This is a genomic window from Tessaracoccus sp. (assembly GCF_016714275.1).
Lineage (GTDB): Bacteria > Actinomycetota > Actinomycetes > Propionibacteriales > Propionibacteriaceae > Arachnia.
The window spans coordinates 1-112655 of record NZ_JADJNP010000001.1 but is presented as its reverse complement, the minus strand read 5'-3'; the positions used below and the strand labels follow the sequence as shown (position 1 = coordinate 112655).

Sequence of the window (112655 nt, the reverse complement as noted above, 5' to 3'; positions counted from 1 at the left end):
GTCCATGCCGTCGTCGAAGATCAAGGTGGGCATCGCTGAGATCCTAAAGCGCAACGGCTACATCGCCGGGTTCGAGCAGACCGAGGTCGAGGGCCAGGTCGGCAAGGTGCTCAAGGTCACCCTGAAGTACGGCGACTCCCGCGAGCGCTCGATCTCCGGGCTGCGCCGCATCAGCAAGCCGGGCCTGCGCGTCTACGCCAAGTCCAACGACCTGCCGAAGGTCCTCGGCGGCCTCGGCATCGCCATCATCTCCACCTCGCAGGGTCTTCTGACCGACCGCGAGGCGAAGGCCAAGTCCGTGGGCGGCGAAGTACTCGCCTACGTCTGGTGACCCGGCGAAGGTAAGGAGAAAAGAACATGTCACGAATTGGCAGGCTCCCCATCGCCGTCCCGTCCGGTGTTGATGTGAAGCTCGACGGCCGTCAGGTCGACGTCAAGGGCCCCAAGGGTGCCCTGACGCTCACCGTCGCCGAGCCCATCACGATCGCCAAGAACGAGGCCGGTCAGCTTGAGGTCGCGCGCCCGAACGACGAGCGGCAGTCCCGCTCGCTGCACGGCCTGACCCGCACGCTGGTCAGCAACATGATCGTCGGCGTCACCGATGGCTACGAGAAGAAGCTCGAGATCGTCGGCGTCGGCTACCGCGTCATCTCCAAGGGTCCGCAGCAGCTCGAGTTCGCGCTCGGCTTCTCGCACCCCGTGGTCGTCAACGCGCCGCAGGGCATCGAGTTCACCGTCGAGACCCCGACCCGGTTCACGGTCAAGGGCATCGACAAGCAGCTCGTCGGCGAGGTCGCGGCGAACATCCGCAAGATCCGCAAGCCTGAGCCCTACAAGGGCAAGGGCGTCCGCTACGCGGGCGAGCACGTCCGCCGCAAGGCTGGAAAGGCTGGCAAGTAATGGCCATCTCCATCAAGCACAGCAAGACGCTGGCCCCGAAGTCCGCCTCGCGGGCTCGCCGTCAGCTGCGCGGCCGCAAGAAGATCAACGGCTCGGCCGAGCGTCCCCGCCTCGTCGTCACGCGCTCCGCGCGTCACCTGTTCGTTCAGGTGATCGACGACGTCCAGGGCGTCACGCTCGTGTCGGCGTCGACCATGGAGGCCGACCTGCGTGCGGCCGCCGGCGACAAGTCCTCGAAGGCCGCCCAGGTCGGCACCCTGATCGCCGAGCGCGCCAAGGCTGCCGGGGTCGAGCAGGTCGTCTTCGACCGTGCGGGTAACAAGTACCACGGGCGGATCGCGGCTCTGGCCGACGCTGCCCGCGAGGCCGGCCTCGGCTTCTGATACGACGAAAGGAAAGGTAATCACGATGAGTGAGACCCAGCAGCGCCGTTCCGGCGGCGGGGACCGTCGTGGCCGTGACGATCGTCGTGGCCAGGCCCCCAAGGAAGAAAGCAAGTACCTCGAGCGCGTGGTGACCATCAACCGTGTCGCCAAGGTCGTCCAGGGTGGTCGTCGCTTCAGCTTCACCGCACTGGTCGTCGTCGGCGACGGCGAGGGCATGGTCGGCGTCGGCTACGGCAAGGCGAAGGAGGTGCCGGCCGCGATCGCCAAGGGCGTGGAGGAGGCCAAGAAGCACTTCTTCCGCGTGCCGCTGATCCAGCGCACCATCCCGCACCCCGTGCAGGGCGAGAAGGCGGCCGGCGTGGTGCTCCTGCGCCCGGCGTCGCCTGGTACCGGCGTCATCGCCGGTGGCTCGGCTCGTGCGGTGCTCGAGTGCGCCGGCGTGCAGGACGTGCTCGCCAAGTCGCTCGGCTCGCCGAACGCGATCAACGTGGTGCATGCCACGGTCGACGCGCTCAAGCAGCTCGAGACGCCTGAGGCCGTCGCCAAGCGCCGCGGCATGGCGGTTGAGGATGTCGCTCCGGCGGCCCTTCTCCGCGCTGCCAAGGAGGAGGTGGCCAAGTAATGGCTGAACTGAAGATCACCCAGGCAAAGTCTGGGGTGGGTGGCAAGGACTACCAGCGCGCGACGCTGCGTACCCTCGGCCTCAAGCGCATCGGCGACTCGGTGGTCCGTGAGGATCGTCCCGAGGTCCTCGGCATGATCCGCACGGTCGCCCACCTCGTTACCGTGGAAGAGGTGAAGTGACCATGTCGCTCAAGCTGCACCACCTGCGTCCCGCCCCGGGCGCCAAGACGGAGAAGACCCGTGTTGGCCGCGGTGAGGGATCCAAGGGTAAGACCGCCGGTCGCGGCACCAAGGGCACCGGCGCTCGCAAGAACGTCCCCGCCAACTTCGAGGGTGGCCAGATGCCGCTCCACATGCGCCTGCCGAAGCTGAAGGGGTTCAAGAACCCGTTCCGCGTCGAGTACCAGGTCGTCAACGTGGGCCGCATCGCCGAGCTGTTCCCGCAGGGTGGGGCCGTCTCGGTCGCCGACCTCGTCGAGGCCGGCGCTGTGCGTGACGGCGCGCTCGTCAAGGTGCTCGGCACCGGCGACGTGTCCGTGGCCCTGACCGTCACCGCCAACGCCTTCTCCGGCTCCGCCAAGGAGAAGCTGGAGGCCGCGGGCGGCTCCGCTGCCCTCGTCTGAGGACAGCTGACACACATACCGCCGACGGGGCGGGACCGGGTTTACCGGTCCCGCCCCGTCGGCGTCTTGAGATCGCAACTTTGGTGGCCTGCCGCGTGGTTGGTAGGCTGCGGGGGTTGCCGTGCCGTGACCGGCTCCGCAGCGCCCAAAACGATCGTCGAAAGTAGTATTTCGAATGCTGTCCGCCCTCGCTAACGCGTTGAAGACTCCGGATCTTCGCAAGAAGCTCCTCTTCACGCTCGGCATCCTCGCCGTGTTCCGCTTCGGATCCACGCTCCCGTCGCCGAACGTGAACATGGGCCGCATCAGGGAGTGTCTGGAAATCTCCGCTCAGGGCGACCAGGCGGGCATCTACTCGATCATCAACCTGTTCTCCGGCGGAGCGCTGCTCCAGCTGACGATCTTCGCGCTGGGCATCATGCCCTACATCACGGCGTCGATCATCCTCCAGCTGCTCACCGTCGTCATTCCTCGCCTCGAGACCCTCAAGAAGGAGGGTGCCTCGGGCACGCAGAAGATCACCGAGTACACGCGCTATCTGACGCTGGTGTTGGCGGTCCTCAACGCGACGGCCTTCGTGACGCTCGCGCGCACGGGCCAGCTCTTCACCGGCTGTGAGGGCATCCTGTACTCCGACGAGCTGTTGCCGCTGGTCACGATGGTCATGATCATGACGGCAGGCACCGGCATCATCATGTGGATGGGCGAGCTGATCACCGACCGCGGCGTCGGCAACGGCATGTCCATCATGATCTTCACCCAGATCGCGGCCAGCTTCCCGGCGGGTCTCTGGGCCGTCAAGATCGGCAAGCCCGGAGCGACCGGCTGGTTCCTCTTCTTCGCCGTCATCGGCGTCGGCCTCCTGGTGATGCTGGCCATCGTCTGGATCGAGCAGGGCCAGCGACGCATCCCCGTCCAGTACGCCAAGCGGATGGTCGGTCGTCGCCTCGTCGGCGGGTCGACGACCTACATTCCGCTGAAGGTCAACCAGTCGGGCGTCATCCCCGTCATCTTCGCGTCGTCGATCATGTACCTCCCGGTGCTGTACGCCACCTTCCGGCCCGAGGGCGCCTTCTCCGAGTGGGTCGCGCTTCACTTCAGCGGTCAGACCCATTCGTGGGTGTACACGCTCACTCAGTTCTTCCTCATCATCGCGTTCTGCTACTTCTACGTGTCGATCACCTTCAACCCCGAAGAGGTCTCGGACAACATGAAGAAGTACGGCGGCTTCATCCCCGGCATCCGCGCGGGCAAGCCGACGGAGAACTACCTGGCTTACGTGCTGTCGCGGCTCACGGCGCCCGGCTCGCTGTATCTGGCGGTCATCGCGCTCATCCCGACCCTCGCCTTCGTGCTCGTCGGCGCGGGACAGAACTTCCCGTTCGGTGGCACCTCGATCCTCATCATCGTCGGCGTCGGCCTTGACACCGTGAAGAAGATCGAGAGCCAGCTCCAGCAGCGCAACTACGAGGGCTTCCTCAGGTGAGGTTGCTGATCATGGGTGCTCCCGGCGCGGGCAAGGGCACTCAGGCGACGGCGCTGGCCGAGCGCTACCACGTACCCGCGATCTCCACCGGGGACATCTTCCGCTACCACATCAAGAACCGGACGCCGTTGGGCGTGAAGGTGAAGGCGCTGATCGACGCGGGCGAGTACGTACCGGACGACGTGACCGAGGAGATCGTCGCCGTGCGCCTCGCGGAGCCCGACTGCGCGGGAGGGTTCCTCCTCGACGGCTTTCCCCGCACGATGCACCAGGTGCACTTCCTGGACGACTACCTCAGGTCCCAGGGCGAGGCTCTCGACGTCGTGGTCTCGCTGCACGTGGAGGCTGAGGCGCTCGTGCAGCGGCTCCTGGCCCGCGCGAAGGTCGAGGGCCGCGCCGACGACAACGAGGACACCATTCGCCGCCGCATGGAGGTCTACGCGGGCGCGACGATGCCGCTGATCTTCCACTACGAGTTCCAGGGAATCCTTGTCGAGGTCGACGGAACCGGCTCCATCGAGGACGTGCAGCGCCGCATGTTCGCCCAGGTCGACGCCCACGCGGCCGCCCGGTGAGCAGGATCGAGGTCAAGACCCCCGAGCAGCTCGTCGCGATGCGACGCGCGGGCCTCGTGGTGGCCGAGGGACTCGCCGAGATGTGTGGGGCCGCCGCCGTCGGCGTCACCACGCTGGAGCTGGACGCCATCGGCCGTGAGGTGCTGGCCCGCAACGGCGCACTCTCGTCCTTCCTCGGGTACGGCGCCGACTACGGCGCCCCCTTCCCCGGCGTGGCCTGCATCTCCGTCAACGACGAACTCGTCCACGGCATCCCGCGCGATCGGGCGCTAGCCGACGGCGACGTCGTTTCGATCGACTTCGGGGCCATCGTCGACGGCTGGCACGGCGACGCAGCCCGCACTGTCATCGTCGGCACGGCGGACCCCGCCGATGTCGCCCTCGCCGAGGCGACGTGTGAGGCCATGTGGGCCGGAGCGCGGGCGATGCGGGCCGGCGGCAGGGTCGGTGACGTGTCGAAGGCCATCGAGGGCTACGTGAAGCGGCTGCCGACCCGCTACGGGACGCTGCGCGAGTACACCGGGCACGGCATCGGCTCCGAGATGCACATGGAGCCGGACGTGCCCAACTGGTACCGCCCGCGCCCGACGCCGCGGCTGGAGGTGGGCATGGCTCTTGCCATCGAACCCATGCTGACGCGCGGCACCCACCAGACCCGGGAGCTGGATGACGAGTGGACGGTCGTCAGCCGTGACGGCGCCCGTGGCGCGCACTGGGAGAACACCGTCGCCCTCACCCGCCGGGGCACCTGGGTGCTGACCGAGCCCGACGGTGGCGAGGCCCGCTTGGGCGATCGGTTCGGTCCGCTGGCCGACTGACCCCCGCGACGCCGTCGGGTGGACGCCCCATGATCTCCGGAAGCAGCGAAGCCATGAAGGACCGCCCGAACATCATCCTCATCTGCGTCGACCAGATGCGCGGCGACGCGATGAGCGGCGTGGGCCATCCGGTGGTGCGGACGCCCTATCTCGACGCCATCGCGTCGGGAGGAACCACCTTCGTGCACGCCTATTCCGCAACGCCCACGTGCGTGCCGGCACGGGTCGCGCTGCTGACGGGCAAGTCGCAGGAGGAGCACGGCCGCCTCGGCTACCGGGAGGGCCTCCCGTTCGGGCAGCTCTATCCTGTCACGATGCCGGGCATCCTGCGGCAGCACGGATATCAGACACAGGCCATCGGGAAGATGCATGTCTCTCCGGAACGCGAGCGCGCCGGGTTCGACGATGTGCGGCTTCATGACGGGTTCCTGCATCACGCGCGACGGAAGTCCGGGCGGAACCTCGCCGCCATCGACGACTACGTCACCTGGCTGCGGCGGCAGCCGGGCATGGCGTCCGCGGCGGAGACCGACCACGGCGTCGGCTGCAACTCCCTGATGGCGAGGCCGTGGGACAAGCCTGAGGCGCACCATCCCACGAACTGGGTCCTGTCAGAGGCCACGGAGTGGTTCCACCGGCGCGACGTCACCGACCCGTTCTTCCTCTACCTCTCCTTCCACCGGCCGCATGCCCCGTTCGATCCTCCCGGCTGGGCCCTTGACCAGTATCTCCAGGCCGGCATTCCGGAGCCGCCTGTCGGGGAGTGGGTGGAGGACTTCGCCGAGCACCGGCGCGACCACGAAGCCGAGGGTATGTTCGGACGCCAACACCCCGACGTGCACCGCCGGGCGGCCGCCGGCTACTACGGCTTGATCACGCACATCGACCACCAGCTGAATCGTCTGGTGGAACTGCTGAGCGACTTCGACCTGCTCGACAACACGGCCATCCTCTTCGTCTCCGATCACGGAGAGATGATGGGCGACCACCACTTCTACCGGAAGTCGGTCGGCTACGAGGGCAGCGCGCGGGTGCCGTTCATCGTCCGCCTCCCCGGCGGACGCGCGGTGCGACCGAGGAGCGACGCCGTCGTCGAACTCCGCGACGTGATGCCGACGGTGCTCGACATCGCGGGCATCCCCGTCCCGGACGGCGTCGACGGAGCGAGCGTCCTCCCATTGATGGCTGAGGCTGAAGATGCGCCCGGCTGGCGCACCGAGATCCACGGCGAGCACGTCTACGAGGTGTTCGGCAACGAGTCGATGCAGTGGGTGACCGATGGGCACCGCAAGTTCATCTGGTTCTCCGGCTCGGGCGTCGAGCAGTTCTTCGACCTCGACGCCGATCCGCAGGAGCTGCGCAATCTGGTCGCGGAGGCGTCGCGGGCCGAGGAGGTCGCCGACTGGCGCGAAAGGCTTGTCGGGTACCTCACAGGCAGGGAGGAAGGCTACGTCGTGGACGGCGCGCTGCTCGCCGGGCGCCCCGCTCAGACGGAGTTGAGCTGGGTGCGCCGGGCGGCGGGCTCACCTAGGCCCGGAACAGCGGGTCGGCGAGCCCGACCTGATCCTCCGGGTGATTCCTGACGTCCGCCATGGACCGGGGGAGGTCGAAGGGCAGTCGCCCGACGGGCGCGATCCTTCCCGTCAACGCGTCGACGAGCGCGTCGTCGCTGGTGCCGTAGTTGGCCGTGAGGACCGTGGCGAGGCCGACGAACGGCGTGAGGACGGCCGGCCGGTCGAGGAACACATCGACGACGAGCGGGCACTGCGCGGCGATCCGGGAGAGACGCACCGCGAGGCCGGGGCCGAACTCCAGCGAGCCTTGGTGGAACCACGCCTCAAGGAAGAGGTCGTCTCGAGGTTCCCAGGGCGCCCGGAGCCGAACGATCGCGAGATCCGCGTCCTCGGGACGCTGCACCACGTCGCCGAGCCGCGCGGCCGCGGCGGGAGACATGCCCTCGACGTAGACGCGGGGTCGGCCGGTGAGGGGCAGGTGCTCGGCGCCAGCAAGGACGGTGAGGGAGGCCGCCTGCGCCTCGTGGCCCGCCGCGACGAACTCCGGACATCCGAGGACGTCGGCGGCGGCGTCCTCGTCCACGTAGGGGTCGTCGAAGAGGCCGAGCCTGAACTTCACGGCGAGGATCCGGCGCGCGGACTCGTCGATGCGGTCCTCGGAGACCCGCCCCTGGGCGACGAGATCGGCGAGCAGCTCCACGCACTCCTCTCCGCCGAACTGGTCGCACCCCGCCTCGATCAGCAGCTCCATCCTGCCGTGGGGATCGAGGTGCTCGACGCCCCACGCACGTGCGGGCAGCACCTGGGTACCGACGTGGTTGTCGTTGACCAGCTCCCAGTCGGAGACGACGACGCCCTCGAAGCCGAGCTCGCGGCGGAGCAACTCGGTGACGATGGGACGGTTGTAGCCGAACCCCACCTCCTCGGCGCGGATGCCGCGGAGCGTGAGGCCGATCGGCTTCGAGTAGTAGGGCATGACGGCGCTCACGCCCGCCGCGATGGCCGCGGGGAAGGGCTGGAGATGGGCCTCCTGGCTCTGCGACGGGTACGCGGCCTCGGCGCCGTAGGGGAAGTGTGAGTCCTCACCGTCCTTGATCGCGCCGCCGCCGGGGAAGTGCTTCGCCGTGCAGGCGACGCTGCCGGCGCCGAGCTCCTCACCCTGCATCCCCTCGATGTAGGCGACACCGAGTTCGGTGGCGAGGCTCGGATCCTGGCCGAAGGTCTGCGCTTGGCGTGCCCAGCGCGGCTCGGTCGCGAGGTCGAGGGTGGGGTGCAGGGCGGCGCGGATGCCGACGGCGGTGTACTCGCGCCGCGCGATGGCGGCGAACCGACGCACACCTGCAGGGTCGCGCAGGGCGGCGAGGCCGATCATCTCGGGCCACTGGGAGAAGCTTCCCGCCGCGAAGCTGGCGCCGGCGTTCTCCGCGAACGAATGGCGGGGGTCGCTGGAGATGGTGACGGGGATGCCATGCGACGTCTCCTCCGCGAGTTCCTGAACGGCGTTGTGCCAGCGGGCCGCGTCGCGGGGGCTCCCGAGCTTGTGGACGTTGAAGTGGGTGAGGTGCTTCTCCTTGACCACCGTCGACGTGGCCGACTTGCTGATCGCGCCCGCACCCTCCAACACCGATCCATCGGGTCCTGCCTCGATGACGGTCTGGAACATCAGGCCGATCTTCTCCGGGAGGGAGAGCCGGCCAAGGAGGTCGTCGACACGTTCGGACACGGGGAGTCGAGGATCCTCGAAGGGATCCATGGTCCCGTTGCGGTTCAGGTCGCGGTAGTGGACACCGGAGGGATCGGTGTGGAGGGTGAGCATCGTTGATTCTCCTGTCAGTCGAGCGGGGCGAACACCTCGGGCGCGATCACCGGACGTACCCGCGCGGCCACCTCGCCGGCGGTGAAGTACCGCCTGATGTTGCCGTCGGCGAGCACGTTGCCCAGCGCACCGAGGATCATCGACTGGTCGAGGGAGAGGTGTCGTCGTGCCACCTGACCAGACCGTGTCGCGATTGCATCGTAGAACCCTCCGCGGCCGTAGGAGTCGAAGTCACGCTCGATCCGGACGAGATTGTCGTAGGCGTCCTTCGGCTCGTGCATCATCGCCAGGAAAGCCGCGTGCGGCGTGACCACTCCGTCGCCGAAGTCCGGCTTCGGGTTCGTGAGCCAGTGGAAGTCGGTGTGCTCGACGTCGGAGAAGTAGCCGTCGGGGCGCATGCCGAGGGCGTCGACCCCCCATTCCGCATATCCGCCGAAGGGGTCGCTTGCGGGGGAGAACCCCCAGTAGCCGTACTCCGCGAGACCATGCGCGCGCTGGGTGGCGACATGGCGGGGGTGGTTCTTCCCCCAGGACTTCGGTGCCCAGGTCGTCTCGGGCACGAACACCGACGGCATCAGCTCCTCGAACATGGATCCGCCCCAGCCGGGAACGGTCTGCATTCCCAGATAGTCGTAGGCGCCTTCGAAGACCTCGACGCCGCGATAGGTGTGCCATTCGCCGACAGGCGTCATCTCCTGCCAGTCCCAGTCGGGCGGGAACGTCCGCCAGGACTGGAAGTAGGACTCGGCAGGCACCTGCCTCTTGGCGATGCCGAGATAGGTGGTGATCCTCGTCTCGGAGACGACGGTGTCGTAGTGATGGTCTCTCGTGTACCAGACGGGCCTTCCCTTACCGATGAGGTTGCGCTCGACGGTGGGCGGTGGTGCCGTCAGTCGTGTGGGCTCGGTGAGGTAATAGCCGCCATAGTTGAGGTAGGGGCGGGGGTGAGTGGGATCGGCGAAGACGTCGAAGCGCATCTTCTCGAAGAGCCGTCCGGCCAGCTTGCGGTTCTGGCGGTCCCCGTTCCGCACCACGAGCAGCGCGGCGCCGAGCCATGCCGCGTCCACGCTGGAGACGAAGGGCTCCACGGGATTGCCGTCCTCGGGCCATTCGAGGATGACGGAGCCGTCGCGTGGGTCGTACCAGTTGAAGTACATTCCCGCCTCGTCGTGATGCTCCATCCGATCCAGCGTTCGCAGGGTCTGCCGAATGCGCGCGGAGGCTTCCTCCCGCGAGATGATGCGGAGGTCGCGGGCCGCGAGCGTGCTCCACAGGTAGCCACCGATGTTCGTGGGGGAGGTGTAGGCGGCCGTCTTCTTCAGGTTGCCTGTGACGCTGTCGGACACGAGGCCCGTGCGGCGATCGGTCATCGCTGCCATCGAGCGCCAGGTGTCTCGGGCCCACCTCATGAGGGTGGCCTTGTCCGGGCGCGTCGGCTTTCGGGGCTTTGGCCGCTTGCCGTGGGCCTCGGCGGCCACGGGGAGGGCGGCCAACGCCGTCGCAGCGATGCCGCCGCTCAGGACGGTGCGGCGATTGAGGGGAGGAAGGGGGAACGGTGAGGAGGGCATTGGTGCTCCTAGGGTTACTTGATACCGGTGGTGGCGATGCCTTGAATGAACCGCCTCTGGAAGATCAGGAAGACGACGAGTACCGGCAGGACGACGACGGTCGCGCCCGCCATGAGCAGGCCGTACTCGGTCTGGTTCTGTCCCGTGGAGTAGAGCGCGAGGGCTACGGGAAGGGTGTAGGTGTCATTGGTCTGCGCCACGACGAGCGGCCAGAGGAAGTTGTTCCAGCTGCCGAGGAACGTCAGGATGCCGAGGGTCGCGAGCGCGGGTCCGAGGAGGGGAAGGATGATTCGCAGGAAGATCTGGATCTCTCCGCTGCCGTCGATCCTGGCGGCCTCGACCAGCTCCTTCGGGAGCCCGCTGATGAACTGCCTCATCAGGAAGACGCCGAAGGGGCCCACGAGGAACGGAAGGATGAGGCCCGGCAGCGTGTTCACCAGACCCATGTTGGCGACGAGGACGAACAGTGGCACGAAGGTGACGACGCCGGGGATCATGAGCGTGCCCATGATCAGGGAGAAGATGAGCTTCTTCCCCCGGAAGTTCAGCATGACCAGCGCATAGCCGACCATGGAGCAGAAGAGCAGGTTGGCCGTCGTCACGGCGACCGCAACAACGGTTGAGTTGGTGAAATAGACGTCGAAGGAGAGCCGACTGAACAGCTGCGCGAAGTTGTCGAGCGTCGGGTTGTTCGGCCACCAGGTGGGCGGAGTCTGGCGCAGCTCGGAGCTGGTCTTGAACGCGCCGAGGACCATCCACACGAACGGCGTGATGACCAGCAGCAACGCCACGGTGAGGACGAGGTAGAGCCACCAACGGCGGCGGAAGCCGGTTTTGGTTGCCATGGGTCAGTCCTTCTCGGAGAGGAAGCGGAACTGGACGACGGTGACGATCGCGATGACCAGGAAGATGAGGTAGCTCAGCGCGGCCGCGAAGCCGTAGTTGCCGAAGCTGAACTGCTGGTAGGTGTACATCGATGCGGAGATGGTGGAGTTCAACGGACCGCCGTTGGTCATCACGAACGGCTCCTCGAAGAACTGGAGATAGCCGATGGCCGTAGTGACCGAGACGAACAAGATGGTGGGGCGGAGGATGGGAACGGTGACGTTGAGGAATCGCTGCCAGGTGGAGGCGCCGTCGATGGCCGCGGCCTCATGCAGTTCCTCGGGCACCGATTGCAGGCCGGCGAGGAAGATGATCATCGCGGTGCCGAAGTTGCGCCAGACCGCCATAGCGATCAGCGACGGCATTGCCCAGGTGGTGGATCCCAGCCAGTTCGGGCCGGTGATCCCGACCCATCCCAGGACCGTGTTGACGAGCCCGCTCTCGGGATGGAGCAGGAACCGCCAGACGACGGCCACCGCCACGATGGACGTGATGACCGGGGTGTAGAAGCCCAGCCGGAAGACGGACCGGAGCCTGGTGATCCCGCTGTTCAGGGCGATGGCGGCGGCGAGCGCCACCATCAGGGTCAGCGGGACGCCCACGATCACGAAGAACCCCGTGTTGAGGGCGGCCTTCTGGAAGATCGGGTCGGTCAGCGCTTTCGCATACTGGTCGAGGCCGACGAAGTTGACGTCGAACGGGGTGCGCAGGTCGCGGTTGCGGATGTCGGTGAGTGAGAAGAACACCGACTGGATCACCGGCCAGGCTGTGAAGACCAGGAAGAGCAGCAGGAACGGCAGGGTGAGTAGCCACCCCGCCCGCTCCTCCAACCGCGCGCCCGGCGCGCGCTTGGAGGAGCGGACACTGTCCCTGCCGACCGGCGCCGACGGCGCCGTGGCGGGGGCGGACATGGCTAGCGACCGGTGCCGATGGAGTCCGCCTGGGCCTGGGTGGCCTGCATGGCCTCCTCGGCCGAGAGGCCCTGCTTGGCGACCTTCTCGATCTCACCGTCGAAGGCCTTCGCGACTTGCTCCCAGGAGGGGAACGACGGCGGGGCCTGCGCTGTCAGCAGCTGCTCGCCGAACTTGGCCAGCTTGGCGTCGGCCGTCAGGGCGGGGTCGTCCCACGCGGCCTGGACGGAGGGGAGGTCGCTGGTCAGGCCGTACCACTTGACCTGGGTCTCGGGCTGGCTCAGCCACTCGACGAGGGTCCATGCCGCGTCGCGGCTGTCGGTGTTCTTGAAGACGGCGAGGTTGGATCCGCCGATGAACGAGCTGCTCTTGGCGCCGTTGGCAGCGGGGATCGGAGCGACGTCGTACTTCTCGCCGAAGTTGCCGTCGCCGTCCTCGGCGGCGAAATCCTCGACGATGCTCATCATCCACGGTCCGGAGATGAACATCGGCACCTTGCCGCTCACGAAGTCGGACTCGGTCTGGCCCTGGGGCGGCTCGGGATCGGAGATGCCGTCGGCGAAGAAGGAGCCGTAGTAGTCGACCGACTCGATCATCTCCGGGGTGTTGAACATGTAGGCGTCGTCGCTGGCCACAGCGGCGCCGCGCGACCACGCGAACGGCATGACGGTCTGCCAGGAGCCGGTCTGGCCAGGCTGGAGGCTGATGCCCCACGTGACGCCGTTCTGCGACTTGACGGTCGCCGCGAGATCCTTGAACGCCTGCTGGTCGGTGGGGATCTCGGTCGCGCCCGCCTTCGCGAGGATGTCGGTGCGGTAGTAGACGAGGCGGGTCTCGACGTACCAGGGCACGCCGTAGGAGGTTCCGTCGACGACGGTGGTGCCGTGAGCGCCCTCGAAGAACACCGAGCTGTCGATGGAGCTCGGCGTCGGGTCCAGCGCGTCCATGCCTGCGAACTCGCCCATCCACGTGGTTCCGACCATGGCGACGTCCGGCGTCGTGCCCGCGGTGATCGAGTTGACGAACTTGTCGTGGGCCGAGTCCCAGGGGACAGGCGTGATGTTGACCTTGATATCCGGGTTCGCGTCCGTGAACTCCTTCACGAGCTCCGGGAGTTTCTCGCCTTCGGCGCCCATGGCCCACACGTCGAGAGTGCCGGCGGCGTTCTCGGTGTTGACGGCCTCGCCTGTCTTCGTGGGGGCCCCGTTCCCGGGAGCTTCGGATCCGCGGCCGCATCCCGTGAGCGTGATCGCGGCTGCAGCGGCCAGGGCAACGAACTTGTGACTGCGTCGCATCTGTCTCTCCTCAGTTGTCGCGGCCGTCGACTCGTCGCGACGCGGAGGCGGGCAGTACGCCCGAGGAACGTCGTTGAGCCTCGACCTGGTCGAATTACGTATGAAAGTAAGCGCTTACATCGACCGTACACCGACCTCATGGCGAGCGCAAGGCTTTTTAGGTGCAGCCGCAGGACTGGCGAAGGACCACCGATGTGGGCAGTCGACGGGGGTGACCCTCGTTCGGTGAGTTGCCCCGGAGGTGCTGGATGCGTTCGATGACGCGGCGGCCCAGCTCCCGGACGGGTTGCCGGACGGTGGTGAGTGCAGGCGTGACGTAACGGGCAGCAAGCATGTCGTCCCAGCCGGTCACAGAGATCTGCCGGGGGACGTCGATGCCGTCCTGGAGGAGGCGCCGCTGCACGGCGAGGGCGAGCTCGTCGTTCGCGCAGACAAGGCCATCCGTCTGCAGGTCCCCGGTGGCGACGAGGCTCCCGATGTGCTCGCCCTCGGCCTCGAGCGGCGCGCAGGCGATGGGATCGGCGCACGCGAGGCCGCGCTCGTCGTGCGCTGCGACGAATCCCTCGTGGCGTTCCCGGATGTCTGGAGCGAGGCTGGGGTCGCCGAGGAAGAGCAGTCGAGACCGATGGTGCTGGTCGAGGAGGTGTGCGGTCAGCTCGCGCGCGCTGGCATGGTTCTCGGTGGAGAGGCTCTCGACGCCGCCGTGGGAGTTGCCGGCGAAGGTGACGACGGGAATCTTCCGTCGGATGGCGTCGAGCGTCGTCTGGGAGACGTGGACGTTGCCCATAATGGCGAGCGCGTCGACGCGACCGGCAAGCCGGCGCGCGATGCCGTCGAGGTCTCCCTTGTCCTTCGTGAGGGTCACCATGACGCTGGCCCCGGTCTCGGCCGCCGCAGCCTCGAAGCCACTGAGCAGCTCCGCGTAGTAGGGCCCGCTCAACTCGGGCAGCATCAGGGCGTAGGCCTCGTTCTGCCTCGCGGCGAGGGCGCGGGCGGCGCCGTCGGGCACGTAGTTGAGTCGCTCGATAGCCGCGCGGACCCGCTCGCGGGTCCCCGGTGAGACGACCTCGGGCTTGCTCAGCGCTCGCGAGACGGTGGCGATAGACACCCCTGCGGCGTGGGCCACCTCGTAGATCGTGTGCCTAGCGGGGGCCTGCGTTGACTCCTGTGTCATGCCTGCTCCTTGCTCGTCGACGATGGTGTGAGGATTCACGTGCGCTGCGCGGCAGCTTACTTGCCGCGGGCACGCGGATCGCGCCACCTATCATGGTCCGCATGGCGTTGCCTCCCAGCTCGAAGTACATCCAGCGCTCTGCCGACCCCGTCGACGACACAGAGCGCGACTCGATCACGCGGCGGCTCAACGAGGCCTTCGCGGACGGGCGTATCTCGCACGACCAGTACGCCGCCGACATGGACCTCGTCTACGCGGCGCGGACGCTCGGCGAGCTCGTCCCGGTGATTGAGCGGCTGCCCGCCGCGGCGGACAACGTCCCCGCCATCGTCGAGCAGGGGAAACTCCCGGCGGGGCAGGTCGCGCCGTCGCGCGGCCTGGTCCCCGCGGCCATCATGGTCGGCGTGGTGGGAGTCACGCTGCTCGCGATGCTGCTCTTGCTGATCGCTTTCCTCTTCTGAGACGTGCATGGAGGGCAACGCGCCGCGCCGGTCCGCTGGTCCGGCACCCGGTCGGGGGAGGGCGCCGCTTTTGGCGGTCGTTCTGGCCGGCGCACTGGTCGCCGCAGGTCTTGCCTTGCTGCACCCGACAGTCCGCCCGGCCGAGGTGCCTCCCAGCGCTCCGCCGACTCCTTCGGTCGAGCCCTGGCGGCTTCCGCCCGTCTCCTGGGACCCGCTCCCCGAGCCTGACCCGACCTCGCCGCTGTTCGCCGCGCAGTCGGCAGCGATCAACGACGTCGTTCCCGTCGCCCTGACCGGATGCCCTGCGCCCGCCCGAGTCCGCGAGGTGGGAGAGTGGCAGGCCGCGGTGCAGGCCCAGTGGCACTGCGTCCACGCGGGGTGGCGTCCCGTGCTCGTAGAGTTCGGCCTCTCGACGCTCGAGCCTGCCGTCCACTTCTTCGTCGGCGACGGTTCGGACAGTGAGTGCGGTCACGTCGACGCTCCGGCGTTCTACTGCGCCGTCGGTACCGGCTCCGTGCACTTCGGCGACGGCCACCTCGCACAGGCGCAGTCCTGGGATCTCGCGGTCGCCGAGATGGTCACCCATGAGTACGGGCACCACCTGCAGGCACTGTTCGGGATCACCGCCAACCGACTTGTCGCACGGGGCGGTCTGCAGCTGGAGCGCAGATCTGAGCTCCAGGCGGTGTGCTGGTCGGCAGCGATGACGCGCCGCAACGACGCGGTGACCTTCGACCAGGCGGCCTACGACGGCTGGATCGCCCGCCTCGACCGGATGCGCGAGGACAGGGCGCATGGCACCCGCGCTTCGCTGCGTTACTGGGGCACCCGCGGCCTCTACGCCGAGACGATGGGCGACTGCAACACGTGGGTCGTCGAGTCTGACGCGGTTAGGTGAGCCCCGCTGGTCGAGCCGGACCGCGAGGAATGAGCGTCCGTGTCGCGCCGTACTGAGCCGACGCGCAAGCGAAGCGCGGCGTCGTGTCGAAGTGAAACCAGTGAGCCGGTGCTTAAGCGGCAAACACCCCTAGCACGGGGTTCCACTGCTCGACGCTGCGCTCCACGATCAGGCGCTCGGTCCAGAAGGGGTCCTGGTCCAAGAGGGTGACGACGGCGTCGGCGCTCTCGGCGCGGAAGATCAGGAGCGCGCCGGGCAGGGGAGAGCCGACGAGCGGGCCGGCAGCCAGCAGCGGTCCGTCGAGCAGAGTCCTCAGGTAGTCGCGGTGCGCGGGGCGGGTGGCGTCGAGCGCGGCGGCGTCCTCGACATAGGTGTACTGGACGGCGAAATGCAACATGGGGCGACTCTATCGGCTTCGATCCGGGCGCTCGGCGGGCGGTTTGGGTTCCGGGGCCACTGAGCGTAAAATGGCCGGTCGAACAGCCTCGGTGGCACCCGATGCCGCAGTCGTGAAGAGGCGAGAACAGAATGAGAGTTCATGGCGAAGAAAGAAGGAGCCCTCGAGCTTGAGGGCACCGTGGTCGAGGCGCTGCCCAACGCGATGTTTCGCGTCGAGCTGGCCAACGGCCACAAGGTTCTGACGACCATCAGCGGCAAGATGCGCCAGCACTACATCCGCATCCTGCCTGCCGACCGTGTCGTCGTTGAGCTGTCCCCCTACGACCTGACGCGTGGCCGGATCGTCTACCGGCACAAGTAGCCGACGCCGCCCCGCCATTGACGCGCCATCCCCGCTCGGGGAGGGCGCGTTTGGCGTTTTGTGGAATACCCGCGTGGTGGCGTAAGGTTGTGCGTCGGTCGTCTCTGCCCGGACGCGCTCGCGTGCCTGGGGCGATGGCCGAGATTCATCCAACACAAGATTGGGCGCGTCCGCGCTCCCAGTCGCCGATTGAAAAGGTTGCTCGAATGAAGGTTCAGCCGAGCGTCAAGAAGATCTGCGACAAGTGCAAGGTCATCCGCCGGCACGGTCGTGTGATGGTGATCTGCGACAACCCGCGCCACAAGCAGCGTCAGGGCTGACCCTGAGGCCGTGAGGCCTCGGGCGAGTAGAACACCGCGGAAGAGGGCAACCGCCCCGCTCCGCCGACAACTGAAGCAACGTGCACGCACGGGTCCCTCACGGGACCCCCACCCTTGGACGAAGGCCAAGGCCCCGTCGGCGCCCGAGAGGCACCACAGGCGACGAGGACGCGTCACGCCACACACCTTCGCGGTCCTGAGACCAGCCCCGAAAGGGCAGGGACCGAAAACCCAGGAAAGGTACCGCCTGATGGCACGCCTCATTGGTGTCGACCTCCCGCGCGAAAAGCGCCTCGAGGTTGCACTGACTTACATCTTCGGCATCGGAAAGACCCGTGCCGCCGAGACCCTCGCCGCCACCGGTGTGAGCGGCGATCTCCGAGTCCACCAGCTGACCGACGACCAGCTCGTCGCGCTGCGCGACCACATCGAGGCCAACTACGAGACCGAAGGTGACCTGCGCCGCAGCGTCGCCGCCGACATCCGTCGCAAGGTCGAGATCGGCAACTACCAGGGCCGCCGCCACCGCAGCGGGCTCCCGGTTCGTGGTCAGCGCACCCGCACCAACGCGCGCACCCGCAAGGGCAAGAAGAAGGCCGTCGCTGGCAAGAAGAAGGCGCGCTGACCCTGACGGGTTGGGCCTTCTCAGGACTCAAGGAGTAAAGACTTAATGGCTACTGCAAGCCGCAAGGCGGCCGCCAAGACCAAGGTGCGCCGCAAGGAAAAGAAGAACGTGCTCGCCGGCCAGGCGCACATCAAGAGCACCTTCAACAACACCATCATCTCGATCACCGACCCCACGGGCGCCGTGATCTCCTGGGCCTCCGCCGGCACCGTCGGTTTCAAGGGCTCCCGCAAGTCGACGCCGTTCGCTGCCCAGATGGCCGCCGAGGCCGCGGGCCGCCGCGCCATGGAGCACGGCATGAAGCGCGTCGACGTCTTCGTCAAGGGTCCCGGCTCCGGCCGAGAGACCGCGATCCGCTCGCTCGGCGCCGTCGGCCTCGAGGTTGGCGCGATCTCCGACGTGACCCCGGTGCCGCACAACGGCTGCCGTCCGCCCAAGCGCCGTCGCGTCTGAGCCCGAGAGTAAAGGACTAACACCATGGCTCGTTATACCGGCCCAATGACCAAGAAGTCCCGTCGCCTCGGGACTGACCTCGTCGGCAACGACAAGGCCTTCGAGCGCCGCCCGTACCCCCCGGGTGTCCACGGCCGCGGCCGCACCAAGGACTCCGAGTACTCGCTGCAGCTCAAGGAGAAGCAGAAGGCGCGCTTCGCGTACGGCGTTCTGGAGAAGCAGTTCCGTCGCTACTACGAGGAGGCTGACCGTCACCCCGGCAAGACCGGCGACCGTCTGCTGCAGATCCTCGAATCGCGTCTCGACAACGTCGTGTACCGCGCTGGATTCGCCGCGACCCGCCGCCAGGCGCGTCAGCTCGTCGTGCACGGCCACTTCCTCGTCAACGGGGCTCGCGTCGACATCCCGTCGTACCGCGTCCGCGCACACGACATCATCGATGTCGCGGAGAAGTCGCTGAACCTGACCCCGTTCATCATCGCCCGTGAGACCCACGGCGAGCGCGCCGTGCCGGCGTGGCTCGAGGCGCGCCCCAACCGGATGCGCATCCTGGTCCACCAGCTCCCCGTCCGCGAGCAGATCGCGATCGACGTGGCTGAGCAGATGATCGTCGAGCTCTACTCGAAGTGATCTGACGCGTTCGCCGTCGGCCGGGCACCCGGTCGACGGCGTTCCCGGCCCGTTCTGGGCCACCCCTACCAAAGTTCGCGCCATCAGATAGCGGTTGGCGCGGGAAGGAAAGTCAATGCTCATCGCTCAGCGCCCGACCCTCTCCGAGGAAGTCGTCTCCGACTTCCGTTCGCGGTTCGTCATCGAGCCGCTGGAGCCCGGCTTCGGCTACACGCTCGGCAACTCGCTGCGTCGCACGCTGCTGTCGTCCATCCCGGGCGCGGCTGTGACCAGCATCAAGATCGAGGGCAACCAGCACGAGTTCTCCACCCTGGAGGGCGTCGTAGAGGACGTCACCGAGATCATCCTCAACCTCAAGGGCCTCGTGCTGTCCTCGGAGGAGGACGAGCCGGTGGTCATGTACCTGCGCAAGGCTGGCGCCGGTGCGGTCACCGCGGGCGACATCCAGCCCCCGGCGGGTGTGGAGATCCACAACCCGGACCTGCACATCGCCACGCTGAACGACCATGGCAAGCTCGAGATGGAGCTCGTCGTCGAGCGCGGACGCGGCTACGTCTCCGCGGCGCAGAACAAGGACCCGGAGGCCGAGATCGGTCGCATCCCCGTGGATTCGATCTACTCGCCGGTCTTGAAGGTGACCTACAAGGTCGAGGCGACCCGTGTCGCCCAGCGCACCGACTTCGATCGCCTGATCGTCGATGTCGAGACCAAGTCCTCGATCGCCCCGCGCGACGCCGTCGCCTCGGCCGGCCGCACGCTGGTCGAGCTGTTCGGCCTCGCCCGCGAACTGAACGTCGAGGCCGAGGGCATCGAGATCGGCCCGTCGCCCGTCGATGAGCAGATCACCGAGTCGCTGAACCTGCCGGTCGAGGACCTCGACCTCTCGGTCCGCTCCTACAACTGCCTCAAGCGCGAGGGCATCCACACCGTCGGTGAGCTCGTCGCCCGCAGCGAGGAGGACCTGCTCGACATCCGCAACTTCGGTTCGAAGTCGATCGACGAGGTGAAGGAGACTCTCGCGGGTCTCGGCCTCGCGCTGCGGGACTCGCACCCGGGCTTCGACCCGCTGCAGGCCATCGAGCGCTACGACGAGGACTCGGACTTCGCCGAGACCGAGCAGTACTGACCGCCCACACCTCTAACCAACTGGAGTTCTAGCAATGCCCAAGCCAACCAAGGGCGCCCGCCTGGGCGGCAGCGCCACGCACGAGCGCATGATGCTGCGCAACCTGACCGGTCAGCTCATCGAGCACGGTCGCATCACCACGACCGAGACCAAGGCCCGCCGCGTGCAGCCGCTCGCCGAGAAGGTCATCACGAAGGCCAAGCGCGGCGATCTTCATTCGCGTCGCCTCGTCTTCGCGACCCTCTTCGACAAGAAGAACTCGGCCCCCGAGGATCGTCTCGTGAAGAAGCTGTTCGACGAGGTCGCCCCGGCGCTCGCCGATCGTGAGGGTGGCTACACCCGCATCACGAAGATCGGTCCCCGCAAGGGTGACAACGCCCCGATGGCGGTCATCGAGATCATCACGGAGCCGGTGACCCCGAAGGCGAAGACCGCGAAGCCTGCCAAGGCGGAGAAGAAGGCCGAGCCGGTCGTCGAGACCGTTGAGGTTGAAGAGGCGCCCGTCGTCGAGGCTGCTGAGGTCGCCGAGGACGCTGCCGAGGCTGAAGCGGCCAAGTGACGCTCACTTCGCGTTGAGGATGAGGGGCCCCGTGCGGGGCCCCTCATTCACTTTCTGTCCGCGTCGCCCAGTAGGGTTGGGCACCGTACTCGAGAGGAGCCCCCGATGCTGCGCCGTTTCCTTGTAGGAGCCGCACTGTCCGCGCTGGTGCTGACCGGTTGCGGGCAGGAACAGAACTCGACCGTGGAGATCGGTGCCGTGACCATCGTCTCCCACCCGTCGTTGGACGCGATCTACGAGGGTTTCACGGAAGGGCTCAAGGAGGCCGGCTACGTCGAGGGCGAGAATCTCACGCTCGACTTCCAGAATCCTCAGGGCGACCAGCAGACCCTCGCGAACATCACCTCGAAGTTCGCCTCGAGCGACTACGACCTCTTCCTGACGATCGCGACACCACCGACGCAGTCGCTGGCCCAGGCCGTCACCGACCGGCCGATCGTTTTCGCGTCCGTGACCGAGCCCGTCGGAGCCGGCCTCGTCGACTCGATGGAGAAGCCTGGGCACAACGTCACCGGGACGTCGGATCAGATCCCGCCGGACCTGCAGCTGGACCGGCTGCAGCAGATCCTCCCCGGCATCAAGACCCTCGGCATCGTCTACACCTCCAAGGAGATCAATGCCGAGTTCCAGGCTGCTGCCATGTCGCGGGCCGCGAGTGCCCGTGACATCGAGGTGAAGACCGTGACCGTCACCGACTCGGCAGAGGTCGCCCAGGCCGCGGAGTCGCTCGACGTCGACGCCTACTGGGTGGGCAACGACAACACGGTCGTGAGTGCCATCGAGTCCCTCGTGCAGGCCGCGGAGCAGAAGGGCAGCCTGCTGTTCACCTCCGACGCCGACTCGGTCGCCCGCGGCGCCGCCGCGAGCCTTGCCACCGACTACAAGGCGCAGGGCTTCCAGACTGCGAAGATCGCCGTGAAGATCCTGGAGGGAGCCGACCCCGCGACGACGCCCGTGGAGATCCAGGAGTCGTTGGAGTTCACGGTCAACCCCGAGGCCGCCACGCGCATGGGCGTGGCGATCCCCGCTGACGTGATCGCGCAGGCGGACCACACCCTCTGACGCTGCGTGTCGCCGGGGACGGCGCGCGTCCCCAACTACTGTGTATCCACATTTACCTGAAGAAGAATCCGAGGAGAGTTCATGAAGCTCAAGGCCCTTATCGCGGGCGCGGCCGTCGCCGCGTTCGCCCTGACCGCGTGCGGGGGCGGCAACGCCCCAGTTGATCCCGGCACCACGCCCACGGAGACGTCGTCGGCCGGCACCGGTGGCGGGGAGGCCCCGGCGGCGGTCAAGATCGGCGCCATCACGTTCGTGACCCATCCGGCGCTCGACGCCGCCTACGCAGGCTTCGTCGAAGGCTTGAAGGAGGCCGGCTACGAGGAGGGTAAGAACCTCACCATCGACTCTCAGAACCCGCAGGCCGACCAGGGCACGCTCACCAGCATCGTCGGCACCTTCGCGTCCTCCGACTACGACGCCTTCTATGGCATCGCGACGCCGTCGGCCCAGGCGCTGGCGGCCGCCATCACCGACCGGCCGATCGTCTTCTCCGCCGTCACCGATCCGGTCGCCGCCGAACTCGTATCCTCGTGGGAGGCGCCGGACGCCAACGTCACCGGCGCCTCCGACCTCAACCCGATGAAGGAGCAGCTCGAGCTGATCCGTGAGGCGCTGCCGGAGGCGAAGACCGTCGGCATCGTCTACTCCTCGGGCGAGGTGAACTCGGAGGTCCAGGTGGCGGAGGCCGAGAAGTTCGCCACCGATCTCGGGTTCGAGATCAAGACCGCCACGATCACGAACACCAACGAGGTGCAGCAGGCGGCGGAGTCGCTGAACGTCGACGCCTTCCTGATTCCCACGGACAACGCTGTCGTCTCGGCCGCCGAGTCCGTGCTGCAGGTTGCCGAGGACAAGGGCACCCCGGTGTTCGCGTCGGACGAGAACACCATGGAGCGCGGCGCGGCGGCAGGCCTCTCGGTCAACTACACGCAGCAGGGTCGCGACGCTGCCGCGATCCTGGTGAAGATGCTGAACGGCACCCCGGCCAGCGAGATCCCGGTCGAGACCCAGAAGGAGTTCGACCTGTTCGTCAACGAGGCGGGCGCCACCGCGCAGGGGTTCACCCTGCCGGAGTCCATCGTCTCGCGCGCGACCAAGAAGTTCTGAGGCGGCGGCCCCGTGGTCATCGCTTTCGAGCTCGGCCTGCTCTTCGCCATCATGTCGCTGGGCGTGTACCTGACCTACCGGGTGCTCGACTTCCCCGACCTGACGGTGGACGGCTCCTACACGACGGGGGCGGCCGTGACGGCCATCCTGATCGTGAACGGCGTGCCGTTCCAGCTGGCGATCCCGCTGGCGATCGTCGCTGGCCTGCTCGCGGGCGTGATCACGGGGCTCCTGCACGTCTGGGGAGGGATCAACCCGCTGCTGGCAGGCATCCTCACCCAGATCGCCCTCTACTCCATCAACCTGCGCATCATGGGCAAGGCCAACCTGCCGCTGATGCGGTCGACGACCATCTTCTCGGGTTTGAAGGAAGCGGGGCTGGTGCGGACCTGGGTCTCGGTGGCGATCCTCGCGATCGTCATCGTGGTGATCGGCGCGCTGCTGTACTGGTTCCTCGGCACCGGCTACGGCGTCGCGCTGCGGGCCACCGGTGACAACGAGCTGATGGCCCGGTCCCAAGGCATCAACACGGGCGCGACGAAGATCGTCGGCCTCGCGCTGTCCAACGGCCTCGTCGCCCTGTGTGGCTCACTGATGGCGCAGTACACCGGCTTCGCGGACATCTCGATGGGAATCGGCTTGATCGTGGCAGGCCTTGCCTCGGTGATCGTCGGGCAGGCGATCTTCGGCATGACCGCGGTGTGGCAGGCCATCATGGCCGCCGCGCTGGGCTCGGTCATCTACCGCTCGATCATCCAGGCGGCGCTCAGCGCGGGGCTCGACCCCAACGACATGAAGCTCATCTCGGCGGTGCTCGTTGTACTGGCGCTCGTGCTGCCGAACTTCGGCCCGCTCAAGCAACTGCGGGTGCGGCGCCGCGCCGAGAAGGCCCTCGCGGGAGGTAACTGATGCTGCAGCTGGACGGGATCACGAAGCGGTTCTTTCCCGGGACCGTCAACGAACGCACCGCGCTCGATGCGCTGACGCTGAGCCTGAACGAGGGCGACTTCGTCACGGTCATCGGGTCGAACGGCGCGGGCAAGTCGACGATGCTGAACGTCATCGCCGGGCGCTACACGCCCGACGGCGGCCGCATCCTCATCGACGGCAAGGACGTCACTCGCACGCCGGAGCACGCCCGCGCCCGCTGGGTCGCCCGAGTGTTCCAGGACCCGATGGCAGGCACCTCTCCGCACCTGACCATCGAGGAGAACCTCGCCGTCGCGTTCTCCCGCGGCAAGCGCCGCGGCCTCGGGCTCGCGGTCACCAAAGCCAAGCGCGAGGAGTACCGGCAGGCGCTGAAGCAGCTCGACCTCGGGTTGGAGAACCGGCTCCAGATGCGCGTCGGCATGCTGTCCGGCGGCCAGCGCCAGGCGTTGAGCCTCCTCATGGCGGCGTACGAGAAGCCATCGATCCTTCTCCTCGACGAGCACACGGCGGCGCTCGACCCGTCGCGCGCGGAGCTGATCACGCGCCTCACGGGCGAGCTGGTCGGCGGGCATGGGCTGACCGCGCTGATGGTGACGCACAACATGCACCAGGCGATCGAGCTGGGCAACCGGTTGATCATGATGCACGAGGGCCGCGTGGTCCTCGAGGTCGACGAGGCCGCGAAGCGCACCATCACCGCGGAGGCGCTGCTCGCGGAGTTCTCCAAGATCAAGGGTGCGAGCCTCTCGGACCGCACCCTGCTCGACTGATCAGCCGCGCCGGCGCGGAACCACAACCACGGGCACGGGCGAGTGCCGGGTGATCTTCGAGGCGGTTCCGCCCAGGAAAACGCCCATGGCGCCTGCGGAGCGACTGGAGCCGACGACGAGCACGTCGCCGTCGCGCCAGGGCACCGCGGTCAGCGCCTCGTCCCACGTGGCGCCGCGCCCGAAGGCGGGCGTCTCCTGCAGCGGCGGGTCGGGGAGCGCCGCCAAGGTGTCGGCCAGGTCGCGCCCGACGTCCCCGAGTTCGGCGGCCCACGCGTCGAGGATCTCCTCCTCAGCCTCGGTTCCGAGGCTGCTCGTCACCGGCGGAGTGGGGTGGACGGCGAAGGACACCAGCCGGACCGCGGCGCCGATCTCCGCGGCGACGGACCCCGCCCGCGACACCACGCCGGACTCGTCGGCGTCGCCGATGACCCCGATGGTCACCCGGTCGATGCGCGACGGCGGCGCCGCGTATCCGTGCGGCGCGACGGCGACCGGGACCGGCGAGCTGTGCAGCAGGCGCTCGGTGACGCTGCCGAGCCCGATGCGGCCGAGGAGGCTGGGTCAACCGCGACGCAACCCTGCCGCACATCGCCGCAAAGCTCGAGTCGGAGGGGTGGTTGCCGAACTTCGACCTCGCGGCGTCCGGGGCGCCGGCGGCGCTGCGGCGGGGACGCGAGTTCTCTGACTCCGAGGTCTACAAGTACCTAGAGGCCGTCGCCTGGGAGATCGGGCGCGGCGGCGCGACCGACCTGGAGGACCAGTTCCGGCGTACCGTCGCCCGAGTGGCCGCGGCCCAGGGGGCCGACGGCTACCTGAACACCAACTTCGGACGCCCCGACCAGCGGCCGCGCTGGTCCGACCTCGAATGGGGCCACGAGCTGTACTGCGCCGGCCACCTCTTCCAGGCGGCCGTCGCGCGGGAGCGGACGCGGCCGGGCGCCGACGACGGGCTGCTCGGCGTCGCCTGCCGGTTCGCCGACCTCGTCTGCGACGTCTTCGCCGACGGCGGGATCGAGTCGGTCTGCGGCCACGCCGAGGTGGAGGTTGGGCTCGCGGAGCTCGCGAGGGTCACGGGATCGGAGCGGTATGCGGCCATGGCGCGGACCTTCGTCGAGCGACGGGGTGGCCAGAGCTTGCGCGACATCGAGTTCGGCCGGTCCTATTTCCAGGACGACGTCCCGGTCCGCGAGGCCGAGGTGCTGCGCGGCCATGCGGTGCGGGCCAACTACCTTGCCGCGGGGGCCGTCGACGTGGCGGTCGACGGCGACGATGCGGGCCTCCTCGACGCCCTGCGGAGGCAGTGGGTGCGGACCGTCGCCGCGCGCACGTACATCACGGGCGGACAGGGTGCGCACCACCAGGACGAGGCGTTCGGCGACGACTTCGAACTCCCGCCGGACCGCGCCTACTCGGAGACCTGCGCGGGCATCGGGTCGATCATGTTCGCCTGGCGTCTGCTCCTGGCCGACGGCGACGAGAAGTACGCCGACCTGATCGAGCGCACGCTGTTCAACGTCGTCGCGACCTCGCCCAGCGCGGACGGTCGTGCGTTCTACTACGCCGACACGTTGCACCAGCGCGTCGCGCGCCAGCCCGCCGACCCGGAGGCCACCTCGCCGCGGGCGTCGGCCTCGCTGCGGGCGCCCTGGTTCGACGTGTCGTGCTGCCCGCCCAACGTGGCCCGCACGCTGGCCAGCCTCGACGCGTACGTCGCCACCGCGGACACCGACGGCGTCCAGCTGCACCAGTACGCGCCCGCAGGGGTCCGCACGACGCTCCACGACGGGCGCGTGGTGCGCTTCGACGTCGAGACCGACTACCCAGCCTCTGGACGGGTCCGCATCCTCTTCCCCGAGGACTCCTCCGAGCCCTGGACGCTCGGCTTGCGGATTCCGGCGTGGGCCGACGGCGCCGAGCTGCGCGACCCCGACGGCGTGGTGACCCGCGTCGCGCCCGGAAGGGCGGAGGTCCGCCGAGCCTTCCGCGCGGGCGATGAGGTCGTGCTCGATCTCCCGGTCGCCCCGCGGGTGACGTTTCCCGATCCGCGCATCGACGCCGTTCGCGGCTGTGTCGCGATCGAGCGCGGACCCGAGGTGTTGGCGCTCGAGTCCGTCGACCTGCCGGGCGACGGCGACGTCGCCGACATCGCGGTTGCCGGTGAGCCCGTCGAGCACGGTGGCCGGGTGTGGATGAAGGCCCGGGAGCTCGATAGCCGCGCGGCCGCGTGGCCCTACGCCTCGACCGAGCCTGGCGCGGCACGCGACGTCGGCGAGGTCGCCCTCGTCCCGTATCACAGCTGGGCCAACCGCGGCCCGTCGACGATGCGCGTCTGGTTACCCGTTGCGGATCGGGCCCGATAGGCGAGGCCCGGGACCCAGGTCAGGCGGCCTGCTCGCGGAAGATTTCCGCGAAACGGCCGCCTGCGGCGAGCAGGTCCTCGTAGCGGCCCTGCTCGACCACCTGGCCCTCGTCGTACACGTAGATGCGGTCCATGCCGCGTAGCGTCCAGGCACGGTGCGACACGACGAGGGTGATCCTGTCCGCGGCGGTTCGGCGGAGTTCCGCGAAGATCTCCTGCTCGGCCTCGGCGTCGATCGCCGACGTGGGCTCGTCGAGCAGCCAGATGCCCGATCCGCGCAGGTGGATGCGGGCAAGCGCGAGGCGCTGCCACTGACCTCCCGAGAGTCCGGTGCCTCCCCACTGTGTGCCCAACTGGGTGTCGAGGCCGTCCGCGAACGAGCGGACCAGGTCCCCGGCACGGGCGGCGTCGAGCGCGGCCCAGATCCGCTCGTCGGACACCTCCGACTCAGGCGTGCCGAGCGCGACGGACTCGCGGACGGTGAGCTCGTAGCGACCGAACTCCTGGGTGAGGAGCCCGAAGTAGCCGAGGCGGGGGAGGCGGCCGAGGCGCTCGGCGTCCACCCCGTCGAGGAGGACACGTCCGCCGGTGAGGTCAACGATTCCCATCAGGGCGTTGACGGCGGCGGTCTTGCCCGCGCCGTTGACGCCGACCAGCGCAATGGTCTCGCCGCGTCGGGCGGTGAAGGTGAATCCGGCGAGCGCGGGAGCCTCCTTGCCGGAGTAGGTGACCCGAAGGCCCTCGCCGCGCAGCTCGTGGACGACGGGCACAACGACCGTCGGCTCGGAGGGCTCGATGGAGCCGAGGAACTCCCGGAACCTCGTCACCTTCGGCGCGTTGCTCATCAGCATCCCGTAGGAGTAGCCGGCTCCGCTCGTGGCCCCCACGCCCGCGATCACGCCGAGGGTGCCTGCGGCGATCCCGGCGCCGCCGCCCTCACCGAAGGCGATGGAAGCGAGCGCGCCTGCGATGACGCCCGCGGTGAGCAGGCCCGCGGCGAACTCGCCGCGCATCATCGTGCGCATCAGGATGTCGAACAGCCGGTTGGCCTGCACCTGGGCCTCGTCGGTGAGGCGGGCCATGCGCGTGCCGGAGCCGAGCGTCGCGAGCTCGGTGCCGGTGCGGGCGAACACGAGCTGCTCCTGGCAGTAACCCATCTTCCGCTCGAACTCGCCGATCTTCGGCCACTGCTCGTCCTGCTTGATGGCGACCCACGATGACGCCGCCATGGACGGGATGATTGCGAGCACGACGAGGATGCCCGCCACCGGGCTGAGCGACCACACCGAGACGCACAGGGCGGCAGCGCCGACGACCGCCGTCACCGCCGCCATCGTGTGCGTGCTGTTCTGCGCAAGGTGCCACAGTGCGCCGCGACAGGCCTGCACCTCCGAGTTCGTCTCCTCGGTCGCCAGCCGCTGCGGGGGGATCTCGGTGAGCGCGCCGAGGAGCTGCCGCTGGTACTCGCGGGCGAGCCGCACCGACTGCCGCTGCGACAAGACGCTGGAGAGCGAGCCGGTGACGAGCGAAAGCCCCATGAAGCCGGCGAGCAGGAGCAGCGGTAGCCAGATGTCGCCGCGCTCGCCCCTGTCGACGGTGTTCACTAGCGATGCCACGAGCTGCACCTGGGCCGCGGGGGTGAGGGCCATCAACAGCTGGAGGCTGACCAACGCGGCGAGCCACCCCGGCGTCCACGCGGCTGCCTGCCTGACGCTGAAGGCCGCGGACGTCAGCGCCTCACGGACGACCGAGATCTTTGACCTGCTGGCTGCGTCGTTCACCGGCGAATTATGTCACAGGCCAACTCTCCCCGGGTCGGCTACCCCGTGTTCTGCAGGCCGGCAGACACGCCGGAGACGGACAGCAGCAGCAGGTGCTCCCAGTCGGAGCCCGCGCCGTCGGGGGAGTCGGAGCGCAGCACGCGGAGCGCCCGGAGCTGCAGCATGGAGAGCACGTCCACGTACGGGCTGCGCAGGTGGACGGCGGTGTGGAGCTCCGGCCGGTTGTCCAGGAGCTCCACACCGCCGACGATGCGGATCAGCCAGGAGCGCGTCAGCTCCATCTCCTCGAGCACGAGCTCGGTGAGGTCGGGGCGGTCTCCCAGGTCGAGGTAGCGCCGAGCGATGCGAGGGTCCGCCTTCGCAAGGCTCATGCCGACGTTGTCGATGACGGTGCGGAACAGCGGCCACTCCTCGTAGGCGGTGCGCAGCAGGTCGATGTCGCCGATGGTCTCCAGCGCGCTGCCGAGGCCGAACCAGCCGGCGAGGTTGATCCGCGCCTGCGACCAGGCGAACACCCAAGGGATCGCGCGCAGGTCCTCCAGCGACTCGACGGAGAGGCCGCGGCGCGCGGGGCGAGAGCCCAACTGCAGCCGGCCGATCTCCTCCATCGGCGTCACGGTGGCGAACCAGGGCGCGAAGCCCTCGGCCTTCACCAGGGAGTCGAACCGGGACCTCGACGCCGTCGTGAGCCGCGCGGCGACGTCGGCGTACTTCTCCGCGGCCTCGACGTTGCGGCGCTCGATCGACGGCGCGGCCGCGAGCAGCGTCGCCGCAGCGACCTGGTCGATGTGACGCATCGCGATCGTCGGGTCGCCGTAGCGGGCGAAGACCACCTCGCCCTGCTCGGTCAGCTTGAACCGGCCGTCCACCGAGTGCGGCGGCTGCGCGAGGATCGCCGTGTTCGTCGGGCCGCCGCCGCGGCCGAGCGCGCCGCCGCGGCCGTGGAACAGTGTCAGCTCGTAGCCGTTCGCCCGCGCCCAGTCGGTGATCTGGACCTGCGCGTCGTACAGGGCAAGGTTCGCGGCAAGCGGGCCGACGTCCTTCGAGGAGTCCGAGTAGCCCAGCATGACCTCGATCTTTCCGCCGGTCTCCTTCAACCGGGCGGCGAACTCGGGGTGCCGCACAGCCTCGGCGAGGATGCCTGTCGCGGCGCGCAGGTCGGCGAAGGTCTCGAAGAGCGGGATGACGTCCAGCACGACATCGGCCTGGGAGTACTTCGCCAGCTTGTAGACCGCGGCCAGGTCGTCGGCCGACTGGGTGAAAGACACGATGTATCGTCCGGCCGCACGCTGCCCGTACTTGCGCTGCGTCTGTGCGATCGCGTGGAACACGTCCAGTACTTCGGCCGTCTTCTGCGACTTCGGCCCGCGCACCGTCTCGCACTCGGCCAGTGCCTTCGCGTGCACCGCGGAGTGTTGGCGGACCTCGAGGTCGGCCAGGTGGAAGCCGAAGGTCTCCACCTGCCAGATCAGGGTCTGCAGCGTGCCGAAGGCCTGGCGGAGCGCGCCCGCGGCGCTCAGCGAGTCCTGGACGACGCGGAGGTGCTTGATCAGCTCGCCGGGGTTCGCGTAGGCGAGGTCGGCGTTGCGAGTCCGCGTGGCCGCGATCCGGCGGGCGATCAGCACCAGCGTCTGCTTGTGTGGCTCGTTCGGCGCGCTGAGCGTCGACGCCGCGGCGGTCGCCTCGTCGGCCAGCGAGAGGCTGCGGCGCAGCGCGGTGAGGGCGGAGGACGGAGGGGTGGCGGTGGAGTCGAGCGTGATGCTGCGCGCGAGCGTCGTCGCGGTGTGCTCCAGGCCGAGCAGGACGTGCTCCGAGGCGATGGCCGCGGCCTTGATGGTGACCGACGGCGTGACGAAAGGGTTCCCGTCCCGGTCGCCGCCGACCCAGGTGCCCAGCCGCACGAACGGCTTTACGAGCGGCGGGCGGCGCCCCGCGTCGTCGGGCTGCAGCGCGTCGTCGACGTAGCGGTACATCCGCGGCAGGGCGGTGTAGAGGGTCGCGTCGAAGATCGCCATCAGCGAGCGGACCTCGTCCTCCGGCGCAGGCTGGGTGGCGCGCAGCGGAGCCGTGCGCCACAGCGTGTCGATCTCCTCGAGCAGCCGACGATGAAGCCGGCGTCCGGCTGCGGGGTCGGCGGCGACGACGGCGCGCTCCTCCAGCAACGCCGCGAGCCGGCGGATGCTGGAGGCGACGGCGCGGCGCCGGGCCTCGGTCGGATGCGCGGTGAAGACGGGGTGGAAGCGCAGGTTCTCGAGCCGGCGCTGGGCGGCATCCTCGCCGATCTCCGTGGCCAGTTGCGCGAACGCCCGCGGAATGGTGTCGCCCGAGCCGTCGATCTCCGCGCCTCCCTCGCGCACGAACCGGACCCGCTGGTACTCCTCCGCGAGGTTGACCAAGTGGAAGTAGACGGTGAAGGCGCGCGCCACCTCGTCGGCGCGCTCGACGGTGAACGACTCCGCGATCTCGATCGCGCGCGCGAATGCCTCCGGGGAGTCATCGTGGTGGGCTGCGATCGTCGCCTGACGTAGCGCCTCGACGTCCTCGAAGAGGCCCTGCGAGCCGCTCTCGCTCAGCACCTGCCCTAGCAGGGTGGTGAGCAGGCGCACGTCCGCCCGGAGCTCATCCGACAGCGAATTCGCCTCGCTGGTGGTTGCGTCGGTGGGTGTCGGGTCGATCTCGGACATGCGGAACACACTAGTCGTGCCCGCCGCCCGCGGTGTTTCCCGAACGTTTCGGGGCCGTATCGTGGGTCTGATTAGATGGGGCGCATGCGGATCGCCCAGCTGGCCAACTTCGTCGGCCCCACATCGGGCGGCATGAAGGTCGTGATCGACCAGCTGGGCCAGGGCTATGTCGACGCCGGGCACACGCGCATCTTCGTGTTCCCCGGTGCGCGCGACGAGGTCGTCGAGTCCGAGGCCGGGATTCTCGTGTCGGTGCGCGCTCCGAAGGTCACAGAGCAGTACCGCATGATCTTCCAGCCGTGGCGGGCGCTGGACGTGCTCGACCGTTTCCGGCCCACCAGTGTCGAGGTCTCCGACAAGTGGACGCTGTCCCCAGTGGGCCGCTGGGCCGCGAAGCGCAGCGTCGGCTCCATCATGTTCAGCCACGAGCGCCTCTCGGACATGCTGGCCATGTGGGCGCGGCGGTCGTTCGGGGTGGAGGCCGCCGTCGGCGCGCTGAACCGCAGGCTCGCCAAGGAGTTCGACGCCGTGGTCGTCACCAGCCGATTCGCCGCCGACGAGTTCGCCCAGACGGGCGCCCGGCTCGAGCTCGCGCCTTTGGGGGTGGACCTGGAGACGTTCCACCCCTCGGCAGGGAGCCCCGCCGACGACGGCGTGCTGAAGTTCTGCTACGTCGGCCGGCTGTCGCACGAGAAGAGCCCGCAACTGGCCGTCGCCACCGTCGCCGAGCTGCACCGGCGCGGGCACCGCGTCCGACTTGACCTGTACGGCACAGGCCCCGACCAGGCCGAGCTCCAGGCCGCGGCAGGCGACGCCCCGGTGTCCTTCCACGGCTTCGTCGCGGGCAGGCGCGAGGTCGCGCGGCGGATCGCTGCCGCCGACGTCTCCCTCTCCGTCTGCCCGGCCGAGACCTTCGGCCTCGCGGTGCTGGAGGCGCTGGCGTGCGGTACCCCGGTGGTGACCTCGAACCGCGGGGGCGCGCATGAACTCGTCGACGCGACGTCGGGCGCCGCTGGCCGCCCCGACCCCATCTCGCTGGCCGACGCCGTCGAGTCCCTGCTGCCGCGGCTCGGCCCTGAGCTGCGCGTGGCGGCGCGAATGCGGGCGGAGCAGTATCCGTGGCGGCGCACGATCGACCAACTGCTTGCGCTGCACCATCAGCTTTCCGAAGAGATCCCGTACCGATCGCTGCGGGGGTTCGCCCGCAGGAGGGGAGAGTCATGAAGCTGCGTGTGGTCGTCCCCCTCGTCCTGGGTGCGGCGTTGGTTCCGGTCTGGGTGATGGCGCCCCCGCCGACCCTCACCGACGGGCCGGACACCGTCGAAGGTCTGATCGCGGAGTGCAGGGCGACGGGGCTTGCCGGGGCGGCGCTGGTCGACGAGGCGATCGTGGCGGTGGCCCGGGCGTACCCGACGCACTCGCTGTGGCACCTGGGGGAGCCGCCGCGGCTTTCCCTGGCGGCTCACCGCGGTTGGTCGCATCAGTACAACACCGTCCTGCTGCTCGTGTTGCGCGGCTTGGGCTTCGAGGTGCGCCTCGTGCACGCCGCGCGCGTGCGCGGCTTCGGCTATCCGTGGTGGCTCGCTGGGCACACCTGGGCAAAGGTGATCGTCGACGGGCGCGAGCTGGACGCCTGTGCCTCGCGCGAGGACAGCAGGCTCGGCGAGCCGCCGTTCGTCCCGTTGACCACGGAGTTGCCGCTGCGGAGGGTGACGCGGTGGGCGGTAGGCGCCGCGCTGATTCCCTTCGTTGTCGCCGAGGTGTGGCGCGCCTGGGTGGGCGGCCGCCCCGTGGCCCCTTGGGTCTACGGTGACCGTTGACCTACATCCCGAGTCTCGACGGGCTGCGCACGGTCGCCGTCGGGTTGGTCATCGCGTTCCATCTCAGTGTGCCGAGGATGGGGTTGGGGTTTGCGGGCGTCGACGTCTTCTTCGTCCTTTCCGGGTACCTGATCACCGCCGGGTTGTTGCGCGACGTGGAGCGCGACGGGCGGCCGCGGTTCGCGAGCTTCTGGCAGCGACGGTTCAAGCGGCTGCTCCCGGCTGCCGCCCTCGCGCTGCTGGTCGTCCTGGCCTACGCGACGTTCATGCTCCCGCTGCACCGGCGCGCGGCTGCGTCGTGGGACGTGTTCTGGACCGCGCTGTACGTCGGTAACTGGCACTTCCTGGAGTCGACGAGCTACTTCGCCTCGGACGGTACGCCGTCGCTCCTGCTGCACATGTGGTCGCTCGCGGTCGAGGAGCAGTTCTACTTCGTCTGGCCGCTGCTGATCGGCGCGACAGCGATGCTGGCGCGGGGTCGCCTCCCGCTGGTCAAAATCAATGAACCCGACCGCACGGTGGCGTGGTTAGGCGTGCTCGCCGGGGCGCTGATCGCTGCGTCGGCGGTGGCGTTGGCCGCGCTCTACGACCCGGCTGCGCCGGACCGCGCGTACATGGGTACCGACGCCAAGGCGTTCGAGCCGCTGTTGGGCGCGCTGCTGGCGATCGTGCTCAGCCGAGGGAGGGCGAGGGAGTGGTGCGCGCGGCACGCGCGGATGCTGACGGCGGTCGGGGTCGTGGGCGCCGTGGCCGTGCTGCCGTTCCTCGCGGGTCCGAGCCCCTTCTACTTCCAGGGCGGAGCACTGGGGTTGAGCCTCGCGGTCGCCGTGCTGATCGCGGGACTACTCGCGGGACCGGGCACGGCCGTCGCGCGAGTCCTGGGCTGGGCCCCGGTGGCCTATCTCGGGAAGATCTCCTACGGCCTGTACATCTGGCACTGGCCGTGGAGCGTGTGGCTGGGGGTCGCGCACCGCGAGGAGTTCCGGCCAGGCGCGGCGGCGGTGGCGCTCGCGGCGACCGTCGCCTGCGCGGTGGTCTCCTACCACCTCGTCGAGCAGCCGATCCGGCGAGGCAGGCTCTCGCCGTGGCTGACGCCGCGTCGTGTTCTGGGCGGGGCCGTTGCCATCACCCTCGTGGTCGTCGGTTGGTCGACGGCGCTGCGTCTCGCCCCGCTCACCGACGGCCGGCCTGCGATCCTCATCATCGGCGACTCCGTGCCCTACCGCCTGATGGACTCGTTCGACGCCGCCGCGCGGGGCGACGGGTTTGTCGTCGATGGTGCGGCCCGGGGCGGCTGCCCGCCGATGCCGATCGAGCTGCAGGAGTACCTCAAGCCGGACCACGAGGGCAAGGGCGACTGCCGCGTCATGGAGGACATTCAGGACGAGCGGCTGCGGGTCGTTCGGCCGGAGATCGTGTTCTGGTGGTCGAGGTACGAGATCCACCAGCGCTGGGTCGACGGCCGCGTCGTCGGCCCGGAGGAGGATGCGTTCTGGGTGGCCCAGGAGCGCGACCTTCGGGCCACGATCGACCGTCTGACCGCCACGGGCGCGAGGTTGGTGATCGCGCAGACCGAGCGCCCGGGCCTGGGGATGTCGACGCGCTGCGACAAGGATTCGTGCCACCCGCTGTACGACCTGATGATGAATCACGATGAGTACCGCCGACGGTGGAACGACCTCGTCGAGCGGCTCGCCGAGGAAGACGGCCGCGTGCGCACCTTCCGGATGGACCCGCTGCTGTGCGCCGACCCGGAGCCGGCGGAACCGCAGTCGCCGTCGTCGTGCGACGACCTCGTCGCGGACGCGGGCGAGGACACGGCCGAGGGTGTGCTTCTGCGCCCGGACGGCAGCCACGTCGACGCCGACCGCTTCGGCGAGGACGTCGCCCGCCGCATCCTCCGCGAGGTGCTTCGCGTCGGTTGAGGCTCCCGCTCGTTGAACCGGTCCGTGGCGGGGAGCGTCCGGATCGTTGTCGAAACCAAATCACCCACGGCTTCTCTGCGAACCTGAGCTGGGTCTGTGCGAGCGGTACGCCAACCGCGGATCGTCGGCTCCGGGGACCCCGCTGTGGTGGGATCAGTGCGGCTGCGTGCGTCGGTTCTGTCCCGCCCCTGAGGTCAACGCGGCTGCGTGCGTCGGTATAGCGACGGAAGCAGCCGCACTCTTTCGGTCGGCTCCCTGGCTAACCGGCTGGGGCGCCTGGAAGTGACGGCTCCGACCTGGGAGGCCGTTCTGGCTGACGGGTACAACCTCGGTGAGCATCGACAAGGCGATCCTGCGTCACCTGTGCGCCAGACTGACAAGAACTCGGCCCAACTAGCGCGCGTGCGAGTTGGGCCGAGTTCTTGGTAAACCGTGCAAGGTGTGGATCAGTAGCTGATACCCGAGGCCTTGGCAGCAGCGAAGCGCGTCGCGACGTCGGCCCAGTTGACCACGTTCCACCAGGCGGTGACGTAGTCGCCCTTCACGTTCTTGTACTGCAGGTAGAAGGCGTGCTCCCACATGTCGAGCTGCAGGATCGGCAGCTGGCCGACGGGCAGGTTGCCCTGCTGGTCGTACAGCTGGTTGATGTTCAGGCGCTGGCCGAGGGTGTCCCACACCAACATCGACCAGCCGGAGCCCTGGATGCTGTTGGCGGCCGCGTTGAACTGGCCCTTGAAGCCGTCGAAGGAGCCGAAGAACTCATCGATCGCGGCCGCGACGTCGCCGTCGGGCTCGCCGCCGCCGTCGGGCGACATGTTCTTCCAGAACACCGAGTGGTTGATGTGGCCGCCGAGGTGGAAGGCCAGATCCTTCTCCAGCTTCGGGATGGCGCCGAACTCGCCCTTGTCGCGCGCGGCGGCCAGCTGCTCGAGGGCAGTGTTGGCGCCGGCGACGTAGGCCGCATGGTGCTTGCTGTGGTGCAGCTCCATGATCTCCGGGGCGATGTAAGGCGCGAGTGCGCCGTAGTCGTAGTCGAGATCGGGGAGGGTGTAGGTCATTGCTGACTCCTAACGAATGAGACCCGCGCCGGATGGCGCGCTGACTCGTCCCATCGTAGTGCGGAAAAGTAGTTGCTGCTTCAACTTCTCGACGTGCGTAGGACGCGGAAGCCCTTGGCGGAGGCGATCCGCTCCGTCGGGTAGCCCTGCTCGGTGAGCCAGCGGTGGAGCGAGTCGCCGCCAAGGTTCTTGCCGACGACAAGATACGCTGCGCCGCCAGGCCGCAGGCGGGGGAGCCAGATCAGCAGCAGCTCGTGGAGTGCCTGCTTCCCGATGCGGATTGGCGGGTTGGACCAGATCTCGTCGAACTGGACATCGGCGGGAACCTCGTCGGGGCGACACGCGTGCACGCGGTCGTCGACGCCGTGTTCGACGGCGTTCAGGGTCGTCAGCTCCACAGCGCGCTCGTTGACGTCAACGGCATCGACGGTGATGCTGGGCGAGGCGACGGCGAGGCCGACGGCGATGGTCCCGACGCCGCATCCCAGGTCCAGCACGTGGCCGTCGGCGGGCGGCTCCACGTTGCGGAGCAGGACCGAGGTGCCGAGGTCCAGCCGGTGACCGGAGAACACGCCCGGCGCCGCCGTGAAGGTCAGCTCGCGCCCGAACACCGTGGCGGCGAACTCGTGTGTGACCAGCGGTTCGTCGGGGGTGTGGAAGTAGTGGGACATCAGGCGGTCACTCCTGGATCGACGGGGAGGGTGCGTGTTGCTCGGGCCTCTAGCGCTCGCGCGGAGAGCTGGTCGTCGGCGGGGTACCCGACAGCCTCCAGGGTGAGACCGCGCGCCGGCATGACCTGAACGTCGGGGGCGCGGACGTCGCGTTCGGCTGTGGCCTCGAGCCAGGCGAGATTTCGCTGCCCGCTCGCGACGGCGGTGAGCGCGCCGACGAGCGAGCGGACCATCGAGTGACAGAAGGCGTCGGCCTGCAGCCAGATCTCGACGACGCCGTCGACCCGGCGATGCGCGGTCAGCTCGCGCAGCTCACGGATGGTGGTGGCGCCGTCGCGGGGCTTGCAGAAGGGTGCGAAGTCGCGCAGTCCCAACAGAGTCTGAGCGCCTGTGTTCAAGGCGTCGACGTCGATGCCGTTTCGCACCTGCGCGATGTGGTTGCGCAGCAGCGGGTCCGGGGCGACGGCCTCGTCGACGAGCCGGTAGCAGTAGCGTCGCCAGACGGCGGAGAACCTCGCGTCGAACCCAGCGGGCGCGGGCCGTACCGCTGACACGACGATATCGGCCGGGAGCACGCGCTGGAGTCGGCGGAGCAGCTCGGCGGAGCGGTCGTCGTCGCCATCGATGTCGAGGTGACAGACCTGGGCGCGGGCATGCACGCCCGCGTCCGTGCGGCCGGCGACGACCAACTGGGGCGCATCGGTCAGGCGCAGGACGCGCGGGATCCACTCCTCGAGCACGCCCTGGACGGTGCGCAGGCCGGGTTGCACCGCCCAGCCGTGGAAGTCGGTGCCGTCGTAGGCCAGGTCAATCCTGAGCCTCATCGACCCTCCGATACGTCAGGTCGTAGACCCGCCGCCCGGCGGCACGGCCTTTCGCCTCGTACTTGGTGACAGGGCGCTCGGCGAGTCGCGGCGCCCAACCGTCGTGCTCGTCGTCCAGGAACTCGTTGCGGAGCCCGGGAGCGCCGTCGAGATGCTCCCGCATCCACAGCGCATAGTCCTCCCAGTCGGTGGCCAGCCGCCACACGCCGCCGGGCGCGAGCTTGCGCGCGACCAGCGCGGCGAACTCGGTGCTGACAAGGCGCCTCTTGTGGTGACGCTTCTTGTGCCAGGGGTCGGCGAAGAACGTCCACAGCTCGGTGAGCGTACCGTCCTCGAACAGCTTCGCGAGACCCTGGGTGCCGTCGGCGATGACGACGCGGACGTTGCCGAGACCCTGGCGGCCGATCTTGCCCAGCGTGGAGGCGATGGCGGGCTCGAACACCTCGAACGCAACGACGTTGGCCTCGGGCCGACCCGCTGCCATGGGGACGAGCGAGTCGCCAGCCCCCGACCCGATCTCGACGATCAGCGGCGCCTCGCGGCCGAAAACCGCGGGCCAGTCGACGGAGGCGCCGTCGGCGATCGACGTCGACATGTCGCCGCGCTCGACCTCGACGACGAAGTCGCGCTCGTGACGCTCCCACGCGCTGGCCTGCGACTCGTTCATGCGGGCGCTGCGACGCACGAAGCTGACGACGTCGCGGCGCAGGCGAGGAGGCAGCGGATCCATCCCCCCAGCCTAGGGGAATCCGGGACAGGCCCGGGCGTCCCCTGACCGGTTCTGTCTGCCCCGGCTCGTAGACTGAAGGTCGGCTCGACAAAGGAGAGGCATGCGCACCGTACTCAACGTCATCTGGGTGGTCCTCGGCGGTTTCTGGCTCGCCCTCGGCTACTTCCTCGCGGGCGTCCTCGCCTGCATTCTGATCATCACCATTCCCGTCGGCATCGCCTCGTTCCGCATGGCGCGATACGTGCTGTGGCCCTTCGGAAAGACCGTCGAGCCCAAGCCGGGCGCGGGTGCCGGGTCGGCGATCATGAACGGTATCTGGTTCATCATCGCCGGATGGTGGCTCGCACTCGCCCACGTCGCGACGGCGATCGCCCAGTCGCTGACCATCGTCGGGCTCGCCAACGCGTGGGTGAGCCTCAAGATGATCCCGGTGACCTGCTTCCCGTTCGGCAAGCGCATCGTCGACAGCGGCGGCTACTTCTGACGGATTGCTAGAGCCCGGGCGCGTTCCAGTGCCCTGGTTCCCTGAGCGTCGCCATCCGGGTCTCGACGCCGTCCGGCCCGACGCTCGCCACACACACCAGCAGCGACAGCGTCGGAAAGCCGTGCGGGTGGTTGTCGCGGATGATCGCGCGGTCGTCCTTGGCATCGACGGTGCGTGCGGTCTCGCCGAGTGCGTGCAGCCACGCGTCCCACCAGCGTTCTCCGGTCGTCGGGGTGGCCGCGAACAGCTGTCGCCACGCCGCGACCCGCGCCGTCGTCGGGGCATCGACGTCCTCGTGCGCGATCATGTGCGTCCCCGGTTCCAGGTCGGTGACCCGCGGGCGACCGCCCTCCCACGAGGTGACGCGCGCGCCGTCGGCCCAGGCCTCGACGAGGTTGAACCCCAGAGTGGTCAGCGGATCAGGCAGCGGAACGCCTGTCACCGAGCCGAGCACGAGCCCGCCCCGTGAGGTGGGTACGGGGACGTCGGCCCCGCCTGCACGGTTCAGCAGCACCGCGACGCGGTCGTCAGTGTGGGCCAGCCACGCGCCGCCCGCGAGGATGTCCTGGATGCCGGATACGCCCGGATGCTGCGGCCACCAGGACCCCAGGGGACGCCAGGGCCGGTGCGGGTCTTCGTCCCTGACGGCGAGGATCCTGATGTCGCAGGCCCCTTTCTCGGGGATGCGAATGACCACGGTGCACATGCGGGGCAGCGTACCCGGGCAGAATCTAGGACATGTTCATCGTCGTAGGCGTCACCGGCGGCATCGCCGCGTACAAGACCGTTCACCTTGTCCGGCTGCTCATCGGAGACGGGCACGACGTGCATGTCATCCCCACCGACGACGCGCTGCGGTTCGTCGGGCTGCCGACATGGGAGGCGATCAGCCGCAACCCCGTCACGACCTCGGTGCACGACGACGTGCCCCGTGTTCGGCACGTTGCTCTCGGCCAGCAGGCCGACCTCGTGATCGTCGCGCCGGCGACCGCCAACACGCTCGCGTCGATGGCAACGGGGCTGGCGTCGAACCTTCTGGGCACCACCCTGCTCGCCACCCGCGCGCCGGTGCTGGTCGCGCCGGCGATGCACACCGAGATGTGGCATCACCCGGCGACCGTCGCGAACATGGCGACGCTGCGAGCCCGTGGTGTGCACGTCGTCGGACCGGGCGATGGCCCGCTCACCGGTGGCGACTCGGGGCCGGGCCGGATGCGCGAACCGGAGGAGATCCACGCCGCGGCGACCGCGCTGCTCGGCCGCAGCCGCGACCTCGAAGGGCTCACCATTGCGGTCTCCGCGGGCGGCACACGCGAGCCTATCGACCCGGTCCGCTACCTCGGTAACCGCTCCAGCGGGCGGCAGGGGGTCGCGCTCGCACGTGCCGCGGCGGAGCGCGGCGCGACAGTGCTGCTCGCCGCCGCGAACATTGAGACGTCGGTTCTCGCCGACGCAGCGACCGCGGAGGTGACGACCGCGGGGTCGGCCGCGGAGCTGGAAGAGGTCATGCGGGGGCTTGCCGAACGGGCCGATGTCGTCATCATGGCCGCCGCCGTCGCGGACTTCCGCGTCGCGGACGTCGCCCAGGGCAAGCTCACCAAGGAGGACGGCGGCATCCCCAGCCTCGCACTTGTCGAGAACCCCGACATCCTGAAGGGGCTCTGCGAGAGCCGCCGCGACGGCCAGACCATCGTCGGGTTCGCCGCCGAGACCGGCACCGGTGAGGAGGTGCTGGAGCGCGGGCGGAGGAAGCGCCGTCGGAAGGGAGTCGACCTGCTCGCGGTCAACGAGGTCGGCTGGACGAAGGGGTTCGAGGCAGCCGACAACCGCCTCTTCGTGCTGGACGCCACCGACGAGGTGGTCGTCGACGTCGCCGGTTCCAAGCGCGAGGTCGCCGACACGCTGCTCGACGCCGTGCTTACTGCGCGGGCCACGCCTCCCGGGGCATCGACTCATAGCCGTGGAACTCGCGCGTGAACGATCCACTGCCCTGGGCGATGCCGCGCAGGTCGATGGGGTAGCTGACCAGCTCCAGCTGCGGGACGAGCGCCTCGACCGACGCGTTGCCCACGCCGTCCATGTCGCTGCCCAGCACCTGCGCGCGGCGCGATCCGAGGTCGGTCAGGACCGCGCCGAGATACTGGTCGGCGACGGTGACTCGCACCTTGTCGAGCGGCTCGAGCAGCCCGACCGCGCCGGAGGACGCAGCGTCGCGCAGCGCCAGCTGCCCGGCGACCTGGAAGGCCATGTCGGAGGAGTCCACCGAGTGCGCCTTGCCGTCGTACAGCGTGACGCGGACGTCGACCATCGGCACCCCGAACGTGGTTCCGGCGGCCAGTTGCTGATGTAGGCCTTTCTCGACCGAACCGATGTAGGCGCGGGGCACGGCTCCGCCGACGACCTTGTCCACGAACTCGAAGCCGGTGCCGCGGGGGAGCGGCTCGACCTGGATGTTGCAGACGGCGTACTGGCCGTGGCCGCCGGACTGCTTCACGTTGCGGCCTAGGCCCTTTGCCCCGGACAGGAAGGTCTCGCGCAGTGCCACGCGCACGGGTTCCTCGGTGATCTTGAGGCCGAACCGCTCCGCAAGGCGGGCGAGGACCAGGTCCTTCTGCGCTTGGCCCATAACCCACAGGATCTGCTGCTCGGTCTCCGCGTTGCGGTCGAGCCGCACCGTCGTGTCCTCGACCGAGATCCGGTGCAACGCACCCGTCAGCTTGTCCTCGTCGCCGCGGGTGGTCGCGCGGACGGCGACGGGCAGCAGCGGTCGGGGGAGCTCCCAGGGTTCCACGAGCGCCGGACGTGATGGGGAGGACAGCGTGTCGCCGGTCTCCGCCTTGGTGAGCCGGGTGACGAGCACGATCTCGCCGGCGATCGCGGTGGCCAGCGGCGCGAACTCGAGGCCCGACGGCGCCGAAAGCGGGCCGACGCGCTCCTCGTCGTCGTGATCGGGGTGCAGGGGGTCCGGGTCGCCGCCGTAGAGCTCGCGATGGCCCGAGATGTGGACGACGTCGTCGGCGCGCATCGTCCCCGAGAACACGCGCACCAGCGAGGTACGGCCGGAGAAGTTGTCCGAGGTGGTGCGGATCACCTGCGCGACGAGAGGGCCGTCGGGATCGCAGGTGGTCTCGGGCAGCGTTGCGCCGTTCGGTGTCGTCACCGACGGCGTGGGATGCAGCGTCGGCGCGGGGAACCCGCGCTCGATCCAGCGGAGGAGCTCCTCGGTGCCCTTGTCGGACGTCGTGTGCGCGGGAAGGACGGGGAAGAACCGGGCGCCGATCACCGCGCGCAGCAGCGACTCGTGCGCCTCCTCGACAGCGATGTCCTCGCCCTCGAGGTAGCGCTCCATGAGGTCGTCGTCGGCCACCTCGGTGATGATCGCCTCGAGCAGCGGCGCGCGGCGCTCCTCGATCAAGACGAGTTCCTCGGGGGTAGCGTCGCGGGAGACGCGGGCGCCGGAGGCGTAGTCGTGTGCGCGCTTGTTCAACAGCGAGAGGTTGCCGACGTTGACGCCGTCGAGCGTGAGTGGGATGAGCGCCGGGATGACGCCGTCGCCGAACGCGTCGACGCAGGCCTCGACCATGTCGTCGAAGCTGGCGCGACCCTGGTCGAGCTTCGTGATCGCGACGATGCGCGGCATCGCGACCTGGGCGCACTCGCGCCAGAGCGCGACGGTGGTCGGGTCGATCTCGTCGCCGGCGGGCACCACGAAGACGGCGGCGTCGGCGGCGCGAAGGCCGGCGCGGAGTTCGCCCACGAAGTCCGGGTGCCCGGGGGCGTCGAGGAGGTTGATCTGCACGTCGTTGGCCGGGATCGACGCCAGCGTGAGGGACGCCCCGCGTTCCGGCGTGTCCTTCTCGCCGCGGTATCCGTCTACCCGGGCGCGGAGGAGATGTTCGAAAAGGGTCGTCTTACCCGAGCCGCTCGCGCCCACCAGTACGACGTTGCGCACGTCGTCCGGTGACGAGATGGCGATGGGGGTACTCGTCTTTGAGGCCATGACCTAACCGTAGTGGTCGAGGCCCGCGCTCGGTCGGCGACCCCCCAAACTGGTACCTGCTAGCGGGACCGGGACGGCGTGGGGCACCGACCCACCCTTCCGCGATTTGGCGACGAGCGCCGTCGCGTCCTAAGCTAGGTAGCTGTTGCGCGCCGTGTGGCCTGTGCGGCCGGTCGGTCGACGCCTCGGGCGCAGCACTAAAAGTTCGCTGTGAATGGAAGTTGGTCTGCCTCCGTGTCTACGTACACCCCGAAGCCAGGCGAAATCGCCCGGAACTGGCATGTGATCGATGCCGAGGACGTCGTCCTTGGCCGTCTCGCCGTGGCCGCTGCGACCCTGCTCCGGGGCAAGCACAAGGCCACCTTCGCCCCCCACGTCGATGGCGGTGACTTCGTCGTCGTCGTCAACGCCTCAAAGGTCGCGCTGACCGGCAACAAGCGCTCCGACTCGATGCGGTACTCGCATTCGGGCCGCCCGGGCGGCCTGAAGTCGATCGCCATCGGCGACCTGCTCGAGAAGGATCCCCGCAAGGCCGTCGAGCGCGCCGTGTGGGGCATGCTGCCGAAGAACAAGCTGAGCCGTCAGCTGATCGGCAAGCTCAAGGTCTACGCCGGCCCCGAGCACCCGCACGCTGCCCAGCAGCCGCAGCCCTACGAGATCACCCAGATCGCCCAGTGAGTGAGAACCAGATGACTGACGTCGTGACCGAAGAGACCGTCGAGGAGATCACCCCCTTCATCGACGAGCAGAACCGCGAGATCGCTTACCGCTCGGACGCGAACCCGGCCGCCGCCGCTGGCGCCGACGTTCGCCCCGCGGTCGTGGCCCCCGGTGCCGCGACCGGCCGCCGCAAGGAGGCCGTCGCCCGCGTCCGGATCGTCCCCGGCTCCGGCCAGTGGACCATCAACGGCCGTACCCTCGAGGACTACTTCCCGAACAAGATCCACCAGCAGCACGTCAACGAGCCCTTCGGCGTCGCCGGCGTCGTCGGCTCGTACGACGTGATCGCCCGCATCCACGGCGGCGGCAGCTCCGGCCAGGCCGGCGCGCTGCGCCTAGGCGTTGCCCGCTGCCTCAACGCCGTTGATGCCGAGGCCTCGCGCCCCGCGCTGAAGAAGGCAGGCATGCTGAGCCGCGACGCGCGCATCATCGAGCGCAAGAAGGCCGGGCTCAAGAAGGCCCGCAAGGCCCCGCAGTACAGCAAGCGCTGATTTCGGTCGCGTCAGGACGCCCGCTCCCTTGTGGAGCGGGCGTCGTGTTCTTTTCGCTGGTGAGCCAGGCCGCCGCGCGGAGCGCCGGGGCTCTGATAGCGCTACGCGCTGCAACGTCTTCCTCGGCCTCGGCCTCGGCTTCGGCAATCGTGCAAGCTCGACTGCTCTCGACCTTCGTCGACGTGTCGAGACCACTCGACGGAACCATCCGGCTCGACCCAACCGCGCAGTCCGACTGAGCGGATCGCGCTAAGGTGTCCCGCGTGGCACGACTTTTTGGCACCGACGGCGTCCGCGGCGTCGCGAACACCGACCTGACAGCAGAGCTCGCGCTCGACCTCTCGGTCGCCGCGGCTCACATCTTGGGAGAGGCGGGCGCGTTCGACGGCCGACGTCCCCTCGCCGTGGTGGGGCGTGACCCGCGCGCCAGCGGCGAGTTCCTCGAGGCGGCCGTGGTCGCCGGGCTCGCATCGGCGGGTGTCGACGTCGTGCGCCTCGGCGTCGTGCCGACCCCGGCGGTCGCGTTCCTGGTTGGCGACATGGAGGCCGACCTCGGCGTGATGATCTCCGCGTCGCACAACCCGATGCCGGACAACGGCATCAAGTTCTTCTCGAAGGGCGGCGTGAAGCTCGACGACTATCTCGAGGACGCCATCGAGGCCCGTATGGGCGAACACTGGAACCGTCCGACGGGTGCGGCGGTCGGTCGGATCCGCACGGATCTCGGTGCGATCGAGGCGTATGTGGCTCACCTGGTGGCGTCGCTCGGTTCCGCGGGGTCGCTGGAGGGGCTGAAGGTGGTGATCGACGCCGCGAACGGCGCGGCGTCGACGTCAGCCTTGGAGGCGTTCGCGGCGCAGGGCGCTCGCGTCGTGCCGATCCACGCGGACCCCGACGGCATCAACATCAACGATGGCTGCGGCTCCACCCATATGGGGGATCTGATGGCCCGTGTCGTCGAGGAGGGCGCGGATCTCGGCATCGCGCTCGACGGCGACGCCGACCGCTGCCTCGCGGTCGATCACGAGGGCAATCTGGTCGACGGCGACCAGATCCTCGCGATCCTTGCGATCGCTCTGAAGGAGGACCACCGCTTGTTCTCGGACACGCTCGTGGCGACGGTGATGAGCAACCTGGGCCTCACCAACGCCATGCGTGCGCAAGGGATCCGTGTCGACCACACGAAGGTCGGTGACAGGTACGTCCTCGAGTCCATGAACGCCAACGGTTTCGCGCTCGGCGGGGAGCAGTCGGGTCACGTGATCATCTCCGAGTTCGCCAACACAGGCGACGGCACGCTTACGGGGCTCCACCTGGCGGCGCGCATGATCGCGACGGGCAAGAAGATGAAGGAGCTTGCCTCTGTTATGACGATCCTGCCGCAGGTGATGATCAACGTGCGTGGTGTCGACAAGCTGCGCGCGGGCATCGACACAGAGGTACAGGCGGCAGTGTCGTCGGTGGCTCGGCAGCTCGGCGACAACGGACGCGTTCTCCTCCGCCCCTCAGGCACCGAGCCCGTGGTCCGGGTCATGGTCGAGGCACCCACGGACGAGGAGGCCAAGGCTCACGCGGAGTTCTTGGCGGAGAAGGTGAAGTCGCGGCTGTCGCTGTGAGCCGCGCGGCCGGGTAGGGTCTACGCAGACTCAACTGGATATAAGGACGACCGATGCTCGCTGACCCCGTCGATCAACGCCGACTGCTCACCCTCGCCGATCTCGACTCGGAGCTGGCCCGGGTGCAGCACACGGCACGGACGCTCCCGCAGCACGCGGTGATCGCGGAGCTGATGGCGAACCGCCAGGCGGCGGGCGACGAGCTGATCGCGTCGAACACGGAGGTTGACGACCTGGCTGCTGCGGTGCGGAAGGCCGAGGCGGATCTCGTCCCTGTGCGGAGCCGGCTTGAGCGGGAGAAGCAGCGCATCGCCGACGGGTCGGTCTCCGACGCGAAGATCCTGCGGTCCCTCACCGAGGAGGTCGAGCACGTCCAGCGCCGCATCACGGAGCTCGAGGACGCCGAACTGGAGCTGATGGGTCAATTGGAAGACGCCACCGCGCAGCGCGACAAGGTGGCGGCCGCGAAGGAGCAGATCGAGAAGAGGCTGCGCGCGGAGGTCGCGGCTCGCGACGAGGCCGTCGCAGCGCTGCGTCAGGAGGCGGGAGACCTGTCCGCGACGCGCGGACCCATCGTCGCGCTGATTCCGAAGGACCTGGGCGCGCTCTACGAGAAGCTGCGGGCCAACACGGGCCTGGGTGCGGCTTTGCTGCGCGCCGGTCGTTGCGGCGGTTGCCAGCTCGAGGCGACGGTCGCAGACCTCGATTCCTATCGGCGCGCGCCTGCCAACCAGGTTCTGCGTTGCGTCGAGTGCGACCGCATCCTGGTGAGGACCCCGGAGTCAGGCATCTGACATGCCGGCGATGTCCGTGCGCGTTTCCGGTCCGCCGGAGCCCGCGCGGGCTGCCATCGAGGCGCTGAGGCTGCGTCTGGACCTGCCGGACGCCTTTCCCGAGGCGGTGCTCGCGGAGGCGGCAGAGGCCGCGACCTGGCGTCCCGAGGGATATCTGGACCGCACCGACGTCGAGTTCGTGACCATCGATCCCGAGTCGTCCATGGATCTGGATCAGGCGCTCCACATCGCGCGCGACGGCGACGGCTACCTGGTGCGCTACGCCATCTCGGACGTGGCCTTCTTCGTCCGTCCCGGTACTGAGCTGGAGCGTGAAACGCATCGTCGGGGACAGACGAAGTACGCACCGGGGGCCCGGATACCGCTCCACCCACCGGTATTGAGCGAGGCTGCGGCGTCGCTTCTCGCCGACGGCGTCCCGCGGCCGGCCCTCGTGTGGGAGTTGGGTGTCGACGGCGACGGCGAGTTGCGTGGTGTCGGGCTTGTCCGGGCGCTCGTGCGGAGCCGGGCGAAGCTCAGCTACGCCGGCGTCCAGCGCGCCTTCGACGACGGTGACCCGCACCCGAGCGTCGCGCTCCTCCCTGAGGTAGGAAAGTTGCGATTGCGGAAGGAGACCGAGCGCGGTGGTGCGTCGCTGAACCTCCCTGACCAGGAGATCGTTGAGCATGACGGCGCCTGGGAGCTCGCGTTCCGACAGTTGACCCGGGTCGAGGAGTACAACGCGCAGATTTCCCTCTTGGCGGGGTTCGCAGCGGCGCGCACGATGATCGATGGAAGGACGGGCATCCTCCGGACCCTCCCTCCTGCTGAGGAGGATGCGGTGAGGAAGCTGCGCCGGGCCGCCGCCGCGCTCGGTATCGACTGGCGATCCGATGTGAGTTACGCCGAGGTACTGCGCACTCTGTCCCCGGACCATCCTCGCGACCTCGCTTTCCTCACGCGCTGCACCACGCTGTTCCGGGGTGCCGGTTACCTCGCTTTTGCTGGTGAGCTTCCGGAGGGGAACCTGCTGCACGGGGCCCTCGCAGCGCCGTACGCGCATACGACCGCGCCGTTGCGCCGGCTGGTCGACCGCTACGCGTTGGAGATCTGTCATGCGCTCCTGAACGACCTCGAGATCCCCGCGTGGGTGTGCGAGGGGCTTGCGGACCTACCTGAGGAGATGGCGGCTACCTCCCGCGCGGCCAATGCCTATGAGCGGGGCATCCTCGACATTGCGGAGGCGCTCGTGCTCTCCGGCCGGGTGGGGGAAACGCTCGACGGGGTGGTCACGGATGTGAACCCGAAGAACAACCTCGCGACGGTGCAGATCCAGGACCCGGCCGTCGAGCTCCGCGTCGCGAACGGGAGCCGCAGCGCCGGCGAGCGCATCCGCATTCGGGTTGACGCCGTCGAGGTCCTCGCCCCGCGCGTCGATGTCTCTCGGGCGTGAGTCGCTGGTTGAGCCGGCGCCCGCTGACTGAAGTCATCCTCTTCCTTGCCCTCGGCCTTCGGCAGGGCGTCAACCCCATGAACTGAGACTGACTAGGGATGTTACCCCGAGAGGCCCGTGGGGGAGCCCTCGATTTGCGAGCCGCCGTGGGAGCCGGTAGTGTTCTCCAAGCCGTCACAGCGACGGCGAGAAACAACTGAAGCGAGCGAGAACCGGCCGATTTGACAGGCCGGATCGAAGCGAGTAAGGTTGGTCGAGTTGCCCCTGGCTGGGTGGCCCTCTTGTGGGGGTTGTTTGGTTGGGTGTGTACCCGAAGCTTGAGAACTCAACAGCGTGCTTTTATAGTCAATGCCAATTTATTGCACATTTGCTGCTGGCTGCACTGTTTGGTGTGGTTGGTGGTTTTGTGTGTGTCTCGTCGGCGCGGCATCCTTTTTGGGTGTTGTGTTGAGGTTTCTTTGAGAATAAAAAATATTGATTGACCAGTTTTTGGTCTTGTCAGTGATTGTTTCTCTTTTTGATTAAGTAGTGATTCCTGGTTCTGCCTTTTTGGTGGGGTTGGGTTTTGGTAGTTTTTCGACGGAGAGTTTGATCCTGGCTCAGGACGAACGCTGGCGGCGTGCTTAACACATGCAAGTCGAACGGTAAGGCCCTTTCGGGGGTACACGAGTGGCGAACGGGTGAGTAACACGTGAGTAACCTGCCCCAGACTCTGGGATAACAGCCGGAAACGGTTGCTAATACCGGATATTCAGCTTCCTGCGCATGTGGGTTGTTGGAAAGTTTTTGCGGTTTGGGATGGGCTCGCGGTCTATCAGCTTGTTGGTGGGGTAGTGGCTCACCAAGGCTTCGACGGGTAGCCGGCCTGAGAGGGTGACCGGCCACATTGGGACTGAGATACGGCCCAAACTCCTACGGGAGGCAGCAGTGGGGAATATTGCACAATGGACGGAAGTCTGATGCAGCAACGCCGCGTGCGGGATGACGGCCTTCGGGTTGTAAACCGCTTTCATCCATGACGAAGCGAAAGTGACGGTAGTGGGAGAAGAAGCACCGGCTAACTACGTGCCAGCAGCCGCGGTGATACGTAGGGTGCGAGCGTTGTCCGGATTTATTGGGCGTAAAGAGCTTGTAGGCGGTTTGTTGCGTCGGGGAGTGAAAACTCAGGGGCTTAACCCTGAGCCTGCTTTCGATACGGGCAGACTTGAGGAATGCAGGGGAGAATGGAATTCCTGGTGAAGCGGTGGAATGCGTAGATATCAGGAGGAACACCGGTGGCGAAGGCGGTTCTCTGGACCTTTCCTGACGCTGAGAAGCGAAAGCGTGGGGAGCAAACAGGCTTAGATACCCTGGTAGTCCACGCCGTAAACGGTGGGTACTAGGTGTGGGGAACATTCCACGTTCTCCGTGCCGTAGCTAACGCATTAAGTACCCCGCCTGGGGAGTACGGCCGCAAGGCTAAAACTCAAAGGAATTGACGGGGCCCCGCACAAGCGGCGGAGCATGCGGATTAATTCGATGCAACGCGAAGAACCTTACCTGGGTTTGACATATGCCGGAAACAGTCAGAGATGGGGCTTCTTTTGGTCGGTTTACAGGTGGTGCATGGCTGTCGTCAGCTCGTGTCGTGAGATGTTGGGTTAAGTCCCGCAACGAGCGCAACCCTCGTCCTATGTTGCCAGCGGGTAATGCCGGGGACTCATAGGAGACTGCCGGGGTCAACTCGGAGGAAGGTGGGGACGACGTCAAGTCATCATGCCCTTATGTCCAGGGCTTCACGCATGCTACAATGGCCGGTACAAAGAGTTGCGAGCCTGTGAGGGTGAGCGAATCTCAAAAAGCCGGTCTCAGTTCGGATTGGGGTCTGCAACTCGACCCCATGAAGTCGGAGTCGCTAGTAATCGCAGATCAGCAACGCTGCGGTGAATACGTTCCCGGGGCTTGTACACACCGCCCGTCAAGTCATGAAAGTCGGTAACACCCGAAGCCGGTGGCCTAACCCTTGTGGAGGGAGCTGTCGAAGGTGGGACTGGTAATTAGGACTAAGTCGTAACAAGGTAGCCGTACCGGAAGGTGCGGCTGGATCACCTCCTTTCTAAGGAGCTCATGGACCCCTGTGGGGGTTTATGGTTGCCAATTATCAGGAACATGTGTTTTCTGGGTTGGTGGCTCTGGTTTGTGGAACATTGACTTAGAATCTTCTGGGTTCGGCCTGTTTTCTGTGAGTACAGCCCCTTGTTTGGGGAGTGGAAAGTGGTTGGGTTGGGTCTGGGGGGTTTGCCAAGAAAGCACGTTGTTGGGTTTCTGAGGAGTCGGTTGCATCTGGCTTTTCTGGTGCGGTCCAGACGCTTGCGCATGTACATGTTTGTTGTGTGTGGGGTTTGGGTTCGCTCGTTGTTTGAGAATTTCACAGTGGACGCGAGCATCTTTGTAGATCAATTTTTCTGATTTTTCTTGTTGATATTCTTTTTGGTTTGACAAGCTACTAAGTGCGGTCGGTGGATGCCTTGGCACCAAGAGCCGATGAAGGACGTTGTAACCTGCGATAAGCCATGGGGAGTTGGTAAACGAGCTTTGATCCATGGATTTCCGAATAGGGAAACCTTGAATTTCCGGAGTTATGTCCGGCGACCTCTGCCTGAATATATAGGGTAGTTGGAGGGAACGTGGGGAAGTGAAACATCTCAGTACCCATAGGAAGAGAAAACAATAGTGATTCCGTTAGTAGTGGCGAGCGAACGCGGATGAGGCCAAACCCTGGTTGTGTGATAGCTGACAGGCGTTGCAGCTGGGGGGTTGTGGGAGCATGCGTGATCACGCTGTTGAGTGGTCGAAGAGTTATAAAAGCATTGTGTGAGTTGAATCCGTTGGAATGCGGTACCAGAGCGGGTTAGAGTCCTGTAGGTGTAGCCTTTGCTCTCTTTGTTGTGTTTTTCCCAAGTAGTGCGGAACCCCTGAAATTCCGCGTGAATCTGGCAGGACCATCTGCTAAGCCTAAATACTCCTTGGTGACCGATAGCGGACAAGTACCGTGAGGGAAAGGTGAAAAGTACCCCGGGAGGGAGTGAAATAGTACCTGAAACCGATCGCATACAATCCGTCGGAGCCTTCCTTTTTGGGGGGTGACGGCGTGCCTTTTGAAGAATGAGCCTGCGAGTTAGTGGTACGTGGCGAGGTTAACCCGTGTGGGGAAGCCGTAGCGAAAGCGAGTCCTAATAGGGCGTTTTAGTCGCGTGCTCTAGACCCGAAGCGGAGTGATCTATCCATGGCCAGGTTGAAGCGACGGTAAGACGTCGTGGAGGACCGAACTCACTTGGGTTGAAAACCGAGGAGATGAGCTGTGGATAGGGGTGAAAGGCCAATCAAACTCCGTGATAGCTGGTTCTCCCCGAAATGCATTTAGGTGCAGCGTCGTATGTTTCTTACCGGAGGTAGAGCACTGAATGGTCTAGGGGGCCCACAAGCTTACCGAAATCAGTCAAACTCCGAATGCCGGTAAGTGAGAGTACGGCAGTGAGACTGTGGGGGATAAGCTTCATAGTCGAGAGGGAAACAGCCCAGATCATCAGCTAAGGCCCCTAAGCGATAACTAAGTGGAAAAGGATGTGGAGTTGCGGTGACAACCAGGAGGTTGGCTTGGAAGCAGCCACCCTTGAAAGAGTGCGTAATAGCTCACTGGTCAAGTGATTCTGCGCCGACAATTTAGCGGGGCTCAAGTTATCCGCCGAAGCTATGGCATTCACACATTTTGGTCGTAAGGCCGTGTGGATGGGTAGGGGAGCGTCGTGTGCGCGGTGAAGCGGCGGGGTGACCCAGTCGTGGAGAGCACACGAGTGAGAATGCAGGCATGAGTAGCGAAAGACGGGTGAGAAACCCGTCCGCCGAATATCCAAGGGTTCCAGGGTCAAGCTAATCTGCCCTGGGTTAGTCGGGACCTAAGGCGAGGCCGACAGGCGTAGTCGATGGACAACGGGTTGATATTCCCGTGACCGGCAAAATATCGTCCGTGCTGAGGCGAGTGATACTAAACACGCAAGCACTTCTCAAACGGCCTTCGGGTTGTTGGGTTGTGTGAGTCTGTGACCTGATCTTGTAGTAGGCAAGCTGCGGAGGGACGCAGGAAGGTAGCTCTTCCCGGCTATGGCTATGTCGGGTTAAGTGTGTAGGGTGGAGTATAGGCAAATCCGTGCTCCGTGATGCCTGAGACATGACGTGTCCGCACCCTTTGGGGTGCGGTAAGAGTGATCCTATGCTGCCTAGAAAAGCTTCGTGAGCGAGATATGAGCCGCCCGTACCCCAAACCGACACAGGTGGATAGGTAGAGAATACCAAGGCGATCGAGAGAATCGTGGTGAAGGAACTCGGCAAAATACCCCCGTAACTTCGGGATAAGGGGGACCTGATACGTGAACACCCGCGCGGTGGGAAGCGTTGAGGGTCGCAGAGACCAGGCCCAAGCGACTGTTTACTAAAAACACAGGTCCGTGCTAAGTCGAAAGACGATGTATACGGACTGACTCCTGCCCGGTGCTGGAAGGTTAAGGGGAACTGTTAGTCCACTTGTGGGCGAAGCGGTGAACTTAAGCCCCAGTAAACGGCGGTGGTAACTATAACCATCCTAAGGTAGCGAAATTCCTTGTCGGGTAAGTTCCGACCTGCACGAATGGAGTAACGATTTGGGCGCTGTCTCCACCACGAACTCGGCGAAATTGCATTACGAGTAAAGATGCTCGTTACGCGCAGCAGGACGGAAAGACCCCGGGACCTTTACTATAGTTTGGTATTGGTGATCGGTGTGACTTGTGTAGGATAGGTGGGAGACTATGAAGCCGGGACGCCAGTTCCGGTGGAGTCATCGTTGAAATACCACTCTGGTCACTCTGGTTATCTAACCTAGGTCCATTATCTGGATCAGGGACAGTGCCTGATGGGTAGTTTGACTGGGGCGGTCGCCTCCTAAAAGGTAACGGAGGCGCCCAAAGGTTCCCTCAGCCTGGTTGGCAATCAGGTTTTGAGTGTAAGTGCACAAGGGAGCTTGACTGCGAGACAGACATGTCGAGCAGGGACGAAAGTCGGGACTAGTGATCTTCTGGTAGCGAATGGAAGCGCCAGGACTCAACGGATAAAAGGTACCCCGGGGATAACAGGCTGATCTTGCCCGAGCGTCCATAGCGACGGCATGGTTTGGCACCTCGATGTCGGCTCGTCGCATCCTGGGGCTGGAGTCGGTCCCAAGGGTTGGGCTGTTCGCCCATTAAAGCGGCACGCGAGCTGGGTTTAGAACGTCGTGAGACAGTTCGGTCCCTATCCGCTGCGCGCGTAGGAGTCTTGAGAAGAGCTGTCCTTAGTACGAGAGGACCGGGACGGACTAACCTCTGGTGTGCCAGTTGTTCCACCAGGAGCACGGCTGGTTGGCTACGTTGGGAAGTGATAACCGCTGAAAGCATCTAAGCGGGAAGCACGCTTCAAGATGAGGGCTCCCACAACGTTAAGTTGGTAAGGCCCCCTGTAGACCACAGGGTTGATAGGTCGGACGTGGAAGCACAGTAATGTGTGGAGCTGACCGATACTAATAGGCCGAGGGCTTGTCACACACACCCAAAAAGCAAATCACTCAAGAAAAACCAAAGATTGATTGTCTGCGAAGACAAATACATGCTACGCGTCCACTGTGGAATATCTCGAACAACGAACGAGACCCGCCGTTTATTCTGTCCCTGCCCGGGACCCACGGTTTGCCCGTGACCGGCCAGAACAGATAAACTAGGTCCGTGCGTATAGTTCAATAGTGTTACGGTGGTCATAGCGAAAGGGAAACACCCGGTCCCATCCCGAACCCGGAAGTTAAGCCTTTCAGCGCCGATGGTACTGCAGCGGGGACGCTGTGGGAGACTAGGACACCGCCGGACTTCTTCATTGAAGAAGAGCCCCGAACCCTTTGCGGTCCGGGGCTCTTCTGCATTTCGGGTCAGCGGCAGGCGTAGCGCAGGGAGTCGAGGAGCCAGCCCCAACGATCGCGGTGCACACAGAGCGACTGGAGGTCGAGCGCGCCGGCATTGGCGGCGTCGACCAACTGGGTGAAGATCCAGAACCCGACGATCACCATGGTGATCAGCATCACCGCGGCCAGCACGATCCCGGCCAGCGAGAGGCCACCGCGCTCGCCGGAGCGCTTCGCCCAGATGAAGACGCCGACGCTGACGACGAGGCCGACGGGCGGCATGAGGAAGGCGAGCACGAGGCCCGCGATGGATACCCCTTTGCGGATTGCCGGTGTGTTGATTGCGCTACCGGCGCTGGGGGTGGATGCGTCGTTGGTCATGGGAGTCCTTCCGGAAGGTAACTCGGACGCCGGTAGAACTCCGGCGGACTCAGCACAGCAGTAACGGTGCGGCCAGGAAAGGGATACGGGCGTTACGCCCCCACAATGGGGGGCCGAAGCCGTGTGCGGGAGGCTAGAAACACCCATCCGGTCCGACGGTCGGCGTGGGGACCGAGGGGAGTGGACGAGACGGCCGGTAAGCCGGATTCTGTCGACGGATGATCATCTATCTGAGGCCCGCCGTTGCCGACGGGCTCGTGCGACCTACCCGGGCGCCTCGCGCGAGCAGCGCTCAGGCGGCGTCCGCGGCCAGCCCGTGGGCCGGCCTTCTTGGTCTTGCTCCGGGTGGGGTTTACCGAGCCACCCCAGTCGCCTGGAGTGCTGGTGGTCTCTTACACCACCGTTTCACCCTTACCTGTCGCCAGGCGGTTTGCTTTCTGTGGCACTGTCCCGCGGGTCACCCCGGGTGGGCGTTACCCACCACCCTGCTCTATGGAGTCCGGACTTTCCTCAGCTCGTGTGAGCCGCGATCATCTGGCCGTCTCGTCCGCAGCAGATACTAGCCGGTTCGCGGGCCTGGGGCGAAGGGCGGGAGTCGTGGCTCACCGACTGAGCGGCGCCGCGCCTGAGGCGAAATCAATCAGCCGTGGGGAGGGTGAGGATCTCCGCGTCGGTCTTCGTGACCACGAGGGAGTGCTCGAACTGGGCGACGCGGGACTTGTCGGTCGTCACCACCGTCCAGTTGTCGGCCCAGAGCTCGGTCTCCTCCGTGCCGAGGGTCAGCATCGGCTCGATCGTGAACGTCATCCCGGGCTTCATCACGGTGTCGAGGCGAGGCTCGTCGTAATGCAGGATGACGAGGCCGGAATGGAAGGACGTGTGGACGCCGTGGCCCGTGTAGTCGCGGATGACGCCGTAGCCGAACCGCTTCGCGTACGACTCGATCACGCGGCCGATCACCGAGATCGGGCGGCCGGGCTTAACCGCCTTGATGGCGCGCGTGAGCGCCTCCAGCGTGCGCTCGGTCAGCAGACGCGACTCCTCGTCGACGTCTCCGCAGAAGAAGGTGGCGCAGTTGTCGCCGTGCACGCCCTCGTAGAACGCGGTGCAGTCGATCTTGACCAGGTCGCCGTCCTCAAGCGGGCGGAGGTCCGGGATGCCGTGGCAGACGACCTCGTTGATCGACGTGCAGATCGACTTCGGGAACCCGCGGTAGCCGAGCGTCGACGGGTACGCGCCGTGATCGAGCATGTACTCGTGCGCGACGGCGTCGAGCTGGTCGGTGGTCACGCCGGGTGCGATCGCCTTCGCCGCCTCGTGCATCGCGTTGGACGCGATCCTGCCCGCGATGCGCATCTTCGCGATCACCTCGTCGCTCTGCACATCCGAGCCCGTGTACCGCTTCGGCCCCGGCCTTCCGACGTACTCGGGACGGGGAATCGCGCGCGGAACGTCGCGCATGGGGGTCACGGTGTGCGGGGTGATGGCATTCACGGCCGCTAGCTTACTCAGCCGTCGTAGCGGAGCGAGTCGAGCGAATGCCGCACTTCCTTCTGGTTTTCCTCGTGGCCGATCGTCGCGCACGACACGTAAGCGGCGATCCTGTCCGGGTCGTCGGTCGGCACCAGCACGATGTCGACGACGTCGCCCTCGATGCCCTGGTAGAGCTGGTTCGAGACGTAGACGTTCGACGTGAGCCGCCACCCCCGCCGACCCGACACTGTGAAGGAGTTGTCGGTGATGACCTCGCGGTGCGTGAAACTGACGAACATTCCCGACGATGCCATGCACGTGATGAACTGCTCGGCGGCCGTCGCCGGATCCGCGCTGAAGCCCTCGCTGACCTTGATGTAGCCGACGTTGACGTTGCTGATCCAGCCGGGAGCGATGGAGCGGAGCATCGAGTTCGAGTCGTGCATCCAGTCGATGTAGGCGATCTCCTTGCGCCAACTCGAGCCGGTGGGCGGCTCGATCGACAGCCCACCGCCGTGCAGCCGACCATCGACGACCTCGCTGACGCCCCAGTCCCCCGCGACGGGGCAGGCGATCGGCTCGCCGAACCCGTCGTCGATGTCGCCGGGGGGAGGCGTCGCGGTGGGGGAGAGCTCGTTCCACTGCGGCCCCGTCGGCCGCGACGTGCGCGTGTCTTCAGGTGTCGCACCCCAGCTGGTCTGGCCGCGTGGGAGCATGATGAGAGCGATGACCACCGCGGCCGCGATCGCCAGGGCCAGCGCCAGCCACAGCCAGCGTCCGAGCCCGCCGCGCTGCGGCTGCTGCGGATCGAGCCAACGACGACCGTCCCAGTAGCGCCGACCGTTGGGCGCGCTGGGGTCGCTGTACCAACCCGGCTGAGCCATGTGGGAAAGCTTATGCGACGGTCCGGACCGTGGGCTGTCACGCGTTCGTAACATTGAGTCGGCAGACTCGCATTATGGATAGGCAGACTGAGTTTGTGCTGCGCTCAATGGAAGAGCGTGGGATCCGATTCGTGAGGCTCTGGTTCACCGACGTATTGGGCTCGCTCAAGTCCGTCGCAATCACCCCTGCGGAGGTCGAGGGTGCGATCGCGGAAGGCGTCGGCTTCGACGGCTCGGCGATCGAGGGCTTCGCACGTGTGTTCGAGTCGGACATGGTCGCGCATCCGGACCCGTCGACCTATCAGGTGCTGCCGTGGCGGCAGGAAGGACGTGCGACGGCGCGCATGTTGTGCGACATCAAGCTGCCCGACGGCTCGCCCAGCTACGCCGACCCCCGGTTCGTGCTGAAGCGCGCGATGCGCCGCGCCGCCGACATGGGGTTCACGTTCTACATCCACCCCGAGATCGAGTTCTACCTGCTCCGCTCACTCGCGCCGGCGGTGCCGCTCGACGACGGCGGCTACTTCGACCACACGACGCTCGGCGACGGCACTGACTTCCGTCGCGACGCCATCACGATGCTGGAGCAGATGGGCATCTCGGTCGAGTTCAGCCACCACGAGGCCGGGCCCGGCCAGCACGAGATCGACCTGCGCTACGCCGATGCCCTCACCATGGCGGACAACATCATGACGTTCCGCGTCGTGATCCGGGAGATCGCCGTCAGCCAAGGCGTCCACGCCACGTTCATGCCGAAGCCGTTCTCGGAGCACCCGGGCTCGGGCATGCACACGCACATGTCCCTTTTCGAGGGCGACGCCAACGCCTTCTTCGACGCCAGCGACGAGTACCGCCTTTCCAAGACCGCGAAGCACTTCATTGCGGGCCTCCTGCGGCACGCGCCCGAGATCACCGCGGTCACCAATCAGTGGGTGAACTCCTACAAGCGCCTCGTCGGTGGCAGCGAGGCGCCGTCGTTCGCCTGCTGGGGTCGCGCGAACCGCAGCACGCTGGTGCGCGTCCCGCAGTTCAGCCCCGGCAAGACGTCATCCGCACGGATCGAGTACCGCGCCGTCGACTCGGGCGTGAATCCGTACCTCGCCTACGCCGTGCTGCTGAACGCGGGACTGAAGGGCATCGAGAACGAGTACCCGCTGCCCGAGGAAACCGAGGATGAGGTCTGGCGCCTTTCGGAGCGCGAGCGGCGCGCGATCGGCATCGCCGAGCTGCCGCGCAACCTCGATCAGGCCATCCACCTGATGGAGGACAGCGAGCTCGTCGCAGACACCCTCGGCGAGCACGTGTTCGAGTACTTCCTCCGCAACAAGCGCGAGGAGTTCACGGCCTACCGGCAACAGGTGACGCCCTGGGAGCTGGCCCGCCACATCCGCGTGATGTAACGACGCCCGCGCATCGCGAGGGCTCGGAAGAACCGCCCCGACTCACGAAGCGAGAGGAAAGGCGCGCGCGGTCTCATGCGCGTGCGCGCCGCTCGCCGCCAGCGAGGCGTCCTCCCAGGCAAGGGCGCCGGTCGCGAGCGCGATGAAGACCTCTGGCGCCATCTCGACGACGTTGGGCGGCGTCCCCCGCGTGTGCCGCGGCCCGGTCTCGAACCCGATCTGCACCGCCGCGAACGGCGGAACCCGCACCTCGATCGCGTGTCCGGGGTGGCGCTCCCCGAGGAGCGCGCAGCCCGCCCGGCAGACCGCGGCCGTCAAGTCACGCCCGAGCGTGTCTGGCGACGCCGCGGCGCGCAGCAGCAGCGCCGTGAGATCCGGGCGCTTGACGGCAAGGGCGGTCTCGACGGCCTCGTCGCCGACGAGAGCGCGCAGCGCCGCGACCACCTTGGGTGTGGGCTTGAACATCGTGCGGCAAGGATAGCCCCGCCGTCCAGACCTCACGATGCGGCGATTGGCGGGCGGCGAGCGTTGTGGGCGAATAGTCTTCCCCCATGGCCAGGTACCAGTCGCAGACCGGTGAGTTCGCGCGCCGCGGCTTCGACGACGCGACGGCATCCGCGCGGGTCTGGGGGCGCTGGGCTGAGCGGTTCGGCGGAGAACCGCCCGTCAGCCTGACGCTGTTCGAGCGCGTCGCCGACCGTGACCAGGCGCTCGACGCGCTCGAGCGCTTCGAGGCCGCAGACCCCGCTCTCTTCGCGCGGGTCGCGGCCGATCCCGCCTGGTTGCAACGACTTCTGCTCGTCCTCGGTGGCAGCACCCTCCTCGCGCAGACCCTCATCCGGCATCCGGAAGAGGCACTGCTGCTGGAGAACGCGCCGCGGCCGCGCGGCGCCGCCGGATGGAGGGAGTTCTTCCGCGTACGCGCCGGCGTGATCGACGACGTCGCGGAAGGCAACGGCGACGCCCTCCGCCGCGCGAACAGGGCGGCGCTGATCGAGATCGCGGCCCGTGACCTCGCAGAGGTAGACGCCGGGGCGATCGAGATCGTCGAGTCCGTCGCCGAGGAGCTCAGCCACGTCGCCGACGCGGTGCTCGAGTGCTCCCTCGCCTACGCCCGCGCCGAGGTTCCAGGGTGGCGGAAGGTGCGGCTCGGCGTGCTTGCGCTCGGCAAGGCGGGCGCCCAGGAACTCAACTACATCTCCGACGTCGACGTCATTTACGTCGTCGAGCCGGCCGAGGGCGTGGGCATCGACGAGGCCACCGCCGTTGGCACCCGACTCGCGGCAGCGCAGGCCAGGATCTGCTCCGCCCACACCATCGAGGGCAGCATCTGGCAGGTCGATGCGGGGCTGCGCCCCGAGGGCAAGGCCGGCCCGCTCGTGCGCACGCTCGACAGCTTTCGCGCCTACTACGAGAAATGGGCGAAGAACTGGGAGTTCCAGGCCATGCTCAAGGCGAGGCCCGCGGCCGGTGACCTGGCGCTCGGCCGGGCATTCGTTGACGTCGTGTGGCCGTACGTGTGGCGGGCGGGGGAGCGGCCCGAGTTCGTGGCCGAGGCGCAGGCGATGCGCGACCGCGTCATCTCCCTTATCCCGCCCAAGCAGGCCGAGGCCGAGATCAAACTAGGCAAGGGAGGGCTTCGCGACACCGAGTTCTCCGTCCAGTTGCTCCAGCTCGTCCACGGCCGCGCCGACGAGCGGCTGCGCGTGCGCGGGACCTTCGCGGGACTCCAGGAGCTGGTGGGCGCGGGGTACATCGGAAGGGCTGACGGCGCGGCCATGGGGGATGCTTACCGTTTCCAGCGAGCCTTGGAGCACCGCGTGCAGCTGCGGAAGCTGCGCCGCACCCACCTCGTCCCTGACGAGCCGACGGCGCTGGACCACGTCGCACGATCGCTGGGCACGAGGCCGGACACGCTGGTCACCTCGTGGCGCGCCTCGACCCGGCACGTGCGCGTCCTCCAACAGCGCATCTTCTTCTCACCGCTGCTCGACGCGGTCTCGCGCGTGCGCACCGAGGACCTGAAGCTGACGTCCGAGGCTGCCACCGATCGGATGTGGGCGCTGGGCTTCCACGATCCGCGCGCGGCGCTCGGTCACCTGGAGGCGCTCACCCGCGGCACCGGCCGCTCCACGGAGATCCAACGGCAGCTGCTGCCCGCCATCCTCGGCTGGCTGGCCGAGGGATCGAACCCGGACTTCGGTCTGCTCGCCTACCGGCAGCTCTCGGAGGCGCTCGGCGACAGCTCCTGGTACCTGCGGGCGCTCCGCGACGACGCGCACATGGCCCATCGCCTCGCGAGGATCGCATCGGCGAGCCGCTACGTCGTCGATCTCCTGAAGCGGGCGCCGGACATGATCCGCATGCTGGGCAGCAACGAGGAGTTGCGCCCCCGCTCCTCGGAGGAACTCGGGCTGGCGCTCGGGCGTGCGGCTGCCCGGCACGACGATCCCGTGAAGGCGCTGGCATCCCTGCGGGCGCTTCGCAGGTCGGAACTCAGCCGGATCGCGCTCTCCGACGTTCTGGGCCTCGCCGACCCGGAGACCATCGGGACCGCGCTGAGCGATCTCGCCTCCGCCACCCTCGACGCCGGGCTCAGCCTGGCGCGCAGGGACGTGGACGCGCCGCCCGTGGGCGTCGTCGCCGTAGGCCGGTGGGGCGGCGGAGAGATGGGCTACTCGTCCGACGCCGACTGCCTCTTCGTCGTGCCCGACGGCACGGACCCGCAGGGCATCGCACGCGCGACGGAGCTCGTTCGCAGGGTGGCGGATCTCGTCGGGAAGCCAGGGCCTGACCCCGCGTTGGTGATCGACACCGATCTCCGCCCCGAGGGCAAGGGGGGCCCGCAGGTGCGCACCGTGTCGTCGTACGCCGCGTACTACGAGAAGTGGGCGTCGGTGTGGGAGCGGCAGATGCTGCTGCGCGGGCGTCCCGGGGCAGGCGACCTCGAACTCGCGCAGGCGACGCTCGACGCCGTCGACTGGTACCGCTACCCCGAAGGGGGACTCAGCCACGAACAGGTCGTCGAGATCCGGCGGCTCAAGTCCCGGATCGAGGCCGAGCGGATCCCGAAGGGCGTCCCGCGTGAGCGACACCTCAAGCTCGGCCCTGGCGGGCTCGCCGACGTCGAGTGGACGGTTCAGCTGCTGCAGTTGCGTCACGCGGCCGAGCATCCGGAGTTGCGCACGACGTCGACGACGCGGGCGCTCGCGGCGCTGACCGACCTGGGCCTTGTTACCGTCGACCAGGCCACCCGACTGGGCGATGCCTGGCGCAGGGCAGGCCGACTGCGCGACGCCCTGATGCTCGCGCGCGGACGGGCCAGCGACGCGCTCCCATCTGACATCCGCGAGCTGGGCGCCGTCGCGGAACTGCTCGGCTATCCGACCCGTGAATCCTCGCGCATGCTGGAGGACTCGCGGCGCCTGTTGCGTCGCGCGGTCGAGGTCGTCGAAGACCTTTTCTGGGAGAGCTGAACCTGCGCAGATGCGTGTTCGTCACGGCGCGGTGACGGGTCTCCTGTCCCGGTGAAGCCGCCCGAGGGCGAACAGCCCGACAAGCATGAGGGCTGGGAAGATCACGCCGACGCCGAGCGCGGACTGCAGCGAGCCGAACCGGTCCGCGGCGGCACCGACGACGAACGGCCCGAGGCCGCACCCTGCGTCGCCGCCCAGCGCGAGCAGCGCGAACATGGCCGTGCCGCCGCGAGGGAACTCGTGGGAGCCGACGGTGAACGTCCCGGGCCACAACATGCCGACTGAGAATCCGCACAGCATCACGCCCACGAGACCCAGCCAGGGCCAGGGACCCAGCCACGCGAGAAGGTAGGCGACGACGCAGGCAGCGAGGCTCAGCTGCATGATGCCCCGCACGTTCGTCACGGTGGCGCGGGTGCCGAGCAGAACCCGAGAGAACCCCATCGCGGCCGCGAAGCCCATGGGGCCCAGCAGGTCGCCCGTGGTCTTGCTGAGCCCGAGCCCGGCCTGTGCGTAGGCCGAGGCCCACTGGCTCATGGCCTGCTCGGAGGCGCCCGCGCCCAGCATCAACAAGACGAGCAGCCAGAACGTGCCGCTGCGGAACAGGTCTTTGTAGCGCATCGCCAGGCCGTCCTCGACGAGCGAGAAGAAGGGAACCACTAGCAGTACGACGGCGTTGAGCGCGGGCACGACCGCCCACGCGAAGCACAGCAACGGCCAGCGTTCCTCGCCGAGCAAGACGAACCCGACGGTGGTGAGCGCGACGACGGCGACGTGACCCCAGCAGTAGAACGAGTGCAGCAGGCTCATGTGGAAGGCCTTGTTCTCGGTGGGGCAGGCCTCCACGACGGGGCTGACCAGCACCTCGAGGAGCCCGCCGCCGACCGCGCAGATGCAGGTCGCCGCGATGAGGCCCATCAGGGGAGTAGGCGCGATGAAAGGCAGCGTCCCCATCGCGATCAGGCCCAGCGTCGCGACGACGTGGGCGAACACCATGCTGACGCGGTAGCCGACGGCGTCGATCGCCTTGGGTGCGACCGCGTCGACCACCAGCTGCAGCGTGAAGTTGATCCCGACGACCGCGCCCAGTGCGGAGAACGAGATGCCGAAGCTGCCGTGCCAGATGAGGAACATCAGCGGACCGAGATTGTTCACGATCGCCTGAGTGACGTAGCCAACATAGCTGGCGGCGAGCGTGTGGCGGTGATCGAGGGCGAGACGCACCCGCCGAGCCTATCGGCAGCCGAAGTCGACGGCGACCGTGTCGAAAGGTAGGCTGACGCATACGTGTTCCGGGGTCGGTGTAAGTCCGAACCGGCGGTGACAGTCCGCGACCCCCGCGGCCGCTCCCACGGGAGTGAGGCTAAAGGGTTGACTCGGTGAAATTCCGAGACCGACAGTGAGAGTCTGGATGGGAGGAGCGCGTCGCGCGACAGCGCGCACGCGGCGTTTCGACGCCGGCGTGTGGCGGCGCTGTCGTTCGCGCACCCCGGGCCTCAAGGAAGGACGGGGCAGTGACCACCGCACAGCGACGCAGGGCGCGTAGTCTCGCGCATCTCGGGGTGTGGTCTGCGTATCCCGGGCGTACGCATCCAGGTCCCTTACGCTGGGTTCCGGCCGCCGTCGGCCTCGTCCTCGTGCTACTGGTGTGGTTCGCGGCCACCGCCGCCGGCGCCGTCGATCCGCTGTACCTCCCCAGCCCGCTCGATGTCGCGGCCCGCATGGCCGCCCAGGCGCGGCTGGGAATCGCCTGGCGGTACCTCGCGCCGACCCTCCTGGCCGCGCTGGCCGGCGCCGCGATCGCCGTGGCCGTCGCCCTCCCGCTCGGCATCATGGTGAGCCACTCCCGCCTGCTCGCGGCGGTGCTCGAGCCCGTCATCGCGTTCTCGCAGACGGTGCCGCTGGTGGCCGTTGCGCCGCTGCTCGTCCTGTGGATCGGCTACGGCACCGTCCCCATCGCCGTGCTGTGCGCCATCGTCGCTTTCTTCCCCATGGTCACCACGACCGTCGTCGGCTTCCGTGGGCTCGACATGCGCGTGATCGAGCAGTCGCTGCTCGACGGCGCGGGCGGGTGGCAGCGTCTGTGGCACATCGAGCTGCCCATGGCCGCGCCCGCGGCCCTCGCCGGCGTGCGAGGCGGGCTGGTGCTCGCGATGACCGGCGCCGTCGTCGGCGAGATGGTGATGGGCGGATCCGGGCTCGGGACGTTGCTGACGCTCTCGCGCGAGGCCGCCGACACGGCCGCCGTGTTCGCCGTCGTGGCCTGGATCTCGCTCGCCGCCATGACCCTCTACTACCTGGTCCAGCTCGCCGAGCGGGCCGCCATCGCTCGACTCCAAGGAGAAGACTCGTGATCGCTCGCCGCACGCTCCTGCTCGGCGGCCTCGCCGCGGGCACCGCCCTCGGCCTCGGCGCCTGCTCCGGCCCGACGCCCACCCCGTCGGCCCCCGGTGCCACGAAGGTCACCGTCGGCCTGACCTACATCCCGAACGTGCAGTTCAGTCCCTTCTATGTGGGTGTCGAGCAGGGCCTCTTCGACGGCCTCGACGTCACGCTCCGCCACCACGGCGAACAGGAGGACGTGTTCGGCGCCGTGCTGAAGGGCGAGGAGGACGTGGTGTTCGCCTCCGCAGACGAGGCGATCGTCGCCGCCGCCGGCGGCAGGGCGTTGAAGTCGTTCGCGACGGCGTACCAGACCTACCCGCTGGAGGTGATGGGCGTCGGCGAGATCGACCTCCCCGACAACCCGTTGCGGATCATCGAGGGCAAGCGCCTGGGCATCCCCGGCCACTACGGCTCCAGCTACTACGCCGCGCTTGTTGCGATCCACCAGGCGGGACTGACGGAGGCCGACCTCACGCTTCAGGACATCGGCTACACCCAGCTCTCCGCGCTGGCCAGCGGCAACGTCGACTTCATCATGGGGTTCCGCAACAACGAGCTCGTCCAGTTGAAGGGCCAAGGCAAGCCGGTGACGACGGTGCCCGTGGTCGACGCCGCGGCCCCGCAGCTCGTCGGCCCGAGCCTTGTCACCGCCGGCGGCCCGAGCGACGACGTGCTGCGCGCCATCGCCGAGGGCATGCGCAAGGCGGAGGAGGCGATCATCGCCAACCCCGAGATCGCGCTGGACGCCACGGCCAAGCAGGTGCCGGCGCTCGCCGACGCCGCGCAGCGGGACGCGGCCGCGGCGGTGCTGAAGGCCACCAGCGAGCTGTGGCTCGTCGATGGGGCCGTCAGCGTCGCGATCGATCAGGCGGCGTTCGGGCGGATGGGGGACTTCCTGGCCGGCGCGGGCATCATCGACGCCGCGCCGGAGCAGCCGTTCGTCGCGTTATAGGCGCGGGCGCGGTCAGATCGTCACGAGCGTGCGGCCGTGCCGCTTGCCGGCCAGCAGTTCCTCCCCGGCCGCGATCACGCCGTCGAGGCCCACAGGGGTGGTAAGGGCCTCGAGCCGGTCGAGGTCGACGCCGCGGGCGAGGATGCGCCAGGCGTCGGCCCTGTCGTCGGCGTCGGCCCACACGGAGTCGATGCCGGCGAGCGTCACGCCGCGCAGGATGAACGGCATCACCGACGACGGGAGCGCCGACGAGCCGGCCAGCCCGCAGGCGGTGACGACGCCGTGCGGCTGTGTACGCGCGATCGCGTTGGCGAGGCTCTCCCCGCCGACGGAGTCCACGACCGCCGCGTACACGGCCTTCTGCAGCGGGCGCCCCGCTCCCTCAAGGTCGGCGCGGGGGAGGACATCGGCCGCGCCAAGGTCGCGGAGGTAGGCCTCGAACTGGTCGACGCGCCCGGTGGTCGCCGTCACGTCGAAGCCTGCCGTGGCGAGCAGCATGGTCGCGACGGAGCCGACGCCGCCCGTTGCGCCAGTGACCAGCACCGGCCCCTGGCTCGGCTGGATGCCCTCGCTGATGATCCGCAGCACGGAAAGCGCCGCTGTGTAGCCGGCGGTGCCGAGCGCCGCGGCCTGCGCAGCGGTCAGCCCTTCGGGAAGGCCGACGGCAAGGGCGCCGTCGATGCGGGCGCGCGTCGCGTATCCGCCGTTGCGGGTCTCGGACAGCCCGGCGCCGTTGAGGATGATCGTGTCGCCGGGAGCCCAGCGCGGGTCGTCGGACTCGGCGACGGTGCCGACGACGTCGATTCCCGCGATGAGCGGCGTGGTGCGCACGACACCCGGCCTCCCGGTGACGGCGAGCGCGTCCTTGTAGTTGAGATCCGAGTAGGCCACGTCGACGAGCACGTCGCCGTCGCCCAGGAACTCCTCGGTGAACTCTTCCAGCGCGACCGCGCCCTCACGCACCACAATGCCTCGGATCATGGCGTCAACCTTATTAGGTGCGCAGGGTCAGCAGCGCGCCGAGGTAGATGGCGTAGGCGGCGATGAAGGCGATGCCCTCGGCGCGACTGACCCGGCGGCCGGTCAGGAAGACGGGGATGCAGATCAGCGAGACCACGAGCATGACGGGAAGGTCGATCCGGATGAGCTCCTGCGTCACCTCGAGGGGAGCGACGAGCGACGTCGCGCCCAGGATGAACGCCAGGTTGTAGACGCTGGAGCCGATCAGGTTGCCGATCGCGACGTCCCGTTGGCCGCGGAACGTGCTGACAAGCGTCGTGACCAGCTCCGGCATCGACGTACCGATCGCCACGATCGTCAGGCCGATGATGGCCTCGGAGACGCCGAGTGCGCGGGCGGCGTCGACGGCGCCGTGGACGAGCCAGTCGGCGCCGAGGATCACGATCGCCATGCCGCCGATCAGCAGCGCGCCGTCGACCCACGGGTTGCCGGGTGGGGGCAGGTCGACCTCGACGTCGGCGTCGGCGGCCTGCGCGCGTCGCCCCTGGCGTACGACCTGGACGGAGAAGACGACAGCGAGGAGCAGGAGGATGGCGCCGTCGATGTGAGAGATCTCACCATCCAGGGCAAGCAACGTCAGGAGAGCCGAGGCCGCCACCATCATCGGCAGCTCGAAGCGGATGGTGTTGCGGGCGATGGCGAGCGGCGCGATGGCGGCGCTGAGCCCGAGGATCAGCAGGACGTTGACGACGTTGGTGCCTGCGATGTTGCCGACGGCCAGCGGCCCTGCGCCGATCCGGGCGGCGTCGATGCCGACTGCCAGCTCGGGAAGGCTTGTGCCGATCGAGACGACCGTGAGCCCGACGACGATCGGCGGGATGCCCAGCCGGAGCGCCAGCGCCGCCGCGCCGCGAACGAGCATCTCGGCACCCACGACGAGGGCGACGAGTCCGCCCACGATCAACAGCGCCGTCATGCCCGGATCCTAGTGGGACCCGCTGGAGCCCCGCCGGGATTCGCGGCACCGAGCCCACCCGGCGCCGGTGCCGGGGAACAGGGAAGGGCTCCAGCCTGGTGCCTGGCGGGAGCCCTTCCGGATCGAGAGATCAGAGCGCGTAGTACAGCTCGAACTCGTGCGGATGCGGGCGCATCGCGATCGCCTGGATCTCGCCGCGCTTCAGCTCGATCCACGTCTCGATCAGGTCGGGCGTGAACACGTCGCCGGCGAGCAGGAACTCGTGGTCGGCCTCGAGGGCGTCGAGGACCGCGCCGAGCGAGCCGGGAACCGTCGGAACCTCCGCGTGCTCGTCCGGGGGCAGCTCGTACAGGTCCTTGTCGATCGGGGCCATCGGCTCGATCCGGTTCTGGATGCCGTCGATGCCGGCCAGCAGCATCGCCGCGAACGCCAGGTAGGGGTTCGACGACGGGTCGGGGCAGCGGAACTCGATGCGCTTCGCCTTCGGGTTGGAGCCCGTGATCGGGATGCGGATGCAGGCCGAGCGGTTGCGCTGCGAGTACACGAGGTTGACCGGGGCCTCGAAGCCGGGAACGAGCCGGTGGAACGAGTTCACCGACGGGTTCGTGAACGCCAGCAGCGCCGGCGCGTGCTTGAGCAGGCCACCGATGTAGTAGCGGGCCATGTCGGAGAGGCCTGCGTAGCCGTTCTCGTCGTAGAACAGGGGCTTGCCCTCGTTCCAGATCGACTGATGGCAGTGCATGCCGGAGCCGTTGTCACCGAAGATCGGCTTCGGCATGAAGGTGGCGGTCTTGCCCGCCTCCCACGCCGTGTTCTTAACGAGGTACTTGAACTTCATCACGTCGTCGGCGGACTTCAACAGCGTGTCGAAACGCCAGTTGATCTCGGCCTGGCCGGCAGTGCCGACCTCGTGGTGCGCGCGCTCGACCTCAAGGCCGGCGTTCTCCATGTGACGCACGATGTCGTCACGCAGGTCGCCGAAGTGGTCGACGGGGGCGACGGGGAAGTAGCCGCCCTTGAACTTCACCTTGTACCCGCGGTTGCCGCCGTTCTCCACGCGACCGGTGTTCCAGGCACCTGCCTCGGAATCGATGTGGTAGTACGACGAGTTCGCCGAGGTGTCGAAGCGGATGTCGTCGAACACGTAGAACTCGGCCTCGGGGGCGAAGAACGCGGTGTCGCCGATGCCGGTCGAGGCGAGGTAGCTCTGCGCCTTGCGGGCGATGTTGCGCGGGTCGCGCGAGTAGGGCTCCTTCGTCAGCGGGTCGTGAACGAAGAAGTTCACGTTCAGCGTCTTCGACTTGCGGAACGGATCGACATAGGCCGTCGTCGGATCGGGGAGCAGCGACATGTCCGACTCGTGGATCTTCTGGAAGCCAGTGATCGACGAACCGTCGAAGTTCAGGCCGTCCTCGAAGACCTCGGGGCCGAACGAGCCGGCAGGGACAGTGAAGTGCTGCATGACGCCGGGAAGATCGCAGAAGCGGACGTCGACGGTCTCGATGCCCTCTTCCTTGATGTAGGCCAGGAGGTCGTCTGCGCCTTGGAACATTGTGGGGCTCCTTAATGGGAGTAAATCAACTGCACCCCAGACGGTAGTGGGTCGGCGTTGCCCCGTAGTTGCGCGTTCGTTTCAGGGACGTAACGACGACCAGTGGTCTGTCGCGCCTGAAGGCGTGGATCAGGACGGGCGTCAGGCGGGACGAAGGCCGCCTTTGGAGACGCAGGAGGGCCCCGGAACGCTTGCGGAGTCCCGGGGCCCTTGGAGGGGAAGTCTAGGTGCTACACGGAGACCGCGTCGAAGCTGGGCTTCGCGTTGTAGACCTTCTCGTCGAGGATGCCCTCGCGCTTGGCGACGATGGTCGGCACCAGCGCCTGTCCGGTGACGTTCAGCGCGGTGCGGCCCATGTCGACGATGGGCTCGACCGCCAACAGGAGGCCGACGCCGGCCAGCGGCAGGCCGAGCGTGGACAGCGTGAGCGTCAGCATCACCGTCGCGCCGGTGGTTCCTGCGGTCGCGGCCGACCCGATGACGGCCACGAAGGCGATCAGCAGGTAGTGGCCGATGTTCAGATGGATGCCGTAGAACTGTGCGATGAAGATCGCGGCCAGCGCGGGGAAGACGGCGGCGCAGCCGTCCATCTTCGACGTCGCGCCCAGCGGGACGACGAACGAGGCGTACTCGCGGGGGACGCCGAGGTTGCGCTCGGCGACCTGCTCGGTGACCGGCATGACGCCCATCGACGAGCGGGTGACGAAGCCGAGCGAGATGACGGGCCATACGTTGCGGTAGAACTGCGCGACGCCGAGGCCATGCAGCTTCAGCACCAGCGGGTAGACGGCGACGAACACGATCAGCAGGCCCACGTACAGGGTGATCACGAACGCGCCCAGTGAGGCCAGCGAGTTCCAGCCGTAGGCGACGACGGCCTTGCCGATGAGCGCAGCAGTGCCGATGGGGGCGAGGCGGATCACCCACCACAGCACCTTCTGGACGACGGCGAGGGCGGACTCGGTCAGGTTGATCAGCGGGTCGGCCTTGGCGCCGACCTTGAGGGCAGCGACGCCGAGCGCGATGGAGATCAGCAGGATCTGCAGGATCGAGAAGTTCGGTGTTGCGGTGAAGCCCTCCTCGACAGAGCCCGCCACCCTGACCGAAAGGCCGAAGATGTTGGACGGCACAAGGCCGGTGATGAACGCCGTCCACTCGCCGACCCTTGCCGGGTCCTTGGCGGCGTCGCCGGTCACGCCCGCGGTCAGCCAGGACTTCGAGACGAGGCCGAGCACGATGCCGACGATCACGGACGCCAGCGCCGTGATGGCGAACCAGACGAGGGTCTGGACGGCGAGGCGCGCGGCGTTGGCGACCTGGCGCAGGCGGGCCACCGAGGAGATGACCGCGGTCACCACCAGCGGGATGACGAGGACGGTCAGCAGCGAGACATAGGCCTTGCCGACCTCGGTCAGGAGGGTGGTGAGCCAGTTCGGTTCGCCCTCGGCGCCGACGGGGCCGAGGGCGACGGCGACGAAGCCGAGCACGAGGCCCGCGATCAGGCCGACGACGATCTGGAACGCGAGGCTGGTGTAGAAGGGACGCTTCGCCGGAGCGGGCTGGCCGGCATTGGGCGCGACGGAGGAGTCGGTTGTTGTCTGAGACATGTGTGCGGCTTTCTTCGAGGGGAATGAGGGCGGGGCGTCAGCCGCGACAGACCGCGCTGGCCTGGCGCCGCAGGTCAACCCACGGCCGTCCGAAGAAGATGTCCATGGCCGACACACTTCCATACGGGCCGATCAACGGTGGAACCCACGAGCGGCTTTTCGCTGGTGGGTGAAACCGGAATACCTGGCCGGGGTGGCGCCCGGTAGGCTCTCGCGCGTGACGAGCACCGACGAGTACCCCGGCGCGACCATCGGCCTCCCGCAATCCGGTCCTGGGTCGCTGGCGCTCTGGCGTGCTCGGGTGGGGGCAATGGTCGGCGACTGGGCCGCCAGCATGGTCGTCGCGATCGGACTCTTCGGGATGGACGTGATGGTCGGCTCCGGCTGGAAGTCGTTCATGATCCTCGTCGTCTACTTCATCGAGGCCAGCCTCCTCACCATCTTCACGGGAGGCTCGTTCGGTCAACTGATCGCTCGCATCGGCATCGTGCGGGTGGATGGGCAGCCGCTCGGCTGGTGGCGGCCCATCGTCCGGACCGCGCTCAAATGCATCGTGCTGCCGGCTCTCGTCGTCGGGGCCGAGCGCCGGGCGCTGCCCGACCTGCTCCTCGGCACGGTCGTCGTCAGCCGCCGCTGACCGGGGCCTGCGGCGTCGACTCGGCCTGGATTCGGTCCTCGTCTCGTGGCCCTGTAGCGTAGGCCGGCTATGTCTTCTCCCCTCGGTCTCCGCGGTTATGGCCGCGTCCTCGGGCACGGTCCCGCCCTGCGTCCCTTCCTCGCCGCCGTCATCGCGCGCCTGCCCGTGGGCATGGCAGGCCTGGGGATGATTGTCCTGATCCAGCAGGTGCGGGGGTCGTACTCGATCGCGGGCGTCGTCACCGCCGCGTTCGCGCTCGCCACGGCGATCAGCGCGCCGATCTGGGGACGGGCCATGGACCGGGCGGGACAACCGAAGGTACTTGTCGGCACGGGTTTGGTGAGTTCCGCGGCGCTGGCGGCGTTGAGCTTGGCCGCCGTCGGGGGCGCGGGTGACCTCGTCTTGATCGGGTTCGCGATCCTGACCGGCCTCGTGTTCCCGCCGGTCAGCCCCGCGATGCGCGCAGCGTGGCGGGTGATCTTCCCCGATGCGGAGCGCCGACGCCTCGGCTACGCCCTGGATGCGTCCGCGGTCGAACTGATCTTCGTCTGCGGTCCGCTGCTGCTCTCGCTGCTCGCGGCGTTCAGCTCGCCACAGGTGCCCCTGCTCGTCACCGCGGCCCTGATGGCCGTGGGCTCGGTTGCCTACTCGTCGACCTCAGCCGCCCGCTCCTGGCGCTCCGCCGACCTCGTGGTGCTCGACGCCGACGCCCCGCGCGCCGCCGTCGGGCGCAACACAGCGAGCACGGCGCTGACCGCACCGGGCCTCGCCCTCGTGCTGCTCGTCGCGCTGTGCATGGCCGTCGGGTTCGGCCAGATGGATACGGCCTTCGTCGCAACGGCCGAACTCGTGCTCGGCAGCGCCGACCGGCTCGGCTTCCTGTTCGCCGCGATCGCGGGCGGCAGCACGATCGGTGGCCTGCTCTACGGCTCGCGGCACTGGCCCGGCGACGAGTTCAGGCGCACCGCGCTGATGCTGGCCCTTTTCGCGCTCACGCTCGTCCCGCTGCCGATCCTGATGCTGACGGGGACGACGTCGCTGTGGGTGATCCTGCCGCTGATGTTCCTCACCGGCCTGACGATCGCGCCGACGTTGATCATGTTCCAGAACGGCATCGACGCGCTCGCCCCGCCGCATCGGATCACGGAGGCGCAGGCCTTCCTGCACGCCGCGATGACGTCCGGCGGCGCGCTCGGCACCGCGATCGGCGGCGTAGTGATCGACCACCTCGGCCCGGGCGGCGGTCTCCTCGGCGCCATCGTGATCATCGCGCTGGGCGCCGTGATCTGCGCGACCCAACTGGGGCGGTGGCGTCGGCTGACGGCGTGACTACTCGACCAGGTCCCGGCGGTGGCTGAACTCGACGACGACCCACGCCTCGTAGGGCAGGTCGGCCAGACCGTCGCGGAGGGAGAGCCGGACGCGGTCGTCGCAGGCGACGTCCCCTTCGCCGGGGGCGAGGACGTAGGCCACCTCGACGGTGAGGAGCCCGCCCATCAGCCCGATCCGGGTGATCGGCGTCGGTAGCCCCTCCTCCGCGGTGACCGCGGCGATCACCTCCTCTACGCGTGCCACGACGTCTCGAGCCGGCATCGAGTTCTGCGCCTCCCGGATCGAGGAGCGAAGCAGGCCGAGGGGGACCGCCATGAGCAGCACGCTGGCCACCAGTACAAGGGCGGAGTCCGCGAAGGGCGAGAGCCGTTCGAGCGGGGTGCCGCGCACGAGCAGGACGAAGAGGCCGCCCGCTGCGACGCAGGCGCTCCCGACGACTCCCGAAAGCCACGCCGCAGCCTCCGCCGCGATCAGCGCCTGGCCGTCGTTCATTCGGCGCAGCACCCACCAGATGGCAAGGGAGGCGAGGGTGGAGAAGATGCCGTAGCTCAGTAAGGCGAGGCCAGCGACTTCAGACCCGCCGTCCAGGATCACCCGGACGGCCTCGAGTGACGCATAGCCCAGCAAGGCGAACAGGACCACCGCCTGGGCGATCACGAACAGCGGGATGAGCGCGCTGCGGCCGTACGGGTAGGTCCGGGTGGGGCGCTCGGCCGCGATGCGGGCGACGACGATCGAGCCATAGGTGAGGAGGAGGCTCACCGGGTACCACACCGCGTCCAGGATGATCACCATCGACCCTGCCAGGAGCCCCCACACCGCGGCGACGACCCCGAGAACGGCGGAGGCTGCCAAGGACAGCCACAGCGCCCTGCGCTCCCGTGCGTGGGCCGCCGAGGCGCCATCCTTCTCCATGGGACGAATGGTAGTTACTGCCGTCGTTCGGCGAGCGAGAAACCAGGTCTCTCCTAGATCTCCTCGCTCGCGGCGATCATCGACAGCTCCCAGGTGAGGGTCTCGTCGTCCTCCGGGTCGTCCCGGAAGCTGGTGACGACCTCGTCGAGCCGATCGATGAGCGCGATGAACCGCTCGCGTGACAACCGCAGCGTCGCGGTCGTGTACACGCCGCGCTCCACCGCGTCCTCGCCGGTGACGTAGGACCCTGCCCACGTCGCGACGCGGGTCAGTAGCGAGCGGGCGTCGTCGATGAAGCCCGCCATGACGACGTCGCCCAGGACCTTGTCGGCGACCGGGTCCTCCGGCGATCCCAGTGACATGGCGCCGCGGGTCGGCTTCCACACGCGGTCGCGCTTGTCGCGGGCCTTCTCCGGGGCCTCCTCGATCAGGCCCGCCTGCGCGAGCACGCGCAGGTGGAAGCTCAGCGTGTTGGCCGGTTGGTCGAGCCGTTTTGCGAGGTCCGCCGCGCGGGCGTACCGCGTCCGCGTGACCTCGTTCCACACTTGTCGGCGGAGGGGGTTGGCGAGCGCCTTGAGCACGTCGGCCGACATGCTGGGCGCCTGGCGTAGTCCACTGCCGTTGTCCGTCATGCGGTCAGCCTAGTGAAACCCGCGAAAAAAGTCGCGCAAAAAAGATTGCGCAAATGAAATTGCGGATCTAGGGTGTGGGCATGAGCACCATTCAGTCAGCACCCGACGCGGCGCCGCCCGCGGCACCCTCCCGGCTCTGGGCAGGGGGCTATCCCACGTGGTTGGTCAGCGACACGGCCTTCGAGCTGTCATCCGCGCTGGCCGGCTTCGCCATTCCGCTGCTCGCGCTGATGGTCACCGATGACCCGGTAAAGGCCGGCATCATCGGTGCCGCGGGCGTGGGAACGCGCGTCGTCGCCTCCCTCGTCGGCGGGGTCCTCGCAGATCGGCACAGCAGGATCCGCATGATGCTGACGGGCGCGGCGATCGGCCTGGCGCTCGCGCTGCTCTTCACCTGGGTGGCGACGGGGTCGCTCACGTTCGTCGCGCTCTTGGGCCTCAACGTCGCGATGGCCGTCCGGAACGGATTGTTCGGCGGGGCCACGCAGGCGGCGCTCAAGGACATCGTGCCCGCCGCCGCCCTGGGCAGGGCGCAAGCGTCGAACCAGGGCCGCGACGCCGTGCTCGCGCTCGCGGGCTCGCCGCTCGGGGGCGTACTGCTGGGGCTGGGGGCTCCCGTCGTCGGGCTCGCGCTCGTGGCGTGCCAGCTGGTGGCCGCGGCGTCGGCGGCGCTCCTGCCCAGGTGGGCGCGACCGCAGGAGCCGGTGGCGGGGGAGAGTCAATCCGGACCCGCGGAGCGTCGTTTCTTCGGCGAGCTGGCAGACGGGTTCCGCTGGGTCTTCTCGCGCCCGGACCTGCGCGGTGCGCTGCTCGTCAGCACGCTCATCAACCTGGGTTTCAACGCCGCGGTGAGCACCGTCGTGTACTCGCTACAGCAGACAGGGTCATCGCCGACGGTGATCGGCCTGGTCACGGGCGGGCTCGGCGCCGGCATGCTGGTGGGCGCGCTCGTCGCCCCGTTCCTCGTCGCCCGCGTGCCGGCCGGCTGGCTCACTATCGGTGGCCTGATGCTGATCGCCGGCGCCACGCTGCTTCTTCCGCTGGTCACGAACCCGCTGGGCATCACGATCCTGATGGCCGTGTCGATCGCCGGCGCGCCGGCGCTGAACGCGGCGCTGCTCGGCTACTTCATGGTGGCAACGCCGTCGGCCCTGATCGGCCGGGCGACCGGCGCCCTTTCGGTGTTCGCGAGCGGCGCGATGCCGTTGGCGCCCCTGGTCGCGGGCATCGGGCTCGGTGTCGCCGGTCGCGGCTGGACACTGGTGTTCGCCGCCTCGATCTGCCTGGTCGCGGCCGTGCTCGCGGCGTCGACGAGGAGCCTGCGTCAGCTGCCGGCGGAGGCCGGTTGGGTCACCCACGCGGAGCGCCACGGATCCTGAGGCGCTCGTCAGTGCCGGTGAGGGGCGCCGCTACCGCGATCCCCACTCCCACGCCGGGCGACTGAGGAGGCCCTGGTCGACGACCGTGGTCTCGCCCGTGTCCTTCTCCAGCTCGACGACGCTGAGGTCGGCCTCGGGCAGCGCGGCCACGAGAGCGGCGCGGAGCGCGAACGAGTGCGTCACGACGACCACCTGCGTGCGCTCGCTCGCCTGTGCGATCAATCGGCCCAGCGGCTTGAGCAGCGACGGATGGAGGCTGTTCTCCGGCTCGTTCAGCGCCATCAGCGGAGGAGGAACGGGTGCATAGAGCGCAGCTAGCCACATGAGGTAGCGCAGGGTGCCGTCCGACAGCTCGGCTGCCCGGAGCGGACGGAGCATGCCCGGCTGGGCGAGCGTGAGGTCGAAGACGCCGTCGTTCGCCCTAATGGCGAGGCTGCTCTCGGGGAAGGCGTCCTCCACGGCGTCCTCAATGGGCGCGCTGCCGCGCTCGATGATGGTCTGCAACGCGGCAGCTACGTCGGACCCGTCGCCCGCCATCGCCCAGGTCCGCGTGCCTACCCGCGGTTGGCGGGCAGGGGCGTCGGCGTCGGTCCGGAGCGCGTCGTAGAACCGCCAGGCGGCGAGGTCCTCCTTGAGGGCGCAAACCTCCGGCAGCTCCTCCAGTATGGAGAGGTGAGGCGGGAGGCGACGTGCGAGGTCGGTCCACGGGCCATCGTTGCGGGCCTCGAGGCGCTGCCCCTTGCGCCGTGCGATCAGGGTGCCGGTGCGCATCACGGGGCCCGCCCACACGGCCTCGCGCTTGATCTCCGGGTCCCGCACGAAGGCGCTGCGCGAGGGGAGAGGGAGGCCGAGGTCGACCAGGTAACTCAGCGCGTCGGCGCCGATGCCCAGGCGGAGCGAGACGGGCCCGCTGCGGACGGTGCCCTGCACGAGCCCGGTGCGGCGAGCGCCTGCGAGGGACTCCGGCCCGGCCCACAGCACCGACGAGAGACCGCCCTCGCGGGCGAGCGACCCGATGGCGTCACCTAGCGCGCAACCCGCGAGCAGCCGGAGCGCCCGGTAGAGGCTGGACTTGCCCGATCCGCTGGGGCCTGTCACCACCGTGACGCGACCGAGGGGGACCGCCACGTCGCGCAGCGATCGGTAGCCGTGGACGGCGATGGTGCGATACATACCCTGAAGCTATCGGCTGCCTCTGACAGACTCAGGAGCATGGACGCGACGTGTCGGCGGCGATGAACCGCTAGCTCCCTAGCCTCGCCTGGAGGAGCGCAAACGCCTCGTTGTGGCTCCTGAGCGCGGCCGCTGCACCGAAGGCGACGAGCTGGCCGGCGTCGAGGATGGCGACGAACGCGTCGTCGTCGAGGAGGTCGACGCGGTGGGTGATCTCGATCACCGTCATCGGCCCCGGGAGCGCCGCTAGGCGGTCTCGTACGACGCGCGCGGTCGGGCCGTCGAGCTGGCTGAGCGCCTCGTCGAGGACGAGGACCGAGGGGCGCGCGACGAGGGTTCGCGCCAGCGCGATGCGCTGCAGCTGACCGCCGGACAGCGTCGAGCCACGCTCGCCGATCCTCGTCTCGAGACCCTGCGGCAACCCCGCGAGCCAATCGTCGAGCGCCGCGACGCGCAGCGCGGCGACGAGCTCTTCGTCAGAGGCCTCCGGCTCGGCGAGGCGGAGGTTGTCGGCGAGGGTTCCCGAGAGCGTCGTCGGGCGCTGCGCGACGAACCCGACGCGGGACCGCAGGTCGTCGAGTGAAAGGCGCGCGACATCCGTGCCGCCGAGGCGGACGACTCCGGAGTCCGGGTCGAAGCCGCGGGGGAGCAGGTGCGCGAGGGTCGACTTGCCGCTGCCGGACACGCCGACCACCGCGCTCCACGAGCCGGCGGGGAAGGACAGCGACACGTCATCCAGCGCGGGACATGAGCCTCCCGGGTAGGTCAGCGAGACCCCGTCGAGCGCCACGGCGCAGCTCGACGGCGCGGGCGCCGGATCCGCGGGGTCGGCCACCCTCGGAGCGGCCTCCACGACGGCGTGGACGCGTTCCGCGGCGGCGAAAGACTCGTCGAGGCCGGTGACGAAGTCATCGATGCCCTGCGTCGGCTTCCAGAGGGCGACGACGACGGCGGCCCCCATGGTGAGCTGGCTCGGGGTGGCATCGACGACGCCCGCGACGGTCAGGAGCGCCACGAGCGAGCCGAGCTGCAGCGCCGCGCCGAGGGCCGCACGGAGACCTTGCGCCCGTCCGGAGGACAGGCGGGCCGCCGCGAGCTCGGCGCTCGCGGCGTCCAGCGAGGACAGGCGCGCGTCCGCTAGGTCGAAGGCGAGCACCTCGCGCAGGCCCTGGACGTCGTCGCCGAGGTGGGCGGCCAGCGCGCCCCGTCGGCGGGCGGTGCGGCGCGCAGCGGCCCAGGTCGCAGGCCCGGCAAGCCAGGGAACCGCGAGGCTGGCGGCCACGAACACGGCCGCGACGCCCGCGAGAGCGCTGTCGACGGCGACGCCCAGCCAGGTCAGAGCGACGGCGGGCACCACGACAGACGCCACGGCCGGTGGGAGCGTGTGCGCGAAGAACACCTCGATCCGGTCGATGTCGCGCGTGGCCCGCTGGGTCAGCTCGGCGCCGGCCCGCCCGCGCGTGGCCGCCGGGGCCTGGGGGACGAGGCGCACGAAGAAGAGGTCCCGGAGCCGCTGTAGTGCGGTGAAGGCCACCCAGTGTCCGGCGTAGTGCTCGAGGTAGCGCAGCGCCGCCTTGACCAGGGCGATGCCCACCAGCGCGCCGACCACCGGCCACAGCGGCTCCGGGGTTCGCGAGTCCGGAGAGGCGGAGGAGAGCGTGGCGCGGATCCAGGCGTCGGACAGTGCCGACACCGCCACGACGAGCAGCGCGACGCCGGCCAACTGACCGAGGATGCGCGCGCCCACCGCCAGCCCCAGGACCGGCATGAGGCGGCGCGTGTGGCTGACGAGCCACCGCGTGAGGGCGAGCCGGGTCACGTCGGGACCCCCTGCGACGGTGCCAGCTCGACGACGCGGTCGGCCGCGAGGATCGCCCCGGGACGGTGCGCGATCATCAGCACCGTGCGACCCACGGCCAGTCGGTCGAGGGCCTCGAGGACGGCCGCCTCGCCCGCCAGGTCCACCTGGCTCGTAGGCTCGTCGAGAAGGAGGATGGGTGCGTCGCGGAGCCAAGCCCGGGCAATCCCTAGCCGCTGGGCTTGGCCGCCGGAGAGCAGTGCGCCGTGCTCGCCGACACGGGTGTCGAGACCCCGCGGCATCGCCGCCACCTCGTTGGCCAGCCCGGTGAGCCGGAGCACCTCCCACAGCTCCTCGTCGGTCGCCCCGGGGGCGGCGACGCGGAGGTTGTCCGCGATCGTGCCCAAGAACAGGAAGGTGCGCTGCTCGACGACTGAGAACCGCGCCCGCACCTCCGCGGCTTCGGATGCCGCGACGTCGAGCCCGTCGACGAACACGCTGCCCGCGGAGGGGGACAGATGAGCCTGCAGCAGCGCGCCGACGGTGGACTTTCCCGCCCCGCTCGGCCCCACCAGCGCGACGCGCTCGCCGGCCCGCACCGCCAGCGAGAAGCCGTCGAGCACCGTCGGACCGCCTGGCCAGGACACAGTGACGTCGACCAGCTCCAGGGCTGCCGACGACGACCCGCCATTTCCGGCCCGGGGCGTCCGGGTTTCGCGTCCCATGGCGTTTTCCAGCTGCGCCTCCGCGGCACGCCCGCCGATGCCGATGTAGAAGAACTGGCCGACGATATCGACCGGGCCCGTAGCAAGCAGCGCGATCAGCATGACGGCGACGCTTTCCCCGAGCGTGAGCGCGCCCTGCTGGACGCGGTCCAGCGCCAGCGCCGCGGCGGCGACGACAAGCGTGAGGGAGAACGCGAGGTCAAGGACGAGGATCAGGAGCTGATTGACGGCCAGGAGACGCATGACGCCGCGGCGATGGTCCTCGCCGCGTTGCGCGAGCTCCCGCCCGACGCGGCGCCCCGCTCGCGCGTAGACGAGTGTCTCCAGGGCCTGCACCGCGTCGAGGAAAGCCGCGGTCAACCGGCCCTGCGTGCGTCGGTACTCCGCGCCGACGGGCCGGACGGCACGTCGGAAAGCTCCGGTCACCACCGGCACGAGCAGCACGAACAGTGCGAGCAGCCCGGCTACGCGAGCGTCGACGAACGCGGCCATCACACCGAGTGCGAGCAGTGGCGCCGTCATCGCACCGAGCATCGGGCCCAGAAACCCGGCGCGATACTGTGCGGCCTTCTCCACGCCCGCCGTCGCCAGCGACAGGAACTGCCCGCTGGGTCCCGCACCGGCGATCCCTGCGTCGTACATCGCCCGGACCAACCGACGGCGCAGCAGCCCCTCCGTAGCTCCGACGGCCCGCTGCGTGCGCATGGCGCTCATCGCCGAGGCGGCCGCCGCGAGGACAACCAGAACGATGCTCGTTCCCCATCCCGCGGGGGAGAGGGAACCATCGACGCCCGCGCCGACTAGCACGAAGAACAGCGCCGTCGCGGACGTCGACACCCAGGAGAGGACGGCCGCGGGAAACATGACTCTGGACGATACCGCCTATCAACCAAAGGTGACGATGGGTGGGCGTTGCGACGCGATGGGGGTTCTACCCGCTAGGGTCTAGTAAACGAAGCCATTTTACCTAGTCAGGGGGCCGTCATGATCGTGGAGCAATCGCGAAGAGGCAAGAGAGTCGTGGGGGTGGCGGTCGCGGCCGCCCTCATCGGCACGGTGGCGCTGGTGCCACCGGTTCACGCGGCACCGGACGAGGCCGCCGTCTTCTGCGACGTTCCGGGCCAGGAGCTTGCGATCGCGCCGATCTCGGGTCTTGTGGAAGGCCAGGCCGTGACGTGGCTCTCCACGACAAAGGGCGCAACGCCGACGGAGTTCACCGGGGAGTACGTCGGCAAGCTCGACAATGCGCTGGGCTCCGACGCCTACGGCAATCCCCGCGACCTCCTGCTGGTGCGGCTGGGTGGCGACACCGTCGCCAAGACCGGCGTGTGGGCCGGCTCCTCCGGTTCCCCCGTCTACGACGCCAACGGCGCCCTCATCGGCGCGGTCTCGTACGGCTTCAGCTGGCTCCCCGACGACGACGTGGCGGGCGTGACCCCCGCGGCCTATATGAAGACCATCGGCGACCTGCCGGGCGTCAAGAAGGCCAACGCCGCCCTGCAGAAGGAGGTCAACCAGCTCGTCGACGCACCGGCAGGCACGCCGAAGAGTTCCGGACAGATCGAGCGCATCGAGCCGGTGCGTGTCACCGTCGGCACCACCGCAAAGAAGCTCGACAAGATCTCGAAGCGGCTGGCAAAAGCCGTCAAGGGGTACAAGCCCGTGACGCCGAGTGGAGTTGCCGCGGACAGCGGCGCCCTGGGCGGCAAGGACTACCCGATCATCCCCGGCGGCAACATCGCCGTCTCCTACGCGTACGGCGCCGTCGCGTCGGCGAGCGTCGGCACGGTCACCGCGGTGTGTGGCGACGACGTGTTCGCCTACGGGCACCCGGCCAACTGGAACTCCAACCTCGGGGCCAGCTTCCACGGCGCATCCGCCGCGTACATCGTTCCCGACCTTGGCGGCTCCTACAAGCTGGTGAGCGACATCGGCCGGCCGAAGGGAACCATCACCGACGACAGGATCGCCGGCGTGCGCGGCAAGCTGGGTGCCCCGGCTCCGAGCATCGCGGTGACCTCGGTCAGCAGGTTGGGCTCGCACAGCAGCACGGCGGTCTCCTACGTCTCCGCTGACCTCCTGATTCCGGGAATCGCCGGAGCGCAGCTGGGGAACGACGCGGTCCGCATGCTCGACAACCAGGGGGAGGGCACGGCCAAGGTGTCGTGGTCGATCGACTATCGGCGCGAGAACGGCAAGCGGGGAACGCTGACCAACCACAACCGGTACTCCTCCGACCTCGGCTTCGCCGACATCGTCGGGGCCGAAGTCGCCGAGGACATCGCGCAGATCCAGATGAACCCCTTCGAGGACGTCAAGATCCTGGGCGTGAACATCACGACCCGGTTTACCGAAGGTTTCCGCGCGGCGCGCGTCACGGGGGTGCAGGTCCTGAACAAGGGCACCTGGAAGAAGGTCAAGGCTGGAGGGACTGCCAAGGCGACCCGGGGCAAGACCTACACGTTCCGCGCCGTGCTGAGCCCGGTTCCGGGCGCGAAGAGGGTCACCGAGTACCGCGAGTTCACGGTCAGGGTGCCGCTGAGTGCGAAGAAGACCGTCTCGGTGAAGGTCGGCGTGCCGCAGCCCTTCCCCGGCCTTCCGGGCGGAGAGCCGACGGAGTTCCCCCTCAAGGTGCCCATCGACAGCTTCGACGCGCTGCTGGTCCACCTCGACGACAACCTCCGCAACGACGTGATCTCGCGGACACGCACGTACACGAGCACCGCTGGAAAGCGCTACGTCAAGGAGAACGCGTACGTCGCGCCGACGGTCGTAGTCGACGAGGGCAAGACCATCTCCTTCAAGCTGGAGGTGCCGGTGAAGAAGGCAACCAAGAAGGCGACACCAAAGAAGAAGTCGTCGGCGAAGGGCTGAGCTGAGGGGTGGCTCGGGGCCTATTCGGCGGCCTCGAGCCACGCCTCCTCGAGTTCGTCCCTGCGCGTCTCCGCTGCGCGGAGGCGCGCATCGAGGGCCGCGAGGCGCTCGAAGTCGCTGGCGGCGTCGGCCATGTCGGCGTGCAGGCGGTCGATCTCGCCGCCGACCTTCTCGAGTTGGCTCTCGATGCGGGTGAGGTCCTTCTTGCGCAGGCGTTCGGCCGCGGCGTCGGATCTGCCGGGCTGCGCGGCGGAGGCGCGGGACGACACCTGCGCGGCCGTGGCCCTTCGTCGGGACAGGTACTCCTCGACCCCGCCCGGGAGGAGCACGCAGCTACCGTCGCCGAGCAGGGCGTAGGTGACGTCTGTGATGCGTTCCAGGAAGTAGCGGTCGTGACTGACGACGATCAGCGTGCCCGGCCAGCCGTCGAGGTAGTCCTCGATGACGGTCAGGGTGTCGATGTCGAGGTCGTTGGTGGGCTCGTCGAGGATCAGCACGTTGGGCTCGGTCAGCAGCAGCCGAAGGAACTGGAGCCGACGGCGCTCGCCGCCGGAAAGGTCGCCGATACGGGCGACGAGCTTGTCGCCGGTGAAGCCGAACTCCTCGAGCAGGGACGACGCGCTGGCCTCGCGCCCGGTCGCGAGCCTCGTCTCCTCCTTGAGCCGCTTGACCGACGCCAGGACGCGGTCCGCGTCGTCGAGTTCGCCGACCGTCTGGGAAAGGTAGCCCAGCCGTAGCGTCTTGCCGCGCTTGATCTTTCCGCGGTCTGGTTCGCGCAGTCCCGCGAGGAGATCCAGCAGTGAGGTCTTGCCTGCGCCGTTGACGCCCACCAGGCCGATCCGGTCGCCGGGCCCGATCGACCACGTGAGCCGGTCGAGCAGCGTGCGGTCCGGGACGGCGTAGTCGACGGATGTCAGGTCGAACACGTCCTTGCCGAGCCGTGTGACGGAGAACTGCTGCAGCTCGACCTTGTCGCGTGGGGGCGGTTCGTCGGCGATCAGCACGTTGGCGGCGTCGATCCGGAACTTGGGCTTCGACGTCCGTGCGGGCGCCCCTCGCCGCAACCAGGCGAGCTCCTTGCGGGCGAGGTTCCTGCGCCGGGCCTCGTTGGCCGCGGCCTGACGCTGTCGTTCGACCTTCGCCAGCACGTACGCCGCGTACCCGCCGTCGTAGGCGTCGACCACGCCGTCGTGCACCTCCCAGATGCGGGTGCAGACCTCGTCGAGGAACCAGCGGTCGTGGCTGACCACCAGCATCGCGAGGCCGGCCCTTGTGCGGGCCCGCAGATACTCGGCGAGGAAGGCGATGGCCTCGACGTCAAGGTGGTTGGTGGGTTCGTCGAGGACGATCAGGTCGTGGTGGCCGAGCAGCACGCCCACGAGCCCGACCCGACGCCGCTCGCCCCCGGAGAGGGTGCCGAGGCGACGGTCGAGGTCGACATCGGCCAGCAGGGCCTCCACGACGGTCCGCTGCGACGCGTCTGCCGCCCAGACGTGGTCGGGCTCGCCGCCGACGATCCAGTCGCGGACCGTCTGCTCGTCGTCGCCGATGGTGTCCTGCGCGAGCACGCCGATATGCGCGTTGTTCGCCGCGGTTACGCGCCCCCCGTCGGGTTCGAGGTCGCCGGTGAGGATGCGTAGCAGGGTGGTCTTGCCGTCGCCGTTGCGGCCGACGACGCCGATCACCTCACCGGCGCCGAGGCCGAGCGAGACGCCGTCGAGCAGGATTCTTGTCCCGAAGCCGTGCGTGACGGCCTCGAGGTTGACGAGGTTGGCCACGTGTCAGCGGCCGCGCATCGCGGACCGGGCACCCTTCGTGTTGATGGGGCCCTTCGGGATGGGGGCCTTGGGGCGCATGGCGTCGAGCGCGCGGAGGCGCTGGTTGACCTCGCCGATCTTGGCAGGGGTGAGCTGCTTCGGCAGCTTCTTGATGTGCTTGGCGAGCTGGTCGAGCGGCACCTGACCTGCGCCCTTACCCATCTGGATGGTGGTGACGGAGACACCGTAAGCGACCTGCTCGTGCTTCTTCTTCTCGCTGGCGAGCATCGGCTTCAGGCGGCCGGGGTCGCCCTCGCCGATCAGGATCAGACCGCCCTGGCCGAGCGTGCGGTGGATGGCGTCGAAGTTGCGGTTTGCCGTGATCACGGGGGTCGAGATCCAGCCCTTCGGCAGCATCTGCAGCGCGACCTCGGCGGAGCCCGCCTTGCCCTCATAGCGCGTGTAGACAGCGCGGCGGGCGCGCCAGACGAAAAGCAGCATCGCGACGAGCGCGCCGACAGAGACGCCGAGCAGCGCCCAGATGATGGGGGAGTTCAGCACGAAGCCGAGGATGGTGAACGCGATGATCGGGACGACGAGGCCCGCGACGGTCATCCAGATCAGGTGCTTGTCGTCCTTGGCCGTGACCTTGTACGTCTCGACCATCTGGCGCCACCGACCCCAGTCGGCGGGATTGGTCGAGTTCCTCTTCCGTTCCTTCTCGGCCCGGGCCTCGGCCTTCTGCTTGGCCTCCAGCGCCTTTGCGCGTTCGCTCTTCGCCATCGGTTCTTTCCGTCTAGGTCAGCTTCTTGCGGGCGTCCGTGGCCGTGCGGTACAGCCGGCCGGCGCGGTACGACGAACGAACGAGCGGCCCGGACAAAACGCCAGAATATCCGATCTGGCGCGCCTCCTGATCGAGCTCCTCGAACTCTTCCGGGGTCACCCAGCGATCGATGGGGTGGAGGGTGGCGTTCGGGCGTAGGTACTGCGTGATCGTGATCAGTTCCGCGCCGGCGTCGTACAGGTCCTGCAGTGCCTGCGAGATCTCGTCCCGCGTCTCGCCCATGCCCAGGATGAGGTTCGACTTGGTGACCAGACCCTCGGCGCGCGACATGCGCAGCACCTCGAGCGAACGGTCGTAGCGGAAGCCGGGACGGATGCGCTTGAAGATCCGCGGCACCGTCTCCACGTTGTGCGCGAAGACCTCGGGGCGCGCGTCGAACAGCTGGCCGAGCAGCTCGGCCTTGCCGGAGAAGTCGGGGGCGAGCATCTCGACGCCCACGCCAGGATTCACCGAGTGGATCTGGCGAATGGTCTCTGCGTACAGCCAGGCCCCCTCGTCGGGAAGATCGTCGCGACAGACGCCGGTGATCGTGGCGTAGCGCAGCCCCATCTTCTTCACCGATGCCGCGACGCGCAGCGGCTCCGCGGGATCGTAGCCCTCGGGCTTCGCCGACTCGATCTGGCAGAAGTCGCAGCGTCGGGTGCACTTGTCGCCGCCGATGAGGAAGGTGGACTCGCGGTCCTCCCAGCACTCGTAGATGTTGGGGCAGCCCGCCTCCTGGCAGACGGTGTGCAGGTCGCCGCTCGTGACGATGTTCTGCAGGTCTTGGTAGTTGGGCCCCATGCGCGCCGTGGTCTTGATCCACCGCGGCTTGCGTTCGATCGGGGTCTCCGCGTTTCGCGCCTCCACGCGGAGGAGTCGTCGTCCATCAGGCTGCACAGCGGTCACGGTCGGACAGTCTACCCCGGGTCGTCGACCCCGCCATGGCCCGGCCGCTCGATGGCGCTAGCGTCCCTGTCACGTCATAGTCGAGCCTGCTGGACTCTTACCTTGCGACCCCAAGGAGGATGGTCAGTGTCCCCACTCGACCCGGACCGGGCGCTGCCCGCCGTCGGCGTCTTCCCCGATGCGGCTGGGCGTGGCCTAGCTCCGGCCCGTGGCTCTCGCCGCGGAACAGGACGACGCACCATGTCAGACACGACAGGCTCAACCGACCCCGCTCCCGAGCCGTACCCATGCAGCGCGGGTAGACCACGGTCCGCGTGGTGCCGATCGGGACGATTTCCCGGTACTCCGGGACAGCGCACCCTACCGGCGCGGATGGCAGGCTCGTAGCGTCGGGGACATGAGTACCATCGCTGCCGCCCCGGGCTCACAGGGGAACGTCTCGACCATCGGGCCCGGCCCGTGGCGCATCCTGCTAGCCGTCGGCGCCATCGTCGGCCCGGTCCTGCTCGCTGTCGGCACCGCCCTGGACTGGACGGGTAGCGGCGTCGAGCCGTTGGAGTATCTCGGACGGTTGGCGGCCGCACGGTCCGTCTATCTCACTGCGGGCCTGCTGATGATGCTCGGCATGGGCTTCCTGCCGCTGACCGCGATCGGTGTGTTCCGCGCCGCTTCGGGACGCCGGCGCGCGACGCTGCTGCGCATCGGCGGTGTCCTGCTCGGTGCCTGGGGCGTGTTCGGTACCGCAGGGATCGGCGGCGGCTACACGGCCGGTGTTGTCTCCGTCGGTCTCGTCGGGACAGCGCCCGATGATCTCGTCGCCCAGGTCTACAACGGGATCACCTACGGCCCGTTCACCACGATCGGCGCGAGCGTCGGCGGAGCCGGATTCTTCCTCGGAACCCTCCTGACCGGCATCGGAATCCTCGTCGCGACTGGGCTTCCGAGGTGGCCGGGGGTCGTCGTGCTCGCGGCGATCCCGGTATCGCTGCTGCAGGGCACCGGCATCCACTGGGTCGGCGCCGCCGCGTTCGGCCTGCTCGCCGTGGGCATCGGCGGACTCATCCCGGCGATGCTCCGCTATCGCGCCGCTGCGACGCCCTGACCGAAAATTGCTGCATGCATATCGAGATCGACCGCCGAATGCCGGCCACGGCGGGCGTACGGCAGCAGCCCGCCGCCGTGCGGTGGGCGATCCTCGCGGCCACCGTCGGCGTCGCGCTGCTCGCCGCTCTCAACCTGGTCCGCGAGTGGTTCGCAGTCGCCGTACCGTGCGCGATCCCCGACTGCTCGCCGCCGCAGCTCACCGTCGCCGCCACCGCCGATCTCGCCGCGCAGGGCGTCCCGCTGCCGGTGTGGGGGACCGGCTCGGTGGTCGTGTCAGCGATCGCGACACTCGTTCCCCTGTTGCTCGCTCCGTTCGTGGGCTCGCGCGCGACCCGACCGGCCGCGCTCATGGTCCCGCCGGTCCTGCTGCTGACCGCGTTGGGGCCGTCCGCAGCGTTCGCACCTGCGCCCTGGCTCGCGGTGATGCTGAGCGTCCTCGCACAGCTCGCTCTGTTCGCGCTGCTCGCCGCGTATCCGGACGGTCGCTTCCAGCCGCGATGGACGGCAGTCCCGGTTGTCGCCGCGGCGGTCTGGGCCGCGGTCACGGCGATCCCGCCGATCCCGAGCGCAGTGGCCGACAACGAGCAGCCGTGGGCGAGCCTCTACGGCGTCGGCTTCGCACTCGCCCTGATAGGCGTCCTCGCGGGGCTCGTCGTGAGATTCGTCCGCGGCGACGCGACGACCCGACGGGGTATCCTCCTGCTCGCAGTCGGGCTCGGGATGTTCATCTGCTACGGGGCCGGCTTCTCGATCTATCAGGGCATCGACGCCGAGAACGCCGGGATCGGCACGCTCCTGGGATCGGCCAGCGCTCAGCTCGTCAATCTCATGCTCGTCATCATCATCGTCTTGCTCGCGCTCGGCGCGGTCCGGGACGCCCGTCATCTCACCGGCGGCCGTCCCGACAGCGTCATCGACGGCTACACGCCGCGGGAACGTCAGGTACTTGCGCTGCTCGCCGAGGCGGCGACCACTGGGCAGATCGCGGATCATCTCGGCATCGCTCAGAAGACAGTCCGCAATCTGCTCTCTACCCTCTATGTCAAGCTCGGCGTCGAGGATCGTGGGCAGGCAGTCCTTGCAGCGCAACGCCTGCTCCGGCGCTGATGGCGGGGGCGACCGTGGTGCACTTCCACGGCTACAGCGGCGGCCGCGGCGAGCCGATCGACGATCTGCTCCTCGCCAGCGGCGGGTATGTGCACTTCTCCATGGACACGCGAGGGTAGGGCTGGAACTGGCAGCGCGGTGCCCCGCCCGACCAGGTTGGCGGACGCGGCGCGCTCGCGCGGCTCGTCCACGGCATCAAAGTGATCTGCTACAACTTCATGCCGGTGTTCGACTGGGTGCGCCCCGATCTGCGCTACGAGCTGCTGACCCGCGTTCAGGAGAGCGCGGGGGAGTTCGTGTTGCCCGGCTGGGAGGCCGACCGACTGGCCGACGTGCGAAGCCTCTTCGAGGCGTATGCCGAGGTCGACGAGGCGAAGTTCGCCGCGAATATGGAGTACTTCATCACTGCCATCATGCCATGGCCGCGACATCTGGGGCGAGCGCGGGCGCCCGGGCTACGGCCTCCACGACCGCGCGCTCGGGATCGCCTACCTCAACGGCCTGTGGGAGGCCATCAACAAGGCCGCGTAGGCCGCTCGCCTGGTTACGACCAACTCAGCTCGGCGCGGAGGATCGGTTCGAGGTCGCGGGCGACGGCGGCGACGTCCCAGTCGCCGGGCACCTCTTCGGCGATCGAGGTGACATCGGCGTCAGAGATGCCGCAGGGGACGATGTTGCCGAACCTCTCGGCCGAGCTGAGGACGTTGAGCGCGAAGCCGTGCATGGTGGTGCGGCGCGAGACCCGCACCCCGATGGCACAGATCTTCCGCTCCAGGCGTTGCTCGGTCGCGGCGAGCCACACGCCGGTGCGGCCCTCCACCCGCAGCGTCGGGATGCCGTAGCCGTCGAGCAGGATCATGATGGCGGCCTCGAGGCGCCGCACGTAGTCGACGACGCCCATGCCCTCGGCAAGGGTCACGATGGGGTAGCCGACCAGCTGGCCGGGCCCGTGGTAGGTGATCTCGCCGCCGCGATCGGTGGCGATGGTGGGGGTTCCGTCCTTGGGATAGTCCGACGGCTTGGTCCGCCGCCCCGCGGTGTAGACGGGGGTGTGCTCCAGCAGGATCACATGCCCGGCGCGGGCGCCGTCGGCGACGTCGGCGTGTACCTCGCGCTGGTACTCCCAGGCCCCCTGGTAGTCGGAGAGCCATCGCTCCTCGCCCAGTCCGCGGTACTCGAAGGTCAGCATTTCGCCGATGCTACCGCGCCTGGCGGCGAGGCGTAGGCTCGTCCTAGGAGGCTAGTCATGAGCAAGGCAAAGAAGCGATTCCAGGATCTTCCCCCGGCGGCACGGACGCTGCTGCTCCTCTTGGGAGTGGCCGATGCGGTGCTGCGGGCCTACGCGCTGCTGGACATCGCCAAGCGCCCGCAGGAGCAGGTCGAGGGCCCGAAGGAGCTGTGGGTTCCCGCCCTGTCGTTCGTCAACTCGGCAGGCGTGCTCCCGTTGGCCTACCTGAAGTGGGGCCGCAAGCACTGAGGGCCTTGGCCGAGCGGAGGACCTCGGCTGCCAGTTCGTCGTCACCCTCGAGCCCCCACAGGCCCAGCACCCCCTTGACCGCTTCGGGGAGTGCTCCGGAGACCCGAGTCAGTACTTCCTCGGCGGAGGCGTCGTGGACAGGGGTCCCGCATCCGCGCAGGTGAAGGATCCACGCGGCGATCGTGCGAGCACCCGCGGCGGCGCTGCGCCCTGCGGCGCGCTCGGCCAGGACCGTGGGGAGGGTGCGGATGGGGAGCTTCTGGCTTCCGTCGTGGGCGATCTGTGCGAGCAAGTGCCGGATCCGGGGGTTGCGGTAGCGGTCGAGCAACGCCGCGCGATACGCCGCGAGCTCCGCGGAAGGAAGCGTGACGTGGGCGCCGGCCTCGTCCCACCACTGCTCGACCCAGGCGAGGCAGCGACGGTCGGCGATGGCCTCGTCGACGGTGTGGTGGCCGAGGAGCGGACCGGCGTAGGCCAGCAGGGTGTGGGAGCCGTTGAGGAAGGCGAGCTTGCGGTGTTCGAAGGGGGAGACGTCATCGACGATGCGTGCTCCCGCGGACTCCCAGGCGGGGCGGCCGACGGGGAAGGCGCCCTGGATGATCCATTCGCTGAATGGCTCGGTCGGTACCGGGGAGGCGTCGGCGCGGCCGGTCAGCGTGGCGACGGCGGCGCGGTGCTCGTCGGTCGTGGCAGGCGTGATCCGGTCGACCATGGTCGAGACGAAGTGGACGTTCTGTGCGGTCCAGCCGGAAAGCTCGGGGTCGATCTCCTCGGCGAGGCTGGTGACGACGTGCGCCAGGGCGGCCCCGTTGCCGGGCAGGTTGTCGCAGGCCACGAGCGCGAGGGGACCGGCGCCCGCGGCTCGGCGGGTGAGCAGCCCGGCCACGAGCTTCGCCGGCGCCGTCAAGACCGGGGCGGTACGAGCGTCACGGAGCGCGGCGACATCAGCCGCGATCGCGGGGTGCGCGAGGTCGACGGCGCCGGTCGCGTCGCGGAGGTAGCCGGCTTCGGTGACGGTGAGGGTCACGAACGCCAGGTCGGGTGAGCGCCAGTAGCCCAGCCAGGCCTCGTGGTCGTCTGCAGGGTGCACAGCGGACAGGCTGCTGATCACCTCAGCGCGGTCGCCGTCGGCGGCGCGGGTGAGAAGCGTGTAGAGCCCGTCCTGGGGCCGGAGGGCGTCGGCGATCGCGGGGGTACGACCGGTGAAGGCCGCGATGCCCCATCGGTCCGCGTCGGTGGCGCGGTCGGTGTACCAGGCCTGGTGGGCGCGGAAGAAGTTGCCGACGCCGAGGTGGAGGATGCGGACGGGCGCGGCGGGACGTCCGTCGCCGGCCGCGCGGGAGAGGGGGTGATGCTCACGCGGCCAGCGTCTCGCGGACGACGACACTTCGGCAAGGCCGTGCGTAGTAGCGTGGGTCGTCGACACCACAGGAGGTGGACGGCGTGCGACACGTGCTGCGGCTGACGCGCCCCGCGGAGGGCTTCATCGAGGCGTTCCTGATCGGCAACGGCCGGATCGGGGCGGCGGTACACGGACGCCCCGGTGAGGAGCTCCTCGACCTCAACGCCGACACGCTCTGGTCCGGAGGACCGCTCACACCCGACGTGGCGCCCGAGGCCGCGGCCGTCGTCCCCGCGCTTCGCGAGGCGATCCGAGACCGCGACTTCGACCGCAGCGAACGGCTCGCGCGGCAGCTCCAGTCGGGCAGCTGGTCCCAGTCCTATCAACCTGTGGGGGCGCTGACGTGGCGCTACGGCACCGCGGGCGGCGACCCGTTCGGTTACGCGCGCCGGCTCGACCTGCGCGACGCCGTTGCGACAACCACTTCGTCCGCGGGAACCATCCACGTGTTCGCGAGCGCCCCGGACGGCGTCATCGTCGCCCACTGTCCGGAAGCGGCCTCCGCGGCCCACCCCGAGTTCGTCTCGCCGCACCCGGTCAGGAGCGACCGCGCCGTCGACCCGGACGGCACCGCGTGGCTCACCGTCACGGGACGGGCGCCCGCGCATGTCGCGCCCGAGTACGTGGGCCTCCCCGACGCCGTCCGGTACGGCACCGACGAGCCCGACGCCGAGGGTGCCGTCGTGGCGGGCATGGGATTTGCCGTCGTCGTGGCGACATGCGCGACGGACGCGGGGGCGGTGCTGGTGGTAGCTATCGAGACGGGACACCGCGGATGGAACCGACGCCCGCTCGGCGACGTCCCGGAGCTGGCCGCGAGGGCGCGCGACCGCGTTAGGGCCGCGCTCCAGCGGGGCGCGGGCGCGCTGCGTCGCCGTCACGTTGACGACCACCGCGCGCTCTTCGACGCGGTCGACCTCGACCTCTCGGCGTCTCCCGCCACCACCGCCCACAACCCCGCTCTGGACGAGTTGGCGTTCGACGTCGGCCGATACCTGCTCATCGGGTCGTCACGCCCGGGGACCGAGGCGGCGAACCTCCAGGGCATCTGGAACGTCGACGTACGGCCGGCGTGGAGTTCGAACTACACCACGAACATCAACGTCGAGATGAACTACTGGGGCGCCGAGCGTGCGGGCCTCGGCGCGCTCGTCGAGCCGCTGATCGCGCTCATCCGGGACCTCGTCGACGCCGGAGCCGACACCGCGCGGCGCGTCTATGGCGCCGACGGCTCCGTCTGCCACCACAACACCGACCTGTGGCGCTACACGGCCGCGGTTCCGGGCGAGACGATCTGGGCGAACTGGGCCTCCTGCCTGCCGTGGCTCGCCGCGCACGTCGCAGCGCACGCGGAGTTCGGCGCCGCACCCGACGGCTTCGTGGCCGACACCGCCCTCTCGCTCTACCGCCCCATCGTGCGGTTCGCGCTGGCGATGCTGGTCGACGGCGCCGACGGCACGCTGCTGACAAGCCCCTCGACCTCGCCCGAGCACGCCTTCGTCACCCCGACGGGCCGGGCCGCAGTTACCGAGGGGTCGGCGATGGATCGCGAGCTCGTCCTCGAGCTGTTCACCGGCTACCTCGATCTGCTGGATCGCGAGGCTGCCACCGCCGAGGATCGCGCCCTGCGTGCGCGGGTAGAGGCGGCCCTCCACCGCCTGCCGACCCCGGCGATCGTCGACGGGCGAATCGGCGAATGGGACGGCGTGCTGATCGGCGCGGAGCCCGGGCACCGCCACGTTTCGCACCTTTACGGCGCCTTCCCCGGGCGACGGATCACGCGGGCGACACCCGACGAGCTCGCGGCCGTCGCGTCGTCGCTCCGCGACCGGCTGAGTCACGGCGGCGGCTACACCGGGTGGAGCCGGGCCTGGGCGCTCGCCCTCGCCGCGCGGATCGGCGACGGGACCCTCGCCGAGCACGCCCTGTCCACCCTGACCGGCAGTCTGTTCTCCGCCTCCCTGCTCGACCTGCATCCGCACGGGAAATGGCAGGGCGGGTACGTCTTCCAGATCGACGGAAACCTCGGCGCCGTCGGCGGCATCGGTGAGCTGCTGCTTCAGGACCACGACGGCGTGCTGCGTCTGCTCCCGACGCTGCCGCCGAGTTGGCGCGCGGGTGCCGTCACCGGGCTGCGCACCCGCGGCGGCCACCGGGTCGACCTGCGGTGGGCGGGCGGCGTCCTCGTGGAGGCCACGATCGTCGCGGGGAGCGACGGGCGCCTCGCCGTCGAGGCCGACGGGTTCGCCGACACCTTCGATGTCCGTGCCGGCGAGTCCTACCCGGTGTGGCCCCGGGATTGATCGCGGCGGGCCACGAGGTCGACGAACACGTCCTCGAGCGTCGGCTCGCCGAGACGACCCGCGGCGGCCCACTCGTCGCGAAGCCCGTACCGGATGTCCGCGGGCGTGCCCTCCGCGATCAGCCTTCCGTTGTAGATGAACGCGAGCTGATTGCAGTGGCTCGCCTCGTCCATGTAGTGCGTGGTGACGAACAGGGTGACGCCGCGGCCGGCGAGTTCATAGAGCAGGTCCCAGAACTGTCGCCGGGCGACCGGGTCGACCCCGCCGGTCGGCTCATCGAGGAACAGCAACTCCGGGTCGTGGATGGTGGCGGTGCCCAGCGCGAGCCGCTGCCGCCAGCCGACCGACAGGTTCGCCGTCAGCTCGTTCTCGCGTCCCTTGAGGTCGGCCATCTCCAGGACGTAGGCGCGCTGCTCGGCGAAGCGCTCGGGCGCGAGGTTGTAGACGCCGGCGTAGAAGCGCAGATTCTCAGCCACCGTCATGTCCTCGAACAGCGCGAACTTCTGCGACATGTATCCGAACCGCGGCCGGACGCGTTCGGGGTGGGCGACGACGTCCTCGCCCAGGACCAGCGCGCGCCCGTCGTTCGGGGCGCTGGTGCCGGTCAGCATCCTGATCGTGGTGGTCTTGCCCGAGCCGTTGGGGCCGAGGAACCCGAAGATCGTGCCGCGCGCGACGTCGACGTCGATGCCGTCGACGGCCGTGAAGCTGCCGAAGCGCTTGGTCAGCCCGCGCACGGAGATGGCAGCGTCGGGGTTCGGTTCGGTCATTCCGCCAGCCTCCTGTGGGTCGCGGCGATGGCGGCGCCGAAGATGACGACGGCGAATGCCGCCAGCACGCCGAACTGGACGGCGAGCGCGCCGAAGCCGCTGCCCTTGATGAAGGCGCCGCGCAGGATCTCGATCGCCCAGGTCAGCGGCACGAACCAGGTGAGCGGCACGATCGCGGCGGGCATCGAGTCGATGGGGAAGATGAAACCCGACAGCACGAAACTGGGCAGCATGAACAGCATCATCAGCTGCTGCGCCTGCTGCCGGGTGTGTGAGACCAACGAGATCAGCAGCCCGAGGCCGATGGAGGTGATCATGAACAGCGCCAGCCCGGTGGCTACCACCGCGATCTGCCCCGCGAACGGGACGCCGAACCAGAACACGCCGACCAGCGCCACCAACAGCAGCTGCACGTTCGCGACGAGCACGTAGGGCGTGACCTTTCCGATCAGGTACTCGGTGGGCCGGATCGGGGTAACGAACATCTGCTCCAGCGTGCCGCGCTCGCGCTCCTTCACGACGGCCTGGCCCATGACCGCCATGATCGACAGCATCACGATCGCCGCCACGAGCCCGGGGATCATTGTGTTCACCGCGGCCAGCGTCGGGTTGAACATGACCCGCACCCGCGCGTCGATTCCCGGCGCCGCGAGCTGCACACCCTGGCCCGCCATGCGTTCGGCGTTGAACCGGGCGACGATCTGCGCGGCGTAGCCGCTGCCGACGGAGGCGACCTGGCTGTCCGAGCCATCGACGACGATGCCGATCGGCGCCGTCTCGCCGCGATCGAGCGCCGCCTGGGTGCCCTCGGGGATCACGACGGCGATGGCGATCTCACCGGTGTCCATCAGCCGCTGGAGCTCGCTCTCCGCGGGGCGCGCGACGACGCGGAAGTAGTCGGATGCGCCGAAGCTCGCGTCGAGTGCGCGCGAGGTCGCCGTCCGGTCGAGGTCGACCACCGCCGTGCTGAGGTTCGTGACGTCGGCGGCCACGACGTAGCCGAAGAGGATCAGCTGCATGATCGGCATCAGGAACAGCAGCCGGAGCAGCAGGGGATCGCGCCGCAGCTGCAGGAACTCCTTCCACATCAGCAGCCGGATCCGCCGCCCACTCATCGCCGCCTCCTTGCCGTCAGCGCCACCGCGACGGCGATCACGACGACGGCGTACCCCGCCAGCGCCAGTAGCTCCGGCCACAGCTCCGCCACGCCCGCGCCCTTCAGGAACACGCCGCGCGAGATCGTCACCATGAATCGGGCGGGGAACAGCCAGCTGAACCATTGGAGCACCACGGGGATCGAGGCGAGCGGGAAGGCGAAGCCGGAGAGGATGAATGCGGGCAGGATGGACAACAGGAGGCCGAGCATGTTGGCGCTCTCCAGCGTCGGCGCCACCGCCGAGATGACAAGGCCAAGGCCCAGCGAGCAGAACACGAACAGCGCCGCGCCGAGCGCGAGGACGCCGAGGCTGCCCCGCAGTGGCAGGTGGAAGAAGGCGATGCCGACGGCGGTAATGGCCGCCAGCTCCGCGAACGCGAGGAGGGTCCACGGCGCGAGCTTGCCGATCATCATTTCCCAGCCGCGCAGCGGGCTGATTGCGAGCTGCTCGTCTGTACCCTGCTCGCGCTCGCGGACGAGGCTGACGGCCGTCTGCTGCACCGCGACCACCATGATGATCACGACCATCAGGCCGGGGATCAGGAAGTCGGAGCTGCGCCGCTCCGGGTTGTACCAGGTGCGCACGCGCGGCTCGAGCTGCCCGGCCGACGTCACGTCGAGGCCCTGCGCGTCGGCCCACTCGACCGCGACCTTCTGGCCGTAGGCCTGGTTCAGTGCGACGGCGAACGTGCGCCCGACGCGGGCCGCCGTCGGCTCGCTGCCGTCGAGGTAGACGGCGACCGTGGCGTGGTCGCCCGCGGCGAGGCTGCGGCCGAACCCGGCGGGCACGACGACGGCGATCCTCGCCTGGTTGCGGTCGAAGACCTCGTCGATATCCGCAAGGCTGTCGGCGGTGCCGACGACGCGGAAGAAGTCCGAGCTGGCGTAGCTGCGCAGGTAGGCGGCGCTGGCCGGCGTCCTGTCCTGATCGACGACGACGGTCGACACGTTGCTCACGTCGAAGCTGATCGCGTAGGCGAAAAGGATCATCTGCAGCACCGGAAGCGCGAGCACGACGGCGAGCGTGCGCCGATCGCGGCCCAGGTGCCGGAACTCCTTGGTGATCAGCGCGCCGATCCTGGTTCCCGCGCTCACCGCGGGACCTCCTCGCGCGCCAGCTCGGCGAGGACGGCGAACGCCGTCTCCATGTCGACCGCCGCCGCCCTGACCGCGCCGTCGATCCCTGCCCCGGCCAACGCGGCCTCGACCGCGGCCGTGTCGTCGGCGTCGAAGAGCACGCGGACGATGTCGCCGTAGAGGTGCGCGGCGAGGACGCCTGAGAGGTCGCGCACCGCGGCCAGCGCCGCTCGCGGCTCCGCGGCCCGCACCTCGAACAGGCGCCCGGGCAGCAGCGCCTTGATCTCGGCCGGGGTGCCTCGATGGCGGACGCGGCCGCCGTCGAGGAACACGACGTCCGTGCAGCGTTCCGCCTCGTCCATGTACGGCGTCGCGACGAGCACCGTCGTCCCCGCGCGGTTGAGGTCGGCGAGGATGCGCCAGAACTCGCGCCGGGAAACGGGGTCGACGCCGGTGGTGGGCTCGTCGAGCAGCAGCACGTCCGGCCGGTGCATCAGCGTGGTGGCCAGGAACAGCTTCTGCTTCATGCCACCGGAGAGGCGCCCGGCCTGCCTGCCGAGAAAGTCCGCGAGTCCCATGCCCGTCAGCAGTGCCCTTGAGCGTTCGCGGCGCTCGCCCCTCGGTACTCCGCGCAGCCGCGCAAAGAACTCGATGTTCTCGGCGACGCTCAGGTCCGGGTAGAGCGCGAACTTCTGCGACATGTAGCCGATCCGCGGCGTCACCTGGTGTGCCTGCCGGTTCACCGAGAAGCCCTGGATGCGCGCATCGCCTCCGTCGGGTCGGAGCACGGTGGCGAGCATCCGGATCAGCGTCGACTTGCCCGCGCCGTCAGGCCCGAGCAGCCCGAGCACGGTGCCCGCGGGCACGCTCAGGTCGACGCCGTCGACGGCCACGACATCGCCGAAGCTCCGGTGAAGGCCCTCGGCCTCGATCGCCGGCACCGCGGGGGGCGGGGTGGTCATGAGAGCCGGACGTCCACCGGCATGCCGGGCTTGAGGGCGCCCGTGGGGTCGTCGACGCGGATCCTCACGGCGAACACGAGCTTCGCGCGCTGGTCGGGGGTGTCGATGGTGTTGGGCGTGAACTCGGCGGAGTCCGAGACGAAGGAAACGGTGCCGTCGTAGGTCGCGGCACCGGACCCGGTGGTGATGGTGGCCGTGCCGCCGACGACGGCCTCGCCGATCCGGGGCTCGGGCACGAAGACGCGGACGAAGAGGTCGGAGGGATCGGCCATGGTCAGCACCGTGCGGCCGGGGGCGGCGTTGGCGCCCGCGTTGCCGACGACGTTGACGACGGTGCCCGCGATGGGCGCGGTGACCGTCGCATACCCCAGCTGCACCTTCGCGAGCTCGACGCCGGCCTCCGCCTGCGCGAGCCGCGCCTTGGCGGCCTTCACGTCGGCCTTGGTCGCATCGTCGTCGTCCTCCGCGTTGGTTACGGCAGCCCTCGCCGCGACCACGCCCTGCTCAGCCTGGGCGACCTGGAGGTCGAGCGCGGCGGTATCGAGCCGGACCAGCGTCTGCCCTTCCGTGACGCGGTCGCCCTCGGCCACGTCGATCGAGACGATCCGCCCGGCCATCGCGGGCGCGAGCGCGATCTCCGTGGTCTCGACCTGCCCTGTGAGGACGAGGCCGTCGTCGGGCGCAGGGCGGGTCGCGCTCCACCACCACCAGCCGCCCAGGCCCGCAAACACGAGGACGATGAGGACGATCACCGGGATCGGAGGACGCTTGTGAGCACTCATGGGTCACCCCTTGGCTTGGCAGGACGAGAGCTGGATATCGGCGGGGACGCCGGCGGGAAGGGCAGAGAAGACGGTGACCTCGACCGGGACGGCCCGGGTGAGATGCACCTGGTCGGTGGCGTGGGAACTCGGCGGGTACTCGGCGACGGGCAGGATGCGGCTGACCCTGCCCTCCACCGGGGCGGCGAGGGAGTCGAGGGTGACGACGGCGGGTGCGCCCACGCAGACGTCGTGGATCTGCTCGGGGGCGAGCCAGGTGCCGACGACGAGCGCCGGCCGCACGATCCGGGCGACCGTCGCGCCCGGTGCGACGACGTCCCCGATGTGCGCGATGTCGGCGACGACGCCGTCGGACGGGGCCCGGACGACGGACTGCTCGCGGGCGGTGCTCGCCGTGCCGACGGCGGTGGTGTCGGCCGCGGCGATGACGGCCAGCTTCCGGTTCCGCTTCAGTGTGGCGCGGGCGTCCGTGAGCTTGTCGACGCCCTTGTCGATCTTCTTGAGGGCTTCGCGGGCGTCTGCGAGCTTGTCGTCGACGGTGGCGATGCCCTTCGTCAGTTGGGGGATGGCCTTCTTCAGCTGGGCCTGGGCCTTGGTGATCTCGCCGCGCGCCGCCTTCAGCTTCGCGATGCCGGTCCCCAGCTCCTTCAGGCCTGCGGTGAGCTTCTTCTCGGCATCGAGGAGCGGCGCGCGCTGCTCCGCGGGGGTCTCCGCCGGGAGCGCGTCGAGCGTGGCCATGACCTCGGCCAGCTGCCTCTCGGCGTCGCTGCGCTTGGCACTGAGGTCCCGGAGATTCCTGTCGACGGTAGCGAGCTGCTTCGGCAGCTTCGCGGCGGCCGCGCGGGCGTCGTCGCGCTTCCCCACGAGGTCTGCCCTCGCCGTTTTTGCCTTTGCGATGCCGTCGGTGACGTCCTCGCGCTTGTCGCGGAGGTCGTCCTCCTTCTCACGTGTCGTGTCGATCGCGGCGTCGATCACGTCGACCTGGGTCTTCGCGACGGCGACATCGGCTGCGGCGACGCGCTCGTGGGCGGCCAAGACGTCGTCGTCGAAGCGGAGCAGGACATCACCCTCCTTGACCGGGTCCCCGAGCCGCACCTCGACCGCCGCGACGCGCTGGGCGGCGCCGAGCGACATGGGGCCCGAGACGCCGAGGGCAGGTGCCTGCACCGCGAGCGCGTCGGCCACCACGCGCCCGGTGGCGGAGATGGCGCCGGGATCGGCCTGCTGACACCCGACGAGGGCGAGCGTCGTGGCGACGGCGAGCCCGGCGACGACGGTCCTCGTCACGGGGAGCCGCCGAAGTCGAGCGTGCGGAGGTACGCGTCGACCAACCACTCGACGGTGTCCGGGCTGGGGTGTCTCGGCGCCTCGTTGCTCATCAGGCCGCCGAAGACGACATAGCTCATGAGCGGGCCGACGAGCATCCGCACGCTGTCGTCCGGATGGTCGAGGACGATGACGTCGTGATCGGCCGCGGAGGTGAGGATGGCGGCGGCTCGGCTGAGGAGCTGGTAGGGGAGGACCTCAAGGAACGTGTGGCGGAGCTCGGGGACGTGGACCGCCTCGCCGACCAGCAGCCGCAGGATGGCGATGGACTCCTCGCGCAGCATGGTGCCGAGGATCCGCTGGCTGAACCCGATGAGCGTCGCCCGGAGTTCGTCCCTGCTCCCCGGGGCGTGGTCGTCGGGCTGCTCTCCGAGGGTCTGCAGCGACTCGGCGAGGATCGCGATCAGCAGTTCGTCCTTGCTCGCGAAGTATGCGTACAGGGTCTGCTTGCTCACGCCGGCCTCGGCGGTGACGGCGTCCATCGAGGTGCGCGCGAAGCCCTGGCTGAGGAAGAGCGCACGCCCGGCGTCGGTGATCTGCCGACGCTTTGCCCGGGCTCGAGGGCTCAACTCCTCCATAGATCAAACTGTACGGTTCGGTTTGATTTCGCGCAACGGTCTGGTGAATATGCCGCAGGTCGCTAGCGGGGTGCCGCTGCCCTGTGCGACCTCGCCACGGCGTACGACCTGAGCGACGAGTAACTGTTCATCGAGGTGCTGCTCGACAACAAGGTCCAGATCGGCGGGACGGGCACACCTTCGGTGTCTGAGATGGTGGCTCTTGAGATCGCCGGGCTGCTCGGTGTTCCGGCGATCAGTACCGTTTCCGCTAGGCAGCGGTGCGTGCGCTGGGGTACACGGCCAATGCGGAGGCGCTAGTGGAGGAGCGCAGCGACAGGAACCAGCGCGGGGGCGAGGAAGAGGGCGGGGAGGAGGTCGCCGACGGGGATCTGCTTCACGTCGAGGAGGCGCAGACCCAGCGCCAAGAGGATGACGCCGCCGGCCGCAGTCAGGGCATCGATCTGGGCGGCGCTCAGGACGTCACCGGCGAAGTAGCCGACGACCGTCCAGCTGCCCTGGACCAACGCGACGGCGGGAGCGGCGGCCAGGACGCCCCAGCCGAGGGTGGACGCGAAGGCCATCGCGGCGAAGCCATCGAGGATGGCCTTGACATAGAGCTGGTCGGCGCCGAGGCCAAGGCCGTCGGAGATGGAGCCGAGGATAGCGAGCGGGCCGACGCAGAACAGCAGCGTCGAGGTGACCATGCCGTCGACGAACCGGGCGGCGTCGCCCGTGCCCGCGAACCGGCCGCGGATCCACGTCGCGAACTGCTCCAGCCGGTACTCGAGCTGCAGCCAGGTTCCCAGCAGGGCACCGACCAGAAGCGAGGCGAGCACGACGATCATCGCCGACGAACCGACCTTCTCCTTCAGCGCCGCGGAGTTCATCGCCACGACCGACAGGCCGCCGATGACGAGGGTGAACAACCCGAGTACCGAGGTCACCGTCTCCTTGGTGCGCTCCGGGATCCGGTTGCCCAGCGCGATCCCCAGCAGCGCGCCGACGACCACCGTCGCCACGTTTACGATGGTGCCCATCCCGATCATCACGGGGTCTATCCAAGCAGACGCGCTCCGAAGATCGCCTGGCCCACCCGGACAACGGTGGCGCCCTCCTCGATGGCCATCTCGTAGTCGCCGGACATGCCCATGGAGAGCTCGCCGGGGCCGACCAGGCCCTCGTCGCGCGCCCGGTCGCGGAGCGTGCGCAGCAGCCTGAAGCAGGCGCGGACGCGCTCGGCGTCGTCGCTGCGGAGGGCCAGCGTCATGAGGCCACGGACGCGCAGGGTCTCGAAGCGGGCCAGCTCACGGAGGAAGGCGAGAGTCTCCTCCGGCGTGAGGCCCGACTTCGACTCCTCGGCCGACGTGTTCACCTGGACGTACACGTCGAGGCTGCGGCCCGCGGACTGGAGCCGACGATCGAGAGCCTCGGCCAGACGGAGCGAGTCCAGCGCGTGGAACTCGTCGGCGAAGGCGGCGACATCGCGGGCCTTGTTGGTCTGCAGGTGGCCGATGAGGGCCCAGGAGATGTCGAGATCGGCCAACTCCTGGTGCTTGCGCGCGGCCTCCTGAACCTTGTTCTCGCCCAGGGTATGCAGGCCGGCCGCGACGGCGGCTCGGATCCGTGTCGACGGCACCGTCTTGCTGACCGGCAGCAGCCGCACGTCGCCCGGCTCCCGGCCCGCGCGCAACGCCGCAGCATCGATCCGTGCGCGAACGGCGGCCACGTGCCGCGCGAACTCATCCGCCGTGTGCGCCGCGGGGTACTGCATGGAAGATCGTCTCCTGGAAAGCACCGGCCCGGGCGTCGATGGACGCCCGGGCCGGTGAGTTGGTCAGTGCCTCAGAGGCCGAGCTCACCGCCGAAGTCGCCCTCTTCCAGGCGGCTCTTGACCGCGCTCAGGAACCGGGCGGCGACGGCACCATCGATGAGCCTGTGGTCGTAGCTCAGCGACAGGTACATCATGTGGCGGATCGCGATGGTGTCGTTGCCGAACTGATCCTCGACGACGACCGGGCGCTTCACGAGCGCGCCCGTGCCCAGGATGGCCGACTGCGGCTGGTTGATGATCGGCGTGTCGAAGAGGGTGCCCGCGGAGCCGTAGTTCGTGATGGTGAACGTGCCACCCGAGAGCTCGTGGGGCTCGACCTTGCTTGCCCGCGTGCGGGCCGCGATGTCGGCGATCTTCTTCGCGAGGCCGGTGAGGTTCAGGTCTCCGGCGTTTGCAATGACCGGAACCATCAGGCCCTTCTCCGTGTCAACGGCGATGCTGATGTGCTCGCCGTCGGGATAGGTGATGGTGCCGGCGTCGGCGTCCATCTGAGCGTTGATGACCGGGTGCTGCTTCAGCGCTTCGACCGCCGCCATCGTGATGAACGGCAGGTAGCTGAGGGACACGCCCTCGCGCTTCTTGAAGTCGTCCTTCACCTTGGCGCGAATGGCGCTGATGGCGGTGACGTCGACCTCGACGGTCGCCGTCAGTTGGGCTGCGACCTGGAGCGACTCGACCATGCGGCCGGCGATGACCTTGCGCATGCGGCTGAGCTTCTCCGTGGTGCCACGCGCCGGCGACGCGGCCGGGGCAGCCTTCGGCGCGGCCGGGGCAGCGGCTGCAGGAGCCGGGGCCGCGGGGGCAGGAGCGGCGGCGGCCTTCTTGGCGGCCTCGGCCGCGTCGAGGACGTCCTGCTTGCGGATGCGGCCACCGACGCCGGTGCCCGTGAGCGAGCCGAGCTCAATGCCGTGCTCCTTCGCGAGCTTGCGCACCAACGGCGTCACATAGGTGCCGTCCGAGGAGGCCTCAGCGGCGCGACGCGCGACGGCTTCCTCGACGGCTGGCGAGTGAGCGACGGGCGCGGCGGCCGGAGCCGCTGCCGCGGGAGCGGCCGGTGCCGGTGCCGGTGCCGCGGGAGCGGCCGGTGCCGGTGCCGGTGCCGGTGCAGCTGCCGGTGCAGCGGGAGCCGGGGCCGGGGGCTCAGGCGCGGGTGCCGGTGCCGCAGCGGCGTCGCCGATGATGGCGAGCACGGAACCGACCGGGGCGACGTCGTCCTCCTGGAAACGGATCTCGAGGAGGGTTCCGCCTGCAGGGGAGGGGATCTCGGTGTCGACCTTGTCGGTGGACACCTCGAGGAGCGGCTCGTCGGCGTCGACGGTGTCGCCCACCGCCTTCAGCCAGCGGGAGATGGTGCCCTCTGTGACGGATTCGCCCAGCGCAGGAAGCGTGACCTCGGTGCCGGACGCCGATGCTGCGGGTGCCGCGGCGGGAGCCGCCTCGACGACGGCCTCGGCCTGGGCGGCATCGGACGCGACCTCAGCGGCGACCTCGACGTCCTCGACCGACTCCTCGGAAGGCGCGGGTGCGGCGGAGGCCCCGGCCTCGCTCGCGTCGCCGATGACGGCCAGCACGGAACCGACCGGGGCGACGTCGTCCTCCTGGAAACGGATCTCGAGGAGGGTTCCGCCTGCGGGGGAGGGGATCTCGGTGTCGACCTTGTCGGTGGACACCTCGAGGAGCGGCTCGTCGGCGTCGACGGTGTCGCCCACCGCCTTCAGCCAGCGGGAGATGGTGCCCTCTGTGACGGATTCGCCCAGCGCAGGAAGCGTTACTTCGGTTGCCATGTGCGTGCTGCTCCTTGTGTGTTCGCGGTGTGCGGCCCAGCCTAGCCTCAACTTAGGCGTGCATGTGGAGAGGTTTGCCAGCCGATGCCCAGGCGGCCTCTGCGACCGACTCCCCCAACGTCGGGTGCGGATGCACGATGCCGGCGAGATCTTCCGGCGTCGCCCCCCAGCCGACGAGCAGCGCCCCCTCCGCGATCAGTTCCGCCACATCCTCCCCGACGGCGTGCATTCCGACGATCTGGCCGTCGGCCGAACGCACCAGCCTGACGACGCCGGTCTCGCGCTCGCCGGGCGCCCTCAGGATGAGCGCGCGGCCGTTGCCGGTGAGCTGGTAGTCGACGACCTGGGCCCCGCCGCCCGCCTGGTCGGCGGTGAGCCCGACGGACGCCAGCTGCGGGCTGGAGTAGGTGACGCGAGGGATGTCGGCATCATTCGGCAGCGCCGGTCGTTCGTGGGACTTGCCCTGCAGCAGCGCGACGCGCTCGGCGACGAAGATGCCGTGCGCGTAGCCGCGGTGCGCGAGCTGGGGGCCGGCCACGACGTCGCCCGCCGCAAAAACGCCCCGCACGGACGTCTGGAGGTTGCCGTCGACCTCGATGTGCCCGCTCGGCGCGAGCCGCACGCCCGACTCCTCCAGATGCAACCCTGTTGTGGCCGGACGGCGCCCGACCGCGACCAGCAGGACGTCCGCGGTGAGTCGTTCGCCGCCGACGAAGGCCGTGACGCCCTCGTCGTCGGCCTCTGCAGACTCGATGCCGGCGCCCAGCCGCAGGTCGACCCCGCGTCGGGCGAGCTCACGGGCAAGGATGCGCGAATGCCCCGGCTCCTCCGCAGGGAGGAGCGAGTCCATGGCCTCGACGAGCGTCACCGTGACGCCGAGGTCTGCCCACAGTGAGGCGAACTCCACGCCGATGACACCTCCGCCGACGACGATCGCCCGCTCGGGCAGCGCGGTGAGGCGCAGCGCGTGCTCGCTGGTGAGGACGCGCTCTCCGTCGATCGGCAACCCCAGCGTCACGGGGGTGGCGCCGGTGGCCACGAGGACAGCCCGGGCGCGGTGGGTGGCGGCCCCGGCGTCGACCGCCGGGCCCTGGTCGTCGGCGCGCACCGTCGCCCGCTCGGTGATCACCGTCACGCCGCGGGCGGAGAGCAGGCCGGTCAGTCCGCGGTGCAGCCCGCCGACCACGCCATCGGCGTAGGTGCGGATGGCGGCTGCGTCCGTGCCGTCGAGAGTGGCGGAGATACCGAACTTCGGCGCCTTCTCGACGGTACGACGGACCTTCGCGGCCTGCAGCCACGCCTTCGTGGGGATGCAGCCGCGATGAAGGCACGTCCCGCCCACTGGAGTGTCATCGAAGAGCGCGACGCTCAGGCCGAGTTGGGCGCCCCGCAGCGCGGCCGCGTATCCGGCCGAGCCGGCACCGATGATGGCAAGGTCCCACGACGTCGTCATGCCGGTCAGTGTCGCATAATTGGCCCGTGGGATGGTTTGGACGTCTGAGACGAAAGGCGCAGGTCGCCGAGGAGACCCGGCAGGTGCCGGATGCGCTCTGGCAGCACTTGAGCGAGTTCGCGCGCACCCGGCGCGGCGTCGAGGCATGGGTGGAGCAGCCCACGTCGTTCAACCCGCCGTCGATCCTGCTCGTCGCCGCCGACGGCGAATCAACCCGCCGCGGGCTGCCGAGCGCCGCGGTCGGCTACTCGTTCGCCGCCGAGCACGACATGCCCTGCTACGACGCCGGCGTCGTGCCCTATCCGAAGCGCATGCGCGAGTACGGCCAGCGCACGAAGCGCGCCTGAGGGCTCATCTACAGCTGGGCCGCGAGCGCGATCAGCGTGCGCACGGCGACACCGGTGCCGCCCTTCGGCACGCAGCCGTAGGCCTCCTCCGGGTTCTCCGCGGGGCCCGCGATGTCCAGGTGGGCCCAGGAGACGCCGTCCGGTACGAAGCGTTCGAGGAAGGCGCCGGCGACGAGCGCGCCGCCCCAGCGGTGATTCGCGCCCGAACGCATGTCGGCGACCTGGGTCTTCAGCTGGTTGCGGGTGTACTCCGTCAGCGGGAGCTCCCAGAAGTCCTCGCCCGCGGTCTCCGCGGCGTCGAGCAGCAGGTCCGATGTCGCTTCCCCGTTGGTGATCAGGCCGCCGGTGCGCAGCCCGAGGGCCACCATGCAGGCGCCGGTCAGGGTGGCGACGTCGACGATGAGGTCGGGGCTCTCGGTGCCGGCCCGCCCGATGGCGTCGGCCATGACGAGGCGACCCTCTGCGTCGGTGTTGAAGTTCTCGACCCGCTGGCCGTCGAACATCGTCAAGACGTCGCTGGAACGGTAGGAGGAGCCCGACGGCATGTTCTCCGCGAGGGCCGCGTACGCGGTGACGCGCACGTTCAGGCCGAGGTCGGCGATGGCGCGGGTCGCGGCGATCACTGCCGCGGCGCCGGACATGTCGAACTTCATGCCGGCCATCTGGCCCGCGGGCTTGATGTCGAGGCCGCCGGAGTCGAACGTGATGCCCTTCCCGACGAGCGCCAGGTGCGCCTTCGCGCCGCGCGGCGCGTAGCTCAGCCGGACCAGGCGCGGCTTCCGGGCCGAGCCGCCGCCGACGGCCATGATGCCGCCGTAGCCGCCCTTCTCCAGCGCCTTCTCGTCGAGGATCTCGACCGTGATCTTGGCGTCGCGCACGTAGGTCCGCGCCGCTTCGGCGAACGTCTCGGGGTAGAGGACGTTCGGCGGCGTGTTCTGCCAGTCGCGGGCCTGGCACACGGCCTCGGCGATGGTGCGGGCGCGCGCGGCTGCACCCTTGTGGACCGCGCCCACGATCGGCGAGACCAGCACGATCTCTGCGACGGCCGACGGCGCGGGCTCCGCAGTCAGCTTCTCAAACCGGTAGGCGCCCAGCAGCGCCCCCTCAACCGTGGCCTGGATCAGCTCGGGGTCGGTGACCTCCAGCGACACGGCGACCTTCAGCCCCACGACGTCCGGCAGACCGGCGACGGCGCGCAGCGCCACGCCTGCCGCGTTCCGGACGCGCTCCGGGGTCACGTCCGCGTCCTCCAGCCCGACGACGACCGCGCGGGCGCCGTCGAGAACAGGCAGCAGCGTGACCGACTCGGCCGTCGGCTTCGCGCCCAGCGCCTCGGCCAGCGCCACGACGGAGCGACCGAAGGCCTTCTGGTATGCCTTGTCGAGGTCGGCGGGAACGCCGACGGCGGCGGCGTCGCCCTTGTTGATGCTGGCGAGGCCCACGACGACGACGTCGACCCCCCTCGGCAGCGACTTGGTCACGGTCACGTTCGGGTTCATGCGAGTCACGCCGTCACCCTACCGCTCGGACAGGGTTGGGGGCGGCCCGGCCCGCACGCTACCTTGGCGGGCATGAGCAAGCGCTTGGGGCTGTGGGCCTTCGTCGTGGCGGGCCTCGCCGTCGCCGCGTGGGCGGCCGCGTCCTGGATCTCCCCGACGGTCAGCTGCCACGGCGTGGTGATCGGGCCTGGAGGCGTGTGCGAGCACACCAGCATCACCGGCACGAAGGGCGACGAGATCCGCACGTACGAGGAGCGCAGGGCGATCGTGCGGCAGCAGGCGCCGTTCGGCGTGCTCGCCGGGCTCGGCATGGCCGGCTTCGGTGTCGTCCTGATCCGCCGCGCGGCGAGGGACGAAGCGGCTAAGGATCAGGCCTCGAGCGACATCGGCCCGTAGACGAGCCTGTCCTCCTCGTAGAGGCTGACCTCTGCCACGCCCTCGCGCAGGAGGTCGTCGAAGAACAGGCCGAGCCACTCCTCGGCGGAGGCCTGGTCGTCGAACGCATGCGCGAGACCGGCGGTCTCCAGGGCGGCGTGGGTGTAGGCGCCGCTGACCGGGACCCAGCGCCAGCTCATCAGAAGGTGTCCCCGCGCTTGATGACGGGCGACGGCTGGCGGAACCGGCGCAGCATCATCGAACGGTTGACCAGATACATGAGAAGGCCGCGCGTCTCCGCGTTCGGGTGACGCTCGAAAAGCAGGCGCTTGTACCCGCGCCACAGGAAGAACGTTTGGATCACGGCGGCGGCGAAGAGCACCCAGATGGACAGCAGGATGACGTTGGAAAGGCCCATGAAGCCCATCGACAGCGTGATCATCGAGCCGGCCATGACAAGGATCATCACGGGCATCAGGAACTCTGCCACCGTCCAGCGGGTGTCGACGAAGTTGCGTGCAAGCGCGCGCTCGGGCGAGCGTTCAACCCGCTCCCAGGCGTCGCCGCGGGCGGCCGAACGTGCCGCGCGGTCGGCCTTGCGCTGCTCCTTCGGCGTGAGAGTCGGGTGCAGCCGCTCCATGCGGGCTGCCTGCGCCTGCTTGCGCGTCGGCGTCGGAGCTGCCTTCTTCTGAGGGGTCCGCGGCACCGACTGAACGACGGGAGCCTCCACAGACTCGTCGGCGGCGGGCGTGGCCGCGGCCTTGCGCGCCTTCTCCTCGGCCTTTTGGCCCTTCGGGGTCAGCGCGGAGATCTGGTCGCCGGAGGTCGTCGACTCCTTGCGCTCATACGGGCGGAAAAGTCCCACGATGCAGCTTCCTTTGCGGGAGGGGCGGTACGGCGGCCCATCTTAGCCGCTCTCAGGGTTGCCTCAGGGCTGGCACCGACGCCGGTCCTGGGCGCCGCGCGCTAGCCTAGGTCGTGGAAAACGCATCTTGCCGGAAGGACCCTTCAGTGGCCAGCATTTTTGAACGCATCGCTCTGGTCTTCAAGTCGAAGGCCAACAAGGCGCTCGACAAGTACGAGGACCCGCGAGAGACGCTTGACTACTCGTACCAGAAGCAGCTGGAGCTGCTCCAGAACGTGCGCCGCGGCGTCGCGGATGTGGCGACGAGCCGCAAGCGCGTCGAGCTGCAGGCCACGAAGATGAGCAGTGAGGTGGAGCGACTGCAGACTGCGGCCCAGCGCGCGCTCGAGTCGAACCGCGAGGACCTCGCCCGTGAGGCGCTGACCCGCAAGGCGGGGCTGCAGGAGCAGTTGAACGACCTGCAGGCGCAGCACGCGCAGTTGCAGGGAGAGGAAGAGAAGCTCGTTCGGGCGAGCTCCCGCCTCCAGGCAAAGGTCGACGCCTTCCGTACCCGCAAGGAGACCATCAAGGCCACCTACTCCGCGGCGGAAGCGCAGACCAGGATCAACGAGGCCTTCACCGGCATCTCCGAGGAGATGAGCGACGTCGGCCTCGCCATTCAGCGTGCCGAGGACAAGACGCTCCAGCTGCAGGCGCGGGCGTCCGCTGTCGATGAGTTGCTCGCCTCCGGGGCGCTCGAGGACCCGACAGGCACCGTCCGCGACGACATCACGCGCGAGCTCGACATGCTGGCCGCCGACTCCTCGATCGAGAACGAGCTGGCTGCCATGAAGGCCCAACTCGCCGGTGGTCCCGCAGCCCGTCCCGAACTCCAGGCCGCGCCGGATGCCGCGGCGTCGGCAAGCGAGGAGTCGCAAGCATGATCGTCCGCATCATGGGCCGGGGGCAATGGGTCATGGCGCCAGAGCACCTTCTTGAACTGAACGAACTGGATCGCGCGCTCGAGGCCTCCGTCGATGCGGGGGATGAGCCGGGCATGGTCGAGGCGCTCACCCAGCTGATCGACGGCGTGCAGCGGCTCGGAACCGAGGTTCCGGAGGACGTGATCGTCGAGTCCGACCTCGTGCTCCCCGACACCGACATCTCGCTGGAGGAGGTTCGGGCGCTGCTTGAGTCCACGAGCGAGTTCTACGGGCTGATCCCGGACGCGCACGACGAGCTGAGCGAGTCCGACGAGGCCTCAAGCCTGTGAGGGTGGTCGTCGCCTGCGACGCGACGGCCGGCCTCAGCCCCCGCGCCGCCTCAGAGGCGGTGGCGGGGGCTTTCGCGCGGGAGGGGGCCACTGTTGCGGTCGTGACGCTCGGCGCCGAAGGAGCAACTTTCCGGGAGGCGCTCGCCGTGGCCGACCCTGGGGCAACGCTGGCCGCTCCTCGCGACAACACGGACCTTTTCGACGTGCTGCGCAACCCCCGGGACGGCGTCGTGGTGGATCTCACCGGGTACCGCGCCGACGACCTCGGCCGGGCGGCGCTCCTTGGCCTCGGACCCGATCCGCGCTCGGCGTTCGACGGGCTGAGGGTCGCCTGGTCCGGGCTCCGGCTCTCGGCTGTCGTCCCTGAAGGCGAGGTCGGTCGGCCACTGACGGGCCTGAGTGGGCTCGCGTCGACGGCGGGCAGGGCGGAAGGGCTCGACCTCTCGAGCGTCCTGGCTGCCGACGCCGCCGCGGAGGCGTGGGCGGCTGAACTGGGCGTGACGCCCGGTCCAGGCGCCGGGGCCGCGTGGGGCGCGGGTCTCCTGTTCGCGGCCCTCGGCGCGGACCTCGCACATCCCCTCGCGCTGCTGACCGACCGGTTCGGCCTTGCCCGCACCGTCGGCCAGGCCGATGTCGTCGTGACGGGGGCGGAGTCGCTCGACTTCCATGCCGTCGGCGGGCCCGTCGTGAAGCACATGGTGGCGCTGGCGGGGGAGGCGCTCCGCCCGGCGATCGCGGTGGTAGGGCGCAACTTCGTGTCGTCGCGGGAGCTGCGGCTGGTGGGCATCGAGTCGGCCTACCCGGCCATCGACACGGCAGGGGAGATGCCGTCGACGCCGGAGCAGCTCGGCCGCGTCGCGGCCCGGGTGGCGTCCACCTGGCGCTGGTGAACTGGGCGGGCTGGGGAACTGGCCGGTCGCCGCGTACAATCTTCTCGTCAGATACGAACCCAAGACTTCTAGAACGGGGAGCCTCTCGTGACCGATACCCAGATCCAGACCGGCGTGGTCCTGACCGACGTCGCCGTGCAGAAGGTGCGCTCGCTGCTGGAGGCGGAGGGCCGTGACGACCTAGCCCTGCGCATCGCGGTGCAGCCCGGCGGCTGCTCGGGTCTGCGCTACCAGCTTTACTTCGACGACCGCTCGCTCGACGGCGACGTGGCCACCGACTACGACGGCGTCACCGTCGTCACCGACAAGATGAGCGCCCCCTACCTGGGCGGGGCGAGCATCGACTTCATGGATTCGATCGAGAAGCAGGGCTTCACGATCGACAACCCCAACGCGCAGGGTTCCTGCGCTTGTGGCGACTCGTTCCACTGAGCCAAGCCCGGCACTATACGCCACCCCCGCGGCACGACTGCCGTGGGGGTGGCTTTTGCGTTAAGGTGGCAGCAGCAAGTGCGCCACCCTGTCTCCAAGGGTCGGGTTTGGCGCGCACGAACAGTTGAACGGAAGGGCAAGTTTGTGAGTGGCACCTCCGCCCCGTCGCGACGACGGACGGCTCGCGCGGCACTCCTCGCCGCGGTCCCAGCCATGCTCGTCGCGCTGACGGCCTGCGCCGGACCGCCGATCGGACTCCCCGAAGCGACGTCCGAGCAGGCACACCACATCGGCGACCTGTGGCTGGGCGCGTGGATCGCCTCGTTCATCATCGGCGGCATCGTGTGGGGATTGATCGGCTGGGCGGTGATCCGGTACCGCCGCAAGGCCGGCGACGCGCCCGCACCGCGGCAGACGGCCTATCACCTACCGCTCGAGCTCCTGTACACGCTCGTCCCGTTCCTGATCGTCGGCGTCCTCTTCGTGTACACGGTCAAGGCCCAGGACGCGATCCGCGACCAGTCGATCGAGCCCGACGTCGTCGTCAACGTCGTCGGACAGAAGTGGTCCTGGACTTTCAACTACATGGAAGAGGACAACCCCGACGTCGGCACCAACGCCTTCGAGGTCGGCACCATCGAGAAGATCCCGGACCTCTACCTGCCCATCAACAAGCGGGTCCGGTTCAACCTGGACTCCGCGGACGTCATCCATTCGTTCTGGGTCCCCACCTTCTACTTCAAGTTGGACGTGATCCCCGGCCACCCGAACTCCTTCGATGCGACGCCGAACAGGCTCGGGACCTATGACGGCAAGTGCGCCGAGCTCTGCGGAGAGTTCCACTCGCGGATGATCTTCAAGGTCCACATCGTCTCCGAGGAGGACTACGAGGCCAAGGTTCGGGAACTCGCCCAGTCCGGCAACGCCGGCACCCGGACCGTCGAAGACGCGATCCAGGCTGTCCTTCCGACAGCGGCACCTGAGGAGCACCAGTGAGCAGCGCATCCATCACGAACCGAACCCAGTTGGGCGAGGCCGAGGTCTCGGCCCGCCCGCACACGCTGGGCACCACCTTCATGAAGTACCTGACGACGACCGACCACAAGGTCATCGGCAACATGTACTTCGTCACGGCGCTCATCTTCTTCGGCATCGGCGGCGTCCTGGCCCTCGGCATCCGCGCCGAGCTGGCGAGCCCCGGCATTCAGTTCCTGAACTTCGAGACGTTCAACCAGTTCTTCACGATGCACGGCACGATCATGCTGCTGATGTTCGCGACCCCGATGTTCGCGGGCTTCGCCAACGCCATCGTGCCGCTGCAGTTGGGCGCGCCCGACGTCGCCTTCCCGCGGCTCAACGGGTTCTCCTACTGGCTGTACCTGTTCGGCTCGATCATGGCTTGCCTCGGCTTCTTCAGCCCCAACGGCGCCGCGAGCTTCGGCTGGTTCGCCTATGCCCCGCTGTCTAACGCGATCCACTCGCCCGGCGTCGGCCACGATCTCTGGATCATGGGCCTCTACCTGCTCGGCCTCTCGTCGATCCTCGGCTCGGTGAACTTCGTCACCACCATCATCACGATGCGCGCGCCGGGCATGACCATGTTCCGCCTGCCGATCTTCTGCTGGAACATCCTCGTCACCTCGCTGCTTGTCCTGATCGTGTTCCCGGTGCTCGCCGCCGGTCTGCTGGTCCTCGAGTCCGACCGCGTGCTCGGCAGTCACGTGCTGGACCCGGCCTCCGGCGGCCCGATCCTGTGGCAGCACCTGTTCTGGTTCTTCGGCCACCCCGAGGTCTACGTCATCGCGCTGCCGTTCTTCGGAATCATCACCGAGGTGCTGAGCGCGTTCAGCCGCAAGCCGGTCTTCGGCTACTACGGCCTGGTGTTCGCGACACTCGCCATCGGCGCCCTCTCGGTGTCGGTGTGGGCGCACCACATGTTCGTCACCGGCGCGGTGAACCTGCCGTTCTTTGCCTTCATGACCTTCATGATCGCGGTGCCGACAGGCGTGAAGTTCTTCAACTGGGTCGGCACCATCTGGCGCGGATCCCTGACGCTCAACACGTCGATGACGTTCGCCATCGGCTTCCTGGTGACGTTCCTCTTCGGCGGCCTGACCGGCGTCATCCTGGCCAGCCCGCCGCTGGACTTCCAGGTCTCCGACACCTACTTCGTCGTGGCGCACTTCCACTACGTGCTGTTCGGCACCGTCGTGTTCGCCATGTTCGCCGGCTTCTACTACTGGTGGCCGAAGTTCACCGGCAGGATGCTGAACGAGCGCTGGGGCATGGTCCACTTCTGGACGCTGTTCATCGGCTTCCACACCACGTTCCTCGTGCAGCACTGGCTGGGCACGCAGGGTATGCAGCGGCGCATCGCGGACTATGGCGCATGGGAGGGCTTCACCTTCCTGAACCAGGTGTCGACGTTCGGCGCGTTCCTGCTCGGCGTCTCGATGCTGCCGTTCGCCTGGAACGTGTGGATCACGAGGAAGACCCCCAAGGTCGAGGTCAACGATCCCTGGGGCTGGGGCCGCACTCTAGAGTGGGCGACCTCCTGCCCGCCGCCGCGACACAACTTCGATAGCCTGCCGCGCGTGCGCTCCCTGAGCCCGGCGCTCGACGCCGCCCGCCCAGAGCTTGCGCAGGGCGACCATCCCGCTGACCTCGGCGAGCTGCTCGACGGCCGTTCCGAGGAGGACCTGAAAGGTGTCACCAAGTGAAGGGCGAGAAGTGGGTTTTCTGGTTCATCTTCCTCTTCTTCCTGGTGGTGACGCCGGTCTACTGGCTGATGTCCCACGAGATCGCGGGCACCTTCGTTCTCGGGTTCACGGGTCTGCTTGGCGGAATGATCGCGACCTACCTGACGATCACCGCGCGCACGTTCGACCCGCGCCCTGAGGATCGTCCCGACGCCGAGGTCTACGAGGGCGCCGGCACGGTGGGCTTCTTCGCCCCGAAGAGCATTTGGCCCTTCTGGTGCGCGCTGACAATCTCCGTGATCTTCCTCGGTCCGGCCCTACACCAGGGCTGGATCACGCTGATCGGGATCGCGATGGGCATCTGGAGCTGCAGCGGCTGGGTCCTCGAGTTCTACCGCGGCGACTACAGGCACTGAGCGTTCGCGCATTCGAAAGGGGCCGCCCTGCTTGGGGCGGCCCCTTCGTCTTGCTTCCGCGACTTCCGCCTGCCGCCTGGCTCCACGATCGCAGACCAAGAACTCGCCCCAACTGGGACGACCGTGCCAGTTGGGGCGAGTTCTTGGGCCTTGCGGTGAACCGTTGGTCGGCTCAGGTGG

General features: G+C 68.6%; 105 protein-coding genes, 3 rRNA genes, 1 other RNA gene, 2 pseudogenes and 1 riboswitch (1 of these 112 running past the window's edge). Of the genes and pseudogenes, 61 read left to right on the top strand and 50 right to left on the bottom strand.

Going from position 1 to position 112655, the window contains the following annotated elements; all coding sequences use genetic code 11:
- From rpsH to IPJ61_RS00505, 10 genes are all read left to right on the top strand, one after another.
- Nucleotides 1-331, top strand: the 3' portion of a protein-coding gene (gene rpsH / locus IPJ61_RS00550; RefSeq protein WP_297101979.1) for a 30S ribosomal protein S8. 74 nt of this gene lie to the left of the window's left edge; only the last 331 of its 405 coding nucleotides appear in the window; its start codon lies off the left edge, out of view; the stop codon is at nt 329-331.
- A gap of 26 nt (nt 332-357) precedes the next feature.
- Nucleotides 358-900, top strand: a complete 543-nt coding sequence (gene rplF, locus IPJ61_RS00545) for a 50S ribosomal protein L6 (protein WP_297101977.1) — start codon at nt 358-360, stop codon at nt 898-900.
- Complete coding sequence (gene rplR, locus IPJ61_RS00540) at nt 900-1283, top strand: 50S ribosomal protein L18 (protein ID WP_297101975.1); 384 nt, start codon at nt 900-902, stop codon at nt 1281-1283. Before rplF ends, rplR begins: the two co-directional genes overlap by 1 nt.
- A gap of 25 nt (nt 1284-1308) precedes the next feature.
- A complete protein-coding gene (rpsE, locus tag IPJ61_RS00535; RefSeq protein WP_297101973.1) occupies nt 1309-1908 on the top strand; it encodes a 30S ribosomal protein S5 in 600 nt (199 codons plus the stop codon).
- Complete coding sequence (gene rpmD, locus IPJ61_RS00530) at nt 1908-2090, top strand: 50S ribosomal protein L30 (protein ID WP_297101971.1); 183 nt, start codon at nt 1908-1910, stop codon at nt 2088-2090. The genes rpsE and rpmD overlap by 1 nt, the downstream gene beginning before the upstream one ends.
- A gap of 2 nt (nt 2091-2092) precedes the next feature.
- A complete protein-coding gene (gene rplO, locus IPJ61_RS00525) occupies nt 2093-2533 on the top strand; it encodes a 50S ribosomal protein L15 (RefSeq protein WP_297101969.1) in 441 nt (146 codons plus the stop codon).
- Between the two features lie 175 nt (nt 2534-2708).
- The gene (gene secY, locus IPJ61_RS00520; RefSeq protein WP_297101968.1) at nt 2709-4019 is read left to right on the top strand and encodes a preprotein translocase subunit SecY; all 1311 of its coding nucleotides are present in this window, start codon (nt 2709-2711) and stop codon (nt 4017-4019) included.
- On the top strand, nt 4016-4594 hold the full coding sequence (locus IPJ61_RS00515; RefSeq protein WP_297101966.1) for an adenylate kinase: 579 nt from the start codon (nt 4016-4018) through the stop codon (nt 4592-4594). Before secY ends, IPJ61_RS00515 begins: the two co-directional genes overlap by 4 nt.
- A complete protein-coding gene (gene map, locus IPJ61_RS00510; protein ID WP_297101964.1) occupies nt 4591-5412 on the top strand; it encodes a type I methionyl aminopeptidase in 822 nt (273 codons plus the stop codon). The genes IPJ61_RS00515 and map (IPJ61_RS00510) overlap by 4 nt, the downstream gene beginning before the upstream one ends.
- Before the next feature lie 53 nt (nt 5413-5465).
- On the top strand, nt 5466-6995 hold the full coding sequence (locus tag IPJ61_RS00505; protein WP_297101961.1) for an arylsulfatase: 1530 nt from the start codon (nt 5466-5468) through the stop codon (nt 6993-6995).
- Here the strand turns inward: IPJ61_RS00505 and IPJ61_RS00500 are convergent.
- The 6 genes from IPJ61_RS00500 to IPJ61_RS00475 form a co-directional block, all read right to left on the bottom strand.
- Nucleotides 6940-8742, bottom strand: a complete 1803-nt coding sequence (locus IPJ61_RS00500; RefSeq protein ID WP_297101959.1) for a glycoside hydrolase family 3 protein — start codon at nt 8740-8742, stop codon at nt 6940-6942. The genes IPJ61_RS00505 and IPJ61_RS00500 overlap by 56 nt on opposite strands.
- 14 nt (nt 8743-8756) lie before the next feature.
- On the bottom strand, nt 8757-10310 hold the full coding sequence (locus tag IPJ61_RS00495) for a glucoamylase family protein (protein WP_297101956.1): 1554 nt from the start codon (nt 10308-10310) through the stop codon (nt 8757-8759).
- Between the two features lie 14 nt (nt 10311-10324).
- Nucleotides 10325-11155, bottom strand: a complete 831-nt coding sequence (locus IPJ61_RS00490; protein WP_297101954.1) for a carbohydrate ABC transporter permease — start codon at nt 11153-11155, stop codon at nt 10325-10327.
- A gap of 3 nt (nt 11156-11158) precedes the next feature.
- A complete protein-coding gene (locus IPJ61_RS00485) occupies nt 11159-12106 on the bottom strand; it encodes a carbohydrate ABC transporter permease (RefSeq protein ID WP_297101952.1) in 948 nt (315 codons plus the stop codon).
- A 2-nt stretch (nt 12107-12108) separates the two neighbouring features.
- Nucleotides 12109-13401: a sugar ABC transporter substrate-binding protein gene (locus tag IPJ61_RS00480; protein ID WP_297101950.1), complete on the bottom strand. Its 1293-nt coding sequence runs from the start codon at nt 13399-13401 to the stop codon at nt 12109-12111.
- A gap of 157 nt (nt 13402-13558) precedes the next feature.
- Nucleotides 13559-14575, bottom strand: a complete 1017-nt coding sequence (locus IPJ61_RS00475) for a LacI family DNA-binding transcriptional regulator (RefSeq protein WP_297101948.1) — start codon at nt 14573-14575, stop codon at nt 13559-13561.
- 101 nt (nt 14576-14676) lie between these two features.
- Here IPJ61_RS00475 and IPJ61_RS00470 point away from each other — a divergent pair, with 101 nt between their 5' ends.
- Both IPJ61_RS00470 and IPJ61_RS00465 read left to right on the top strand, forming a co-directional pair.
- Nucleotides 14677-15036, top strand: a complete 360-nt coding sequence (locus IPJ61_RS00470) for a DUF1707 SHOCT-like domain-containing protein (protein WP_297101946.1) — start codon at nt 14677-14679, stop codon at nt 15034-15036.
- Between the two features lie 70 nt (nt 15037-15106).
- On the top strand, nt 15107-15934 hold the full coding sequence (locus IPJ61_RS00465) for a neutral zinc metallopeptidase (RefSeq protein WP_297101944.1): 828 nt from the start codon (nt 15107-15109) through the stop codon (nt 15932-15934).
- Nucleotides 15935-16046: 112 nt separating this feature from the next.
- Here the strand turns inward: IPJ61_RS00465 and IPJ61_RS00460 are convergent, their stop codons facing one another.
- The gene (locus IPJ61_RS00460) at nt 16047-16331 is read right to left on the bottom strand and encodes a YciI family protein (protein ID WP_297101943.1); all 285 of its coding nucleotides are present in this window, start codon (nt 16329-16331) and stop codon (nt 16047-16049) included.
- A gap of 141 nt (nt 16332-16472) precedes the next feature.
- Here IPJ61_RS00460 and infA point away from each other — a divergent pair, with 141 nt between their 5' ends.
- The 11 genes from infA to IPJ61_RS00405 all read left to right on the top strand — a co-directional run bounded on the left by infA (nt 16473) and on the right by IPJ61_RS00405 (nt 24276).
- Complete coding sequence (infA, locus tag IPJ61_RS00455) at nt 16473-16694, top strand: translation initiation factor IF-1 (RefSeq protein WP_068749455.1); 222 nt, start codon at nt 16473-16475, stop codon at nt 16692-16694.
- A gap of 206 nt (nt 16695-16900) precedes the next feature.
- On the top strand, nt 16901-17014 hold the full coding sequence (gene rpmJ / locus IPJ61_RS00450) for a 50S ribosomal protein L36 (RefSeq protein WP_002514836.1): 114 nt from the start codon (nt 16901-16903) through the stop codon (nt 17012-17014).
- Nucleotides 17015-17264: 250 nt separating this feature from the next.
- A complete protein-coding gene (rpsM, locus tag IPJ61_RS00445) occupies nt 17265-17639 on the top strand; it encodes a 30S ribosomal protein S13 (protein ID WP_297101937.1) in 375 nt (124 codons plus the stop codon).
- A 45-nt stretch (nt 17640-17684) separates the two neighbouring features.
- Nucleotides 17685-18092: a 30S ribosomal protein S11 gene (gene rpsK / locus IPJ61_RS00440; protein ID WP_297101936.1), complete on the top strand. Its 408-nt coding sequence runs from the start codon at nt 17685-17687 to the stop codon at nt 18090-18092.
- A gap of 24 nt (nt 18093-18116) precedes the next feature.
- Nucleotides 18117-18722 carry a 30S ribosomal protein S4 gene (gene rpsD, locus IPJ61_RS00435; RefSeq protein WP_297101934.1) on the top strand — a complete coding sequence of 202 codons (606 nt, stop codon included), beginning with the start codon at nt 18117-18119 and terminating at the stop codon, nt 18720-18722.
- A gap of 115 nt (nt 18723-18837) precedes the next feature.
- Complete coding sequence (locus IPJ61_RS00430; protein WP_297101931.1) at nt 18838-19848, top strand: DNA-directed RNA polymerase subunit alpha; 1011 nt, start codon at nt 18838-18840, stop codon at nt 19846-19848.
- A gap of 34 nt (nt 19849-19882) precedes the next feature.
- On the top strand, nt 19883-20407 hold the full coding sequence (gene rplQ, locus IPJ61_RS00425; RefSeq protein WP_297101929.1) for a 50S ribosomal protein L17: 525 nt from the start codon (nt 19883-19885) through the stop codon (nt 20405-20407).
- A 105-nt stretch (nt 20408-20512) separates the two neighbouring features.
- Entirely contained in the window at nt 20513-21469 is a 957-nt protein-coding gene (locus IPJ61_RS00420) for an ABC transporter substrate-binding protein (protein WP_297101927.1), read from the top strand.
- 81 nt (nt 21470-21550) lie between these two features.
- Nucleotides 21551-22576: an ABC transporter substrate-binding protein gene (locus tag IPJ61_RS00415; RefSeq protein WP_297101925.1), complete on the top strand. Its 1026-nt coding sequence runs from the start codon at nt 21551-21553 to the stop codon at nt 22574-22576.
- A gap of 12 nt (nt 22577-22588) precedes the next feature.
- The gene (locus tag IPJ61_RS00410; RefSeq protein WP_297101923.1) at nt 22589-23485 is read left to right on the top strand and encodes an ABC transporter permease; all 897 of its coding nucleotides are present in this window, start codon (nt 22589-22591) and stop codon (nt 23483-23485) included.
- Nucleotides 23485-24276, top strand: a complete 792-nt coding sequence (locus IPJ61_RS00405) for an ABC transporter ATP-binding protein (protein WP_297101921.1) — start codon at nt 23485-23487, stop codon at nt 24274-24276. The genes IPJ61_RS00410 and IPJ61_RS00405 overlap by 1 nt, the downstream gene beginning before the upstream one ends.
- On the opposite strand, the gene IPJ61_RS00400 is transcribed toward IPJ61_RS00405, so the two are convergent.
- On the bottom strand, nt 24277-24717 hold the full coding sequence (locus tag IPJ61_RS00400) for a universal stress protein (protein ID WP_297101920.1): 441 nt from the start codon (nt 24715-24717) through the stop codon (nt 24277-24279).
- Between the two features lie 176 nt (nt 24718-24893).
- Between IPJ61_RS00400 and IPJ61_RS00395 the strand changes: the two genes are divergently transcribed.
- Entirely contained in the window at nt 24894-26636 is a 1743-nt protein-coding gene (locus tag IPJ61_RS00395; protein WP_297101918.1) for a glycoside hydrolase family 127 protein, read from the top strand.
- A gap of 19 nt (nt 26637-26655) precedes the next feature.
- On the opposite strand, the gene IPJ61_RS00390 is transcribed toward IPJ61_RS00395, so the two are convergent.
- On the bottom strand, nt 26656-28416 hold the full coding sequence (locus IPJ61_RS00390; RefSeq protein ID WP_297101916.1) for an ABC transporter ATP-binding protein: 1761 nt from the start codon (nt 28414-28416) through the stop codon (nt 26656-26658).
- A 38-nt stretch (nt 28417-28454) separates the two neighbouring features.
- Entirely contained in the window at nt 28455-31100 is a 2646-nt protein-coding gene (locus IPJ61_RS00385; protein ID WP_297101914.1) for a phosphoenolpyruvate carboxylase, read from the bottom strand.
- Nucleotides 31101-31175: 75 nt separating this feature from the next.
- On the opposite strand from IPJ61_RS00385, the gene IPJ61_RS00380 reads away from it, so the two are divergent.
- From IPJ61_RS00380 to IPJ61_RS00370, 3 genes are read left to right on the top strand one after another with little or no spacing between them, the layout of a single operon-like run.
- Entirely contained in the window at nt 31176-32324 is a 1149-nt protein-coding gene (locus IPJ61_RS00380) for a glycosyltransferase (protein WP_366505035.1), read from the top strand.
- The gene (locus IPJ61_RS00375) at nt 32321-32920 is read left to right on the top strand and encodes a hypothetical protein (RefSeq protein WP_297101912.1); all 600 of its coding nucleotides are present in this window, start codon (nt 32321-32323) and stop codon (nt 32918-32920) included. Before IPJ61_RS00380 ends, IPJ61_RS00375 begins: the two co-directional genes overlap by 4 nt.
- Nucleotides 32917-34845: an acyltransferase family protein gene (locus tag IPJ61_RS00370; RefSeq protein WP_297101910.1), complete on the top strand. Its 1929-nt coding sequence runs from the start codon at nt 32917-32919 to the stop codon at nt 34843-34845. Before IPJ61_RS00375 ends, IPJ61_RS00370 begins: the two co-directional genes overlap by 4 nt.
- A gap of 446 nt (nt 34846-35291) precedes the next feature.
- Here IPJ61_RS00370 and IPJ61_RS00365 read toward each other — a convergent pair whose 3' ends face one another.
- The 4 genes from IPJ61_RS00365 to trmB all read right to left on the bottom strand — a co-directional run bounded on the left by IPJ61_RS00365 (nt 35292) and on the right by trmB (nt 38128).
- Nucleotides 35292-35903, bottom strand: a complete 612-nt coding sequence (locus IPJ61_RS00365) for a superoxide dismutase (RefSeq protein ID WP_297101908.1) — start codon at nt 35901-35903, stop codon at nt 35292-35294.
- Nucleotides 35904-35983: 80 nt separating this feature from the next.
- Nucleotides 35984-36574 (bottom strand): class I SAM-dependent methyltransferase, encoded by a 591-nt coding sequence (locus tag IPJ61_RS00360; RefSeq protein WP_297101906.1) that lies wholly within the window; start codon nt 36572-36574, stop codon nt 35984-35986.
- Nucleotides 36574-37398: a tRNA pseudouridine(38-40) synthase TruA gene (truA, locus tag IPJ61_RS00355; RefSeq protein WP_297101905.1), complete on the bottom strand. Its 825-nt coding sequence runs from the start codon at nt 37396-37398 to the stop codon at nt 36574-36576. The genes IPJ61_RS00360 and truA overlap by 1 nt, the downstream gene beginning before the upstream one ends.
- Nucleotides 37382-38128: a tRNA (guanosine(46)-N7)-methyltransferase TrmB gene (gene trmB / locus IPJ61_RS00350; protein ID WP_297101903.1), complete on the bottom strand. Its 747-nt coding sequence runs from the start codon at nt 38126-38128 to the stop codon at nt 37382-37384. Before trmB ends, truA begins: the two co-directional genes overlap by 17 nt.
- A gap of 100 nt (nt 38129-38228) precedes the next feature.
- Here trmB and IPJ61_RS00345 point away from each other — a divergent pair, with 100 nt between their 5' ends.
- The gene (locus IPJ61_RS00345; RefSeq protein ID WP_297101901.1) at nt 38229-38612 is read left to right on the top strand and encodes a YccF domain-containing protein; all 384 of its coding nucleotides are present in this window, start codon (nt 38229-38231) and stop codon (nt 38610-38612) included.
- A 7-nt stretch (nt 38613-38619) separates the two neighbouring features.
- Here IPJ61_RS00345 and IPJ61_RS00340 read toward each other — a convergent pair whose 3' ends face one another.
- Entirely contained in the window at nt 38620-39318 is a 699-nt protein-coding gene (locus IPJ61_RS00340; RefSeq protein ID WP_297101899.1) for an NRDE family protein, read from the bottom strand.
- 32 nt (nt 39319-39350) lie between these two features.
- Between IPJ61_RS00340 and coaBC the strand changes: the two genes are divergently transcribed.
- A complete protein-coding gene (coaBC, locus tag IPJ61_RS00335; RefSeq protein ID WP_297101897.1) occupies nt 39351-40589 on the top strand; it encodes a bifunctional phosphopantothenoylcysteine decarboxylase/phosphopantothenate--cysteine ligase CoaBC in 1239 nt (412 codons plus the stop codon).
- Here the strand turns inward: coaBC and IPJ61_RS00330 are convergent.
- Nucleotides 40531-42612: an elongation factor G-like protein EF-G2 gene (locus tag IPJ61_RS00330; RefSeq protein ID WP_297101894.1), complete on the bottom strand. Its 2082-nt coding sequence runs from the start codon at nt 42610-42612 to the stop codon at nt 40531-40533. The two genes, coaBC and IPJ61_RS00330, sit on opposite strands and share 59 nt — an antisense overlap.
- A 234-nt stretch (nt 42613-42846) precedes the next feature.
- Between IPJ61_RS00330 and rplM the strand changes: the two genes are divergently transcribed.
- The 8 genes from rplM (at nt 42847) to rrf (ending at nt 53574) form a co-directional block, all read left to right on the top strand.
- Complete coding sequence (rplM, locus tag IPJ61_RS00325; RefSeq protein WP_297101892.1) at nt 42847-43290, top strand: 50S ribosomal protein L13; 444 nt, start codon at nt 42847-42849, stop codon at nt 43288-43290.
- Between the two features lie 11 nt (nt 43291-43301).
- Nucleotides 43302-43823: a 30S ribosomal protein S9 gene (rpsI, locus tag IPJ61_RS00320; protein WP_297101890.1), complete on the top strand. Its 522-nt coding sequence runs from the start codon at nt 43302-43304 to the stop codon at nt 43821-43823.
- 263 nt (nt 43824-44086) lie between these two features.
- Entirely contained in the window at nt 44087-45439 is a 1353-nt protein-coding gene (gene glmM, locus IPJ61_RS00315) for a phosphoglucosamine mutase (RefSeq protein ID WP_297101888.1), read from the top strand.
- Between the two features lie 53 nt (nt 45440-45492).
- Nucleotides 45493-46233: a zinc ribbon domain-containing protein gene (locus IPJ61_RS00310; RefSeq protein WP_297101886.1), complete on the top strand. Its 741-nt coding sequence runs from the start codon at nt 45493-45495 to the stop codon at nt 46231-46233.
- A gap of 10 nt (nt 46234-46243) precedes the next feature.
- The gene (locus IPJ61_RS00305; protein WP_297101885.1) at nt 46244-47665 is read left to right on the top strand and encodes an RNB domain-containing ribonuclease; all 1422 of its coding nucleotides are present in this window, start codon (nt 46244-46246) and stop codon (nt 47663-47665) included.
- 576 nt (nt 47666-48241) lie between these two features.
- Nucleotides 48242-49760, top strand: a 16S ribosomal RNA gene (locus IPJ61_RS00300).
- Between the two features lie 380 nt (nt 49761-50140).
- Nucleotides 50141-53258 (top strand): 23S ribosomal RNA (locus tag IPJ61_RS00295).
- Nucleotides 53259-53457: 199 nt separating this feature from the next.
- Nucleotides 53458-53574, top strand: a 5S ribosomal RNA gene (gene rrf, locus IPJ61_RS00290).
- The 16S, 23S and 5S rRNA genes sit together here, the layout of an rRNA operon.
- A 59-nt stretch (nt 53575-53633) precedes the next feature.
- On the opposite strand, the gene IPJ61_RS00285 is transcribed toward rrf, so the two are convergent.
- From IPJ61_RS00285 to IPJ61_RS00270, 4 genes are all read right to left on the bottom strand, one after another.
- Complete coding sequence (locus IPJ61_RS00285) at nt 53634-53987, bottom strand: hypothetical protein (RefSeq protein WP_297101883.1); 354 nt, start codon at nt 53985-53987, stop codon at nt 53634-53636.
- 181 nt (nt 53988-54168) lie between these two features.
- Nucleotides 54169-54533: RNase P RNA component class A (rnpB, locus tag IPJ61_RS00280), an RNA gene on the bottom strand.
- A 90-nt stretch (nt 54534-54623) separates the two neighbouring features.
- Nucleotides 54624-55481: a type I methionyl aminopeptidase gene (gene map / locus IPJ61_RS00275; RefSeq protein WP_297101881.1), complete on the bottom strand. Its 858-nt coding sequence runs from the start codon at nt 55479-55481 to the stop codon at nt 54624-54626.
- 14 nt (nt 55482-55495) lie between these two features.
- Nucleotides 55496-56344, bottom strand: coding sequence for a DUF2510 domain-containing protein (locus IPJ61_RS00270; RefSeq protein WP_297101879.1), 849 nt, complete (start codon nt 56342-56344; stop codon nt 55496-55498).
- 107 nt (nt 56345-56451) lie between these two features.
- Between IPJ61_RS00270 and IPJ61_RS00265 the strand changes: the two genes are divergently transcribed.
- Nucleotides 56452-57744 (top strand): glutamine synthetase family protein, encoded by a 1293-nt coding sequence (locus tag IPJ61_RS00265; protein ID WP_297101877.1) that lies wholly within the window; start codon nt 56452-56454, stop codon nt 57742-57744.
- Between the two features lie 42 nt (nt 57745-57786).
- On the opposite strand, the gene IPJ61_RS00260 is transcribed toward IPJ61_RS00265, so the two are convergent.
- Nucleotides 57787-58209 carry a sterol carrier family protein gene (locus IPJ61_RS00260; protein ID WP_297101875.1) on the bottom strand — a complete coding sequence of 141 codons (423 nt, stop codon included), beginning with the start codon at nt 58207-58209 and terminating at the stop codon, nt 57787-57789.
- Between the two features lie 86 nt (nt 58210-58295).
- Here IPJ61_RS00260 and IPJ61_RS00255 point away from each other — a divergent pair, with 86 nt between their 5' ends.
- A complete protein-coding gene (locus IPJ61_RS00255) occupies nt 58296-61220 on the top strand; it encodes a bifunctional [glutamine synthetase] adenylyltransferase/[glutamine synthetase]-adenylyl-L-tyrosine phosphorylase (protein ID WP_297101873.1) in 2925 nt (974 codons plus the stop codon).
- Nucleotides 61221-61241: 21 nt separating this feature from the next.
- Here IPJ61_RS00255 and IPJ61_RS00250 read toward each other — a convergent pair whose 3' ends face one another.
- Nucleotides 61242-62444, bottom strand: a complete 1203-nt coding sequence (locus IPJ61_RS00250; RefSeq protein ID WP_297101872.1) for an MFS transporter — start codon at nt 62442-62444, stop codon at nt 61242-61244.
- Nucleotides 62445-62504: 60 nt separating this feature from the next.
- Nucleotides 62505-62647, top strand: a riboswitch (FMN riboswitch).
- Nucleotides 62648-62734: 87 nt separating this feature from the next.
- Here IPJ61_RS00250 and IPJ61_RS00245 point away from each other — a divergent pair.
- Both IPJ61_RS00245 and IPJ61_RS00240 read left to right on the top strand, forming a co-directional pair.
- Entirely contained in the window at nt 62735-63574 is an 840-nt protein-coding gene (locus IPJ61_RS00245; protein ID WP_297101870.1) for an ABC transporter permease, read from the top strand.
- Nucleotides 63571-64557, top strand: a complete 987-nt coding sequence (locus IPJ61_RS00240) for an ABC transporter substrate-binding protein (RefSeq protein ID WP_297101869.1) — start codon at nt 63571-63573, stop codon at nt 64555-64557. Before IPJ61_RS00245 ends, IPJ61_RS00240 begins: the two co-directional genes overlap by 4 nt.
- A gap of 12 nt (nt 64558-64569) precedes the next feature.
- Here IPJ61_RS00240 and IPJ61_RS00235 read toward each other — a convergent pair whose 3' ends face one another.
- From IPJ61_RS00235 to IPJ61_RS00220, 4 genes are all read right to left on the bottom strand, one after another.
- On the bottom strand, nt 64570-65538 hold the full coding sequence (locus IPJ61_RS00235; RefSeq protein ID WP_297101867.1) for an acrylyl-CoA reductase family protein: 969 nt from the start codon (nt 65536-65538) through the stop codon (nt 64570-64572).
- A 13-nt stretch (nt 65539-65551) separates the two neighbouring features.
- On the bottom strand, nt 65552-66493 hold the full coding sequence (locus IPJ61_RS00230; protein WP_297101865.1) for a calcium/sodium antiporter: 942 nt from the start codon (nt 66491-66493) through the stop codon (nt 65552-65554).
- A gap of 130 nt (nt 66494-66623) precedes the next feature.
- Entirely contained in the window at nt 66624-68045 is a 1422-nt protein-coding gene (glnA, locus tag IPJ61_RS00225) for a type I glutamate--ammonia ligase (RefSeq protein ID WP_297101863.1), read from the bottom strand.
- A 230-nt stretch (nt 68046-68275) separates the two neighbouring features.
- Complete coding sequence (locus IPJ61_RS00220; RefSeq protein ID WP_297101862.1) at nt 68276-69652, bottom strand: dicarboxylate/amino acid:cation symporter; 1377 nt, start codon at nt 69650-69652, stop codon at nt 68276-68278.
- A 217-nt stretch (nt 69653-69869) separates the two neighbouring features.
- On the opposite strand from IPJ61_RS00220, the gene IPJ61_RS00215 reads away from it, so the two are divergent.
- Nucleotides 69870-70289: an RDD family protein gene (locus tag IPJ61_RS00215; RefSeq protein ID WP_297101859.1), complete on the top strand. Its 420-nt coding sequence runs from the start codon at nt 69870-69872 to the stop codon at nt 70287-70289.
- A gap of 69 nt (nt 70290-70358) precedes the next feature.
- A complete protein-coding gene (locus tag IPJ61_RS00210; protein WP_297101856.1) occupies nt 70359-71618 on the top strand; it encodes an MFS transporter in 1260 nt (419 codons plus the stop codon).
- Here IPJ61_RS00210 and IPJ61_RS00205 read toward each other — a convergent pair whose 3' ends face one another.
- Together IPJ61_RS00205 and IPJ61_RS00200 are read right to left on the bottom strand one after the other, a co-directional pair.
- Entirely contained in the window at nt 71619-72536 is a 918-nt protein-coding gene (locus tag IPJ61_RS00205) for a cation transporter (protein WP_297101853.1), read from the bottom strand.
- 53 nt (nt 72537-72589) lie between these two features.
- Nucleotides 72590-73168, bottom strand: coding sequence for a winged helix-turn-helix domain-containing protein (locus IPJ61_RS00200; RefSeq protein WP_297101850.1), 579 nt, complete (start codon nt 73166-73168; stop codon nt 72590-72592).
- Nucleotides 73169-73248: 80 nt separating this feature from the next.
- Here IPJ61_RS00200 and IPJ61_RS00195 point away from each other — a divergent pair, with 80 nt between their 5' ends.
- Nucleotides 73249-74547, top strand: a complete 1299-nt coding sequence (locus IPJ61_RS00195) for an MFS transporter (RefSeq protein ID WP_297101848.1) — start codon at nt 73249-73251, stop codon at nt 74545-74547.
- Nucleotides 74548-74577: 30 nt separating this feature from the next.
- Here the strand turns inward: IPJ61_RS00195 and IPJ61_RS00190 are convergent, their stop codons facing one another.
- The 3 genes from IPJ61_RS00190 to IPJ61_RS00180 all read right to left on the bottom strand — a co-directional run bounded on the left by IPJ61_RS00190 (nt 74578) and on the right by IPJ61_RS00180 (nt 79107).
- Nucleotides 74578-75720 carry an AAA family ATPase gene (locus IPJ61_RS00190; RefSeq protein ID WP_297101846.1) on the bottom strand — a complete coding sequence of 381 codons (1143 nt, stop codon included), beginning with the start codon at nt 75718-75720 and terminating at the stop codon, nt 74578-74580.
- Between the two features lie 70 nt (nt 75721-75790).
- Entirely contained in the window at nt 75791-77539 is a 1749-nt protein-coding gene (locus IPJ61_RS00185) for an amino acid ABC transporter ATP-binding/permease protein (RefSeq protein ID WP_297101841.1), read from the bottom strand.
- Complete coding sequence (locus IPJ61_RS00180; protein WP_297101838.1) at nt 77536-79107, bottom strand: ABC transporter ATP-binding protein/permease; 1572 nt, start codon at nt 79105-79107, stop codon at nt 77536-77538. Before IPJ61_RS00180 ends, IPJ61_RS00185 begins: the two co-directional genes overlap by 4 nt.
- A 120-nt stretch (nt 79108-79227) precedes the next feature.
- On the opposite strand from IPJ61_RS00180, the gene IPJ61_RS00175 reads away from it, so the two are divergent.
- The gene (locus IPJ61_RS00175; RefSeq protein ID WP_297101834.1) at nt 79228-81117 is read left to right on the top strand and encodes a hypothetical protein; all 1890 of its coding nucleotides are present in this window, start codon (nt 79228-79230) and stop codon (nt 81115-81117) included.
- A gap of 20 nt (nt 81118-81137) precedes the next feature.
- Here IPJ61_RS00175 and IPJ61_RS00170 read toward each other — a convergent pair whose 3' ends face one another.
- Genes IPJ61_RS00170 through IPJ61_RS00160 form a run of 3 tightly spaced genes read right to left on the bottom strand, consistent with a single transcriptional unit; the run spans nt 81138 to nt 84606 of the window.
- Nucleotides 81138-82895: an ABC-F family ATP-binding cassette domain-containing protein gene (locus IPJ61_RS00170; protein WP_297101832.1), complete on the bottom strand. Its 1758-nt coding sequence runs from the start codon at nt 82893-82895 to the stop codon at nt 81138-81140.
- A 3-nt stretch (nt 82896-82898) separates the two neighbouring features.
- Entirely contained in the window at nt 82899-83657 is a 759-nt protein-coding gene (locus tag IPJ61_RS00165; protein ID WP_297101829.1) for a DUF4191 domain-containing protein, read from the bottom strand.
- Nucleotides 83658-83670: 13 nt separating this feature from the next.
- Nucleotides 83671-84606: a lipoyl synthase gene (locus tag IPJ61_RS00160; protein WP_297101826.1), complete on the bottom strand. Its 936-nt coding sequence runs from the start codon at nt 84604-84606 to the stop codon at nt 83671-83673.
- A gap of 397 nt (nt 84607-85003) precedes the next feature.
- On the opposite strand from IPJ61_RS00160, the gene IPJ61_RS00155 reads away from it, so the two are divergent.
- The 5 genes and pseudogenes from IPJ61_RS00155 to IPJ61_RS22100 all read left to right on the top strand — a co-directional run.
- Nucleotides 85004-85708 (top strand): hypothetical protein, encoded by a 705-nt coding sequence (locus IPJ61_RS00155; protein WP_297101825.1) that lies wholly within the window; start codon nt 85004-85006, stop codon nt 85706-85708.
- Nucleotides 85709-85722: 14 nt separating this feature from the next.
- The gene (locus IPJ61_RS00150) at nt 85723-86817 is read left to right on the top strand and encodes a helix-turn-helix transcriptional regulator (protein ID WP_297101823.1); all 1095 of its coding nucleotides are present in this window, start codon (nt 85723-85725) and stop codon (nt 86815-86817) included.
- Nucleotides 86817-86936 (top strand): acetylxylan esterase, encoded by a 120-nt coding sequence (locus IPJ61_RS00145; RefSeq protein WP_297101821.1) that lies wholly within the window; start codon nt 86817-86819, stop codon nt 86934-86936. The genes IPJ61_RS00150 and IPJ61_RS00145 overlap by 1 nt, the downstream gene beginning before the upstream one ends.
- Before the next feature lie 99 nt (nt 86937-87035).
- Nucleotides 87036-87179, top strand: a pseudogene (locus IPJ61_RS22105) (hypothetical protein); the annotation flags it as partial.
- A gap of 52 nt (nt 87180-87231) precedes the next feature.
- Nucleotides 87232-87348, top strand: a pseudogene (locus tag IPJ61_RS22100) (mannonate dehydratase); the annotation flags it as partial.
- A gap of 13 nt (nt 87349-87361) precedes the next feature.
- Here IPJ61_RS22100 and lipB read toward each other — a convergent pair.
- Nucleotides 87362-88006 (bottom strand): lipoyl(octanoyl) transferase LipB, encoded by a 645-nt coding sequence (gene lipB, locus IPJ61_RS00135; protein WP_297101816.1) that lies wholly within the window; start codon nt 88004-88006, stop codon nt 87362-87364.
- A gap of 57 nt (nt 88007-88063) precedes the next feature.
- Between lipB and IPJ61_RS00130 the strand changes: the two genes are divergently transcribed.
- Nucleotides 88064-88294: a hypothetical protein gene (locus tag IPJ61_RS00130; RefSeq protein ID WP_297101813.1), complete on the top strand. Its 231-nt coding sequence runs from the start codon at nt 88064-88066 to the stop codon at nt 88292-88294.
- Here IPJ61_RS00130 and IPJ61_RS00125 read toward each other — a convergent pair.
- Nucleotides 88239-89720 (bottom strand): mannitol dehydrogenase family protein, encoded by a 1482-nt coding sequence (locus IPJ61_RS00125; protein WP_297101810.1) that lies wholly within the window; start codon nt 89718-89720, stop codon nt 88239-88241. The two genes, IPJ61_RS00130 and IPJ61_RS00125, sit on opposite strands and share 56 nt — an antisense overlap.
- 17 nt (nt 89721-89737) lie before the next feature.
- Between IPJ61_RS00125 and IPJ61_RS00120 the strand changes: the two genes are divergently transcribed.
- Nucleotides 89738-91999 carry a glycosyl hydrolase family 95 catalytic domain-containing protein gene (locus tag IPJ61_RS00120; RefSeq protein ID WP_297101807.1) on the top strand — a complete coding sequence of 754 codons (2262 nt, stop codon included), beginning with the start codon at nt 89738-89740 and terminating at the stop codon, nt 91997-91999.
- On the opposite strand, the gene IPJ61_RS00115 is transcribed toward IPJ61_RS00120, so the two are convergent.
- From IPJ61_RS00115 to IPJ61_RS00065, 11 genes are all read right to left on the bottom strand, one after another.
- Nucleotides 91975-92769, bottom strand: coding sequence for an ABC transporter ATP-binding protein (locus tag IPJ61_RS00115; RefSeq protein ID WP_297101804.1), 795 nt, complete (start codon nt 92767-92769; stop codon nt 91975-91977). The two genes, IPJ61_RS00120 and IPJ61_RS00115, sit on opposite strands and share 25 nt — an antisense overlap.
- Nucleotides 92766-93884, bottom strand: coding sequence for an ABC transporter permease (locus IPJ61_RS00110; protein ID WP_297101801.1), 1119 nt, complete (start codon nt 93882-93884; stop codon nt 92766-92768). The genes IPJ61_RS00115 and IPJ61_RS00110 overlap by 4 nt, the downstream gene beginning before the upstream one ends.
- Entirely contained in the window at nt 93881-95020 is a 1140-nt protein-coding gene (locus IPJ61_RS00105; protein ID WP_297101797.1) for an ABC transporter permease, read from the bottom strand. The genes IPJ61_RS00110 and IPJ61_RS00105 overlap by 4 nt, the downstream gene beginning before the upstream one ends.
- Complete coding sequence (locus tag IPJ61_RS00100; RefSeq protein WP_297101794.1) at nt 95017-95964, bottom strand: ABC transporter ATP-binding protein; 948 nt, start codon at nt 95962-95964, stop codon at nt 95017-95019. Before IPJ61_RS00100 ends, IPJ61_RS00105 begins: the two co-directional genes overlap by 4 nt.
- Nucleotides 95961-96746, bottom strand: coding sequence for an HlyD family secretion protein (locus IPJ61_RS00095; RefSeq protein ID WP_297101791.1), 786 nt, complete (start codon nt 96744-96746; stop codon nt 95961-95963). The genes IPJ61_RS00100 and IPJ61_RS00095 overlap by 4 nt, the downstream gene beginning before the upstream one ends.
- Before the next feature lie 3 nt (nt 96747-96749).
- Nucleotides 96750-98033: an HlyD family efflux transporter periplasmic adaptor subunit gene (locus tag IPJ61_RS00090; RefSeq protein WP_297101788.1), complete on the bottom strand. Its 1284-nt coding sequence runs from the start codon at nt 98031-98033 to the stop codon at nt 96750-96752.
- On the bottom strand, nt 98030-98650 hold the full coding sequence (locus IPJ61_RS00085) for a TetR/AcrR family transcriptional regulator (RefSeq protein WP_297101785.1): 621 nt from the start codon (nt 98648-98650) through the stop codon (nt 98030-98032). The genes IPJ61_RS00090 and IPJ61_RS00085 overlap by 4 nt, the downstream gene beginning before the upstream one ends.
- Nucleotides 98651-98946: 296 nt before the next feature.
- Nucleotides 98947-99669: a DUF554 domain-containing protein gene (locus tag IPJ61_RS00080; protein WP_297101782.1), complete on the bottom strand. Its 723-nt coding sequence runs from the start codon at nt 99667-99669 to the stop codon at nt 98947-98949.
- Nucleotides 99670-99686: 17 nt separating this feature from the next.
- Nucleotides 99687-100403, bottom strand: coding sequence for a YggS family pyridoxal phosphate-dependent enzyme (locus tag IPJ61_RS00075; RefSeq protein ID WP_297101780.1), 717 nt, complete (start codon nt 100401-100403; stop codon nt 99687-99689).
- A 71-nt stretch (nt 100404-100474) separates the two neighbouring features.
- Nucleotides 100475-102247 (bottom strand): 2-oxoglutarate dehydrogenase, E2 component, dihydrolipoamide succinyltransferase, encoded by a 1773-nt coding sequence (gene sucB / locus IPJ61_RS00070; protein ID WP_297101778.1) that lies wholly within the window; start codon nt 102245-102247, stop codon nt 100475-100477.
- Between the two features lie 52 nt (nt 102248-102299).
- Nucleotides 102300-103700, bottom strand: a complete 1401-nt coding sequence (locus IPJ61_RS00065; RefSeq protein ID WP_297101775.1) for an FAD-dependent oxidoreductase — start codon at nt 103698-103700, stop codon at nt 102300-102302.
- Nucleotides 103701-103726: 26 nt separating this feature from the next.
- On the opposite strand from IPJ61_RS00065, the gene IPJ61_RS00060 reads away from it, so the two are divergent.
- A complete protein-coding gene (locus IPJ61_RS00060; protein ID WP_297101772.1) occupies nt 103727-104047 on the top strand; it encodes a hypothetical protein in 321 nt (106 codons plus the stop codon).
- Between the two features lie 8 nt (nt 104048-104055).
- Here the strand turns inward: IPJ61_RS00060 and IPJ61_RS00055 are convergent, their stop codons facing one another.
- Complete coding sequence (locus IPJ61_RS00055) at nt 104056-105546, bottom strand: leucyl aminopeptidase (protein WP_297105451.1); 1491 nt, start codon at nt 105544-105546, stop codon at nt 104056-104058.
- A 72-nt stretch (nt 105547-105618) separates the two neighbouring features.
- Between IPJ61_RS00055 and IPJ61_RS00050 the strand changes: the two genes are divergently transcribed.
- Nucleotides 105619-105942 (top strand): hypothetical protein, encoded by a 324-nt coding sequence (locus IPJ61_RS00050; RefSeq protein ID WP_297101770.1) that lies wholly within the window; start codon nt 105619-105621, stop codon nt 105940-105942.
- On the opposite strand, the gene IPJ61_RS00045 is transcribed toward IPJ61_RS00050, so the two are convergent.
- Together IPJ61_RS00045 and IPJ61_RS00040 are read right to left on the bottom strand one after the other, a co-directional pair.
- On the bottom strand, nt 105915-106121 hold the full coding sequence (locus tag IPJ61_RS00045; protein ID WP_297101768.1) for a hypothetical protein: 207 nt from the start codon (nt 106119-106121) through the stop codon (nt 105915-105917). The genes IPJ61_RS00050 and IPJ61_RS00045 overlap by 28 nt on opposite strands.
- On the bottom strand, nt 106121-106786 hold the full coding sequence (locus tag IPJ61_RS00040) for a DUF3043 domain-containing protein (RefSeq protein ID WP_297101766.1): 666 nt from the start codon (nt 106784-106786) through the stop codon (nt 106121-106123). Before IPJ61_RS00040 ends, IPJ61_RS00045 begins: the two co-directional genes overlap by 1 nt.
- Nucleotides 106787-106932: 146 nt before the next feature.
- Here IPJ61_RS00040 and IPJ61_RS00035 point away from each other — a divergent pair, with 146 nt between their 5' ends.
- The 7 genes from IPJ61_RS00035 to IPJ61_RS00005 all read left to right on the top strand — a co-directional run bounded on the left by IPJ61_RS00035 (nt 106933) and on the right by IPJ61_RS00005 (nt 112475).
- Nucleotides 106933-107709 (top strand): PspA/IM30 family protein, encoded by a 777-nt coding sequence (locus IPJ61_RS00035; RefSeq protein ID WP_297101763.1) that lies wholly within the window; start codon nt 106933-106935, stop codon nt 107707-107709.
- Nucleotides 107706-108038: a PspA-associated protein PspAA gene (pspAA, locus tag IPJ61_RS00030; protein WP_297101760.1), complete on the top strand. Its 333-nt coding sequence runs from the start codon at nt 107706-107708 to the stop codon at nt 108036-108038. The genes IPJ61_RS00035 and pspAA overlap by 4 nt, the downstream gene beginning before the upstream one ends.
- On the top strand, nt 108035-108928 hold the full coding sequence (locus IPJ61_RS00025; protein ID WP_297101758.1) for a glycerate kinase: 894 nt from the start codon (nt 108035-108037) through the stop codon (nt 108926-108928). The genes pspAA and IPJ61_RS00025 overlap by 4 nt, the downstream gene beginning before the upstream one ends.
- A gap of 87 nt (nt 108929-109015) precedes the next feature.
- Nucleotides 109016-109360, top strand: coding sequence for a HesB/IscA family protein (locus tag IPJ61_RS00020; RefSeq protein ID WP_297101755.1), 345 nt, complete (start codon nt 109016-109018; stop codon nt 109358-109360).
- A 144-nt stretch (nt 109361-109504) separates the two neighbouring features.
- Nucleotides 109505-110356 (top strand): aa3-type cytochrome oxidase subunit II, encoded by an 852-nt coding sequence (gene ctaC, locus IPJ61_RS00015; RefSeq protein WP_366505016.1) that lies wholly within the window; start codon nt 109505-109507, stop codon nt 110354-110356.
- Nucleotides 110357-110436: 80 nt separating this feature from the next.
- The gene (ctaD, locus tag IPJ61_RS00010) at nt 110437-112080 is read left to right on the top strand and encodes an aa3-type cytochrome oxidase subunit I (protein WP_297105447.1); all 1644 of its coding nucleotides are present in this window, start codon (nt 110437-110439) and stop codon (nt 112078-112080) included.
- Nucleotides 112077-112475: a cytochrome c oxidase subunit 4 gene (locus tag IPJ61_RS00005; protein WP_297101753.1), complete on the top strand. Its 399-nt coding sequence runs from the start codon at nt 112077-112079 to the stop codon at nt 112473-112475. Before ctaD ends, IPJ61_RS00005 begins: the two co-directional genes overlap by 4 nt.
- Nucleotides 112476-112655 lie beyond the last annotated feature (180 nt).

Bases quoted from the DNA above. Each gene is read 5' to 3' on its own strand.
- rplF (WP_297101977.1), top strand. From the start codon at position 358: ATGTCACGAATTGGCAGGCTCCCCATCGCCGTCCCGTCCGGTGTTGAT.
- rplR (WP_297101975.1), top strand. From the start codon at position 900: ATGGCCATCTCCATCAAGCACAGCAAGACGCTGGCCCCGAAGTCCGCC.
- rpsE (WP_297101973.1), top strand. From the start codon at position 1,309: ATGAGTGAGACCCAGCAGCGCCGTTCCGGCGGCGGGGACCGTCGTGGC.
- rpmD (WP_297101971.1), top strand. From the start codon at position 1,908: ATGGCTGAACTGAAGATCACCCAGGCAAAGTCTGGGGTGGGTGGCAAG.
- rplO (WP_297101969.1), top strand. From the start codon at position 2,093: ATGTCGCTCAAGCTGCACCACCTGCGTCCCGCCCCGGGCGCCAAGACG.
- secY (WP_297101968.1), top strand. From the start codon at position 2,709: ATGCTGTCCGCCCTCGCTAACGCGTTGAAGACTCCGGATCTTCGCAAG.
- IPJ61_RS00505 (WP_297101961.1), top strand. From the start codon at position 5,466: ATGAAGGACCGCCCGAACATCATCCTCATCTGCGTCGACCAGATGCGC.
- IPJ61_RS00500 (WP_297101959.1), bottom strand. From the start codon at position 8,742: ATGCTCACCCTCCACACCGATCCCTCCGGTGTCCACTACCGCGACCTG.
- IPJ61_RS00495 (WP_297101956.1), bottom strand. From the start codon at position 10,310: ATGCCCTCCTCACCGTTCCCCCTTCCTCCCCTCAATCGCCGCACCGTC.
- IPJ61_RS00490 (WP_297101954.1), bottom strand. From the start codon at position 11,155: ATGGCAACCAAAACCGGCTTCCGCCGCCGTTGGTGGCTCTACCTCGTC.
- IPJ61_RS00485 (WP_297101952.1), bottom strand. From the start codon at position 12,106: ATGTCCGCCCCCGCCACGGCGCCGTCGGCGCCGGTCGGCAGGGACAGT.
- IPJ61_RS00480 (WP_297101950.1), bottom strand. From the start codon at position 13,401: ATGCGACGCAGTCACAAGTTCGTTGCCCTGGCCGCTGCAGCCGCGATC.
- IPJ61_RS00475 (WP_297101948.1), bottom strand. From the start codon at position 14,575: ATGACACAGGAGTCAACGCAGGCCCCCGCTAGGCACACGATCTACGAG.
- IPJ61_RS00470 (WP_297101946.1), top strand. From the start codon at position 14,677: ATGGCGTTGCCTCCCAGCTCGAAGTACATCCAGCGCTCTGCCGACCCC.
- IPJ61_RS00460 (WP_297101943.1), bottom strand. From the start codon at position 16,331: ATGTTGCATTTCGCCGTCCAGTACACCTATGTCGAGGACGCCGCCGCG.
- infA (WP_068749455.1), top strand. From the start codon at position 16,473: ATGGCGAAGAAAGAAGGAGCCCTCGAGCTTGAGGGCACCGTGGTCGAG.
- rpmJ (WP_002514836.1), top strand. From the start codon at position 16,901: ATGAAGGTTCAGCCGAGCGTCAAGAAGATCTGCGACAAGTGCAAGGTC.
- rpsM (WP_297101937.1), top strand. From the start codon at position 17,265: ATGGCACGCCTCATTGGTGTCGACCTCCCGCGCGAAAAGCGCCTCGAG.
- rpsK (WP_297101936.1), top strand. From the start codon at position 17,685: ATGGCTACTGCAAGCCGCAAGGCGGCCGCCAAGACCAAGGTGCGCCGC.
- rpsD (WP_297101934.1), top strand. From the start codon at position 18,117: ATGGCTCGTTATACCGGCCCAATGACCAAGAAGTCCCGTCGCCTCGGG.
- IPJ61_RS00430 (WP_297101931.1), top strand. From the start codon at position 18,838: ATGCTCATCGCTCAGCGCCCGACCCTCTCCGAGGAAGTCGTCTCCGAC.
- rplQ (WP_297101929.1), top strand. From the start codon at position 19,883: ATGCCCAAGCCAACCAAGGGCGCCCGCCTGGGCGGCAGCGCCACGCAC.
- IPJ61_RS00420 (WP_297101927.1), top strand. From the start codon at position 20,513: ATGCTGCGCCGTTTCCTTGTAGGAGCCGCACTGTCCGCGCTGGTGCTG.
- IPJ61_RS00415 (WP_297101925.1), top strand. From the start codon at position 21,551: ATGAAGCTCAAGGCCCTTATCGCGGGCGCGGCCGTCGCCGCGTTCGCC.
- IPJ61_RS00405 (WP_297101921.1), top strand. From the start codon at position 23,485: ATGCTGCAGCTGGACGGGATCACGAAGCGGTTCTTTCCCGGGACCGTC.
- IPJ61_RS00385 (WP_297101914.1), bottom strand. From the start codon at position 31,100: ATGTCCGAGATCGACCCGACACCCACCGACGCAACCACCAGCGAGGCG.
- IPJ61_RS00380 (WP_366505035.1), top strand. From the start codon at position 31,176: ATGGGGCGCATGCGGATCGCCCAGCTGGCCAACTTCGTCGGCCCCACA.
- IPJ61_RS00375 (WP_297101912.1), top strand. From the start codon at position 32,321: ATGAAGCTGCGTGTGGTCGTCCCCCTCGTCCTGGGTGCGGCGTTGGTT.
- IPJ61_RS00365 (WP_297101908.1), bottom strand. From the start codon at position 35,903: ATGACCTACACCCTCCCCGATCTCGACTACGACTACGGCGCACTCGCG.
- IPJ61_RS00360 (WP_297101906.1), bottom strand. From the start codon at position 36,574: ATGTCCCACTACTTCCACACCCCCGACGAACCGCTGGTCACACACGAG.
- truA (WP_297101905.1), bottom strand. From the start codon at position 37,398: ATGAGGCTCAGGATTGACCTGGCCTACGACGGCACCGACTTCCACGGC.
- trmB (WP_297101903.1), bottom strand. From the start codon at position 38,128: ATGGATCCGCTGCCTCCTCGCCTGCGCCGCGACGTCGTCAGCTTCGTG.
- IPJ61_RS00345 (WP_297101901.1), top strand. From the start codon at position 38,229: ATGCGCACCGTACTCAACGTCATCTGGGTGGTCCTCGGCGGTTTCTGG.
- IPJ61_RS00340 (WP_297101899.1), bottom strand. From the start codon at position 39,318: ATGTGCACCGTGGTCATTCGCATCCCCGAGAAAGGGGCCTGCGACATC.
- coaBC (WP_297101897.1), top strand. From the start codon at position 39,351: ATGTTCATCGTCGTAGGCGTCACCGGCGGCATCGCCGCGTACAAGACC.
- IPJ61_RS00330 (WP_297101894.1), bottom strand. From the start codon at position 42,612: ATGGCCTCAAAGACGAGTACCCCCATCGCCATCTCGTCACCGGACGAC.
- rpsI (WP_297101890.1), top strand. From the start codon at position 43,302: ATGACTGACGTCGTGACCGAAGAGACCGTCGAGGAGATCACCCCCTTC.
- IPJ61_RS00310 (WP_297101886.1), top strand. From the start codon at position 45,493: ATGCTCGCTGACCCCGTCGATCAACGCCGACTGCTCACCCTCGCCGAT.
- IPJ61_RS00305 (WP_297101885.1), top strand. From the start codon at position 46,244: ATGTCCGTGCGCGTTTCCGGTCCGCCGGAGCCCGCGCGGGCTGCCATC.
- IPJ61_RS00285 (WP_297101883.1), bottom strand. From the start codon at position 53,987: ATGACCAACGACGCATCCACCCCCAGCGCCGGTAGCGCAATCAACACA.
- IPJ61_RS00270 (WP_297101879.1), bottom strand. From the start codon at position 56,344: ATGGCTCAGCCGGGTTGGTACAGCGACCCCAGCGCGCCCAACGGTCGG.
- IPJ61_RS00265 (WP_297101877.1), top strand. From the start codon at position 56,452: ATGGAAGAGCGTGGGATCCGATTCGTGAGGCTCTGGTTCACCGACGTA.
- IPJ61_RS00260 (WP_297101875.1), bottom strand. From the start codon at position 58,209: ATGTTCAAGCCCACACCCAAGGTGGTCGCGGCGCTGCGCGCTCTCGTC.
- IPJ61_RS00255 (WP_297101873.1), top strand. From the start codon at position 58,296: ATGGCCAGGTACCAGTCGCAGACCGGTGAGTTCGCGCGCCGCGGCTTC.
- IPJ61_RS00235 (WP_297101867.1), bottom strand. From the start codon at position 65,538: ATGATCCGAGGCATTGTGGTGCGTGAGGGCGCGGTCGCGCTGGAAGAG.
- IPJ61_RS00230 (WP_297101865.1), bottom strand. From the start codon at position 66,493: ATGACGGCGCTGTTGATCGTGGGCGGACTCGTCGCCCTCGTCGTGGGT.
- glnA (WP_297101863.1), bottom strand. From the start codon at position 68,045: ATGTTCCAAGGCGCAGACGACCTCCTGGCCTACATCAAGGAAGAGGGC.
- IPJ61_RS00220 (WP_297101862.1), bottom strand. From the start codon at position 69,652: ATGTCTCAGACAACAACCGACTCCTCCGTCGCGCCCAATGCCGGCCAG.
- IPJ61_RS00210 (WP_297101856.1), top strand. From the start codon at position 70,359: ATGTCTTCTCCCCTCGGTCTCCGCGGTTATGGCCGCGTCCTCGGGCAC.
- IPJ61_RS00205 (WP_297101853.1), bottom strand. From the start codon at position 72,536: ATGGAGAAGGATGGCGCCTCGGCGGCCCACGCACGGGAGCGCAGGGCG.
- IPJ61_RS00200 (WP_297101850.1), bottom strand. From the start codon at position 73,168: ATGACGGACAACGGCAGTGGACTACGCCAGGCGCCCAGCATGTCGGCC.
- IPJ61_RS00195 (WP_297101848.1), top strand. From the start codon at position 73,249: ATGAGCACCATTCAGTCAGCACCCGACGCGGCGCCGCCCGCGGCACCC.
- IPJ61_RS00190 (WP_297101846.1), bottom strand. From the start codon at position 75,720: ATGTATCGCACCATCGCCGTCCACGGCTACCGATCGCTGCGCGACGTG.
- IPJ61_RS00180 (WP_297101838.1), bottom strand. From the start codon at position 79,107: ATGTTTCCCGCGGCCGTCCTCTCCTGGGTGTCGACGTCCGCGACGGCG.
- IPJ61_RS00175 (WP_297101834.1), top strand. From the start codon at position 79,228: ATGATCGTGGAGCAATCGCGAAGAGGCAAGAGAGTCGTGGGGGTGGCG.
- IPJ61_RS00165 (WP_297101829.1), bottom strand. From the start codon at position 83,657: ATGGCGAAGAGCGAACGCGCAAAGGCGCTGGAGGCCAAGCAGAAGGCC.
- IPJ61_RS00155 (WP_297101825.1), top strand. From the start codon at position 85,004: ATGAGTACCATCGCTGCCGCCCCGGGCTCACAGGGGAACGTCTCGACC.
- IPJ61_RS00150 (WP_297101823.1), top strand. From the start codon at position 85,723: ATGCATATCGAGATCGACCGCCGAATGCCGGCCACGGCGGGCGTACGG.
- IPJ61_RS00145 (WP_297101821.1), top strand. From the start codon at position 86,817: ATGGCGGGGGCGACCGTGGTGCACTTCCACGGCTACAGCGGCGGCCGC.
- lipB (WP_297101816.1), bottom strand. From the start codon at position 88,006: ATGCTGACCTTCGAGTACCGCGGACTGGGCGAGGAGCGATGGCTCTCC.
- IPJ61_RS00130 (WP_297101813.1), top strand. From the start codon at position 88,064: ATGAGCAAGGCAAAGAAGCGATTCCAGGATCTTCCCCCGGCGGCACGG.
- IPJ61_RS00115 (WP_297101804.1), bottom strand. From the start codon at position 92,769: ATGACCGAACCGAACCCCGACGCTGCCATCTCCGTGCGCGGGCTGACC.
- IPJ61_RS00110 (WP_297101801.1), bottom strand. From the start codon at position 93,884: ATGAGTGGGCGGCGGATCCGGCTGCTGATGTGGAAGGAGTTCCTGCAG.
- IPJ61_RS00100 (WP_297101794.1), bottom strand. From the start codon at position 95,964: ATGACCACCCCGCCCCCCGCGGTGCCGGCGATCGAGGCCGAGGGCCTT.
- IPJ61_RS00095 (WP_297101791.1), bottom strand. From the start codon at position 96,746: ATGAGTGCTCACAAGCGTCCTCCGATCCCGGTGATCGTCCTCATCGTC.
- IPJ61_RS00085 (WP_297101785.1), bottom strand. From the start codon at position 98,650: ATGGAGGAGTTGAGCCCTCGAGCCCGGGCAAAGCGTCGGCAGATCACC.
- IPJ61_RS00080 (WP_297101782.1), bottom strand. From the start codon at position 99,669: ATGGGCACCATCGTAAACGTGGCGACGGTGGTCGTCGGCGCGCTGCTG.
- IPJ61_RS00075 (WP_297101780.1), bottom strand. From the start codon at position 100,403: ATGCAGTACCCCGCGGCGCACACGGCGGATGAGTTCGCGCGGCACGTG.
- sucB (WP_297101778.1), bottom strand. From the start codon at position 102,247: ATGGCAACCGAAGTAACGCTTCCTGCGCTGGGCGAATCCGTCACAGAG.
- IPJ61_RS00065 (WP_297101775.1), bottom strand. From the start codon at position 103,700: ATGACGACGTCGTGGGACCTTGCCATCATCGGTGCCGGCTCGGCCGGA.
- IPJ61_RS00055 (WP_297105451.1), bottom strand. From the start codon at position 105,546: ATGAACCCGAACGTGACCGTGACCAAGTCGCTGCCGAGGGGGGTCGAC.
- IPJ61_RS00050 (WP_297101770.1), top strand. From the start codon at position 105,619: ATGAGCAAGCGCTTGGGGCTGTGGGCCTTCGTCGTGGCGGGCCTCGCC.
- IPJ61_RS00045 (WP_297101768.1), bottom strand. From the start codon at position 106,121: ATGAGCTGGCGCTGGGTCCCGGTCAGCGGCGCCTACACCCACGCCGCC.
- pspAA (WP_297101760.1), top strand. From the start codon at position 107,706: ATGATCGTCCGCATCATGGGCCGGGGGCAATGGGTCATGGCGCCAGAG.
- ctaD (WP_297105447.1), top strand. From the start codon at position 110,437: ATGAAGTACCTGACGACGACCGACCACAAGGTCATCGGCAACATGTAC.